Source organism: Xanthobacter tagetidis (assembly GCF_003667445.1).
Taxonomy (GTDB): domain Bacteria; phylum Pseudomonadota; class Alphaproteobacteria; order Rhizobiales; family Xanthobacteraceae; genus Xanthobacter; species Xanthobacter tagetidis.
On record NZ_RCTF01000002.1, the window covers coordinates 112859 to 226705 of the forward strand.

Sequence of the window (113847 nt, forward strand, 5' to 3'; positions counted from 1 at the left end):
ACGAGGGGTCGGCGTGGCGCAGCGAAGCCGTGCCGACCGCCTGAGGCCTCACCCGCCGGTGGCGGCGATGACCTCGTCCACGTCCGTCACCACGGCCACGTTCTGGAGCGCGTAATTGACCGAGGCCGTGTGCCATTCCGCATTCATGGTGGAGCAGGCATCCTCCGGCACCACCATGAAATAGCCCTTGTCGGCGCCGGTGCGGGCGGTGTGCTCGATGGACATGTTGGTCCAGGCGCCGGTGACGATCACCACGTCGCGTCCGAGCGCCCTGAGCACCGTTTCGAGGCGCGAGCCTTCCCACGCGCTCATGCGCTGCTTCTCCACCACATGGTCGCCCGCTCTGGCCTCCAGGCCCGGCACCGGCGCCACGCCCCAGCCGCCGCGCACCAGGGCGTTGGCGTCGGCCAGCCCCTCGAACAGCGGGCAGTTCATGGTGACGCCCGGCGCCCCCGGCTCCACCACGAACCAGACATGGATCACCGGGATGCCGCGCCGGCGCGCCGCCTCGGCGAGACGCGCCGCATTGGCGATGGCGTTCTGCTGGCGGCAATGGGCCGGCGAGCCGGACGAGGCGAAGGCGCCGCCGTCCATCACCACGTCGTTCTGCATGTCCTGGATCAGGACGGCGCAGCGGGAGGGGTCCAGGCGGAAGCCGGGCGCGGCCTTCTTGACGGCGCTGGTGGCGACGGTCGCCGGGGCGACGCCCGAGACCGGCCGTGCCGCGCCGCCGCTGCCCCCGCCGCCGTTCGCCCGCGCCCCTGCGGCGGCGCGCATGAACGGCTCGATGCGCGGCCCGACCTTCGTTTCCACCGCATAGACCGAATGGGTGGCGGTGAGAAACAAGGTGCGCCAATCCGCTCCGCCCCAGGCGAGGTTGCCGACGAGTTCCGGCACCCGGACCTGGCCGATCAGCTCGCCGGCCGGGGAATAGACCCACACGCCGCCCGGCCCGCACACCCACACATTGCCCTCGGCATCGCACTTCATGCCGTCCGGCACGCCCGGCTCGTAGGGCGAGACGATGCCGGAGGCGAACACCCGCCCCGGTCCGAGCCGCCCGTCGGCGCGCACGTCGAACACGCGGATCACGTGCTGCACCGTGTCGTTCACATAGAGCAGCGCCTCGGTGGGGCAGAAGCACAGGCCGTTCGGCTGGGCGAAGAGATAGCGGTCCACCAGCAGTTCGGGCGCGCCGCCGCCGGGCGGGATGCGGTAGACGCCCTGGAAGCCGAGCTGGCGCGGCCGCTCCACCCCGTAGACCGGCATGCGCCCGTACCAGGGATCGGAGAAGTAGATCGCGCCGTCCGACTTCACGCAGACGTCGTTCGGGCTGTTCAGCTCCATGCCCTCGAACTGGGAGGCGACCACCTCGCGCCGCCCGTCCGGCCGCTCGCGCACCAAGGACGAGGTGGCGTGCTCGCAGACGAGGAGGTTCAGCTCCGCGTCATAGGTCATGCCGTTGCACTTGTTGGCGGGGCGCATGACCTCGGTCACGCCGCGCCCATCCCAGCGCCGCCGCACGTCGCCCGGCATGTCCGAGAACAGGAGGTGGTGGTCGCGCGGGTGCCAGACCGGCCCTTCGGTGAACTGGAAGCCCGTGCCGATCTGGCGGACCGGCGCCCACAGGTCGATGAGATCGGCGAAGCCGGGCCGCAGTGCGGCGTGGGTGGTCATGGCGTCCTCCGTCAGGCCGCGAACCAGTTGCGCGCGGGCAGGGTCTGCACCACGGGCCCTGGCACCGCCATGTCCATGCGCCCCACCACCTGGCCGCGCTCGATCTTCGCGCCCTTGTCGTGCACCGGAAGCAGGAAGCGGGCGCCGCTCGCCAGGAGCTTCTTGATGGCGGCCTTCTCCTGGCGCTTGGACACGCCGTGATTTCCGGTGGTGCGCGGCTCGTTGAAGCTGATCTCGTGGAAGGGGGTCACGATCTGGTCGTTGAAGTCGTAGATCACGTCGCCGCAGAGGGTGCAGCGGCCTTCCACGGTGTCCACGTGCACGTTCATCGAGCCTTCCGTGTGGGCGCCGGCCGCCTCCAGGTAGCAGCCGGGGAACAGCTCGATGATCCCCGTCAGCTCCAGGTCCTCGAAGCGCAGCGCGTCGCGGGTGTGGAGGCGGTCGATGAGGTGCTTGATGTCGGGCGCCGGATATTGCGGGTGCATGAGGCCCGACACCGAGTATTCGAGTTCCCGGCGGTTCACGATCACCGTCGTGTTCATGGGGAAGAGGTCGTCCTTGCCCGCATGGTCGATGTGCAGGTGGGTGTGCATCACGTAGCGCACGTCGCCCATGCGCACGCCGTATTTGGCGAGCTGGTTCTCGATCATGTTCTCGTGGAACTGGAGCCCGCGCATGCCGAGCGTCTCCATGATCTGGTTGCTGCGGTAGCCGGTATCCACCACCACCGGCCAGGGGCCGCCGAGGATCAGGAAGCCGTAGGTCGGGACGCGGCGCGTGCGGCCGCAGTCCCGTCCGAGCACCAGGAAGCTGGATTCAAGCTCGATATCGCCGAAGTCCAGGACCTTGATTTCGAGCGCCATGGGTATCCTCCGTCAGGTATTGGTCAGGCGGTAGATCCGCCGTGCGGTTTCGTTGAAGACGCTCATGGCCGCCGCCTCCGGCACCGCCGCCTTGTGGGCGGCGAGGAGCGCGGCATAGGTGGTCCAGAGCTTCTCGATGGGGAAATTGGAGCCGAACAGGCAGCGCTCGGGGCCGAACAGGCCGAGCGTCTCGCCGTCCACGAAGGCGACGTGGGCGTCATCATTGGCGCGCAGGAAGGTGCCGAGGCCGGACAGCTTGCTCGTCACGTTGGGCTGCGCGGCGAGCAGCGCCATGCCATTGCGCCAGTCCGCGATGCCTGCGGGCGAGAGGTCCTCCAGCATGCCGGCGTGCTGCAGCACGAAGGTCACGTCCGGGCATCGCGCGGCGAGTTCCGCCGCCCCCGCCATCTGCGGCGCGAACACCTGGAGGTCGAAGCTGAAGCCGTAGTCTGCGAGGTGTCCCACATTGGCGACGACGCGCGGGTCGAGGCACAGATCGGGCGCGCCGGCGAAGCGGTAGAGCTCCTTCTCGTGCCAGTGGAGCTGCATGCGCACGCCCTTCACGCGCGGGTTCGCGGCGAGGCGGTCGAACTGCGGCCGCGCATCGCCGGCCAGAAGGTCCGCATACGCGACGATGGCGAGGGGAAAGCCGCTGTCCTCGGAGGCGCGGGTGACGAAGTCCACCTCGTCCATGAAGCGCGCGGGCGCCCAATTGGCCTGCACGTAGACCGCCTGCGTGACGCCGCTGGGGCGGCAGTCGCCGAGATATTCCTCCACGGGATAGTCGCGCCGGATCGGCTCGTAGGGGCCGAAGATGCGCGGCACCATGGGGCCGAGCAGCCAGGGCAGGTCCTGCTGGCGCCAGATGTGGAAATGGCTGTCGACGATGCCGGTCATGCGGCCTCCGGGCCTGCGAGCGAGAGGATGTGGCGGCAGATGCGCGCCGTGGTGGCGCCGTCGCCGAGCCGGGCGAGGCGCGGCGCGATGAGGCGCAGCGCCTGCGTCTCCGGGCGGAAGGCGGGGTCGGCGGCGAGCGGGGTCAGCCAGTCGATGCGGTGCGCCCGCGCCGCGAGCCGCGCGACGGCGGAGACCAAAGGCTGGGGATCGCCGCGCTCCAGCCCGTCGGAGAGCACCACCACCACCGCGCCGCGCGCGAACGCGGCGAAGCGCGGCACGGCGAGGAAGGCCTGGAGCGCATCGCCGATGCGGGTGCCGCCGTCCCAGTCGGGCACCAGGGCGGAGGCCTCCATGAGCGCCTGCTCGCGCCGGCGCCGCTTCAGAGCCCGCGTCACCCGCGACAGCCGCGTGCCGAAGGTGAACACCTCCGCCCGCGGCGCCGCCTGGACGATGGTATGGGCGAGGGCGAGGTTGGCATTGGTGCGCTGCTTCATGGAGCCGGAGACGTCGATCAGCAGCAGGATCGGCCGCGGGCGCGTGACGCGGCGCAGCCGCTTGAGGCTCATCACCTCGCCGTCGTGGCGGATCGCGTCCCTGAGGCTTTTCGCGAGGTCGACCATGGGGCCGCGCCGGGCGGCCCTGCGGCGATAGCCGCGGCGGCGCGGCAGGGCGGCGGGCAAGGCGCGGCCGAAGCGGCGCAGCACCTCGTTGTCGGTGAGGCTTGCGAGGCGGCGCACGGAGAGCGCCTCGGCGCCGGTGGGCGCCTCGCCGGTCTCGTTGATCTCCTCGCCGAGGATCACCTCCTTAAGGCCGGCATCGTCCTGGGCGCCCATTTCCTCGTCGGCCTCGAGCTCCTCTTCGCCCGGCTCGGCGATGGCGCCGAGGAAATGCTGGTCGAACAATGCGTCGAACAGCGCCCGGCGCTCCACCGGCGGGGCGAGGGTGGCGGCAGCGCCGCGGCGCACATGCTCCATGCTGCGCGGGCCGAGCAGCTCCACCGCCATGAGGAAGGCCATGGTCTGCTCCGGCGCCACCGCGAAGCCGTTCTCCCGCAGCAGGGTCGGGAAGGCCACGAAGGGGCGCGCGGCGGCGGGCAGGCGGGCGCTCATGCTGCCGCTCCGGGAATGATGAGATGCAGCCGCGGGCGCAGGAAGGCGAGGTCCTCCTCGTCCTTGATGGCGGTGCCGATGGCGCGGCGGAACGCCTCCGGCCAGGGCGCGCCGGTCCCGGCAAGGGCGGTCGCCGCCTCGGCCCAGTCCACCGCCTCGGCGACGCCGGGGGGCTTGGCCAGCGGCTCCTGGCGCAGCAGGCCGACCGCATGCACCACCGCCCGCGCGGTGCCTTCCGCGACGGCGGAGGAGCGCATCATGATGATCTGCGCCTCCCGCTCCGGCTCGGGATAGGCGATGTAGTGGTAGACGCAGCGCCGCCTGAGCGCCTCGTGCAGCTCGCGGGTGCGGTTCGAGGTGAGCACCACCACCGGCCGCTCGGCGGCGCGCAGCGTGCCGCGCTCGGGGATGGAGATCGAGAAGTCGGAGAGGAATTCCAGCAGGAAGGCCTCGAACTCATGGTCCGAGCGGTCGATCTCGTCGATCAGCAGCACGGTGGAGTCCGGCCGCCGCAAGGCCGCGAGCATGGGCCGCTCGATCAGGAAGTCGTCGCGGTAGATGTCGATGCTCTCGCCCTCCCGCGCCTGGCGGATGGCGAGCATCTGGCGCGGATAGTTCCACTCGTAGAGGGCGGCCGCGGCGTCGATGCCCTCGAAGCACTGCAGGCGGATGAGCTGGCGCCCCAGTATGCCGGCGAGGGCTTTCGCCGCCTCGGTCTTGCCGACGCCCGGCGCGCCTTCCAGCAGCAGCGGCTTGCCGAGCGCGAGGCTCAGATAGCCGGCCGTGGCGATGCCGTCGTCCGCGAGATACATCGCGGCGCGCAGGGCGTCCGCGAGCGCCTCGGGGCTGGCGATGCCGGCTACATTGGTGCGCAGGGCCATGGGTCAGCGCCAGTTCGCCGGGCCGCCGCGGCGCGGCTGGGGGCGCACGCCGCCATTGGCCTTGATGCCGCGCAGGATCTTCTCCGGCGTCATCGGCAGTTCGTCCACGCGCACGCCGACGGCGTTGTAGATGGCGTTGGCGATGGCGGGCAGCACCGGGTTGGCGCACATCTCGCCCGGTCCCTTGCCGCCGAACGGCCCGTCCGGCGCCGGGCGCTCCAGCACCGTGACGTGATAGGGGGCGATGTCGCCGGGGCCGGGCATGAGGTATTCGTTGAAGTCGCGCGGGCCGTGCTCCGGGTCGGGATAATAAGGCTCGGGCGTCTCGTAGAGCGCATGGCTGATGCCCATCCAGGCGCCGCCCGCCAGCTGCTGCTCCACCATGCGCGGATTGATGACGCGGCCGAGTTCGTAGGCGCTGGTCATGCGCAGCACCGTCACCTCGCCGGTCTCGTCGTCCACCGACACGTCGGCCACCAGGCAGGCATGGGCGAAGGCGGTGTTCGGGTTCATCTCGCCGGTCTCGGCGTCCACCGCCGACAGCGGGATCAGGAAGATGCCGCGGCCCGCGATCGTGCGGCCCTGCTTGAACTGGGCGGCGAGCGCGGTGGCCTTCACCGTGATGCTGCGCGAGGGCGCGCCGCGCACATGGATGTTGCCGCGCCCGTCCGTGACGAGGTCGTCGGCGCTCACCTCCAGCTCCTCCGCCGCGGCCTCCAGCAGCACGCCGCGGGCCTCGCGCGCGGCGGCGATGACGGCATTGCCCATGCGGTGGGTGCCGCGCGAGGCGAACGAGCCCATGTCGTGGGGGCCGGTGTCGCTGTCGGCGGTGTCCACATAGACGTCCTCGATGGGCACGCCCAGCGTTTCGGCGGCGATCTGGCGCGACACCTGCTTCATGCCCTGGCCGAGGTCGATGGCCGAGAGCGCGACGGTGAACTTGCCGTCCGGGTTGGAATGGATCAGGGCCTGGCTCGGGTCGCCGCCGAGATTCATGCCGATGGGATAGTTGACCGAGGCCATGCCGCGGCCTTCGTAAAGGGCCATGTCAGCGCCTCCTGGTGCCGAAGACGGAGGAGAACCGCACCGCGCCGTGCTGGGTGTGCGCCGGGGAGGGGGCCGGGGCGGGCGGTGCCGGCGGCGGGCTCGCCGGCTGATAGGACGGAGCAGGCGGTGCCGGCTGCGGCGCGTAGGCCGGTGGCTGCGCACGGGCGGGCTCGTGGCGCGGCGCCGGCTCGTAGCGCGGAACCTGGGTCGGCGCGGCGCGGCCATCGCGCGCGCCCTCCATCACCGGCTCCTTGCTGAGGGCGATGCGGGTGGTGCCGGCGGGGAGCGTCTGGGTCGGTCCGCCGGTGCGGGTATCGGGACGGCCGATCTGGCCGCGCTGGTCGATCACGGTCGCCGGGATCTGGCCGCGCTCGCCCGCGCCGCCGCTCGCCACCGAGGTCTGGCGCCGTGCAGTGTCGGAGAGCGGCCAGCCGGCCTTCTCCGCCGCCACCTGCACGCACTCGATCAGCGCGGTGTTCTTGGCCACCCGGCGATGGGCCTTCATGTCGCCGTCGCGGTAGGCGTTGAGGATGCGCAGCTCCATGGGGTCCATGTTCACCGCCTCCGCCACCCGGTCCATGTGGACCTCGATGGCGAAGTCCACCGCCGTGACGCCGAAGCCGCGCATGGCGGTGGAGGGGCAGCGGTTGGTGTAGGCCACGTAGACGTCGGACGAGACGTTGGGGATGGAATAGGGGCCGGGGATGTGGGCGGTGCACTTGATCGCCGCATAGCTCGACAGGCGGGTATAGGCGCCGGCATCGAAATAGGAGCGGATGTGGCGGGCGACGATGCGCCCGTCCCGCATCACGCCGTCCTTCACATAGATGCGCTCGGCGCCGCGCGGCGAGCCGGTGAGCATCTCCTCCTCGCGGTCGAGCACGTAGCGCACCGGCCGGCCGGTGAGCATGGCGCCGAGCACCGCCAGCGGCTCGGTGAGCGAATCCACCTTGCCGCCGAAGCCGCCGCCCACCGTGCCGCCGATGAAGTGCAGGCGGTTGGATTCGAGGTTGAGGATCTTCGCCGTGGTGCCGAGCGAGAAGAACAGGCCCTGGGCGCAGGAATGCACCACGTAGCGGTCATTGTGCTCGGGCGCGGCGATGGTGCCGTTGGTCTCGGTGGGCGCGTGCTCGATGGGCGACATCTGGTAGCGCGCCTCCACCACCTGGTCGGCGCGGGCGAACGCGGCGTCCACGTCGCCGAAGCGCAGCTTCTGATGGTCGAAGCGCTCGTGATATTCGAAGTAGTTTCCGGGATAGGTCTCGTTGACCACGGGGGCGCCGGGCTTCAGCGCCTCCTCCACGTCGAACACCGGCTTCAGCGGCTCGTACTCCACCCGCACCAGCTTGCGGGCGGCATGGGCCTGGGCCTCGGTGTCGGCGATGATGGCGACCACCGGCTCGCCCTTGTAGCAGACCTTGGAGACCGCCAGCGTCGGCTCGTCGTCCTTGCCGAAATTGATGAGGCTGAGCAGCGTGTTCTTGTTCACCGGCACGTCGGCGCCGCGCAGCACCCGCTTCACCCCCGGCGCGCGGGCGGCGGCGGCGATGTCGATGGAGCGGATGCGGGCATGGGCGTGCGGGCTGCGCACCACCTTCAGGTGCAGCAGGCCGTCGAAGGCGTGGTCGTCGAAGAAGCGCGTGCGCGCCGTCACGTGCCCCGGCATGTCCTGGCGCTGGGAGCCCTTGCCCACTTCGTTGAGATTGTCGTCGCGTTCGTCCGCGAAGAGGTCCTTGCGCATCTCAAGCATGGCGGCCTCCTTCAGGCGCGGCGCGCGCCGGATGAACCGGCGGCGGCGAGAATGGCGGCGATGATCGGCTCGTAGCCGGTGCAGCGGCAGATGTTGCCGCTGATCGCCTCCACCACCTCGTCGCGGGTGGGGTTGGGGTTCTTCGCCAGCAGGGCGCGGGCGGCGGTGAGCATTCCGGGCGTGCAGAAGCCGCACTGGGCGGCGAAATGGTCCATGAAGGCCGCCTGGAGCGGGTGGAAGTCCGGCCCGTCGGCCATGCCGGAGGCGGTCTCCACGTGGCGCCCCTCGCAGGCGACTGCGAGGGTGAGGCACGACAGATGCGGCTCGCCGTCCACCAGCACGGTGCACACGCCGCACGTGCCCTGGCCGCAGCCGTATTTGGGCGCGAAGTCGCCGAGCCCCCGGCGCAGGGTATTGAGCAGGTTTTCGGCGCCGTCCACGAAGGTGGCGCGATCGGAGCCGTTGAGCCGGAACTGGACCGGGTGCTTGGCCATTTCGGTTCCCTCAGCGCGCGGCGCCGGCCAGGAGCCGGGCGAGATGGACGGGAAGCACTTCGCGGCGATACCAGGCGCTGGCGATGGCGTCGGTCTCGGGGCGGGTGCCTTCGAGCGCCGCCTGCCGCGCCGCGGCGAGCGTCGCGGCGTCGAGCGCGCGGCCTTCGAGGGCGCGCTCGACGCCCTTGGCGCGCATGGGCGTCGGCGCCATGGCGCCATAGGCGATGCGGGCCTGCGCCACCCGGCCGCCGGCGAGCGGCAGGTGAGCGGCGATGGAGAGCACGGCGATGCCCTTGGGCTTGACCCGGCTGATCTTGCGGAAATGGAAATGCTGCGGGTTCTGCGGCCGCGGCACCTGAAGCGCCGTCACCATGCCCTGGCTGCCCCGCTCGCGCGCCGCGAGGAATTCCTCCAGCGGCACCGGGCGGCCCGCGCCATAGCCCGACTGCACCACCACCAGAGCATCCAGCGCCAGGAGCGCGGTGGTGAAGTCGCCATAGGGCATGGGCGCGAAGAGGTTGCCGCCGATGGTCGCCATGTTGCGCACCGCCGGCCCGCCGATGGCGCGGGCCGCGCCGTGCAGGAAGGCGAGTTCGGGCCGCGCCAGCACCATCGCCATGGTCACGCCGGCCCCCAGCTCCAGGCGCGCGCCGGAGAGCGACATCTGCGTCAGCGCGGGATCGGTGACGCGCACCAGCGTGCCGTCGGTGAGCCGCCCCTCGTTCACGTCGCGCATCACCAGCGTTCCGCCGCCGACGAGCAGCGCCTGGCGGTCGCCGGAGAGGATGCCGGCGGCTTCGGCAAGGCTGGCGCAGGTTCGCACGTCGAGCATGTCAGGCGTCCTCACGCGTGAGTTCGGGCAGCAGCCGCACCGCCTCGATGCCGTTGGTGTAGACCTCGTCGCCGACGATCCGCGCCAGTTCCGCCTCGCGCCCGGGCGGCGTCGTGAAGCGGCTCTCCCAGTGCCAGAAGCTGCGGTTGCCGTCGGTGACGGGAAGCAGCCGCACGTGGGCGACGTAGTTGAACAGCGGGATCGGCGTATCGAGCAGGCAGTAGCTGAAGGTCATTTCGAGGTCAGAGAGGGTCAGCAGCTGCTCGCGCAGCTCGCTGCCGTCCCGAAGGACGAAGCGGCGCACGCAGCCGACGCGGTCGGACGGCTGGGCGCGCTCGATGTGGCTGCGGGCGACGATCGGGTGCCAGCGGTCGTGGCCGTTGAAGTCGCGCAGCACAGCCCAGAGCCGGTCCACCTGCGCGTCGATGATGGTGCTGCGGACCACGTGGGGCATGGCCTCACCCTCCGAATGCGCGCTTGAGTGCGTCGAATCCGCCCTGGAACACATTCGCGCCGATGCCGCCGACCAGCTCCGCCTCGCGCTCGGGCGCGCAGTCGAAGTCCGCGGACCACTCGATGAAGGTCCGTTCCTGGTCGGTGATGGGGGTGAGCCGCAGCGTCGCCACGTAATTGGTGAGCGGCATGGGTGAATCGAGGATCGAGTAGGTGCAGAACATGTCGTAGTCGGACAGGCCCAGCAGCTGCTCGCGCAGCCGGTCGCCGTTGCGCAGCGCGAAGGCGCGGATGCAGCCGACCTTGTCCGCCGGCTCGCCGTTCTCGATGCGGCTCTCGGCGATGGCCGGGTGCCAGTTGGGCAGGCCGTTGAAGTCCCGCACGCGGGCCCAGACCCGGGCCGCGGGAGCGGAGATGACGGAGGAGACGTAGACGCGGGCCATGTCGCTTCCTCCTCAAGCCTTCTCGGCGGGGCCGGAGCCGCCGCCCGATCCGCTGCCCGATCCGCCACCCTTGCCGTCCGGCCCCTTCGCCTCCGGCTTGCCTTTGCCCGAGCCGCCGCCGCCCTCGCGCGGTGCGGCATCCTTGGCGACGCGCTGCATGTCGGAGGCTTCGCGCATGAGCCCGCCCATCTTGGCGAGGTTGCCGCCCTCGATGCCGATCTCCTTCAGCACCTGGTCGATCATGGGCGCCTGCACCCGGTAGCGCAGCGCGCTCTCGATCACCTCGTCGGTGGGCGAGCGCGCGGCGCCGCCCGCGCCGCCGCCCATTCCCGCCAGCCCGTCCACATGCAGGATGCGGATGCCCTCGATCTTCTCCATGGGCTTCACGCTCTCGCGCACGATGCCCTCGATCCGGTCCAGCAGCCGGCGCCGGAACAGGCCGTAGCGGGCGCCGTCGGAGAGCACGTTCTCCGCCTCGTAGAGCAGCTTCTGCGCCTCGGCCTCGACGGCGCGCCGCACCTTCTCCGCCTCGGCGGCGATGCGGGTCTCGTCCGCGACCTTCTCGGCGAGCATCACCTCCACGGTGCGGCGACGCTTGGCGCCCTCGCTCTCGCGGATGGTCTTCACCCGCTCCTCGGCCTCCACCGCCTTGGCGCGCGCGATCTCGGCATTGGCCTGGGCGGCGGATTCCTCCAGCGACTTGGCGTAGAGCGCGATCGCCTTGTCCATCGCGGCGGCCTCCACCTCGCGCTCGCGTTCGATCTCCAGCTTGCGCAGCTCGCGCTGGCGGCCGACGCGGGCTTCGTCCAGGCCGCGGTCGGAGGAGATGCGGGCGCGCTCCACGTCCTCGTTGGAGGCGATCTGCGCCTCCTGGAGCGACTGGTTGCGGGCGATCTCCAATTGCTCCAGCGCCTGCCGGCGGTCGATGCGGGCCGCCTCAAGCGCCTGTTCGCGCTGGATGTCCACGGTCTCGACCTGCTGGCGCGCCGTGATCTCCGCCTGCCGCAGCTCGCGGTCGGCGCCGGTGCGCTCCACCCGCTTGGCGGCGAGGGCGATGGCGCGCTCTTCTTCCGCCACCTCGATGGCCTTCTTCTGGGTGATCTGGAGCAGCTCGCGGGTCTTGGTGGAGTTGATGCGCTCCTCTTCGAGCTTCAGTTCCGTGGCAATGCGCTGGCGCTCCACCGTATCGCGGCGGTCGAGTTCAGCGGCGTCGAGATCGGCATTGCGCTTGATCTCCAGCGCCTTGGTGGCGAGCTCCGCGGCGATGCGCTCGGCGGCGAGCGCCTTCTCCTGGGCGATGCGCGCGGCCTCGGTGGCCTCGCGGGCGGAAATCTCGGCGGCGTCGATCGCCTTGTTGCGGGCGATCTCCAGGCTGCGCACCGCCTCGTCGCGCTGGATGCGCTCGGTGGAGACGGTCTTCTCCTGGGAGATGCGCGCCTTCTCGACCGCCTCGCGGGCGGCGATCTCGGCGGACTCCACGGTCTCCGTGCGGCCGATCTCCAGGAGGCGGGTGCGCTGCTCCAGGCCGATGCGCTCGGCGGTGACGGCGTCCTCCTGGGCGATGCGCGCCTTCTCGATGGCCTCCCGGGCGGCGATCTCCGCCTCGTCCAGCGCCCTGTTGCGGGAGATCTGGAGGGCGCGCACGCGCTCCTCCTGGGCGATGCGGGACGATTCCACCGCCTCGCGCGCCGCGATGTCCTGCTGCTCCAGGATGCGGGTGCGCTCAATCTCGTGGTTGCGCACCTCCTGCTCGCGGGCGATGCGCTCGGCGCTCACCGCCGCCTCCTGGAGGATGCGGGCGCGCTCGGTCGATTCGCGGGCGGCGATCTCGGCCGCCTCCAGTACCTTGGCGCGCTCGATCTCCTGCTGGCGGATCAGGCGCTCGGAGGCGATGCGGGCGGCGTTGATGGCCTCCTCGTTGGCGATGCGGGCCTTCTCCACCTGCTCGCGGGCGGCGATCTCGGCTTCCTCCACGGCCCGGGTGCGCTCGATCTCCCGGTGGCGGATGTCCCGCTCGGAGGCGATGCGCGCCTCGCTGATGGCCCGCTCATTGGAGATGCGGGACTTCTCGATCTCCTCGCGGGAGAGGATGAGCGCCTGCTCGGCCTCGGTATCGCGCGAGGCGCGTTCGCGGGCGACCTCGGCGCGCTGGACCGCGCGCTTGATCTCGATGTCGCGCTGCTGCTCCAGGCGCGCCGCCTCGCTCTCGCGCTCGATGTCGAGGGCCTGCCGCTCGGCTTCCAGGTTGCGGGTGCGGATGCGGATCATCGAATCCTGCTCGATGTCGTTGCGCAGCTTCCGCTTGTCCTCGATCTCCTCGATGATCCGCGTCAGGCCTTCCGCATCGAAGCGGTTGGAGGGGTTGAAGAATTGCAGGTCGGTCTGGTCCAGGTCGGTGAGCGCGACCGATTCCAGGATCAGGCCGTTCTGGTCGAGCGCCTCGGCGGCCGCCTCCTTCACGCGCCTCACATAAGTTCCGCGCTTCTCGTGCATCTCCTCCATGGTCATCTCGGAGGCGACGGTGCGCAGAGCCGAGATGAACTTGCCGGAGAGCAGGGCGTTGAGCTGGTCCGGCTGGAGCGTGCGGCGGCCGAGGGTGGCGGCGGCGATGGCGACCGCCTCCCTCTCCGGCTTCACGCGGACGTAGAACTCGGCGTCGATGTCCACCCGCATGCGGTCGCGGGTGATGAGCGCGTCGTTGTTCGCCCGCGTCACCGCGAGCTGGAGCACGTTCATGTTCACCGGCGTGACGTCGTGGATGAACGGCAGCACGAAGGCGCCGCCATTGATCACCACCTTTTCGCCGAACGAGCCCGTGCGGACGAAGGACACTTCCTTCGAGGACCGGCGGTAGAGCCAGTTCACCAGATAGACGACGATGGCGATGACGATCACCGCCACGATGAGCCAGAGGATCAGCGCTCCGATCAGCTGTCCCGACATGATCTTCCTCCCGCCCGTCTCCGGGTCACTTGGCTTGGCCGGCCCAAGGGCCGGCGCGTTGGTCGGCGCTCAGCGGCTGATGGCCTTGAAGGCGCGCGTCTGGTCTCGGATGGCGATTTCCACCGGCAGGCGCTCCATGGAGGAGGCGCCGTAGAAGCCGTGGCAGTGCGTCGTGTTCTTCATGATGAAGTCGGCGTCGGCCGGCTCCGCCACCGGCCCGCCATGGACCAGGACCAGGGCGTCCGGCTTCACCGCGAGGGCCGCCTGTGCCCAGGCGTCCACCCGCGCCGGGCAGTCGGCCAGCTTCAGCGCCGTCTCGGCGCCGATCGAGCCGCCCGTGGTGAGGCCGAGATGGCAGACGATGATGTCCGCCCCCGCCTGCGCCATCGCCCGCGCATCTTCCTCGCAGAAGACGTACGGGGTGGTGAGGAGGCCCTTGGCGTTGGCGCGGGCGACCATGTCCACCTCCAGCGCGAAGCCCATGCCGGTCTCTTCCAGGTTCTTGCGGAAGGTGCCGTCGATGAGCCCCACGGTGGGGAAGTTCTGGATGCCGGAGAAGCCGATGCGCTTCACCTCGTCCAGGAACACGTCCATGCGCCGGAACGGATCGGTGCCGCACACGCCGGCGATCACCGGCGTCGACTTCACCACCGGCAGCACCTCCGCCGCCATCTCCATGACGATGGCATTGGCGTCGCCATAGGGCATGAGCCCGGAGAGCGAGCCGCGCCCCGCCATGCGGTAGCGGCCGGAATTGTAGATGACGATGAGGTCGATGCCGCCGGCCTCCTCGCACTTGGCGGACAGGCCGGTGCCGGCGCCGCCGCCAACGATGGGCTCGCCCCGGGCCGCCATGGCGTGGAACCGGGCGAGCAGGCCCGCTTTGTCGAGCCGGGTTGCCGGATGGACGCTCATGGGGTGGCCTGCCGCTGTCCTGGCCGCTCGCGCCGGCGGCTCTGGTGCAGCGCGCGGAAGTGCTGCACCACGGCCTGGGCGAAGGCGGGATCGTTGATGTGGAGCGGCAGGCGGATGAGCTGCCGGTTGGGGCCCGGGCGCACGGTCTCCGCCAGCGCCTGGAACAGCGCCGCGTCGGCCGCGGGATCGTGGAACGGCTGGCCGGGCGCATCGAGCGCCGAGACGCCGCGCTCGGGGATCAGGAAGCGCACCGGCCCTTCCATCTCGTTGAGCCGGCCGCCGATCCAGCGGCCCATGCGGGCGTTCTCCTCCGCCGTGGTGCGCATGAGCGTGATCTGCGGATTGTGGGGGTAGAGCGTGCGGGTTCGGTAGCGCTCGGGCACCGTGTCGGGGGCGGCGAAGTTCACCATGTCGAGCGCACCCACCGAGCCCACATAGGGGATGCGAGTGCGGATGACGGCGCCGAAGCGGTCCTCGGTGGCGGGCAGGATGCCGCCCATCATCATGTCGCAGACCTCGGTGGTGGAGAGGTCGATCACCGCGCCGAGCAGGCCCGAGTCCACCAGCTTCTCCATGGCGCGGCCGCCGGTGCCGGTGGCATGGAACACCAGCGGCTCCCACTCGGCCTCGATCAGCTTCGACACCTGCTGCACGCAGGGCGTGGTCACGCCGAACATGGTGAGGCCGACCAGCGGCTTGTCCGGGTTGCGCGCCGCGGCCGCCGGGCCGCGCGGCGCCGCCTCGCGCCTCAGGTCCGCGAGCCGCGCCTTCGCCATGGCGGCGAGCGCCCGGGCGCCGTTCCCCAGCACCAGGCGGGAGACCCGGTTGAGCCCCTGCACGTCGGTGACGGCGGGCATCATGGTGATGTCGCTGGCGCCCACATAGGCGCGCACGTCGCCCGCGGCCATGGTGGAGATCATGAGCTTGGGCAGGCCCACCGGCAGCGCCTGCATGGCCGGCGTCGCCAAGGCGGTGGCGCCCGATCCGCCGGCGGAGATGATGCCGGCGACGCCTTCCTGGCGCGGCAGCCAGGCCTTGAAGGCCTCGGTCATGGCCGCCACCGCCGTGCCCCGGTCGCCCGAGGCGATGCCGGCCGAGCCGCGCGGATGGGCGAGGGCGACCTCCTGGGGCGTCACGTCGCCGCCGGCGCTGCGGCCCGAGGTGGAGAGGTCTACCAGGCGGGTGCGCAGGCCCTCGGCCTGGATCAGGTCGCGGATGAAGCGCAGTTCGTCGCCCTTGGTGTCGAGCGTGCCGGCGACGATCACATAAGGCTCGGCCGCAGCCGCCGCGGCCGCCAGCGGCCGCACCTCCGCCGGGCGCCCGTCGACGGTGGCGAGCGCGGGACGCGAGATGGTGCGCGCCTGCGCCTCGATGCGCGCCGCCGGCACCGGCTGGGACCAGCGCGTGGGAATGACGGGATTGGCGTTGTAGACCCGGATCGGCCCGGTGGGGGCGGCGGCCTCGGCACGGGGCGCGGCGCCGGTGGCCGGCTCGGGCGTGCCGTCGGTCTCGTCGTGGCCGTGCCGGCCGACGCCCAGCAGGCGCTGCTGGAGGTCGCGGTCGCCCGCCAGCGTCGCCGAGGCGATCACCCGGTTGATGCGGCCGTTGACCATGATCGCCACCGGGTCCGACATCTGGGTCGCGACGCCGATATTCTGCTCGATCACCAGGATCGAGACGTCGCCCTGGTCGGCGAGGCGGACCAGCATCTCCTCCACATGGGCGACGATCACCGGGGCGAGGCCCTCGGTGGGCTCGTCCATCACCAGAAGGCGCGGATTGAGCAGCAGAGCGCGGCTGATGGCGAGCATCTGCTGCTCGCCGCCGGAGAGCTGCGCGCCGCCATTGCTGCGCCGCTCGGCGAGGCGCGGGAAGGCGTCGTAGATGCGCTCCACCGTCCAGGCGCCGCGCGTGCCCCGCTGCATCAGGCGCAGGTGCTCGTCCACGGTCAGCGAGCGCCACAGGCGGCGCCCCTGCGGCACGTAGCCGATGCCGAGCCGCGCCACCTCGGCCGGCGATCGCCCGGCGATCTCCTCGCCGAACAGGCGGATCGAGCCGGAACTGATCGGCACAAGGCCCATGATGGCCTTGCACATGGTGGTCTTGCCCATGCCGTTGCGGCCGACCACCGACAGCACGCCGTGCTGCAGCGTGAGGTCGACCCCCTGCAGCGCATGGGAGCGCCCGTAGAACACGTTGAGCCCGGCGATCTGCAGGATCGGCACGCCGGCGGCCGGCGGGGCCTTCAGGCGCTCAGCCATGACCACCCCCGAGATAGAGTTCCTGCACCTCGGGATCGGTCTCGATCTCTTCCGGCCGGCCTTCCTTGAAGATGCGGCCGTTGTGCATCATCGTCACGCTCTCGACGACGCGCAGCGCCACGTCCATGTCGTGCTCGATGATGATGTAGCCGATATGCGCCGGCAGCGAGGTGAGGATGTGGACCAGATCACGCCGCTCGGTCGGCGAGAGGCCCGCCGCCGGCTCGTCGAACAGGATGAAGCGCGGCGCCCCGGACAGGGCGAGCGCGATCTCCAGTTGCCGTTGCTGGCCATAGGCCAGCTCGCCGACAAGCTGGTCGCGCACGGCCGAGAGATGCACCGCCTCCACCAGGCCCTCGGCGGCGGCCATGAGCGCATCGTCGCGGCGCGGGCGCAGCAGGGAGAAGCGGCTGCGGGAGACCCCGCGGCAGGCGAGGTAGACATTGTCCAGCACCGACAGGCCGGTGAACAGCGAGGAGATCTGGTAGGTGCGCCTGAGGCCGCGCCGGATGCGCTCCTGCGGCGGGAAGGCCGTCACGTCCTCGCCGAAGAAGCGGATGATGCCGGAGGTGGGCGGGAAGTCGCCGGTGATGCAGTTGAACAGCGTGGTCTTGCCGGCGCCGTTGGAGCCGAGCACGGCCCGCCGCTCGCCCGGGCGGACGGAGAGGGTGATGTCCGAGAGCGCGGCCAGTGCCCCGAACAGGCGCGAGACGCCGCGCAGCTCCAGCGCGTTGGCGGAACCGGCCGCCGCCAGCCGCTCGCTGGCGACGGCGAGGCTTGAGTCCCGGCTCATGGCGCGGCTCATGGCGTGCCTCCCGGCGCGTCGCCGCCGATGCGCATCTGCGCGGCGCGTGCCTCGCGGCTGCGGCGGGCGCGCTCCGTGATGCGGCGCCAGATGCCGATCAGCCCGTCGGGCGAGAACAGCACGATGACGAGGAAGCCGAGTCCGATCAGCAGCTGGAAGCGCTTGCCGTCGAGCCCGACCCATTCGAGCAGATCGAGCGAGAAGGTGCGCAGCAGCACGTAGACGAGGGCGCCGATGAACGGGCCGATGGGGCGCGACAGACCGCCCACCACGGCGATGATGAGGATGTCCACCACCGGCCCGACCCCGCCCGTGCCGGGGGAGATCTGGCGCTGGTACCACACCAGGAGCACCCCCGCGAAGGCGGCGAGGGCCGAGGCGAAGGCATAGGCGGCGATCTTGTGGGCGGTGACGTCGAAGCCCAGCGCCGCCATGCGCCGCGGATTGTCCCGGGTGCCCTGGAGGGCGAGGCCGAACGGCGCGCGCGCCACGTAGACCACGGCCCAGCAGGCGAGGGCGGAGCAGCCGAGGACCAGATAGTAGAACGGGATGTTCTCGCCCCAGTCGACGCCCAGGAAGACCGGCGGCGTGATCCCGTTGAAGCCGCTGAAGCCGTTGAAGACCGTGTAGTTCTGGAGGGTCAGGTAGTAGAACGCCGACGCGATCGCGAGGGTGATCATGATGGTGTAGATGCCCTCGGTCCGCACCGAGAGCGCGCCGCTCAGCGTGCCGAACGCGGTGGCGATGAGCACCGCCACGATCACCGCCGCCCACCACGGCCAGCCGAGGCTGATCTGGGTGATGGCGCTGTGCCCGAAGATGGCGACCACGTAGCCCGCCAGCGCCGCCACCGTCATCTGCACCAGGCTGACGATGCCGCCATAGCCGGCGAGGAACATGAGGCTCAGGGCGATCATGCCGAGGATCATCGCGTAGGCGAGGATCTGCACCAGCCAGAACGAGGAGACCAGCAGCGGCATCAGCAGCAGCAGGGCGGCCGCGACCCAGAAGGCGGTGCCCTGCCGGGCGATCGCCGCGCCGAGGCGGTCCGGCCGGCGCGCGGGGTAGGCGGAAGGGTGTTCGGCGATGGCCATGTCAGCGCCTCGCCGCCAGGCCCTCGGGCCGGATCGCGAGCACTGCGACCATGATGACGAAGGTCAGCATCACCGCATAGGTGGGCATGTAGACCGAGCCGAACTGCTCGGCGAGGCCGACGATGAGCGCTCCCATGGCGGCGCCGGGAATGGATCCCATGCCGCCGACGATCACCACCACCAGCGAGGAGAGGAGGATCTTGATGTCCTCGCCCGGCTGGAGCGACTGGAAGGTGCCGCCCACCACCCCGGCGAGCCCCGCGAGGCCGGCGCCGAAGGCGAACACGGTGATGAACACCAGTTGCACCCGCACGCCGGTGGCCGAGAGCATGTCGCGGTCGTCGACGCCGGCCCGCACCAGCATGCCGACCCGCGTGCGGTTGAGCGCCAGCCACATGGCGATGCCGACCACGATGGCGCCGAACAGGATGGCGATGCGCACCAGCGGATAGTTCATCATCACCGCCTCGCCGCTGCTGCGCAGCCCGACGATGAAGGGCAGTTCCACCGGCCCGGACAGCCATTCCGGCGTGGTGACCTGGAAGGTGTCGCCGCCGTAGGACCACAGCAGCAGGTCGGCGAAGATGATGGAGAGGCCGATGGTGACCAGCGTCTGGCGCAGGTCCTGCCCCTCCATCCAGCGGAACAGCAGCACCTGCATGAGGATGCCCACCACCGCCACCACCAGGAAGGCGATGAGCAGCGCCACCAGCCAGGAGCCGGTCAACTCGCCGATGCTGTAGCCGATATAGCCGCCCATCAGATACAGCGAGCCGTGCGCGAGGTTCACGTTGCGCATCAGGCCGAAGATCAGCGTGAAGCCGCTCGCCACCAGGAAATAGAGCGCGCCGAGCGTGATGCCGTTGAACAGGGCGCTCAGGAACACGCGCTTGCGGCCGAGCGACGCCTCCAGCGCCGGCGGCCAAACGGCGAACACCAGCCACAAAAGGATCGCGGCGAACACGATGATGAGGAACGACCAGATGGGCCGGCGGGCGATGAAGTCACCCATGACGCAGCTCCGGCATCTGCGGCGCGACGAGGCGCAGCGCGCGGCGGTAGTCGCTGGGCGACATACCCATGTGCGCGGTGAAGAAGCGGGTGAAGACGCTCTGGCACGAGAAGCCGATGCGGTGGCCGATGAGCTTGACCGGGTCGTTCGAGCGCACAATGCGCTCCAGCGCCGCGTCGAGCCGCACCGTGTTGGCGAACACCGAGGGCGTCACGCCCACCTGCTCGCGGAACAGCTTGAAGAAATGCGCCCGTGAGAGCCCGGCCTCGCGGGCCACGCAGGCGAGCACGCCCTCGTAGGACGGGTGCTCCTCCAGCAGCCGGCAGGCGCGCGCCACCCGCTTGTCGAGAGCGCCGTCGGCGGACTGGTGCAGCAGCGAGGCGACGAGATCCGGGCCGATTGGCTCGCTCGATGCCTGGGCGAGCGCCATGAGCACCGGCGCCAGCGTCAGTTCGCGGTGGCTGGACAGCAGCATGTCCACCGCCTTGTCCCGCCAGGCCGCCAGTTCGCGCGTCACCACCAGCGCCGAGGCGGGGAATGCGCGGCCACCGGTGGGGGTCATGGTCTGCGCCCGCAGCCATTCCGGCCGCAGGTAGACCACGAGGAACAGGCCGGAGCAGCCGAGCCGGTCGGGATGGAAATTGTGCGGCTCCCAGGGATTGATGGCGACGCCCATGAAGGGGTCGATGCGCACCTCCTGGCCGCTGACGGTGACGAGGCCATGGGCGCCTTCGAGATAGAAGATCAGGTGGGCTTCGCGATGGGCATGAAGCACCAGGGGGCGGTCGAGTTGGTAGATCGACACCCGGCCGAAGGGACCGTGGCAGACCGCGACAGCGCGACTCATGGTTCCTCGCGTGGCTTTCTCCGGCCGGGGGCCTGCCGCTTCGGGCAAGCCCCGCCCGATGCGTCGCGCGAGGGGCGCGACGCCGGGAACCGGTTTGGAACTTCGGTCGGTTGGGGGAGCATCGTCATCTCGCCCCGGTCTCTCAGAGTTGCGCGGCGATTACCGCTTGCACTCGGGATTGGTCCGCGAGGGCAGGCCCACCGCCTTGAACTGCTCGGGGGTCAGGCCGAGCGTCTGGTTGACGTTGGGCACCACCTTCACGAACTTGTTGGTGAGGTCGCCGTTCGGCAGTTCCGCCACCTCGGTGATGAAGGTGTTGGCGATCGCCTGGCGGTTCTCGTCGAGCTTGATCTTGCCGTTCGGCGCGTCGAGCTCGAGCTTGGCCAGCTCCGCCCGCAGCTTGGCGCCGCCGTCGGAGATGTCGCCGTTGACCTTCTCCATCCCCTGCTTCAGCGCGTTGAACGCGTTGTAGTAGTTGGTGGCGAACAGCGACGGGCTGGCGAAGCGCTTGTCCGCCGGGAAGGCGTCCTGGTAGGTCTTCACCCAGGCCTTCCAGCGCGGGTCGTCCCACGCGTCGGCGACGCCGCCGGACGAGGGGGTGCCCACCAGCAACTTCTTGGCGGCGCCGCGCGAGGACAGCACGGTCTGGTCCACCATGATGGAGCCGCCGATGAACTTCGCCTTGCCGCCGGTCTGGCTGTACTGGTTGAGGAAGTTCACGGAATCGCCGCCGCCGAGGCCGAGCCACACGGCATCCACGTCGTCCGGGATGTTGGCGATCACCGAGCCGAAGTCCTTGGTGCCGAGCGGCACCCACTGGCGCTGGACGATCTCGCCGCCGGCCTTGCAGTAGCCCAGCACGAAGCCGAACACCTGCGTGTAGGGGAACGAGTAGTCCTCGCCGATGATGGCGATCTTCTTGTAGCCCTTGTCCTTGAAGACATACTCGCCGAGGCCGGCCATCCACATGGCGCCGTCGCTGTTGAAGCGGAAGAAGTTCGGCGAGGGATTGACGAAGGTGGTCTCGAGCGCGCCGGACGAGCCGTTGATCATCACGAGGTTCGGCACGGTCTTGCTGTAGTCGCGCATGGCGATGCCCTCGGACCCGGAGAGCGGGCCGATGATGAGCTGCACCTTGTCCTGCTCGACCAGCTTGCGGGCGGCGCGCAGCGCGGAATCCGGGCTCGCGTCCGTCGGGGCGACGATGATCTCGATTTCCTTGCCGGCGATCTTGTTACCGGCTTCCTTGGCGGCGATCTGCACGCCGCGGACGCCGTCTTCGCCGCCGGAGGTCAGCGCGCCCGAGAGCGTCGCCAACACGCCAATCTTCAGTTTTTCCTGAGCCAGGCCCGGTCCGGCGGCCAAGCAATATCCGCACGCCAAAGCGGCGGCAAGGAGCGCCTTGCGCATAGCATATTCCTCCCTTTACGGCCGCGCCGATTGTTGTTCACGGCGGTGCCGGTGGCGGATTTCTTTGATCCGCCCTAGGGGAAAGCTAGCATAGGCCGATAGGCTGCCAAGATCGTCGGCATTGCCGAGGGTCTGCTTTTAAAACGGTTGGAATGGCGCAGATCGGCCCTTTCCGCGGCCGAAGGGCGGTCGCATCCGGTCGCGCTAGCACATTGTTATTCATGGAATTTATCAAGATGCGGCTGTATCCCTCGCCGGGACTTACCACCGCGCGCAATTCCCATGGGGCAGCGAAAGCCTGTCGGCGCTCACCGTTACGTGAGCGCCGCATGCTCAAGCTCAAGGTTGGTCGAACCGTGCGGTTTCAGGACCTTGGCCCGGTCGGGACCCGGTGGTCAGGTCAGGAGGGGTGGAACTGCACCACCACGCGCTCGGCGAAGATCGGCGTGCAGAATTCCTCGAAGAAGGCCTGATGCTCCGGTGATTCCGCATATTTCAGGTAGCCGTCGGCGTCGTCGAACTCCAGCACCAGGCCGACATCGTAATTGGGCCGGAAGTTGTGGCGCTTGACGTGGGATTCCCCGCCCGCGCCCTCATTGGCGCCGATGTACCAGTTCTTGATCACCGGGAGGCTGGTGGCGAGCTTCGGGAAGTTGGCGAAATAGCGCTCCACCGCCTTGGGGTCGGCGTCGGGCTTGAACTTCAGGATGGCCATGTGGCGGAACATCGTTTTCTCCGGTTTCTGAGGGTCAGGAAAGAGCGGGAAGGCGGAAGATGCGCCGGCAGGTCCCGCCCATGACGGCGGGGACCGCGGCGGGATCGAAGCGGGCGACGATATCGGCGATGCCGGACCAGATCTCGCCGTACGACCCGCCGAGAAGGCTCACCGGCCAGTTGCTCGCCGCCATCACGCGCGCGGGGCCGAAGCGGGCAAGCACATGCTCCGCGAAGGGCCGCACGTCGTCGGTTCGCCAGCGCCAGGCCAGCACCACGTCGAGCCCCACCGAGAGCTTGATGGCGACGTTGGGCAGTGCCGCCGCCCGGTCGATCATGGCGCGCCAGGCGGCTTCATCGCCACCGCCGACCGGCGGACGGGCGAGATGGTCCAGCACCACGGGCATGTTCGGGTAGCGCTCGGCGGTGGAGAGCACGGCCGCAAACCGCTCCGCATCGTTCGGCACCGCGTCGAACACGAGGCCCGCCGCGGCGACGAGACCCACGGCCTCCTGCACTTCGGGCGCCAGGAGCCAATGGGGATCGGGCTCGAAATTGATCAGATGGCGCATGCCCACCAGCTTGGGACGGTGGGCAAGGCGCGCGAGCGTCCGGCCGGTGGCCTCGGGATCGCGCAGCGGCAGCCATCCGACCACGCCGACGATCCAGGGCGTTGCGTCCGCAAGGTCGAGATACTCGTCGGTCTCGTCGCCGTTGTTGAGCGATTGCATGAGCACGGTGCCGTCGACCCCCGCCGCGGCCATGGCGCCGGCGAGATCGTCCGGGGTGTAGTCGGTATCAAGCGTCGCGCGGGCCGCGGGCGGCCAGGAATGGGGCCGGCGGTCCATCCACCAGAAGTGCTGATGGGCGTCGATGGTACTCATGCGGGTCCTGCCTCCGGGCAGCGGGGTAAGTCACGGTCGAGAAGGCGGTGCCCGACGAGCGCGCAGGCTGCCGCCGCGAGCGCCATGGCCGCTGCCGTCAGCCAGGCGGCGCCGAACGAGGCGTGGGCGACCACGAGGCCGAACACGAGCGGGCCGAAGATGGCGCCGGCGAACACGCCCGCCTGGGTAATGCCGGTGGCGGCGCCCGCCGAACGGGAATTGGCGCGCACCACCGCGAGCAGCGACAGGCCGGACCAGCCCCAGCCGAGGCCGAAGCCGAGCGCGGTGCCGACCATCGCCGGCACCAGCCCGTTGCCGAGCGCAAGCAGGGCATAGCCGGCCGCCCCGCCCACAAACAAGAGCGCCACCACGGGCAGCGGCGCGAACGGCCGGCGATCCACCCAGAAGCCGAAGGCGAGGCGGGTCGCCACGGACACCACGCTGCCGAGCGCGACCACCAGCCCGCCGACGGCCGCCGAATGACCGTCCGCCGTCACGGAGGGCACTAGGAAGGTTGCCATCGCGTTGGCGCTGCCCGCGCCGAGCCCGGACATGGCCCCAAGCACCAGCAGGGTTGCCAGCGACGAGCCTTCGCGCCGCTTGTGACGCACGGGGCCGCCGGTACCCCTCGCCGGCGCGCCGCGCGGGAGGATCGCGACCAGGCCGAGCGCCGCCGCGCAGCCGATGCCGAAGGCGAAGCGCCAGCCGAGCGTGAGGCCCACGGCCGGCACGGCGAACCCCGCCGCGAGCGTGGCGATGGGGATGGACGACTGCTTGATGCCGAAGCCCAGCCCCTGCCAGCGGAAGCGCGCGACGGCGAGGTTCGTGGACGGCTGGATCCAGCCGTTGGCGAGGCCCGCCACCACCAGCCAGGCGGAGAGCGAAATCGCCGAAGTCGCGAACAGGGCGATGCCGCCCGACGCCAGGACCGTGATCATCAGCCCCGAACGGGTGGCGCGCCAGGTGCCGAGCGTGTCGGCGAGCGGGCCGAGCAGCGCCGAGCCGATGGCGGACGCGGCATAGAAGATGCCGGCGGCGGCGCCGAGGCCTACCGCGTCCATGCCCAGTTCGGGCAAGGCGAGGGGTGCCAGAGCGCCCGTGAGGAACACCGGCAGCGCGCCGAGCGTCTGCGCCGCCACCGCGAGCGCGAGCGCGCGGCCCGGCCGTTCCTCGTCCTCAGCGCTGCTCACCTCAGCGGCTCCACCTTGTCGATCCAGGGCAGGCTGGCGAGGCCGACAAGCTGATCCTGCGAGACCTGCCTGAGGCGGATGCGCTTCAGGGAGCCGTCGCGGCCGGAGAACATGCCGTAGGTGGCGAGGCGCTCGTTGTGGAAGCGCTCGGGCTCGAAGCCCACCACCGCCACCACGTCCACCAGTCCCGCGCGCGGCACCTTGGGGTCGATGCGGCTCTCCCGCGTGAGGAAGCCAACAGCCTGCTGGCCCCAGAGCGTGCCGGCGACGATGGCGATGCCCAAAGCGAGCTTGAGCAGGTCCGGATTGAGGCCGCGGCGGCCGGATCCGACGGCGGCGGGGGAAGGGGTGTCGGCCATGGCTAGATCCCCCGGCTCGGCGTGACGAGGCCCCACCGCTCGATGGTGTGCTTCTCGATCGGCGCCAGCAGATAGCGGTCCATCAGCACGCCCAGCAGGCCGATCACCAGGCAGCCGGCGATGATGATGTCGGCGCGGTGGAACTCCGCGGCGCGGAAGATCATCTGGCCGAGGCCCACCGTCGCCCCCACCAGCTCGGCGGCGATCAGCGCGCGCCAGCCGAAGCCGAGCCCGGAGCGGATGCCGGAGAGGATGTAGGGCAGGGCGCCGGGCAGCGTCACGTTGAGGATGATGTGGAGCCGGCTGCCGCCCAGCGTCTCCACGCTTTGCTCCAGCACCGGTGGAACGAGGCGCACGCCCAGCACGGTGTTCTGGAAGACGAGGAAGAACACCGTGTTCCAGATCAGGAACACCACCAGCGCCGTGCCGATGCCGAGCCACCCGATCATCAGCGGCAGCCAGACGATGCCGGAAATGGCGTTGAAGAACACCACCAGCGGGTTGAGGAAGTCGGCGGCGCGCCGGTTGAGGCCGACAAGGAAGCCGCCGACGACGCCGGTGACGACACCCACGGTGGTGCCGAGCAGGAGGCGGCCGAGGCTCGCCAGGGTGTTCTGGAGCAGCTCGCCGTCCGCCGCCAGTTGCCACAGCGCCTCGGTGACGGCCCAGGCGGGCGGCAGCGTGCCCACCGGCGGGCGGGCGATGAGCCAGTAGATGCTCCAGCCGGCGATGAGCGCCACGAAGGGCAGCGCCGGCAGCAGCTTCCAGGTGAGAGTGTCGGTGCGGACGGGCTTGGCATCGCTCATTTGCGCAGCACTCCCCAGCGGGCGACGGTAAGGTTCTCGATCGGCTGCACGATCAGGCGGTCCACCACCACGTAGAGGACGCCGATGGCGATCATGCCGCAGATGATGCGGTCGATCTGGCCGAAGGTGCGGGCGCCGAAGATCAGGTCGCCGAGCCCGCCCTGGCGGATCAGCATCTCGGCGGCGATCAGCGCGCGCCAGCCATAGCCCATGCCGAGCCGCAGGCCGACGACGATGCTCGGCAGCGCGCCGGGCAGATAGACGTCCTTCACGACCCGGAACGTGCCGGCCCCGAGCGAGCGCAAGGCGAGCGCATAGCTGGGGGGGATCGCGCGCACGCCCAGCATGGTGTTGAAGATGACCGGGACGACGAGCGTGTAGACCACGATCACCTGCACCGTGGTGTCGGTGAAGCCGAACCAGATGATGGCGAGCGGCAGCCAGGAGATGCCCGACACGCCCTGGAAGAAGCGCAGGAACAGCCCCAGCGCCCGCGCGACATAGGCATTGGAGCCGATGGCGAAGCCGAGCGGGATGCCCACCACCGCCGACACCACCACGGCGACGCCGATCTGGTAGAGGCTGGTGGCGGCATAGTCGGCCAGCACGCCGCGGGAGAGCAGGTTCCAGAAGGTGACGAGCACCTGGTAGGGTGAGACCAGAATTCGGTCCGGCAGGTCGAAGCCGGCCTTGATCGCCCACCACAGCGCCACCACGGCGGCGAACGGGGCAAGGAATTTGCCCGCGCCGAGCAGGCCGGATGCCAGGGGCGAGGGCCGCCGGGGCGGCGCGCCGGCGGCGGCGGGCGCCGAGACGGCTGTCATGGTCATGACGCCTCCTTGAGCGGGTCGGGGGTTTCGCCGGGGCGCGCGGCGCCGTCCATGCGCTCGTCGCGCACGAGGCGCAGCACCTGCTCGCAGATGGCCTGCATCTCGGGGTCGGTGGTGAAGCTCTCCCAGTCGCGCCCGCCGGCCTTGCGGCGCGGCACCTCGATGCTGGCCTTGATGCGGCCGGGCCGCTTGCTCATCACCAGCACCCGGTCGGCGAGGAACACCGCCTCGTCCACCGAGTGGGTGATGAAGAACACGGTCTTGCGGGTGCTGAAGGTGAGGCTCGCCAGTTCCTCCTGAAGCGTCAGGCGCGTCATCGCGTCCACCGCAGCGAACGGCTCGTCCATCAGGATGATGTCCGGGTCGGCGGCCCAGGTGCGCGCCACCGCCACGCGCTGGCGCATGCCGCCGGACAGTTCGTGCGGATAGCGGTCCTCGAAGCCCTTCAGGCCGGTGAGCGCGACGAGGCGCGCGACCGTGCGCTCGCGCTCCGCCTTCGGCACGCCGGCGATCTCCAGGCCGTGGCCGATGTTCCGCCGCACCGTGCGCCAGGGCAGGATGGCGAGTTCCTGGAACACCACGCCGCGGTCGCGGCCGGGGCCGGTGACGGTCTTGCCGTCGCAGACGATCCGCCCGCGCGTCGGCGTGATGAAGCCGGCGATGGCCTTGAGCAGGGTGGTCTTGCCGCAGCCCGACGGCCCCACCAGCGTGACGAACTCTGCGGCGGGGATCTTCAGGTCGATCAGTCCCGTCGCCTGGACGGGACCGTCCGCGGTCTCGAAGAAGTGCTGGAAGCCCTCGACGATGATCTTGTCCGGGGAGGTCGCGTCCATGGCGGCGGCCTCACGCAGGTTCTTTGGCGGGCAGGCGGCGGGTGCCGTCCTCGGTCAACCACACCGTCTCCGCCGCATCGGTGCTGGGCACGCCGATGTAGCAGAAGATGAGCGAGGCCTCCTCGGTCTGCGAGGCATTGGCGATGACGTGGATGGCGCCCGCCGGCACATAGGCGAAGTCGCCGCCCTCCAGGATCACTTCCTTGCGGTCGGAGGCGTCCGAGCGCGCGTACCACAGCTTGATCTTGCCGTAGAGGATGTACCAGACCACGTCGTTTGAGGCGTGGTAGTGGGTCGGGTTCGGCCCGGCGCCGGGCACGAGGATGGTCCGGCCCATCGTGGCGTTGGGGCTATCGACGGTCTTGTCGGAGATGCCGAAGCCGATGCGCAGCGGCGGCTCGTAGGTGGTGTCGGTGCCGATCTTGCTCTGGCGCACGACCGTGACCTGCTGCTTGTCGAAGGGAACCATGGTGACGCTCCTGGATGCTCGTTCGTTCGAGGGGGATTACTTCAGCGCGCCCTTGCAGTCGGAAAGCTTTTCCGGCAGCGGCGGCAGATCGGCGAAGAACTGGGGATTTTCCTTCTCCACCTTCTTGAGGATGGAGGTTTCCGCGAAGTCGTTCGCCGAGGTGAAGGCGTTGGTCTTGATGAGACCCTTCGTCACCATCTCGTTGCCGGTCTTCAGCAGGCCGTCCTCGGTGCACAGCGAGATGCGCGGGTCCCACGCCATGTGCTTGATGCCCTCGGCCGCATCGGCGAGGTTGAGGCCGTCGAGATGGTAGGTGGCGATCTTCGCCGCCTCCCCGGGGTTCTTGCGCACGAACTGGGTGGCCTCGGCGAGGCCGAGCGCAAAGGTCTCCAGCAGCGCCTTGTTCTCCGCGATGTACTTCTCGTTGGCGAGCACGCCGATCACGTCGGCAACGAGGCCGGGCGCGCCGCGGCTCACCACGACCGCGTTGGGGCCGAGCTCGCGCACGCTCTGCGAGAGATAGGGCTCCCACGGCACGGTGGCGTCGACCACGCCCTGCGAGAGCGAGATGGGCATGTCCGGCACCGGCACATTGACCACCTGGAGCTGCTTGATGTCGACGCCGCCTCCGGCGAGGAACTCGCGCAGATAGACCTCCTGCGTCGAGCCGGCGAGGCTGCCCACCTTCTTGCCCACGAACGACTTCGGGTCCTTGGTGATGCCCCGGTCGGCGCGGCCGACGATGCCGCGTCCGCCCGCCACCGCGATGAAGGCGGCGTCGTTGTAATAGGGGATCACGCCCTTGATCATGTTGCCGCTGGCGCGGGCGCTGGCTGTGGTGGTGCCCATGTTGGCGCCGCCGAGCTGCGCCTCGCCGGCATTGAGCGCCTGGGTGATCTCGCGCCCGCTCGCCACCAGCTTCAGGCGCACATTGAGGCCGCGCTTGGCCCAGTAGCCGTTTTCCACGGCGACGAAGGCGGGCACGCTGAACAGATTGTTGCCGAGGACGAACACCACCTCCTTCGCCTTCTGCTGCTGGGCGAGGGCAGCGGGAGCGGCGAACGCGACGGCGACCGCGGATGCGAGGGCGCAAGCCCACCTCGTGGCGTGCTTCATGAACTCCTCCCTGTGTTGCGGCCGCGTTTCTTCTTGGTGGGCCTCATGGCCCCCGTCGCGGCTCGGAAAATCTGCCCGTGCGGGCCGAAGGCTGCGTCAGCTCATCGGCCCTCCCAGCGGGACCGCCTGCCTGGCCAGGAAGGCCTCCACGCCGATGCGAAATTTGCGGTTGCCGCCTCGCGGCAGAAGGCGTCCGGCGACGCAGGCGGCGGCTGTCATGGCCTGTCCTCCCGGCGCAGGGCGCACGGGGGCCGACCTGCGCCTGGGCGCAGCCTCATGGTCGATCCTCCCTCGCGGCGGGGCTGTCCGCCCACGCTCTCATTGTCGATTGCCGGCCGGCGTTGGCGCGCCGGCAGGACCTTTCACAGCCGGGTCAGGCCGTATTGCTCGATGATGCGCACCATCTGTCCCGACGCCTTCTCGCGGTGATCGCGATAGAGCCGGGTGGCGCGGGCGGGGTCGCCGGCGAGGATGGCTTCCACCACCTCCCGGTGCTCGCGCGTGGAATCGGTCGGCTTCGGCCGGAGCCGCAGCGTGAACATGCGGGCGCGGTGGGACTGCTCCCACACCGCCATGACCATGGCGGCGAGCCGGCGGTTGCCGCACAGTTCCACCAGGGACAGGTGAAATCGCTCGTCGGCCTTCGCCCAGGAATCGAGGTCGTCGCGCTCCATGGCGGCGGCCATGGCGTCGCAGGCCTCCACCAGCGGCGCGATCTCGTCCGCCGAGGGCTGGCGCGCCGCGAGTTGCTCGGTGGCGACCAGTTCGAGGCCGATCATGATCTGGTAGATTTCGGTCATGTCGCGCGGCGCCAGCGGCAGCACGGTCATGCCGTGGCGCGGCACGACGCGCACGAGGCCTTCGTGCTCCAGGCGGATCATCGCCTCGCGCACCGGGGTGCGAGACAGCCCGAGATCGTTCGCCAGCGCCTGCTCCAGAACCGCGGTTCCGGGGGCGTACTCGTTATCGAGGATGCGCTGCTTGATGGTGGCATAGGCCACCTGCGCCGACTTTTCGCCGGTCTTGGGGGACGCCGCCAAAGGGCGGGACTGGGAGGCCGCGAACGTCATGATGCGATAACGTATGCGATATTGTGCGCATTGCAAGCGCCTTCGCGCGGCGGGGGAAATGGCGGCGGGGGGCCTTGCATTCCCCGCCGTGCACCGGCACAGGGGGAAGGCCGGGCTGCCCGACGCCCCGGCCTATCCAGGGAGCGGTTCATGAAACGAGTTGTGGCGAGCCTCGCGGTACTGGCGGCCCTTGCGACCCCGGCGCTGGCCGATGCTGCCGCGGCGAACCGTTGCGCTGCCAAGCTTCCCGAGGATGCGCGGGCGATCTACAACGCCAGCGCCCCCCTGCTGGTGAAGGGCGCCGATGGGCGCACGATCGTCACCGAGCAGACCCGCAAGCTGGTCCTGTCCGGCAAGGTGAGCCACCTGTCCGCCAACACCGCGGCCATGGCCGCCGCCGACTGCCTGGTCCTGCGCTGACGGGCGCGCCGCCGCGCCCGACGTGCGGCGCGGCGGACGGTTGTCGGGCGCCCGCGCCCTCGCTATAGAACCATTCGAAGAGCGGGCCTTCGCCCGCGCGGCAAGCGGGCACGGGCACATCATGGTGGCGCGCATCTACAGGCCGTCGCGCAATGCGATGCAATCGGGCGTGGCGAAGACCAAGAGTTGGGTTCTCGACTACGAGCCCGAGCACGCGCGCATGGTGGAGCCGCTGATGGGCTACACCTCGTCCGCCGACATGCGCAGCCAGATTCGCCTGACCTTCGCCACCAAGGAAGAGGCGGTGGCCTATGCGGAGAAGCGCGGCATCCCCTTCCGCGTGTTCGAGCCGCACGAAGCCGAGCGCAAGAAGATTTCCTATTCCGACAATTTCGCCTTCAAGCGCATGGGCCAGTGGACCCACTGAAAGGCCGGGGTGCGGCGCGCCTCGTCGCCGCGCGGCGCTTCCATCCGCGCCGACGGACGACTAAAACCTCATGCTCCGGCCCCGTAGCTCAGCTGGATAGAGCAAGTGCCTTCTAAGCACTAGGTCGCAGGTTCGAGCCCTGCCGGGGTCGCCAGCGCCGATTCTCAGGCAATGTGAAGCGGCCCGCAGTGCGTGCCGGCACGGCTGTCTTCGCCCGAAGGCGCCAGAATCCCGAAGGCTGCTATGAGCCGCGGGCAGAAAATCTCTCTGGTGTGGTCGAACGCGTAGACGCAGGCGCCTACCGCCCACTCGCAATCCGACTCGGCCATTTCCAGCGCACACGCCAGATCGAAGCACACGGTCTCGCCGTCCAATTGCAGCTCGCCCTGCTGCGTCATGGCGAATGTCTTGATGAGATATGCTGCGGCGCAAGCTGCCCGTGGCATGATGCAAAATCTCCCGCGCGAAGACACATTCCGCGGATTCGGCCGCAGACCCTTCGCCACGGAACGACCATAACGCGCGCAAGAACGCAAAGGCTACCTTATTTGTTAGCGCTAATGCGGCAGCCTGTTGCAGGCAGAGTTGGAGCGGGGATGGGATCGGTTGTCCTCTCGAACGTCGTCCTCCTGGTTGCTGCGCTGCTGGTGGTTGCCGGGACCTTGTCGAGCCTGCTCGCGGCCCGGTTCGGCGCGCCGATCCTGCTGGTGTTTCTCCTGCTCGGCGTGCTGGCGGGAGAGGGCGGGCCGGGCGGGATCCATTTCGACGATTATTGGGCCACCTACATGGTGGGATCGGCCGCGCTCGCCGTGATCCTGTTCGATGGCGGCCTCAGGATGCGCGTCGCCAGCATGCGCGGAGCGCTGGCGCCGGCCCTGGCGCTCTCGACCGTGGGTGTGGTGCTCACGGCGGTGCTGGTGGCGATGGTCGCGGCGCCGCTGCTGTCGCTTTCGCCGATGGAGGCCTTCCTGGTCGGTGCCATCGTCGCCTCCACCGATGCTGCAGCGGTGTTCTTCCTGGTGCGGGCCCAGGGGCTGCATCTCACCCGGCGGGTAGGGGCGGCGATCGAGATCGAATCGGCCACCAACGATCCGGCGGCGGTCTTCCTCACCGTTCTCCTGGTGGAACTGCTCACCGCCAATCTAGCGGACCCCGGCGCGGCCGTGCTGCTCGGCGTCGTCCGCGAACTGGCGGTGGGGGCGGCGGTGGGGGTGGCCGGCGGCTTCGCCCTGGCCTGGCTTATCAACCGCGTGGATCTGCCTGGAGGCCTTCACCCGGTGCTGGTGGTGGCGTTCGCGGTGCTGCTTCTGGCCCTGACCGGGCTGCTGCACGGCTCTGGCTTTCTCGCCGTGTTCCTCGCGGGCCTCGTCATCGGCAACCGGCCGGTGCGGGCGCTGGCGCCCATCACCGGCTTCCTCGATACGGTGACCTGGCTGTGCCAGATCGTCATGTTCGTGATGCTCGGTTTGCTGGTCTCGCCGCAGAAGCTGGTGGAGTATGCGCTGCCGGCGCTCGGGGTGGCGGCCTTCCTGGTCCTCGTCGGGCGGCCGGTGGCGGTGTTCGCCTGCCTCGCGCCGTTCCGCTTCTCCGCCAAGGAGAAAACCTTCATTTCCTGGGCGGGCCTGCGCGGTGCGGTGTCGATCTTCCTCGCCACCATCCCCATGCTGGCTCAGCTGCCGGATGCGGAGGTCTATTTCAACGTTGCCTTCGTGGTGGTGTTCGTCTCCCTCGTTTTGCATGGCTGGACGCTGGTGGCGGCCGCGCGCCGGCTCGACGTGGCGCTGTCCGACCCGACGCCGGCGGTGCGACGCTTCGAGATCGACCTGCCCGGACAGATCGACCAGGAACTGGTCGCCTATCCGGTCACCGAGGGGACGCCGGCCGCCGGCGCCATGGCGCTGCCCGCCTGGGCGCGGCTGGTCTTCGTGATGCGCGAGGGGCAGATCATGACGCCGGAGGCCTCAGGTCCCCTGCGGCCGGGCGACTACGGCTACCTTCTGGTGCCCCCATACAAGGTGCTCGACCTCGACCGGATGTTCCGTCCGCGGGAGGCGACGGTGTTCCTCGACGTGGCCGCCTTTCCGTTCGCCGGTATGGTCCGCCTCGCCGACCTGGCCGATCTCTACGGCCTGCCCATAACCGACGCGGAGCGCGGATTTTCCATCGCCGAGGCGTTCGCCGACCGCTCCGACGGGCACCCCTTTCCGGGCATGCGCATCGGCTTCGGCGACGGCGCCGTGATCGAGGTTCTGGAGGTGGACGAGAACGGGGTGAAGGACGCGATCCTGCGGCTCGAGCCGAGCGGGCTCAAGCGCGGCATCGCCACGGTGCGAAAGCTTCTGGGCCGTCCGATCCAGGACGACGACTGAAATCCCGTCCGATCCCGCCACGTTCCCGCCTTGTCCGCGCGGAAGACTCGGGACGGTACCAATCTTGGGGGACTAGCGGCGTGCGGCTGTTCATGAGGCGCAGGGGGCAGGAGGGGGAGGGGAGCCGGGATGCGGCGCGCGTCCTCGCCGAGCTTGCCCGCCGGGTGCTCGACCTCGACGAAGCGACGACGGTCTCCATCTCCGAGATCGCCTGCGGCGATCCGGCCTGCGGCGGCGCCGAGACGGTGGTGCTGGTGATGCGTCCCGGCCGGCGCACCGAGGCGGCCAAGGTCAAGTGCCCCATGGCGCAGGTCACCGAAGATGACCTGCGGGCAGCCCTTCGTCCCCTCGCGGAGGCCTGACTCACGCGATCACGGGTTTGTCAGGAGGTTGCCCGTTGCCGCCTTGCGCAGTGCAGTCGATAAGTTGCCGCTCTCCTTATTTACAGGCTGAAGCTATGATGCGGCGAGGCCGGTCATTCACGGGCGTTTCAGGCGCCGTTTGAGGGGTATATGTCGCAGCATCCCACAGGGTCCGGCCGCGGTGTCCAGGACGGGACGCCTTCGCGAACGACATCGCGCGGCGGCGGGCGCGGGCGCCGGCTGACGCTGGTGGTCGCGCTGATCGCCGCGGTGGCGGGCGGCGCCTATGGCTGGTCGCACGGCTGGTTCTCGTCCGGCGCACCGGCGGCGAACGCCCAGGCGCCCCAGCGCCAGCAGCGGGTGGCGGTGCTCGCCGCCCAGGCGGTCAGGAAGCCCATGCCGATCCGGCTGGAAGCGCTCGGCACGGTGGAGGCCATTGTCACCGTGCCCATCCGCTCGCGGGTCGCCGCCAGCATCGATGCGGTGCGCTTCGCCGACGGCGCCTCGGTGAAGGAAGGCGACGTCCTGTTCGAACTCGACGACCGTGTGGTGCAGGCCCAGATCCGCCAGGCCGAAGCGACGCTCGCCCGCGACAAGGCGCAGCTCGACAAGGTGAAGCGCGACGTGGAGCGCTATACCGGTCTTGCCGCCCGCAATGCCGTCTCGCAGGTGCAGGTGGACGACGCCCGCACCGCCGTCGACGTGCAGGAAGCGACGGTCCAGCAGGACGAGGCCAACGTCCAGTCGCTCAAGGTCCAGTCGGGCTACTACACCATCCGCGCCCCCGTGACCGGGCGCATGGGCATCGCCACCGCGCGGCCGGGAACGGTGATCCGGGTGGACGACGTGCTCGCCACGGTACGCCAGACCAGCCCCATCTACGTCGCCTTCGGCGTCCCCGAGCGCTATATCAGCGACCTGCGCGCCGCCAAGGACGCCAAGGTCACCATCGCGCTCCAGGGCAGCGGCGAGCGGGTGGAAGGTGGCCACGTCGCGGTGATCGACAATACGGTCGATCCGCAGACCGGCACATTGATCGCCCGCGCGCTCTTCCCCAATGCCGACGAGCGGCTGTGGCCCGGCACGCTGGGCTCGGTGACGGTCACGCTCGGCCAGCAGGACGGCGTGGTCGCGGTGCCGGCGGAAGCGATCCAGAACGGCCAGAGCGGCACCTTCGTCTTCGTGCTCGACGGCGACGTCGCCCATGTGAAGCCGGTCTCGGTCGCCCGCACCGTGGACGGGCAGGCGGTGGTCACCAAGGGCCTGGAGGGCGGCGAGACGGTCGTCACCGACGGCCAGCTCTCGCTGCGCGAGGGCGCGCGCGTGAGCATCAAGAACACGCCCCGCCCCGCAGCCGGGACCTGACGCGCCATGTTCGCCGAACTGTGCATCCGCCGCCCGGTCATGACGACGCTCATGATGCTGTCGCTCGTGGTGGCGGGCCTGTTCGCCTATCGCCAGCTTCCCGTGGCGGCGCTGCCGCGGGTGGACTTCCCCACCATCACCATCACCGCGACGCTGCCCGGCGCGAGCCCGGAGACCATGGCGACCGCGGTGGCGACGCCCATCGAGCGGCAATTGTCCACGGTGGCGGGCATCACCTCGCTCACCTCGTCCAGCACGCAGGGCTCGACCTCGATCACGGTGCAGTTCGACCTGTCGCGCAACATCGACGATGCCGCGCTCGACGTGCAGTCGGCCTTGTCGGTGGCGCAGCGCCAGCTGCCGGACGAGATGACCACGCCGCCGAGCTTCCGAAAGGTCAATCCGGCCGACGCGCCGGTGCTGTTCCTGGCGATCTCCTCCGCGACGCTGCCGCTCTCCACCGTGAACGAATATGCCGACACGCTGATCGGCCAGCAGATTTCGCAGCTTTCCGGCGTCGCCCAGGTGCAGATCTACGGCAGCCAGAAATATGCCGTGCGCATCCGCGTCGATCCGGCGGCGGCGGCGACGCGCAACATCTCGGCGGCCGACATCCAGGGCGCGGTGGAAGCGGCGGCCTCCAACACCCCGCTCGGCGTGCTCTCCGGCACCAAGCAGACCTTCACCATCGACCTCGGCACGCCGAAGGCCGACGCCGAGGTGTTCCGCCGCCTGGTTGTGGCGTGGCGCAACGGCGCGCCGGTGCGGCTCGACGAGATCGCCAGCGTCTCCAACGGCGTCGAGAACGAGCGCGTGGCGAGCTGGTTCAACGACACCCGCGCGGTGGTTGTGGCGGTGTTCCGCCAGCCGGATGCCAACACCGTGGCGGTGGTGGACGAGGTGCGGGCGCGCCTGCCGCAGTTCCGCGCCCAGCTTCCCGGCTCCATGGACATCTCGGTGCTGAACGACCGCTCGGTCTCGATCCGCGATGCCGTCGCCGACGTGCAGAAGACGCTGATGGAAGCCATCTTCCTCGTGGTGATGGTGATCTTCCTGTTCCTGCGCAACGTGCGGGCGACGCTGATCCCCTCGCTCGCGCTGCCCTTGTCCATCGTCGCCACCTTCGCGGCCATGTGGCTGCTGGACTTTTCCATCAACAACATGACGCTGCTGGCGCTCACCTTGTGCGTCGGCTTCGTGGTGGACGACGCCATCGTCGTGCTGGAGAACATCTATCGCCATATCGAGAACGGCGAGCCGCCCTTCCGGGCGGCGATCCTCGGCACGCGCGAGATCAGCTTCACCATCATCTCCATGACGCTGTCGCTGGTGGCGGTGTTCATCCCGGTCCTGTTCATGACCGGGGTGCTCGGGCGCGTGTTCCGCGAGTTCGCCGTCACCATCTCGGTGGCGATCCTGGTCTCCGGCTTCGTCTCGCTGACGCTGACCCCCATGCTGTGCGCGCGGGTGCTGAAGGCGCCGGACCACCACAAGAAGCCGAACCTCTTCATGCGCCTCACCGAGCGCATGTTCGACAGCTGGCTTGCCACCTACCGGGTCAGCCTCGACTTCGTGCTGCGGCATCGTCCCTTCATGCTGGTGGTGACGTTCGCCACCATCGCCGCCTCGGTCTATCTCTACATCATCATCCCCAAGGGCTTCTTCCCGCAGGAAGACAACGGCTTCATCACCGGCACGGTGGAGGCGGCGACCGACAGCTCGTTCGACGCCATGGTGGAACGGCAGAAGAAGGTGGCGGAGGCGGTCAGGGGCGATCCCAACGTCGCCTATCTCGTCTCCACCGCGGGGGCGACCGGCATCAGCCGCACCACCAATACCGGGCGCATGTTCATCGCGCTCAAGCCGCGCAGCGAGCGCAAGCTCTCCGCCTTCGAGGTGATCCAGGACCTGCGCAAGCGCGTCGCCGACGTGCCGGGCGTGAAGGTGTTCTTCCAGCCGGTGCAGAACATCAATGTGGGCGGCGTCGCCTCCAAGAGCCAGTTCCAGTACACGCTGCAAAGCTCGGACACCGAGGCGCTGTACGAGACCGCCAAGCGGATGGAGGAGCGCGTCGCCGCCTTGCCGGGCCTGAGGGACGTGACCTCGGACCTGCAGATATCCAACCCCCAGCTCACCATCGACCTCGACAAGGACAAGGCGGCGGCGCTCGGCATCACCGAGCAGATGCTGCGCGACGCGCTCTACACCCAGTTCGGCACGCGGCAGGTGGCGACTTTGTTCACGCCCGCCAACCAGTACGCCATCATCGCCGAGGTGCAGCCGCGCTTCCAGCAGGATGCCGGCGACCTCTCGCGGGTCTATCTGCGCACCTCGTCCGGGTCGGTGGTGCCGCTGGAGACGGTGGCGGACATCCGCCGCACGGTGGGGCCGCTCCAGGTGGCGCACCAGCAGCAGCAGCCGGCCGTGACCATCTCCTTCAACCTCGCGCCCGGCACCTCGCTCGGCCAGGCGGTGGACGAGATCCGCGCCGTGGAGCGCGAGGCCGGCCTGCCGGCGACCGTCTCCACCAGCTTCCAGGGCACCGCCCAGGTGTTCCAGGACGCGCTGTCGAGCCAGCCGTTCCTGATCCTGGCGGCCGTGGTGGTGATCTACATCATGCTCGGCATCCTCTATGAGAGCTTCATCCACCCCATCACGATCCTGTCCGGCCTGCCCTCGGCCGGCATCGGCGCGCTCCTCACGCTGATGGCGTTCGGCCTGGAGCTGTCGGTGATCGCCATCATCGGCATCATCATGCTGGTGGGCATCGTGAAGAAGAACGCGATCATGATGATCGACGTGGCGCTGGAGCGCCGCCGCCGCGGCTACGAGGCGCTCGACGCGATCCGCGAGGCGGCGCTGCTGCGTTTCCGGCCCATCATGATGACGACGCTCGCCGCCATATTCGGCGTGCTGCCGATCGCGCTCGGCGCCGGCGCAGGCTCGGAGCTGCGGCAGCCGCTGGGCATCGCGGTGGTGGGCGGCCTTCTGGTCTCCCAGCTGCTCACGCTCTTCATCACGCCGGTGATCTACCTCTATCTCGACCGGCTCGACGGGGTGGTAAACCGCGCGCTGGCCGGTGGCGCAGGTTCGGAGCCCGAGGCCGCCGCGGCGGACCGGGCGCCGGCCGAATAGTCTTTCTTTGAGATGTTCCAATCTTTCCGGATGCCGTCATGGCATCCGGAAAGATTTCGCGCGCGTGTCCGGTGCACGTGTTGAAACGTGTGGCTGATTATATTATTCAATAGATCAGAACGCAGCATTTCATTGTCGAATGCTTCCAAGCTGCCGCGATTGTCTTGAGATATCAGAGGGTCCGGCGCTTCTTAGATTTGGAGTAATTCCAGATGTCCAGGCATGAGCACGTGCGCGGTCACTGGCGTGACCTCTCCGGCGGCGCGGCCGACCGTGAGAGCGGGGCGGCCCGCGCATTGCCGATGGTGAACGCCCAGCTGGACAGCCGAGACCTGTTCGCATCCGAGCGCGTCATCACCATCGCCCACGGCGATCAGGTCTATCAGCTGCGCCTCACGTCCCAGAACAAGCTGATTCTCACCAAGTGAGCCCCCGGCGGCGCCCGCGCCGCCCGGGACGCCGCCGGCCTCGCGCGGGGCGGCGCCGGTCCCTCGCGTATCGTCATGCCCGGCCTCGTGCCGGGCATCCACGCCGTCCCGCCGGCGCCGCGCCGGACGTGCGCGCCCCGCCGCCGGGCGTGGATGGCCGGGACAAGCCCGGCCATTACGGCATATCCCAGGGACATGCCGTCCGCACGGGTCGTGAATGGTCTTTGGACTGTATCATGATGCCGCACGTCCGGGGTCGCGCGGCGCGCGGCGATTTGCGCCTTTCCTTCGCCTCCTTCCTTTGCCAGTAGCTCCGCCCGCGCGACGGAACCGGGAGCGCCGACCCTTTCCGGGGGAGGCGTTTCTGCTATTGTCCGCGCCCAATTCAAGCGGATCCTATAGAGCGCATGGCCATTTCTGAGCCCGCATCCGGCAAGGGACGGGCCCTCGAACTCGACCTTCCGCAGCGCCTCGACCGGGCGCTCGGCGCGGCCTCCGCGCGCCATGGCCGCGCGTGCCTCGCGCTGGTCGTCGTGTGCCTGATCGCCTTCCTGCCCGGCTTCTTCTCGCTCTCGCCCATCGACCGCGACGAGGCGCGCTTCGCCCAGGCCACGAAGCAGATGCTGGAGAGCGGCAATTACGTGGACATCCGCTTCCACGACCAGGCGCGCCACAAGAAGCCGGTGGGCATCTACTGGCTCCAGGCGGCGGCGGTGCGCGCCGGCGAGGCGGTGATCGGCCCCTCGGCGCGGTACACGATCGGCCTCTACCGCATCCCCTCGCTCCTGGGCGCCATCGGCGCGGTGCTGCTCACCTACTGGGCGGCGCTCGCCTTCGTCAGCCGGCGCGGCGCGCTGCTCGCGGGCCTGATGATGGCGACCTCCGTTCTGCTCGGGGTGGAGGCGCGCCTCGCCAAGACCGATGCGGTGCTGCTGTTCACCATCCTCGCCGCCTTCGGCGCGCTGGCGCACGCATATCTGCGCACCGTCGCGGCGCGCGAGAGGGGGGAGGCAGCGCCGAAGGGCGACCTCGGCCTCGCCTTCGTGTTCTGGACCGCGCTCGCCGGCGGCATCCTCATCAAGGGACCCATGGCGCCGCTGTTCGTGGCGCTGCCCATGCTGGTGCTGGCGATCATCGAGCGCTCGGTCGCCTTCCTGCGCCCCCTGAAGCCGCTGATGGGCCTCGCCTGGTGCCTGCTGCTGGCGCTGCCCTGGTTCGTCGCGATCTATTACGTCACCGCCGGCGCCTTCTACGAGCACGCGGTGGGCGTCGACATGCTCGGCAAGGTGACGGAAGGGCAGGAGGGCCACTGGGGCCCGCCCGGCACCTATCTTCTGGCAGTGTGGGGCACCTTCTGGCCGGCGATCGTGCTGGTCGCCATGGCGGCGCCGTTCGCCTGGCGGGCGCGGCGCGAGCCGAAGGTGCGCTTCCTGCTCGCCTTCGTGCTGCCCACCTGGATCGCGTTCGAGATCGCCGCCACCAAGCTGCCCCACTACGTGCTGCCGCTCTATCCCGCGCTCGCCATCCTGGCGGTTCTGGCGGCGGAGCGCGGCGCGCTCGCCAAGGCGGGCTCGAAGCTCGCCGAGGTGGTGCGGCTGTGGCCGATCCTCGCCATCGTCATCGCAGCCGGGCTGGTCGGCCTCGGCGTCTGGCTCGGCTCCGGCCTCGGTCTCCTGGCCTGGCCGCTGCTGGGTCTGGCGGCGGTGCTCACCTGGTGGGCGGCGCTCGCCTATCGGCGGGTCGGCGCGCCGGGCGCCTTCCTCACCGCCGCCTTGGGCGCGCTGGCGCTCTATGTCGCCACCTACCAGATCCTGCTGCCGCAGATGGGTGCGCTGTGGGTGTCCGAGCGCCTCGCCACAGTGGCGAAGGCGGAGGGCTGCCCGGCGGGCCGGATCGCCACCGCCCCCTACCAGGAGCCGAGCCTCGTCTTCCTGGTGGGGACCGACATCAAGTTCATGCCCGCCGCGATGGCGGCGGACCACCTCAAGCAGGGCGGCTGCGCGCTCGCCTTCATCGAGGACCGGGTGATGGGGCCGTTCAAGGTCCGCGCAGCGGCGCTCGGCCTCAAGTACCGCACGGTCACCACCGTGGACGGCTTCGCCTACAATGGCGGGCGCCCGGTGGCGGTGACGGTGCTGCGCTCCGAGGAGCCGGGTTCGTGAGCGCGCCGGCGCCCGGACACCCTGCTCTTCGCGGCCTGCGCGCGGCCGGCGACGGGTTCGTGCGCCTCCTCGCCGCGCTGCTCGGCACGCTCGCGTATCTGAAGGCGCGGCCGAAGCGGCGCCCGGCGCCGCGCCTCGGCTTTGCCGGCGCGTGGGAGGGCGTGGCGCTGGCGCTTCTGGCCATCGGGCTGGTCGCGTCCGCCATGGTGCTGGTGGACCCGCTCATCCCCGGACTGCGCCCCCGCCTCAACCGGGAGTTCGTCGCCTTCGCAGACCGGCTGACCGACCTCGGCCTCGGCACGGTCATCCTCTGGCCGATCGGCCTCGCGCTGCTCTATGTGCTGGCGCTCCAGCCGCGGCTCGACGCCATGGGCCGGCGGGTGGCGGCGAGCCTCGTCGCGCGGCTCGGCTTCCTGTTCGCCTCCATCGCCACCATCGGCCTTTCGGTGGCGATCGTGAAGCACCTGCTCGGCCGCGCCCGGCCGCAGGCGGCCTTCTTCCTGCCCGGCCCGAACGCGCAGCTGACGTTCGACTGGCTGGTCTGGAAGTCGAGCTTCGCCTCCTTTCCCTCCGGCCACGCCACCACCGTGTTCGCCACCGCCGTCGCCTTCGCCGCGCTCTATCCGCGCGCGCGCGGCTGGCTGCTGGCGCTGGCGGTGGTGGTGGCCTCCACCCGTGTGGTGCTGGGCTCGCACTATCCGAGCGACGTGATCGCGGGCGCGGCCATCGGCGCGGCCTTCGTGCTCGGCATGGTGAAGGTGTTCGCCGCCCGCCGGGTGGTGTTCGCCGTCGGCGCCGACGGACGCGTCCGGCCCATGGCGGGACCATCGGCGCGCCGGCTCGGCCAGGTGCTGTTTCCCAAGGCGCCCGGAGCGCCCGACGGCGCCTCCGGCGGCGCCCCCCTCGAAGAGGCGAGATAAGTGAACGCTCCCTTCCAAGATTTCCCGGCGGCGCCGCGGCTTTCGGTGGTCATCGCCGTGAAGGACGAGGCCGAGAATATCGCCCCGCTGATCGCCGAGATCGACGCGGCGTTGGCCGGGCACGCTTTTGAGCTGGTGTTCGTGGACGACGGCTCCACCGACGGCACCGCCGAGGAGCTGAGGAAGGCCGCCGCCGGCCGTCCCTATCTGCGCGTCCTCACCCATGCCGCCTCCTGCGGCAAGTCCGCCGGCGTCGACACCGGCGCGCGGGCGGCGCGCGGCCACATCCTGCTGCTGCTCGACGGCGACGGCCAGAACAACCCGGCCTATCTGCCGGAGATGGTGCGCGCCATGGACGAGGGCGGCCCGCGGGTCGGCATCGTCCAGGGCGAGCGGCAGGGCCGCAAGGACACCCGCTTCAAGCGCTTCCAGTCCCGCTTTGCCAACGGCGTGCGGCGCACTTTGCTGAACGACGACACCATCGACACCGGCTGCGGCCTCAAGGTGGTGCGGCGCGACGTGCATCTGCGCCTGCCGGTGTTCGACGGCCTGCACCGCTTCATGCCGGCGCTGGTGAAGCGCGAGGGCTACGAGGTGCGCATCGTCAAGGTGGTGGACCGGCCGCGCTGGCACGGCCATTCCAAATACGGCTTCTGGAACCGCCTGTGGGTCGGCATCGCCGACCTGTTCGGGGTGTTCTGGCTCATCCGGCGGCGCAAGGTGCCGCAGCTCATCAATGAGAGTATCGATGCTCGTTGAACTCGCCCACCAGGTTGGTGACTATCTGCACGACGTCTTCGTCGCCCAGCTCGACGGATGGGTGATCCTGGGCTTCGTCGCCCAGTTCATGTTCACCATGCGCTTCGTGGTGCAGTGGATCGCCAGCGAGAAGGCGCAGCGCTCGGTGATCCCGTTCGCCTTCTGGACCTTCTCGCTCGGCGGCGGCACGCTGCTGCTGATCTATGCGCTCTACCGGCGCGATCCGGTGTTCATCGCCGGGCAGGCGCTGTCCACCTTCATCTATATCCGCAACCTGCAGTTCGCCCTGCGCGAACGCCGGGCGGCGCGCGCCGTGACCTGAGGGCACGGGCGGGAGGCTGCGGGGAAAGGGTTGCAGCGCGGCACCGCGCCGGCCTGCGTGCGCCCGTGCCGCATCTTGCGAACCACACTCGCCGTCATCCCCCGGCTTGTCCGGGGGATCCACTTTACGGCGAGGCTGATGATCTTCGAGCGCAGGCGCGGCGGCCCGGCGGATATCCCGCACGCGCCGGGGCATGACGCGGTGGGAGCGCGGCGTGCGACGCGGTGGGACGTCGGCTCGCCGGCCGCCCCCCTCAGCCCGCCGCGGCCCGCATCTTGGCGAACGCCTGGTCGATGTCGGACTTCAGGTCGTCCACGTCCTCCAGGCCGATGTGGATGCGCACGGCCGGGCCCTCCACCTTCCAGGTGGTGGCGGTGCGATAGTCGGCGCAGTCGAACGGGATGGCGAGGCTCTCATAGCCGCCCCACGAATAGCCCATGCCGAACAGGGCCAGCGCATCGAAGAAGGTGGCCATCGCCCGTTCCGGCACGGGCTTCAGGATGAAGCTGAACAGCCCGCTCGCGCCGGTGAAGTCGCGCGACCAGATCGCAAAGCCGGGGTCGGTGGGCAGGGCCGGGTGGAGCACCCGGGAGACCTCGGGCCGGCCCTCAAGCCAGCGGGCGATCTCCAGCCCCGACGCGTGGTGCCGCTCCAGCCGCACCGCCATGGTCCGAAGGCCGCGCGCGCCGAGCGCGGCGTCGTCCGGGCTGATGGTGATGCCGAGCGTGCCGTGGGTGTCGTGCACCTTGCGCCAGGCCGGGCCGACCGCGGAGACCGTGCCGAGATTGAGATCCGCATGGCCGCCGATATATTTCGTGCCGGCCTGGATCGAGACGTCCACGCCGAAGGCATGCGGCTTGAAGAAGAGCGGCGTCGCCCAGGTGTTGTCGATCAGGGTCGTGATGCCGCGCGCGCGGGCGATCGCGGTGATGGCCGGCACGTCCTGCATCTCGAAGCTCTGGGAGCCGGGCGATTCCAGGAAGATGGCGCGGGTGTTCGGGCCGATCAGGTCGGCGATGCCGGCGCCGACGAGCGGATCGTAATAGGTGGTCGCGACGCCGAGCCGCTTCAGCACCGTGTCGCAGATCAGGCGGGTGGGTTTGTAGACCGTGTCCACCATCAGCAGATGGTCGCCGGCGCCCAGCACCGAGAGGAGGCCGAGCCCGCAGGCCGAGAGGCCGGACGGGGTGAGCACCACCCCGTCGCTGCCCTCCAGCGCCTGGAGCGCGCCCTCCAGCGCCTCGGTGGTGGGATTGCCGCGCCGGCCGTAGCTGTAGCGCCCGCGATGGTGCACGAGATCGTCATAGGTGGGGGACAGGACGGTGGAGCCGCGCACCACCGGCGTGTTCACGAACCCGTCAAATCGCAAGGGGTCGCGCCCGAGCCGCACCACCTCGGTGTGCGGCGCGAAGACACGCCCCCCATCATCCTCGTGACCCATGTTCCCGCTCCGTCCCGGAATTCCGCGTGCGCTGCGTCAGCCTCTATTGACCCGACCCGCGCAAGACGATGAGATGCGCAGATACGATGCCTCGGCGCCTTCGTCGAGCCGACGCGACGCGCGCGGCCCCGATAGGCTGACCGGGACCACCAGAGAAGGGACGTTTCCGTGAAAAAATTCCTCATCGCAGCAACTGCCGGCCTGCTTGCCATGGCAGGCGCGGCCCAGGCGGCGACCCTCGACGACGTCAAGGCGCGTGGTGCGCTGAACTGCGGCGTGTCCCAGGGCCTGCCGGGCTTCTCCAGCCCGAACGACAAGAACGAGTGGTCGGGCCTCGACGTGGATTTCTGCCGCGCCATCGCGGCGGCGATCTTCAACGATCCCAGCAAGGTGAAGTATTCGCCGCTCTCCGCCAAGGACCGCTTCACCGCGCTGACCTCGGGCGCCATCGATCTCCTGTCGCGCAACACCACCTGGACCATGTCGCGCGACACCACGCTCGGCTTCAACTTCGCCGGCGTGATCTATTATGACGGCCAGGGCTTCATGATCCGCAAGTCCGCCGGCGTGAAGTCCACCACCGAGCTCGACGGCGCCTCGATCTGCGTGCAGACCGGCACCTCGAACGAGCTGAACGTGGGCGACTACTTCCGCTCGAAGAACATGAAGTACAAGGAGGTCATCGCCTTCGCCACCCTCGACGAGGCGATCAAGGCCTACGAATCCGGCCGCTGCGACGCGTTCACCTCCGACCGCTCCCAGCTCGCCGCGGTGCGCCTGAAGCTGACCAACCCGGCCGACCACCTGGTGCTGCCGGAGACCATCTCCAAGGAGCCGCTCGGCCCGCTGGTGCGCCATGGCGACGACCAGTGGTTCGACCTGGTGAAGTGGACCTATTTCGCGCTTCTCAACGCGGAAGAGCTGGGCATCACCTCGAAGAATGTCGACCAGATGGTCAACTCCACCAATCCCGAGATCAAGCGCCTGCTCGGCACCGACGGCAAGTATGGCGAGGGTGTCGGCCTCACCGCCGACTGGGCCGTGCGCATCATCAAGGCGGTCGGCAATTACGGCGAGATCTACGACCGCAATGTCGGTCCCAGCACCCCGCTCGGCATCGAGCGCGGCATCAACAAGCTGTGGACCGAAGGCGGCCTGCAGTACGGCATGCCGGTGCGCTGACGCCTGACGGCCGGGCCGCGCGCCCGGCCCGCTCCCGCGGGAGCCGCGACAAGGGGGAGGGGCGCCGGCGCCCCGCCCCCAACCATAAGGGGAAAAATCCCCCCACCTTCTTGAGGGGCACATGAGCGAAGCGACAGATTCCGCGCCGACGCATGGCGCGGGCCGGCGATGGTCATGGACCGACCCGAAGCTGCGGTCGGCCGTCATTCAGATCGCGCTCGGGCTGCTGCTGCTCTTCCTGCTGTGGGCCTTCTACAGCAATGCGGTGGCGAACCTCGCCCGCCAGGGCATCGCCTCGGGCTTCGGCTTCCTCGACAACCGGGCCGGCTTCGCCATCAGCCAGACGCTGATCCCCTACAACGAGGACATGAGCTATGGCCGCGCCTTCCTGGTGGGCCTGCTCAATACGCTGCTGGTGGCGGTGCTCGGCATCATCCTCGCCACCATCCTCGGCTTCCTGATGGGCATCGCCCGCCTGTCGAAGAACGTCGTGATCCAGGCGCTCGCCTCCGCTTATGTGGAGGTCACGCGCAACCTTCCGCCGCTGTTCCAGATCCTGTTCTGGTACCTCGCCGTGCTCGCCGCCCTGCCGGGGCCGCGCCAGAGCTGGGGCTTCGGCCTCCAGCCCCTGTTCGGGGCGATCGGCAACGGCCTCAACGCCATCGGCCTCGGCGTCATCGGCGGCCCCATCGGCGCCTTCGCCGCGGGGCTCGGCGCGCCCTCGGTGTTCGTCAACAACCGCGGCCTCGTGGTGCCGCGCTTCTTCATGGAGAGCGGCGGCACGCTGCTGCTGGCCGCCATCGCCGCCGGCATCGTCATCGCCGTCCTGTTCTCGCGCTTCGCCAAGAAGCGCCGGGAGGCCACGGGCCAGATCTACCCGGTGTTCTGGATCGGCCTCGCCATCATCGTCGGCCTGCCGCTGCTGGTGTCCGCGGCCATGGGCTTTCCCATCGGCGTCGAGCGGCCGCAGCTGCGCGGCTTCAATTTTTCCGGCGGCGTCACCGTCATTCCCGAATTCGTGGCGCTGCTGCTTGCGCTGGTCATCTACACCGCCGGCTTCATCGCCGAGATCGTGCGCGCCGGCATCCTCGCCGTGTCCAAGGGGCAGAGCGAGGCGGCGCACTCGCTCGGCCTGCGCAACGGGCCGACCCTGCGCCTCGTCGTGATCCCCCAGGCGCTGCGGGTGATCGTGCCGCCGCTCACCAGCCAGTATCTCAACCTCACCAAGAACTCCTCGCTCGGGGTCGCGGTGGGCTATCCGGACCTGTTCTCGGTGTTCGCCGGCTCGACCCTGAACCAGACCGGGCAGGCGATCGAGATCATCGCCATGACCATGGCGGTCTACCTCACCATCTCCATCCTCACCTCGGCGCTGATGGGCTGGTACAACAAGCGCGTCGCGCTGGTGGAGCGCTGAGATGGCCAAGATTTCGGCAGGCAGCGCCCCGTTCGACCCTTTCGTGGCCGCTCAGGTCCTTGGCCCGGAGGCGCCGCCGATCTCCGAGCGCGGCACCTTCGCCTATCTGCGCGGCCACCTGTTCGGCTCGGTGCCGCAGGTTCTGCTCACCTTGTTCGGCGCGTGGCTGGTCTATGTGACCATCCCGCCGATGATCCAGTTCTTCATCACCGACGCGGTGTGGAGCGGCACCAACCGCGAGGCCTGCCTGCCCGACAAGGTGGGCCGCGCGGTGGGCGCCTGCTGGCCCTTCATCTGGGCCAAGTTCGACCAGCTGGTCTACGGCTTCTACCCGGCCGCCGAGCGCTGGCGCGTGAACATCGTCTACGCGCTCGGCGCGGTGTTGCTGCTGCCGCTGCTGATCCAGAGCCTGCCCTACAAGCGGCTGAACGCCATCGCGTTCTTCGGCGTCTATCCCGTCGTCGCCTTCATCCTGCTGACCGGCGGCGACATGGAGCCCAAGGGCTTCCTCCTGTCGTGGCTGGGCCTCGGCGGCCTGTTCTCCGGCTTTCCGGCGGTGGGCGGGCTGCAGCTCGGCTTCTGGGCCGACTACATCCTCTCCGCGATCCTGGTGACGGCCCTGGCGGCGTTCGTGTGCCGCGCGGTCGCCGGCCCCGAGGCCATGCGCCCGGCGATCCGCTCGACGCTCGTGACCTTCGCGGTGCTGGCGGCGGTGCTGTTCGCGGCCGACATCGACCTCGGCCTCGCGCCGGTGGAGACGCGGCTGTGGGGCGGCCTGCTGGTGACGCTGGTGATCGCCGTCACCGGCATCACCGTGTCGCTGCCGTTCGGCATCCTGCTGGCGCTGGGGCGGCGCTCCAACCTGCCCCTGGTGAAGATCGCCTCCATCGCCTTCATCGAGTTCTGGCGCGGCGTGCCGCTCATCACGGTGCTGTTCTTCGCCACCTACATGCTGCCTTTGTTCCTGCCCGGCCGGCTCACCATCGACGGTCTGCTCCGGGCGCTGGTGGGCGTCGCGCTGTTCGCCTCCGCTTACATGGCCGAGGTGGTGCGCGGCGGCCTCCAGGCGATCCCCAAGGGCCAGTATGAGGGCGCCATGGCTGTGGGCCTGCGCTCCAGCCTGATGATGCGCCTCGTGGTGCTGCCGCAGGCGCTGAAGCTGGTGATCCCCGGCATCGTCAACAACTTCATCGGCCTGTTCAAGGACACGACGCTGGTGCTGATCGTCTCGATCTTCGACCTGCTCGGCGCCATGCGTGCGGCCTTCACCGATCCCAACTGGGCGACGCCGACCACCCTGTTCACCGGCTTCGGCTTCGCGGGCATCGTCTATTTCGTGTTCTGCTTCGGCATGTCCCGCTACTCGATGGCGCTGGAGAGGCGTCTCGACCGGGCCCGCCGCCACTGACGTGAGGACTTCGCCGTGACTGCCGACGCCATCATCGCCGACGTGGAAAAAGGTGCCCCGGAGATCGCCGTCTCCATGAGCGGGGTCAACAAGTGGTACGGCGAGTTCCACGTGCTGCGCGACATCAACCTGACCGTCCACAAGGGCGAGCGGCTTGTCATCTGCGGCCCCTCGGGCTCCGGCAAGTCGACCCTGATCCGCTGCATCAACCGCCTGGAGGAGCACCAGAAGGGCAAGATCGTGGTGGACGGCATCGAACTCACCGACGACCTCAAGCGCATCGACGAGGTGCGCCGCGAGGTGGGCATGTGCTTCCAGCACTTCAACCTGTTCCCGCACCTCACCATCCTGGAGAACTGCACGCTCGCGCCCATGTGGGTGCGCAAGATGCCGAAGAAGGAGGCCGAGGACCTCGCCATGCACTTCCTGGAGAAGGTGAAGATCCCGCACCAGGCGGCGAAGTATCCCGGCCAGCTCTCCGGCGGCCAGCAGCAGCGCGTCGCCATTGCCCGCGCGCTGTGCATGCGCCCGCGCATCATGCTGTTCGACGAGCCCACCTCCGCGCTCGACCCCGAGATGGTGAAGGAGGTTCTGGACACCATGGTGGCGCTGGCCGAGGACGGCATGACCATGCTGTGCGTCACCCACGAAATGGGCTTCGCCCGGCAGGTGGCGAACCGGGTGATCTTCATGGACGCCGGCCAGATCATCGAGATGAACGAGCCCAACGCCTTCTTCTCGAACCCGCAGCACGAGCGCACCCGGCTGTTCCTGAGCCAGATCCTGCACTGAGGGCGATCGCCTTCCTTGATCGGAGGCCGGTGCCTCGAACCCAGCTGCCCCGCAGCCGCCCCTCCAGTTCCGTCATGCCCCGGCTCGTCCGGGGCATCCACCGGGCCGCCTGTCCTGCGCTCGAAGTACGGGCGGCAGCGGCGCCGCAAGGTGGATCCCCGGACAAGCCGGGGGATGACGGCGGGAGGGATTCGAAGAGCGCGACGACCGCGCGCCGCTCCCGTGCCTGCTTCCTCTGCCCCGCAGCCGCCCCTCCAGTTCCGTCATGCCCCGGCTCGTCCGGGGCATCCACCGGGCCGCCTGTCCTGCGCTCGAAGTACGGGCGGCAGCGGCGCCGCAAGGTGGATCCCCCGGACAAGCCGGGGGATGACGGCGGGAGGCAGGTGGCCGGCGGGGCGCGGGCGGAGGCTGGTTCTTTTCGGAGGCACTGCTTTCCCCCTCCCAACCCTCCGCCGCAGGCGGGAGAGGGCTTTCCGCCTCTCTCACACGGCGCCCGGCGCCACTTCCTCCACCGCCAGCTCGAAGGTGATGCACACGCCGTTGGCGCCATGCACGAGGCGGCCCTCGGCGAGCACGCCGCTCATGCCCACCATGGCGATGTCCAGCCGCGCCTTGAGGGCGCCGGCGGCATCCGGCGCGATCACGCCGTCGCGCACGAACACCTCGGTGGCATAGTCGTTCAGTGGCCCGCGGTCGGAAAAGCGCGCGCCCACCAGGCTGCCGACGCTGCCGCGCACCCGTCCGACGGCAAAGCCGTGGCGGCGGCAGAGCTCTTCCACGGCCCCGGAAATCTCCGTGTTCGGCCGCACCCGCGCGAACGCGATGCGCGGGCCGCCCTGCGCCGCGCGCACCTGGTGCGGCGTGAACAGCGTGAAGTTGGTCTCGGGGTCGAAGTCGGCGGTGGTCTCCACGTCGGCGGTGCCGAAGGCGCGGGCCGCGATGGGCTCGGCCACCACCGCCTCGTGCGGCATCACATGGCCGCCGTGGCGGGTGCCGTCGGGCTCGATCCAGAAGGCATGGCAATGAATGAAGGGGCTGCCCTCGCGCCGGCCGAAGGTGACGTTCCCGGCCTCAAGCCGGGTGAGGCCGCGGGGCGAGACCGGCGCGCTGTACCACGCGGCGTGCACCGCATCCTGCGTGCCGGCGGGCATCACATAGGTGAACGGGCCGAACGCGCCGCCGGACAGCTCCACCTGCGCCGCCGTGATGCCGGCCTTGAGCAGCGGTCCGGCGATGGCGGCATTGATGGTGAGGCCCGGCGCCAGCGTGAAATCGAGGCGCCGCAAAGCCCCCACGGCGCTCGCGATGCGCTCCGGCGCCGCGGGGCCCGGCTGCGTCAGGCGGCGGATGGCATCCTGCTGGGCGTCCATGGCGGGTCCTCGGGCTCTTGTTCCTTGCGACGGCCATAGCACGCGCCCGCCGGGAGCGGAACGCGTCAGCCCTCCGGCGGATAGGCGTGCAGCCCGCCGCAATGGTCGCGCACCAGGAGGCGGTCGCCGTCCGGCTCCGCATAGCCCGGCGTCAGCGGCACCTTGCCGGCGCCGCCGGGGATGTCGAGCACATAGGTGGGAATGGCGAGGCCCGACAGGCGGCCGCGCAGCGCGCGCATGATCGCCTGGCCCTCTTCCACCGGCAGGCGGAAATGGGCGGTGCCGGGCGCGAGGTCCGGATGGTGCAGGTAATAGGGCTTCACCCGGCATTCCACGAGCGCGCGGAACAGGTCGGCAAGCGTTTCCGCATCGTCGTTCACGCCGCGCAGCAGCACGGTCTGCGACAGAAGCGGGATGCCGGCATCGGCGAGGCGCGCCAATGCGGCACGCGCCGGGGCGCCGAGCTCGCGCGCATGGTTGGCATGGACCGCCACATAAGCGGCGGGGCCCTCCGCTTTCAGCGCGGCGACCAGCGCCGGCGTCACCCGCTCCGGCGCGGCGATGGGCACGCGGGTGTGGAAGCGCAGCACCTTCACATGGCTGATGGCGGCGATGCGGCCGGTCAGCTCCGCCATGCGGCGCGGCGCGAGCATGAACGGGTCGCCGCCGGTGAGGATCACCTCCCAGATGGCGGGGTGGCCGGCGATGTAGCCGAGCGCCGCCTCCAGCCGCTCGGGCGTGAGCGCCTCGTCCGCGCCCGGCCCCACCATCTCGCGGCGGAAGCAGAAGCGGCAATAGACCGCGCACACGCTCACCGCCTTCAGCAGCACCCGGTCCGGGTAGCGGTGGACGATGCCCGGCACCGGCGAATGGGCGTCGTCGCCGATGGGGTCGGCGCGCTCCTCGGGCCGCAGCTCCAGCTCCGCTGCGGCGGGTACGAACTGGCGCGCGATGGCGTCCGCCGCGCCGTCCGCCAGAAGGTCCTGGAGCGCCGGCGGGATCGCCACCGCATAGCGCTCCGCCACCTGCGCCAGCGCCGCCTCGGCCGCGGGCGCGGCGAGGCCGGCCGCGACGAGCTCGGCGGCCGTGCGCAGGGTGCGGCGCGCGTCGTCATAGGCGGTGCGGGGCAGGCGATGGACGGCCATGACGAAACCAGGGGGCCTTTCAAGAAAAGGTAGGCTTGCAGGCGGGAGCCGGCGGGCGCACCTATATAGGGATAAGGATAACATCGCCAACGTGCGCGCCCCACGGCACCGCCCGGGCGCGCGGCGCAGCCGGACAACGGCGCGTGATGGAGGGACAAGATGCCGACGCTCGATACCGACATTCTCGCCGCCGCCGAGGCCTGGACCAAGGAGGGCCGCAAGATCGCCATCGCCACCGTGATGGAGACCTGGGGCTCGGCCCCGCGCCCCGTGGGCAGCCATCTGGTGATCGACGCCGCGGGCAATTTCCTCGGCTCCGTCTCCGGCGGCTGCGTGGAAGGGGCGGTGGTCAGTGAGGCGGGCGAGGTGATCGCCTCCGGCCAGCCCAAGATGCTGGAATTCGGCGTCGCCGACGAGACCGCGTGGCGGGTCGGCCTGTCCTGCGGCGGGCGCATCAGCGTCTATGTGGAGCCGGTCGCCTAGCGGCCGCCAGCGGAAAGGCACGCATCATGCGGCTCGATCTCCTGGCCGCGCTCAATGCCGAGCGCGCCGCCCGCCGTCCGGTCATCCTCGTCACCGAGCTTGAGAGCGGGGAGGAGCGCCTCGTCACCGCCGATCAGGTGGCCGGCGACCCCCGCGCCGCGGCGCTTGCCGCCGCGCTCGCCTCCGGCACCAGCGGCATGGTGGGGGAGGGGGCGGCGCGCGCCTTCCTCACCGTCCACGTGCCGCCGCCGCGCCTGCTGGTGGCGGGGGCGGTGCACATCTCGCAGGCGCTGGCGCCCATGGCGCGCATGGTGGGCTTCGACGTCACCCTCATGGACCCGCGCACCGCCTTCGCGACGCAGGACCGCTTCCCCGGCGTGCCGATCCTCGCCGACTGGCCGGACGTGGTGCTGCCCGCCTACCGGCTGGATGCCTTCACCGGCCTCGTGGCGCTCACCCACGATCCCAAGCTCGACGACCCGGCCATCGCCGGGGCGCTCGAAGCCGGTTGCTTCTATATCGGCGCGCTCGGCTCTCGGCGCACCCACGCCAAGCGCGTGGAGCGGCTCGCCGCGCAGGGCTTCAGCGAGCGGCAGATCGCCTCCATCGCCGCGCCCATCGGCCTCGACATCGGCGCGTCGAGCCCGGAGGAGATCGCCGTCGCCATCCTGGCGCAGGTGATCGCCGCTTGGCGCCGGCCGGACCGCGACGGGGCGGCGGCGTGAGGTTCGGTCCCATCCCGCTCGCCGAGGCCGAGGGCGCCATCGCCGCCCATTCGGTGCGCTTGAACGGCGCGGTGATCCGCAAGGGCACGCGGCTCGGCGCGCCGGAGATCGCCGCGCTCAAGGCCGCCGGGCTCTCGACCATCGTCGCCGCCCGCATCGAAGCGGGCGACGTGGCCGAGGATGCGGCCGCCGGCCGCCTTGCCGCGGCGGTGGCGGGGGAGGGCGTCGCCGCCGAGGCGCCGTTCACCGGGCGCGCCAACCTGCATGCGCTGGAGGCCGGGGTCCTGGTGTTCGACGCCGCCGGCATCGACGCCTTCAACGCCGTGGACGAGGCGGTGACGCTCGCCACCCTGCCGGCGCTGCAAACCGTGGCGCAGGGCGAGATGGTGGCGACGGTGAAGATCATCCCCTTCGCCGTGCCCGAGGCGCAGGTGGCCGCCGCCGCCGCCGCCGGCGCGCGCATCCGCGTCGCCCCGTTCGCGCGTCGCCGGGTGGCGCTGATCTCCACGCGCCTTCCGGGCCTCCACGAGAAGGTGATCGACAAGACTCTCGCCATCACCCGCGCGCGGCTCGCCCCGGCGGGCGCCGGCGTGGTGGCGGACCTGCGCATTCCACACGAGACCGCGGCGCTGGCGCAGGCCATCGGCGCGGTGGCGGCGGACGGGGCGGAGATGATCGTGGTGTTCGGCGCATCGGCCATCGCCGACCGGCGCGACGTGATCCCGGCCGCCCTCGCGGCGGCGGGCGGGGAGGTGCTGCGCCTCGGCATGCCGGTGGACCCCGGCAATCTGCTGCTGCTGGGCCGGCTGGGCGACATCCCGGTGCTGGGCGCGCCGGGCTGCGCGCGCAGCCCCAAGGAGAACGGCTTCGACTTCGTGCTCATGCGCCTGCTCGCCGATCTGCCGGTGGAGGGCGCGGACATCGCCCGCATGGGCGCGGGCGGGCTCCTGAAGGAGATCGTCTCGCGGCCTCAGCCCCGCGCCGAGCCGGCGGAGATGGGCGAGGGCTTCGCCGCGGTGGTGCTGGCGGCGGGCCGCAGCACCCGCATGGGCGGCGCCAACAAGCTGCTGGAGGCGGTGGACGGGGCGCCGGTGATCCGCCGCGTCGCCGCAGCGGCGCTCGCCTCCCGCGCGCGGCCGGTCATCGTCGTCACCGGCCATGAGCGCGAGAAGGTGGAGCAGGCGCTCGCGGGGCTCGACGTCGCCTTCGTCCATAACGCGGACTTTGCGAGCGGCATGGCCTCCTCGCTGCGCGCCGGCATCGGCGCGGTGCCGGAGGAAGCGGCAGGGGCTCTGGTGGTGCTCGGCGACATGCCGCTGGTGGCGCCACGCCTCATGGACCGGCTGATGGCTGCCTTTTCGGGCGATGCCGGCCGGCTGATCGCCGTGCCGGTGGCCGACGGGGCGCGCGGCCATCCGGTGCTCTGGTCGCGCCGCTATTTCCCCGAACTGGCCGCGCTCGAAGGCGACACCGGCGCACGCCAGGTGCTCGCCGCCAACGCCGCCGCCGTGGTGGAAGTGGAGGCGGAGGGGCCGGGCGCCTTCCTCGACGTGGACACGCCGGAACTGCTCGCCGCGGCGCGCAAGGCAGCGCAGCCGAAAGCGACCGAGCCGGCGCGCTGAGGCGCGCAGGCTGAGGTGTGCTGCTGTGTTGCCCGGATTTCCTGCCCGGCATCGCCCTCCCGCCCCGCCGTCGCCCTTCGGCTTGACCGGAGGGCCCATGGACCACCGGCGTCAGGCCAAGCCGCCGCGGATGGATGCTCCGGTCAAGCCGGAGCATGACGGCGTAAGGCGGGGGAGGCGCCGCCCCGCCTCGAAAGGGCCCCGCCTCAGAACGGTGCCGGCATGAGGTGGGTCGGCTCTGCGTCGATCTGCTCGCACAGCCAGTCGGCGATGAGCAGGCGGTGGCAGCCTTCCACATGGCGCTCGAAGCACAGGAGGCAGATGCGCCGGCCGCTGGCGAGGTCCTTCAATTCCTGGAGCGCCGCCTTCGCCGGATCGGTCTGGAGGTGCGCGCCATAGATGCGGGTGAGCCCTGCCGCGTCGCCGGAGCGCGCCGCCTCCCGCCCCTCCTTCGGCGTGCCGAGGGCGCGCAGGTGGACATAGCCGATGCCCTGACTGTTGACGCTGGCCGAGAGCGCGCCCTTGGAGAAGCCGGGCCGGCGCGAGGCGGCCACCGCGCGGACGTCGACCAGCAGGTCGACGCCGGCATTTTCCAGCGCGGCGGCGAAGGCCGAGGGCGTGGTGCCCTCATAGCCGATGGTGAAGAACGGCTCGCGGGTCATGAGGTCATCATGCCCGCTTGCCGCCGCGGCGTCATCCGTGCCGTTGGAGTGCCCGCCCCGAGGACTCAGCCATAGAGTGCGCTCGGCAGCCACAGCGCGATCTCCGGGAAGAGATAGAGCAGGGCCATGGAGAGGATGACAATGGCGAGGAACGGCATCACCCCGGCAAATATCTGGTCGATGGTGACGTGCTTCGGCGCGACGCCCTTCAGGTAGAAGGGCGCCATCGCCACCGGCGGCGAGAGGAAGGAGGTCTGCAGGTTGAGACCCACCAGGACCCCGAAGAAGATCGGGTCGATGCCGAAATTATCGAGCAGCGGCAGGAAGATGGGCAGGAAGATCACGATGATCTCGGTCCATTCCAGCGGCCAGCCGAGCACGAAGATGATGGCCTGGGTCAGCAGCAGGAAGCCGACCGGGGAGAGGTTGAGCGAGAGGACGAAGTTCTCCACCACCTGCTGGCCGCCGAGCAGCGCGAACACGGCGGAGAACACTGCCGAGCCCACGAACAGCCAGCACACCATGGCCGAGGCCCGGGCGGTGAGGAACACGCTCTCCTTCATCTTGTCGACCGAGAAGCTGCGATAGGCGAGCGCCAGCAGCACCGCGCCGAGCGCGCCCACCGCCGCCGCCTCCGAGGGCGTGGCGAGGCCGAACACGATCGCGCCGAGCACCGCCGAGATGAGCACCGCGAGCGGGAAGAAGGACGTGGCGAGCGCCCATGCGACCTCGAACACCGAGCCAGCCCGCTCCTGCGGCGGCAGCTTCGGCGCGCGGCTCGGGAAGATCATCGCGATGATGATCACATAGGCCGTGTAGAGGCCCGCCAGCATCAGGCCGGGCAGGAAGGCGGCGGCGTAGAGCTTCACCACCGACACGCCGGCCGTGGCGCCGTAGAGGATGAGCATCACGCTGGGCGGGATCAGGATGCCGAGGCAGCCGCCGGCGCAGACCACGCCGGCCGCGAGTCGGGTGTCGTAGCCGGCGCGCAGCATCGCCGGGAAGGCGAGCAGGCCCATCAGCGTCACCACTGCGCCGACGATGCCGGTGGCGGTGGCGAACATGGCGCAGGTGATCAGCGTCGCGACCGCCAGCGAGCCCGGCACCCAGCCCGCGGCGAGCTGGATCGAGCGGAACAGCCGGTCGAGGATGTTGGCGCGCTCCACCACGTAGCCCATGAACAGGAACAGCGGGATGGAGATGAGCACGTCGTTCGCCATCACCGAATAGGTGCGCTGGACGAACAGCTGGAACACCGTGTCGCCGCGCGTCACGTAGCCGAAGCCCACGCCCAGCGCCATGAGCGTGAAGGCGATGGGAAATCCGAGCATCAGGAAGACGATGAACAGCACCAGCATCAGGATGCCGAGGGCGGGATCCGACAGAAACATCACAGGCTCCCCCGGCCGATGGCCTCGGCATCAGACTTGTTGGCGGCATCCTCGAGGATCATCTTCTCCATCTCCTCCACGTCGTGGAGGCGCTCCGGCCACTGGCCGGTCCTGAGCGCGATGGTGCAGCGGACCACCTCGACCACCCCCTGGAGGAACATCAGCACCCCGGTGATCGGGATCAGGCCCTTGAACGGCCAGATCATCGGCCCGTCGGGCGAGAAGGACGAATGCTCGTTGAGAAGGAAGGACAGATAGAAATACTGCCAGCCCGAATAGATCAGGGCGATGATGCCCGGAAAGTAGAACAGGAAGTAGAGGATGAGGTCCACCAGCGCCTGCCGTTTCACCGGCCAGCTGCGGTAGAGGAAGTCGCCCCGCACATGCCCGTTGCGCGCCAGCGTGTAGGCGCCGGCCATCATGAACAGCGTGCCGTACAGCATGTAGGATGCGTCGTAGGCCCAGGTGGTGGGCGCGCGCAGGACGTAGCGGCAGAACACCTCGTAGCAGATCGCCAGCGTGAGGATCACGATCGTCCAGGCGAACAGCTTGCCGATAAATGTGTTCAGCGTGTCAACGGCGAGAAGGAAGCGTTGCATACGCGGGGTTTCCTCGGGAAGGTCTTGTTCTTCTTGGGTGAAGATTGGTTCGCATGCGAAGGCCGCCCCTGCGGGCGGCCTTCGGTGGCGGATGGAGGGGCAGGCGCCCCGGTCCGCCGCCGTTCGCTCCGGCCGGTGCGGCGCCTCCGGACCGCCGCGCGGGCGGATCGAAACGTTTCGATCCGCCCGCGGGCACGCCCCGGGGGGCCGGCCGCGGCCGGCCCGAGGCCTCAGGCCTTCTTGAAGAAGTGGTTGTAGGCCATGGCGCTGTCGGGCTCGTACTCGAGGCGGAAGCCCACCACGCGCTTGGCCCACGCCATCTGGCTGTCGATGACCTTCTTGAAGAACGGGTCGGCCGACAGGTTGGCGATCACCTTGTCCCAGGCGTTGAGCTGGGCCTGGAGCACCGGCTCGGGGGTCGGCATGACCTTCACGCCGCGTGACTTGAGCACTTCGAGGTCCTTGGAATAGCGGTCCTGCGCCTTCCACATCATGTCGGAGGAGGCGGCATCCGCCGCGCCGCGGATGATCGCCTGCACGTCCTTCGGCAGGCCGTCGAACTTGGCCTTGTTGAACAGCACCTCGAAGCACTCCAGTGCCTGGTGGTAGCTGCGGACCATGTAGACCTTGGACACGTCGGGGAAGCCGAGCACCAAGTCGGACGACGGGTTGTTGAATTCCGCGCCGTCGATGAGGCCGCGGTCCATGGCGGGGACGATTTCGCCGCCCGGCAGGATGGTGACGGCGACGCCCAGCTCCTTGTTCAGGTCGGCGGCGAGGCCCACCGTGCGGTACTTCAGGCCCTTGAGCTGGTCCGGGCTGGTGATGGGGTTCTTGAACCAGCCGAGCGGCTGGCCCGGCATGGGACCGGTGAGCAGGCCGACCACGTTGAGCTTCAGGATGCCCTGCACCAGTTCGTCATAGAGCGCCTGGCCCCCGCCATAGCGGATCCAGCCCATCAGCTCGTCCGCGTCCCAGCCGAAGGCGGGGGCGGTGCCGAACAGCGAGAAGGCCTTGTTCTTGCCGTACCAGTAGGCGGACACGCCGTGGCCGCCGTCGATGATGCCGGAGGAGACCGCGTCGGCCACCTGGAAGGCGGGCACCACAGCGCCGGCGGCGAGCAGTTCCAGCTCCACGCGCCCGCCCGCCATCGTGTTCACGTAGCGCACGAAGTCTCCGGCGAACTCGTGGAAGATGTCCTTGTTGGGCCAGGTGGACTGGAACTTGAGCTTGACGGAAGCCTGGGCGTGGACGGCCGGGGCGGCGACGGTGGCGGCAGCGCCGGCTGCGGCAGCACCCGCGAGAATTGCACGCCGAGACGGGCGCGCACGATCATTCGTGCTCGTTTCCTTGGTCACGTTCTTCCTCCCTGTGCGGGGGGCGGCGGAGTTTTTTCCGCTGTGTTGGCGCACGGCGCCCCCGTCTACGGTATGCAGAAGACGACACGTGACCCGACCTAGGCAATAGACTTTGGTCGAATGCGCGCGAATTTTCTGCCGTAACGGAGCCCCGCGCGGTCACGAGTGCGCGCGTGGCGTGGCCATGGACGTCGGCAACCGGCAGTGGAGAGCGATAGCGCGCCGGCAAATGGAACCGCTTGGCCCATTCAGGCCTTGTGGCACGGGTTGGAGAGGTGGAGCACATGCGTCTGTTTCAATGCGAGGCCTGCGGGCAGCTCATCCACTTCGAGAACCGGGTGTGCGGCCAATGCGGCCATCCGCTCGGCTATCTGCCGGACGTCAACGACCTCAGCGCCGTCGAGGCGGAGCCGGAGGAGGGCATCGTGCGCTCGCTGCGCGACGGCCAGCGCTACCGCTTCTGCGCCAATGCCGCGCTCGACGGCTGCAACTGGCTGCTTCCGGAGGAGCAGGAGGGCGACTATTGCCGCGCCTGCCGCCACAACCACACGGTGCCCGACCTCGCCGACCCGGTGAACCTGGAGAAGTGGATGCGCATCGAGCGCGCCAAGCACCGGCTCATCTATTCGCTGCTCCAGCTCGGCCTGCCGCTGGAGAACCGCGAGGACCGCGTGGGCGGCCTGTGCTTCGACTTCCTCGCCGACCGTCCGGACGCGCCGGAGCTGCCGCGCGTGATGACCGGCCATGAGGAGGGGCTCATCACCATCGCCCTCGCCGAGGCCGACGACGTGGAGCGCGAGCGGCGCCGCACCGACCTCGGCGAGCCCTACCGCACCCTGCTCGGCCATTTCCGCCACGAGGTGGGGCATTATTACTGGAACCGGCTGGTGCGCGACGAACACCATCTGGAAGCCTGCCGCGCGGTGTTCGGCGACGAGCGCGCCGACTACGGCGCCGCGCTCCAGGCGCATTACGACAACGGCCCGCCGCCGGACTGGCAGGCCAACTTCGTGTCGTCCTATGCCGCCGCCCATCCGTGGGAGGACTTCGCCGAGACCTTCAAGCACTACATCCACATCGTCGATACGCTGGAGATGGCGCGGGCGTTCGGCATGAAGGTGCGCCCGAGCCTGGACCGGAGCGGCCTGCTTGAGGCCTTGGTGGAGTTCAATCCCTACCAGCCGGCATCCATCGAGCAATTGGTGGAGGACTGGGCCCCCCTTACGGTCGCCCTGAACAGCCTCAACCGCTGCCTCGGCATGGCCGACGCCTATCCCTTCGTGCTGACCCCGTCGGTGGTGACCAAGCTCGGCTTCATCAACGATCTGGTGCACGGCCTTGCGGCCGTGGACGCGCCGGCGCCGGTGGCGGCGCCCAGCCAGCCCGCGCCGGCCTGAAGCGGGCGGGCGCGGCTTCTCCCGCGCCAGTTCTCGGTCGCTACTTCTGCGTCTCGGTGAGCCCGCTTACGAACAGGCGCTGCATCAGCGCGATCACCAGCACCGGCGGCAGCATGGCGAGGATGGCGGTGGCCATCACCAGGTGCCAGACGGGGTCCGCCTCCGAGGCCGCGCGGGCAAGGCGCTGGATGCCCATGACGATGGTGTAGTAGCCGGTGTCCGTGGTCACCAGCAGCGGCCACAGATACTGGTTCCAGCCATAGATGAAGAGGATCACGAACAGCGCCGCGATGTTGGTGCGCGAGAGCGGCAGCAGCACCGACCAGAAGAAGCGCAGCGGCGTCGCTCCGTCCATCAGCGCCGCCTCGGTCAATTCGTCCGGCACCGTCATGAACACCTGGCGGAACAGGAAGGTGGCGGTGGCGCTGGCGATCAGCGGCACGGTGAGGCCCCAGTAGGAGTTGAGCATCGACAGGCTGGCCACCACCTGGAAGGTGGGCAGGATGCGCACCTCCACCGGCAGCATCAGCGTCACGAAGATGATCCAGAACGCCGCGACCCGGAACGGGAAGCGGAAATAGGTGACGGCGAAGGCGGACAGCAGCGAGATGGCGATCTTGCCCAGCGCGATCGCCATGGCCATCACGAAGCTGTTGAGGAGCATGAGCGCCACCGGCGGGATGCCGGCGGTGCTGGCGCCCGCGAACAGCACGGCGCCGTAGTTCTCTACCAGCAGCGGGCCGGGCAGGAGGCCGACGCGGCCGGACAGGAAGTCGGCGCCCCCATGGGTCGAGGCGATGAAGGCGAGATAGACCGGCAGCACCAGGATCGCGACGCCGAGGATCAGCGCGGCATGGGCCAGAAGCCTCGGGGTGCGCTCGCGCCCGGCCATCAATAGGCGACCCTGCGCTCGATGTGGCGGAACTGGAGCGCGGTGAGCGCCACCACGATGGCGAGCAGCACTACCGACTGGGCCGACGAGGCGCCGAGCGCCAGCGCCTCGAAGCCGTCGCGGAACACCTTGTAGACCAGGATGGTGGTGGCCTGCCCCGGCCCGCCGCCGGTGGTGGCGTGGATGATGCCGAACGTGTCGAAGAAGGCATAAGCGAGGTTCACCACCAGCAGGAAGAAGCTGGTGGGCGCGATGAGCGGCAGCACCAAGAAGCGGAAGCGCGCGCGCCGGCCTGCCCCGTCGAGCGCCGCCGCCTCCATGATGCCGGGCGGGATCGCCTTGAGGCCGGCATAGAAGAACAGAAAATTGTAGCTCACCTGCTTCCAGCTCGCGGCGAGGATCACCATGAGCAGCGCCTGCTCGCCGTCGAGGGCATGGTTCCAGGAGATGCCGATGGCCTTCAGCGCGCGGGCGATGGTGCCCACCGAGGGGTCGAACATGAAAAGCCACAGGATGCCCGCCACCGCCGGCGCCACCGCATAGGGCCACACAAGGAGCGCGCCATAGGCGCCGCCGCTCTTGCCGAGCGCGTCCGCCGCCGCCGCCAGAGCGAGGCCGAGCCCCATGGAGAGCGCGGTGACGCTGGCGGAAAAGACGAGGGTCACGAGCCCCGCGTTCAGATAGGCCGGATCGGCCAGCAGCGCCGCGAAATTGCCGAGCCCGACGAAGGTGCGCGAGAGGCCGAACGGGTCCTCGGCGAACAGCGACCCATAGAGCGCCTGCGCCGCCGGCCAGAGGAAGAACACCAGGGTCACGGCCAGCTGCGGGGCAAGCAGCAGGTAGGGTAAGGCCGAGCCCCGGAACGTGACGCGCTTGGCCTCCATTGCCGCTTGCCCTCCCGGCGATCCGCCCGCCGCCCTCTCGCGCCGTCGGACCTCTTGCCGCCGTGGCCACTCTTACCGCTATTGCCTCTCGGACCGCCGTCCCCCTCGTACCGCCGTCGGCCCTTTCACCACGGTCTCCCGTCCCACCGCCGTCGCCCCTCCCACCACGGTCTCCCCTCTCACCGCCGTCGCCCTCCGACTTGATCGGAGGGCCCACGCGCCCTTTCCGCCTCCCCACCACCCGGATGGATGCTCCGGTCAAGCCGGGCATGACGGTGTTGTGCAGGATGCGGCGGGCACAGCCCTTATGAGCTCCCCCGCCGTCGCCCTCCGACTTGATCGGAGGGCCCATGCGCCCTTTCCGCCTCCCCGCCGCCCGGATGGATGCTCCTGACGAGCCGGATCATGACGGCGGTTTGCCACGCCTCCCTCGGGCGCTCATGCCTTCAACGCGGCCTCGCGCCTTTCACCGTCATCCCCCGGCTTGTCCCGGACAAGCCGGGGGATGACGGTGTTGTGCAGGATGCGGCGGGCACTGCCCTTATGAGCTCCCCCGCCGTCGCCCTCCGACTTGATCGGAGGGCCCATGCGCCCTTTCCGCCTTCCCGCCGCCCGGATGGATGCTCCTGACGAGCCGGATCATGACGGGCGCTGGGGGAGGGGAGCGGTCTTGCGCCCTGTCGCCAGCTATTTGTTGGCCTGCTCGAAGGCGCGCAGCAAGGCGTTGCCGCGCTGCTCGGCGGAGGCGAGCGCCTCCCGGGCGGTCTTCTTGCCCGAGAGCGTCAGCTCCAGCTCCTCCTCGATCACGTCGCGGATCTGCAGGAAGGAGCCGAACCGCAGGCCCTTGGAATTCGCCGTCGGCGCCTTCAGCGTCATCTGCAGGACCGACACGTCGGTGCCGGGGTTCTTCCCGTAGAAGCCCTGCGCCTTGGAGAGGTCGAAGGCGGCACGGGTGATCGGCAGATAGCCCGTGTTCTGGTGCCACCAGGCCTGCACCTCGGGCTTCGAGAGGAAAGAGAAGAACTTCGCGACGCCGCGGTATTCCTCCTTGGGCCGGCCGTTCAGCACCCACAGCGAGGCGCCGCCGATGATGGAGTTCTGCGGCGCGCTCTCAACCTGCGGCCAGTAAGGCATCATGGCATAGCCCACCTCGAACTTGGCATTGGCGAGCACGCCCGCCCGCGCCGCCGATGAGCCGATGAGCATGGCGCACTCGCCGGTGAAGAACTTCGGATCGGCCTTGGACTGGCGGCCGCCATAGTCGAACAGCCGGCTCTTCTGCCACTGCGCGAGCGCGCTCCAGTGGCGCTCGGTCAATTCGTTGGCGATCTCCAGCCGGGTCGAAAGGCCCGCCATGCCGTTCTGCTCGGTGCCGATGGCGACGTTGTGCCAGGCCGAGAGGTTTTCGAGGTTCACCCAGGACGGCCACTGGGTGGTGAAGCCGCACGGCACGCCCGCCGCCTGGAGCTTCTGCGCCGCCGTCTCCAGCTCCGGCCAGGTGCGCGGCGGAGCGGCCGCATCGAGCCCAGCTTTCGCGAACAGGTCCTTGTTCAGATAGAGGATCGGGGTGGACGAGTTGAAGGGCATGGAGAGCATGTTGCCCTTGGCGTCGGTATAATAGCCCGTCACCGCCGGCAGATAGGCCGCCGGCTCGAACGGCTCGGCCGCGTCCGCCATGAGCTGGTAGACCGGATAGACCGCGCCCTTGGCCGCCATCATGGTGGCGGTTCCCACCTCGAACACCTGGACGATGGCCGGGTGCTGGCGGGCGCGGAAGGCGGCGATGGCGCCGGTCATGGCCTCCGGATAGGAGCCCTTGTAGACCGGCACCACCTTGTATTCGCCCTGCGCGGCGTTGAAGTCGGCCGCCACCTTCTCCAGCTTCTCGCCGAGCGGGCCGGCCATGGCGTGCCACCACTGGATCTCGGTGGCGGCGGCGGCCGGCCCGGCAAAGGCAAGCTGGGCCGCGAGCAGGGCCGAGGCGGCGGTCGGCGGGATGCGCAAGGTCATGGCGGCCTCCGGGTGCGCGAGCAGGTGCGCGAGCGCGGGCGGCGGGGCGACCGTCCGGATTCGCGATGCGAGGGTGCCATAAAGCCACAACGGCGTGACGATGATGTTGCGCCCCGCGCGCCCGCCGCCCCCGGCTTTCCTGCCCCAAGGCGCGGGCGCCCACCGCCCGCGGCGCCCCCGGAACCGTCACCTCTTCGTGTTCCCGCGTGAATTTGCAGTGGGTCGCGTTGCGGGCTATGTGCCTTCGCGGCGAGTTCGCGCCCTCGGCGCCGGTATCGGGAACGACGGGATGAGTTTGGCATATCGGGCGGACATCGATGGCCTGCGCGCCATCGCGGTCGGCAGCGTGGTCCTGTTTCACGGTCACATCCCCCCGTTTTCCGGCGGCTATGTGGGCGTGGACGTGTTCTTCGTGATCTCGGGCTTCCTGATTACGTCCATCCTCGACCGCGACATCACCCAGCGGCGCTTCTCCCTGGTCGATTTCTACGACCACCGCATCCGCCGCATCTTCCCGGCGCTGTTCCTGGTGCTGGCGGTGGTGACGCTGCTCGCGGCCTTTGTGCTCACGCCGCGGGAGATGGTGCAGTACGCGAATTCCCTCGGGCCGTCGGCGCTGTTCTTCGCCAACATCCATTTCGAGGGCGTGCTCGACTATTTCGGCCCGCGCGCGGACGACGTGCCGCTGCTGCATCTGTGGTCGCTGGCGGTGGAGGAGCAGTTCTACATCCTGTTCCCCGTGCTGCTGTTCGCGCTCATGCGGTTCGGCACGCGCACCTTCGCGGTGATCGCACTGGCGGTGCTCACCGTGGCCTCGCTGGTCTATTCGCAGATCACGGTGGAGAACGCGCCCTGGTCCGCCTTCTTCCTGCTGCCGAGCCGGGCGTGGGAGCTGTTCGCCGGCAGCCTGCTGGCGCTGGTGCGCTGGCCGCCTTTGCCGCAGCGCGCCGCGGGCGCCATCGCCCTCGCGGGCCTCGCCGCCATCCTTGCGCCGGTGTTCCTCTACAGCAAGAATACGGTCTTTCCCGGCCTGTCCGCGCTGCCGCCGGTGCTGGGCTCGGCCGCCATCATCTTCGCCGGCATGCACACCCAGCAGGGGATCGTGCAGAGGGTGCTGGGCCACCGCTGGTTCACCTATGTGGGGCGCATCTCCTATTCGCTCTATCTGTGGCACTGGCCGCTTCTGATTCTGGCGGTGGACTATAAGGGGCGGCACCTCACCTATATCCAGGCCGGCGGCGTGATCCTCGTCGCCATGGTGTTGTCGGCGCTGTCGCTGAAGTTCGTCGAGACCCCGCTGCGCCGTCCCTCGGCGCTGGGCGGCATCCGGCTGGCGCGGTTCGGCGCCGGCGCGCTCGCCATCGCGCTGTCGTTCGGGGTGGTGGCGCTGATCGAGCATCACGGCGGCGGCTTCCGCACCCTCTCCGCCCGCGCCCAGGCGGCGGAGGATGCCGCCAATGCCGGGGCCCGGGCGGCTGCGCGCAACCCTTGCGTCAATGCGCGGCGGAACTGGAACGCGGAGCGCGCCGCGGAGCAGGGGTGTGGCGCGGGGTCGAAGGCGTCGGCCGAGAGCGCCGACGTCGTGGTCTGGGGCGATTCCCATGCCGGCGCGCTGTTCAAAGGGATCAGCGATGCCTTGGCCGCGCGCGGCGAGAAGCCACTTATCCTGTCTTTGCCGGCCTGCCCACCGATCCTCGGGGTCAGCGCCATCCATCCGCAATACCCGCCGCAGGTCTGCACCGAGTTCAACGCGGCCGCGATCGCCGAGATACGGCGATTGAAGCCGAAGGTGGTGATCATGGTGGGGCGCTGGTCCATGTGGACGGCCCGGTCGGGCAACCATTTCTGGCTCACGACGAGTGCCCTGCCCGGCGGGGAGGAGCGAAGCGCAGCGACGACGGCCAAGGTGTTTGCCTACGGCATCGCCCATACGGTGCACGCAATCAATGAGGCCGGCGCGGCAGCCTTCGTGGTGGGACAGCCGCCGGAATTTCCGGAAGCACCGGTGCAGTGCGTGATCCGCACCGAGAAGGCGGGCAAGAAGGGCGAGTCCTGCGAAACCATTCCTGCCGCCACGGGCATGAGGTTCGTCGCTGGATCGAACGAGGCGCTCACCCGCATCGCCGCCAAAGAGCCCAACATGTCTCTATTTCTGCTCAGCCCCTTGTTCTGCGACCAGACCGAGTGCCGCGGTGGGGCCGGCAATGCGTTCTACTTCATGGACGAACACCACCTCTCGCCGGCCGGAAGCCAGCACGCGGTCGCGGCACCGGGTTTCTGGGCTTCATTTGACGAGGCACTCGGCAAGGCCGAGGCGCTGCGGAAGATGCCATCGCCCACAAATTGAAGCGCCTCGCCCGCGCGCCCCGATCATCCCGCGACGCCGTCAGTCCTGTTCCAGCAGCCCCGCGAGCTTGAGGGCGACGCCCTGAGAGCCCTCCACCTTCAGCCGGCCGGTGGAGAAGGCGAGCATCGGTCCGATGCGGCCGGTGATGAGCTTGTCCAGTGTATCGGTGGAAAGTCTCAGCACCGCATCCGCCTCGCCGGAGCCCTCGCCCACCTCGACACTGCCGCCGGTGGCGTCCAGCAGTATCGCCTCGCCGGTGTCTGTGAGGTCGAACCGCACCTTGTAGCCCAGTTCGGAGAGGGCATCGGCGCGCTCGCGCATGGCTTCGATGAGGGAGGCAAGATCGGCCATGGGGTGTCCTTGTGAGAGGCCGCTGGGGCCGAAAGGATTTTGAACCCTGTCCCGCTTGCGGGGGAGGGCAGGGTGGGGGAAAGCGGCGTCCGCGCCTGGTCCGCCGCATCCTGTGGTGAGACACGGCCTCCTCCCCAGACCTTCCCGCACGCGGGAGAGGGGGCGCAAAGGAAGGGTGCCGCCGACAGTCGGAAACGCAGTCCTCAGAACATCGCCTCGTCCAGCGCCATCATGGCGCCCTTGCCGGCCTTGATGGAACCCCACAGGGCCGCCACGTCGGGCAGGAGCTTCTCCATGAAGAAGCGCGCGGTGACGATCTTGGCGTCGTAGAAGGCCGCATCGTTTGGGTTGGAGACGCGCTTCTCATAGGCCACTTCCGCCATGCGCACCCACATGTAGCCCAGCGCCACGAGGCCGAACAGCCGCAGATATTCGGTGGCGGCGGCGCCGGCTTCCTCCGGGTCCTTCAGCCCCTTCTCGGCGATGTGGGCGGTGGCGAGCTGGAGCGCGCCGAAGGCCTTGGAGAGGGGGGTGATGAGGGGTCCCAGATTCTCGTCGTCCAGCTTCGCATCCATGTAGTTCAGCACGGGATGGAAGAAGGAGCGCAAATAGCGGCCCATGTGCGCCGGCAGCTTGCGGCCCACGAGGTCCAGCGCCTGCACGCCGTTGGTGCCCTCGTAGATCATGGCGATGCGGGCATCGCGCACATATTGCTCCATGCCGTGGTCGCGGATGTAGCCGTGCCCGCCATAGACCTGCATGCCCATGGAGGTGGCCTCGAAGCCCAGATCCGTGAACAGGGCCTTCACGATGGGCGTCATCAGCGCCGTGAAGTCCTCGGCGCGCTTGCGCTCCTCCGGATCTTCCGCCCGCTCCATCAGGTCCAGCGCGCGGGCGACCCAGCCGGCGAGCGCCCGGCAGCCCTCGTTGTAGGCGCGCATGGTCATGAGCGTGCGGCGCACGTCTGGGTGGACGATGATGGGGTCCGCCGGCTTGTCCGGATGCTTGGCGCCGGAGAGCGCGCGGCCCTGCAGGCGCTCCTTGGCGTAGGCCACCGCCGACTGGTAGGCCGCTTCCCCGAGGCCGAGGCCCTGCGTGCCCACGGAGAGGCGCTCCGAATTCATCATGGCGAACATGGCGCGCATGCCCTTGTGGGGCTCGCCCACCAGCCAGCCGGTGGCCTCGTCGAACGACATCTGGCAGGTGGACGAGCCGTGGATGCCCATCTTGTGCTCGATGCCGGTGCACAGCACGCCGTTGCGCGGGCCGACGGAGCCGTCCTCCTTCGGCAGGAATTTCGGCACCAGGAACAGGGAGATGCCCTTGATTCCCTTGGGCGCGTCCGGCAGGCGGGCGAGCACGAGGTGGACGATGTTCTCCGTCATGTCCTGCTCGCCGGCGGAGATGAAGATCTTGTTGCCGGTGATCTTGTAGGAGCCGTCCGCCTGCGGTTCGGCCTTGGTGCGCACGAGGCCAAGATCGGTGCCGCACTGGGGCTCGGTGAGGCACATGGAGCCGGACCACACGCCATCCACCATCTTCGGCAGAAAGCGGTCCTTCAGCTCGTCGGAGGCATAGGCCTTCAGCGCCTGATAGGCGCCGTGGGTGAGGCCGGGGCAGATGCCGAAGGCGAGGTTGCCCGAGCAGAGCATCTCCTCCACCAGCTTGTTCACGCTCGCCGGCAGGCCCTGGCCGCCATACTTGGGATCGCAGGCGATGCCGTTCCATCCGCCCTCGCGGAACGCGGTGTAGGCTTCCTTGAAGCCCTTGGGCGTGCGCACCACGCCGTTCTCATAGGTGCAGCCCTCAAGGTCGCCGGACTGATTGAGCGGCGCGAGCACCTCGGTGACAAACTTGCCCGCCTCCTCCAGCACCGCATCGATGAGGTCGGGCGAAAGCTCCTCCAGTCCCTTGAGCGTGCTCAGCTCCTCGCTGCCGTGCAGCTCGTGGAGGACGAAGCGCATGTCGCGCAGCGGGGGGGTATAGACCTGCATGGCGTTGGCTCCCGTTTTGTGTCTCCCCTCTCCTGCAAGGGGAGAGGGAATTGCGTCGCTACCGGCGGAAAGGCCGTTGCCGTTCTCCGCACCCGCTGCCGTCACCCTCCGGCTTGTCCGGAGGGTCCACTCCTCCGTTCGTCCCGGCGGAAGGGTGGATGCCCCGGACGAGCCGGGGCATGACGGCGCTATGTCTCGGTCCTTCCGCCGTCTCCCTGCGGTGGGCCCTCCGGTCAAGCCGGAGGGTGACGGCAGGAAGGCTTAATTCCTGAGCGGACGCCCGGTCTCCAGCACGTGCTCGATGCGGTCCAGCGTGGCGGTGGTGCGGATGAGCTTCATGAAGCCGTCCCGCTCCAGCTCCAGCACCCGCGCCGCTGGCACCGGGGCGATGTGGTCCGCATCCCCGCCGGTGAGCACCTCGGCGAGGGCCGCGGAGACCACCTTGTCATGCCGGGTCGCCAGGCCCCGCTTGGCGAAGCCTTCCACCGCCATGTCCATGGCCGCTTTGCCGGAGGGGCCGGGCAGGAAGAACTGCACGGGCTTCGGCGGCGCGTAGCCCTCCACCATCGCCAAGGCCTTGGCCTTGGCATCGGCAAGAAGCCGGTCGCGGTTCATGGTGATGCCGTCACCCTCGCGCAGGAACTTCAGCTCCTTCGCCTCGGCGGCGGACTTGGCGACGGTGGCGGTGGAGACGGTCTCGAACACCTTCGAGGGGGCCGGCATGGGCCCCTTCGGGAACTTCGGATCGGCCGCCCAGCGCTCCAGCATGGCCGTACAGCCACCCCAGGCCGGCAGCACGCCGACGCCGCATTCGACAAGCCCGATGTAGCTCTCGGCATGGGCCTGAACCGCACCGACATGCAGGAGAATCTCGCACCCGCCGCCGAGGGCGAGGCCGGAAGGCGCGGCCACCACCGGGAAGGGCGCGTACTTCACGTCCTGATAGGTCTTCTGTCCGGTGGCGACCAGCTTTTCGACTTCGCCGAAGGCGCCGATGTTGCAGGCGAACAGAGCGAGACCCAGATTGGCGCCGACGGAGAAGTTCGAGCCCTCGTTATAGATGACGAGCGCCTTGTACTTGTCCTTCACCAGCTTCAGCGCCTTGGCGAGCATCGTGATGATGCCCTCGTCAAGCGAGTTGCTCTTGGAGGTGAACTCGAGGCACACGACGCCGTCGCCGATATCCCACAGGGCCGCGGAGCCGTTCTTCGCCAGCGGCTGGGACTTCAGCTTGATGTCGGCGAGCAGTACCACGCCCTCGGGGCGGACGATATCGTGATAGGTGCCATCCAGCGTAAGGTATTGACGTTGGCCGTTTTCCACCCGGTAGAAGGGTTTGTCGGCGGCGAGCGCCAGCACCGGCGGCACCTCTTCCCCGTCCGCCTTCAACAGCTCGATCAGGCGGGCCGCGCCGATCTTGTCGATCAGCTCGAACGGGCCGGATTTCCAATTATATCCCAAGCGCATGGCATCATCGATGGAGACGATGTCATCAGCCGCCTCGGGCACGAGGCGCGCGGCATAGGCGAGGGTGCGTACCATCACCGCGCGGGCATAGCGCCCGCCTTCGCCGGGGGCGGAAAGGAGGGCGAAGAGATCCCGGCCGCCGCCGTCCTCCAGCTCCGCCACCTGGGCCTTCGCCTGCGGGCGATAGGCGCCGGTGGAGAGGTCGATGGCTTCCTTCAGCTTCTGCCCGCCCTCGCGGTTGAGGCGATAGAAGCCACCCTTGCCCTTGCGGCCGGTGTAGCCGGTCGAGATCATCTTCTCGATCAGCGGCTCGTCGCGAAGCGTTGCGTGGAAAGGGTCCGCGGCCGGCAGCGCCCGCTTCAGCGAGCCCTGGACGTGGGGCATCAGGTCGAGGCCCACGAGGTCGATGAGGCCGAACACGCCGGTCTTGGGGAAGCCGAAGGGCCGGCCCATCACCGCGTCCGCATCCTCCACCTTCATGCCCAGCGCGAAGGCCTCGCCCACCGCCAGCTGCAGCCAGTAGGTGCCCAGCCGGTTGGCGATGAAGCCGGGGGTGTCCTTGGCTCTCACCACCGTCTTGCCGAGCTTCACGTCGGCGAAGCGGGTGACGGCGGCCACCGTGTCCGCATTCGTCTCCGGCCCGGAGACGATCTCCAGCAGCCTCATGTAGCGGGGCGGATTGAAGAAATGGGTGATGAGGAAGTCGCGGCGGAAGCTCTCGGGCAGCCCCGCCGTGAGGTCCGCCAGCGGAATGGTCGAGGTGTTGGACGACACCGCCGAGCCGGGCCGGCGGGCGGCCTCGATCTTCGCGTAGAGCGCCTGCTTGAGGTCGAGCCGCTCGATGATGGCTTCGATGATGAGGTCGCAATCCGCGATGTCGGCGAGGTTGTCCTCGATGTTGCCCGGCTTCACCAGCTTCGCCGCGGCCTTGGACATGAAGGGCGCGGGATCGGCCTTCAGCAGCTTCTCCACCGCCTTCTCGGCGACGGCGTTGCGGTTGGCCGCGCCCTCGGGAACGATGTCGAGGAGCAGCACTTCCACGCCCGCATTGGCCACATGGGCGGCGATGCCGGCACCCATGACGCCGGCACCGATAACGGCGACTTTCCTGATTTCAAAAGACATCCGGCCCTCCTCAGACGCGCTCGAGGATGGTGGCGATGCCCTGTCCGCCGCCGATGCACTGGGTGGCGAGGGCATACTTGGCGCCTTCCCGCTTCAGGAGCGAGGCCGCCTTGCCGACGATGCGCGCGCCGGTGGCGCCGAGGGGATGGCCGAGCGCGATGGCGCCGCCGTCGAGGTTCAGCACCTCGTCCTTGATGCCGAGTTCCCGCTGGCAGGCGAGGGCCTGGGAGGCGAAGGCCTCGTTCAGCTCCACCACGTCGATGGCGCCGATGTCGAGGCCGGCGCGGCCGAGCGCCTTCTTCGTCGCCGCCACCGGGCCGATGCCCATGATCTCCGGCGCGCAGCCGGCGACCGCCACGCTCTTGAGGCGGGCGAGGGGCTCAAGGCCGTTCCGCTCGGCATAGGCCTCGGTGCACACCAGCACCGCGGACGCGCCGTCCGTCACCGGGGACGCGGTGCCGGCGGTGACCGTGCCGTGTTCGTCGAACGAGGGCTTGAGGCCCGCCAGCGCTTCGGCGGAGGCGTCGCGGCGGATGCAGCCGTCGATCTCGATGCTCTTTCCGTTGGCCTTGACCGGCACGATCTCGGCCTTGAAATGGCCCTCGGCCTCGGCCTTCGCCGCCTTCTGGTGGCTCTTCAGCGCGAAGGCGTCCTGGTCGGCGCGGGTGATCTGCCATTTGCGGGCGACGTTCTCCGCCGTCTCGCCCATGCTCATGTAGGCCTGCGGCATCGCCTTGTAGAGCGCCGGGTTGGGCATGGGGTTGAAGCCCGTCATGGGCACGCGGCTCATGCTCTCGATGCCGCCGCACACAAAGGCTTCGCCCGCCCCGAGCTGGATCTGGCCGGCGGCCATGTGCACCGACTGCATGGAGGAGCCGCAGAAGCGGTTCACGGTGACGCCGGCGACGCTCTCCGGCAGGCCGGCGATCATGCCGATGAGGCGGGCGATGTTGAAGCCCTGCTCGGCCTCCGGGAAGGCGCAGCCGACGATCAGGTCCTCGATCTCCTGCGCCTTCACCTTGGTGCGGGCGATGAGCGCGGCCACCACCTGGGCGGCGAGGTCGTCCGGACGCAGGCGGGCGAGGTCGCCCTTCTTGGCGAGCGTAAAGGGCGAGCGGGCATAGCCCGCGATCACGATGTTCTGCATGGGCGCGCTCATGGGGCTCTCCTGCCTGATCTTGCTTATGGTTCGCGGCGGGTGCCGCGGCGGCTGGCCGGAGCTCAGCCGGCGGCCTTCTTCTGGGCCGCCTCCCGCTCCAGCACGCCGAGGGTCTGCTCCTCGATGTCCTTGAGTTCGAGGATGGTCTCCTCGAGCGCGAGGCGCTGGTCCTCCAGCATTTCGAGGCGCGTCTGGACCTTCTTGAGCAGCAAGCGGATCTGCTCGGTCTGGGACGGGTCGATGTCGTAGAGGTCGAGATATTCCTTGATCTCGCGCAGCGAGAAGCCGAGCCGCTTGCCGCGCAGGATCAGCACCATCCGCGCCCGGTCGCGCTTGGTGTAGACGCGCATGGTGCCGGCGCGGCGCGGGGTGATGAGGCCCTTGTCCTCATAGAAGCGGATGGTGCGCGGGGTGATCGCGAGGTCCCGCGCCAGCTCGGTGACGGTGAAGAAGGTGTCTGTGAGCGAGGTGCCGGGGAGGCGCTTGCCTGTCGATGCCACGTGTTCACCTATACGTCATCTATCGAACCTGAAGATACATGCTTTGACCTTGGGCGCAAGAGGCCGCGCGTTCAGGGCTTCGGGAGGTGCGGCCGCGGCGTGCCGCTCCCGTAGAATGGCACCCCGAGACCGCGATTCGGCACGGCAGTTTGGCGGTCGGCGAGGCGGTGGACGAGCCACGGCGGACAGGCGCGCGCCGTAGATGTGGCTTTCCCGCCACATGGCCACGAATCCCGGCGGCGGGCTTTCGCGGGTCGCCCCAACGGTGTTGACGCGAATGTTCGTTAAGGCATGCTGGATGACGTATAGGGCATCGTAAAAACGTAATGTGCGCCGCAGCGCGCCGGGCCCTGAGGAAAGCGCCTAACAGGGGGATCCATGGCCACACATCTTTCATGCCTGCGCCGCCCGCTCGCAACCCGCGCGACACTGATGGCCCTTCCGGTTCTGGCTGTTCCCGTCCTGGCCATCGCCGGGGCGACGGGCGCCGCGGCCGGCGGCTTCGGCCTCAGGGAGCAGAGCGCCTATTACCAGGGCTATTCGTTCGCCGGCACCGCGGCGGGCGGCGACGGCCTCGCCTCCATGTTCTGGAACCCGGCGGCGCTGAGCTTCTCGCCCGGCCTCAACATGGAAGCCAACGTCACCTGGATCGCGCCGCACGCCTCCATCGACGTGTACCGCGCCACCGGCCCGCTGTTCGGCAACAATCTCGGCAATGTCGGCATCGGTGACATCGTCGACGACGGGGCGGTGCCGGCCACCTACATCACCTATGCCTGGGACCGGATCGCCGTCGGCCTCGCGGTCAACGCGCCGTTCGGCCTCATCACGGATGCGCCGTGCAATTGGTCGGGACGCTATTACGGCTGCTACAGCCGCATCTTCGACATGAACATCCAGGGCTCCATCGCCTACAAGGTGAATGACTGGCTCACCCTCGGCGCCGGCTTCAACGTCAATTACATCGATGCCCGCCTGTCGAACGCGCAGATCCTCAGCGCCGCCCCGCTCACCTTCGGCGCGGCGCAGGTGGACGGCGATTCCATTGGCTACGGCATCAATCTCGGCGCGCTGCTGACGCTCGCGCCCGGCACCACGGTGGGCCTCGGCTATCGCTCGCAGATCGACCAGGGGCTGAGCGGCACCATCACGCCGCTGATCCTCAACAACCCGGTCGCCAAGCTGCCCGCCCAAGCCGGCCTGACCCTGCCGGACCAGGCGACCTTGTCGCTGCGCTCCAAGCTGACCCCCAATTTCACCGTGCTCGGCACCGTGGAATGGACCAATTGGTCCACGGTGCAGGAACTGAAGGTGGAGAGCATCGCCGCGCCGGACAGCGTCCTGAACCTCCAGTGGAAGGACGGCTGGTTCTTCTCCGGGGGCGTCGAATACCAGTGGGACCCGAAGCTCGCGCTGCGCGCCGGCCTCGCCTACGAACTGACGCCGGTGCCGGACGCGACGCGCTCGCCACGCCTGCCCGACACCAACCGCCTGTGGCTGTCGGCCGGCTTCACCTATGCCGTCACCGAGAAGCTGGCGCTCGACGTCGCCTACACGCACATCTTCGGCGAGGATGCCCCGATCGCCTTGTTCCCCACCGAGCCGGCCAATGCGCTGCGCGGGTCGCTGGTGGGCAGCGTGAACGACGGCTACGTCGACATCGTCTCGCTGGCGCTGCGCTACAAGTTCGACAGCCCGGTCTCGGCCGCGCCGGTCTACACCAAGTAGGCGCGCCACCCGGCCTGCCGCTGCGTGGCGGCGGGCCGCCTTGTCGCCCGCCGCCGGCGGATCGCGCTGCCACGCCGCAGATTGCTCTGCCATCAGGCGCGATCGGGCTCTAAACTGCGATGAAACATGACCCAACGGCACCGGATCGGCGCGCGCCTGGCGCGGGCCGATCCGAAGACGCCGCGCGCGAAGGGAGGACGGCCATGCAATCAGGCGCGGATCAGGATCTCGCCGCCGCGGTCCCGGTCTCGCCGGTGCCCGACCTGCTGGCTGCCAGCGTCGCGCGCCACGGCGCCAAGCCCGCCCTGAGCTTCCTCGGCCGCAAGTGGAGCTATGCCGATCTCGGCGCGCTGGTCGACAAGGTCGCCGCCGGGCTGCAGGCCAAGGGGGTGGGCAAGGGCACGAAGGTCGGGCTCTGTTTGCCCAACACGCCCTATTCGGTGGTGTTCTTCTTCGCCGTCATGAAGGCCGGCGGCACGGTGGTGAACTACAGCCCGCTTTATGTGGAGCGGGAGCTGAGGCACCAGATTCGCGATTCGGGCACCACGATCATGGTGGTGCCGGACCTCCACCTCATCCATTCGCGCGTCGCCGCGGTGGCGCCGGAGGCGGGGCTGAACACCATCGTCGTCTGTCCGCTGGCCGGCGTGCTGCCGTTTCCCAAGGGCCTGCTGTTCACGCTCTTCAAGCGCAAGGAGCAGGCCCGCTACGACGTCGGCGACGGCGTTCACCTGCATTACCGCGAGCTGCTCAAGCACGGCGACCGGCCGTCCGCGGTGGAGATCGATCCCAGGACCGACGTGGCGGTGCTGCAATATACCGGCGGCACCACCGGCGTGCCGAAGGGCGCCATGCTCACCCATGCCAATGTCTCGGCCAATGCGCGCCAGGTGATGATGCATGCGGACTGCGAGCGTATCGGCGTCACCCGCGTGCTCGGCGTGCTGCCGCTGTTCCACGTCTTCGCCATGCAGACGGTGATGCTCATTCCCATCTGCCTCGGCGCGGAGATCATCCTGGTGCCGCGCTTCAACCTCGGGGACGTGCTCGACGACATCGAACGCCAGAAGCCGACCATGTTCCCAGGCGTTCCCACCATCTATGCCGCCATCAATGCCCACCGTGGCGTGGAGACGCGCGATCTGTCCTCGCTGACGCTGTCCATCTCCGGCGGCGCGCCGCTGCCGAAGGAGGTGCGCGCGACGTTCGAGCACCTGTCCGGCTGCAAGCTGGTGGAGGGCTACGGCCTGTCGGAGACCTCGCCGGTGGTGAGCGCCAACCCGCCGCTCGGCATCGTCAAGGACGGCTCGGTGGGCACCGCTCTGCCCCAGACCGTGATCGAGATCCGCGACCTCGCCGACCCCACCCGCCTCATGCCCACCGGCGAAAAGGGCGAGGTGTGCGTGCGCGGACCACAGGTGATGGCCGGCTATTACGAGCGGCCGGACGAGACCGCGTGCGCCTTCATCGACGGCGCGCTGCGCACCGGCGACGTGGGCTATCTGGATGCCGACGGCTACCTGTTCCTGGTGGACCGCATCAAGGACGTGATCCTGTGCGGCGGCTACAATGTCTATCCGCGCGTGATCGAGGAGGCGCTCTATCTGCATCCGGCTGTGTCGGAGGCGGTGGCCATCGGCATCGACGATCCCTATCGCGGCCAGGCGCCCAAGGCGTTCGTCACCCTGAGGGAGGGCCAGAGCGCGACGGCGGACGAGATCCTCGGCTTCCTGTCGCACCAGATTTCCAAGATCGAGATGCCGAGGTCGATCGAGATCCGCGAGAGCCTGCCGAAGACGCTGGTCGGCAAGCTCTCCAAGAAGGAGCTGGTGGAGGAGGAACGCCGCCGAAGCCAGGCCTGACGCACGGCACCCGGGGGGCCGGCGATGACACCTCCCGCCATTCTCGGCTAGAGACGATCTCCGCATCTCTTCCAGCGGCTGCGGACCCGTGCGGGGGGTGCGCGCGTTCCTGACAGCCTCGATGCGGAAAAGGGTCCTTCCATGCGTTCCGAAATACGGCTGATACGTCGCATCGCGCTCGCAGGCGTGGTGCTGGGCGCGCTTTACCTCGCCTGGCTGGCGGTGGACGTGATCCTGCTGGTGTTCGCGGCGGTGCTGCTCGCTCTGGCGCTGCATGCGCTCGCGGAGCCCTTCGCCCGCTACACCCGCTGTCCCGAGCGGTACGCCGTGTTCCCGGTGGCGCTGCTGGTGTTCGGCGGCACCGGCGTCATCCTTTATCTGTTCGGCTCGACCATCCGCAGCCAGGTGCTGGAACTGGTGCAGACCCTGCCCGCCGCCTGGGCCGCCTTCGAGCAGCGCTTCCACCTGGAGGGCCTCGGCGACGACCTCATCAAGCGCGCGGAGGCGGCGGCGCCCTCCAGCGATACCATCCTCTCGCTGGTGCAGGGGCTGACCAGCAATTTCTTCCAGGCGGTGCTGGGCGCCTTCCTGGTGCTGGTGGGCGGGCTCTATTTCGCGGTGGACCCGAAGACCTATCGCGGCATGTTCCTCGCCTTCTGGCCCCATGCGCGGCGGCCGGAGATGGGGCGGCGGCTCGATTCCATCGCGCTCGACCTGCGCAATTTCCTGAAGGCCCAGCTCATCGCCATGGTGGTGGTGGGCGTGCTGACCTATATCGGCCTCGCCATTCTCGGCGTGCCCTCGGCGCTGGCGCTGGCGCTGTTCACCGGGATCGCGGAGTTCATCCCCATGGTGGGGCCGGTGGTCTCGGCGGTGCCGGCGCTGCTGATCGCCTTCACCCTCGGCCTCGATTCGGCGCTCTGGGTGCTGGCGCTGTTCGTGGTGGTGCAGCAGACCGAGAGCAATCTCATCACCCCGCTGCTGCAGCAGCGCATGGTCTCCCTGCCGCCGGCGGTGACGCTGTTCGCGGTGGTGCTGTTCGGCACCGTGTTCGGCACGCTGGGCGTGCTGCTCGCCACCCCGCTCACGGTGCTCGCCTTCGCCGCGGTGCGCGACCTCGCGCCGCCGGAGGACTCGCTGTTCGTCGAGGAGCCGCCGCCCGAGGCCCCGGCGGAGCCGCCCCCGGAAGCACCCCCCGAAGCCGGCGCGGCCTGAGGGCGCAGCGCCCTCCTATTTCCACATCCACGCGCAGGATTTGAGCCGGCGCACCCGCGCGCCATGCCCCCCGGATCGCCCCGTTTGCCTCCGCTGTCCGGGCGTGTATGGTCGCCCGCCGATTTTGCTCGAAGAGACCGTTGATGGCGCGCGACACGTTGGATGCGACCCCCATTTCCTCGCGCGACGAACTCGTCGACTGGATGGAGAAGGGGAACAAGCCGCAGAGCGCCTTCCGTATCGGAACCGAGCACGAGAAGATCCCCTTCACCCTCTCCCGCCACGAGCCGGTGCCCTATGAGGGGCCGAAGGGTATCCGCGCGCTGCTGGAAGGCATGCGCATGCTGCTCGGCTGGGAGCCGATCATGGAGGGCTCCACCATCATCGGCCTCGCCGACGTGACTGGCGGCGGGGCGATCTCGCTGGAGCCGGGCGGGCAGTTCGAATTGTCCGGCGCGCCGGTCTCCACCATCCACGAGACCTGCGCGGAGCTGAACGCGCATCTCGCCCAGGTGCGCGAGGTGGCGACGCCGCTCGGCATCGGCTTCCTCGGCATCGGCATGAGCCCGAAATGGTCGCGCTCCGAGACGCCGGTGATGCCGAAGGGGCGCTACAAGATCATGTCCAACTACATGCCGAAGGTGGGTACCCTCGGCCTCGACATGATGTTCCGCACCTGCACCGTGCAGGTGAACCTCGACTTCTCGTCCGAGGCGGACATGGTGAAGAAGATGCGCGTCGGCCTCGCGCTCCAGCCCATCGCCACGGCGCTGTTCGCCAACTCGCCGTTCACGGAAGGCAAGCCCAACGGCTTCCTGTCGTTCCGCTCGGAGATCTGGCGCGACACCGACAATGCCCGCTCGGGCATGCTGCCCTTCGCCTTCGAGGACGGCTTCGGCTTCGAACGCTATGTGGACTACGCGCTCGACGTGCCGATGTATTTCGTCAAGCGCGGCGACGCCTATGTGGACGTCGCCGGCTCCTCCTTCCGCGACCTGCTGGCGGGGCGCAACCCGATGCTGCCCGGCGAGACCGCGACGCTCTCGGATTGGGTGAATCACCTCTCCACCATCTTCCCCGAGGTGCGCCTCAAGCGATTCCTGGAAATGCGCGGCGCGGACGCCGGCCCGTGGGCGACGCTGTGCGCGCTGCCGGCGTTCTGGGCCGGCCTGCTCTACGACCAGGAGAGCCTCGACGCCGCCTGGGACCTGGTGAAGGACTGGACTGCCGAGGAGCGCCAGCAGTTGCGCGACGACGTGCCCCGCCTCGCTCTGGCGGCGCCGTTCCGGGGCGCGCCAGCGCGCGAGCTGGCGCGCCGCGCGCTGGCGCTGTCCAATGAGGGCCTGCGGCGCCGCGCCCGTCTCGACCGCAAGGGCCGGGACGAGACCCATTTTCTCCAGCCGCTGGAAGAGGCCGTGCTCACCGGCCGCTCGCCCGCCGAACTGCTGCTGGAGCACTACCGCACCGACTGGAACGGCTCCGTGGAGCCCGCATTCACCACGCTTGCCTACTGAGCCGCGCCGACCCATGCGCGATGCGCAGGGCGGGCGGCGGGTGGATGCGGTGTGGGCGGGCGCGCGCGTCGGCGCGACAGGGTAGGGTGACGCCGCGGCGCTCGCCGAATCCTCATCCGCGGCGGCGATCCATCCGCCGTCTCGCTCTGCCTCAGGCCATGCGGAACCCTCCATGTCCCATCCCCCGCGCGAGGCGCCGCTGAGCCCCACCGACTGGACGCTCTATGTCGCGAGCGTCGTCATCTTCGGCATCGGCTGGCTGCCCATGCGGCTGCAGCTCGGCGAGGTGGCGCCGGAGGTGTCGGCCTTCTGGCGCTTCGTCTTCGCGACGCCGGTGATGTTCGCTCTGGTGTTCGCCACCCGTTCGCGCCTCGCCTTCGGCCTGCGTGACCATCTGCTGTTCCTTGGCCTCGGGGCGTGCCTTTTCTCCTTCAACTTCCTCAGCTTCTATTATGCCGGCTACCACCTGCCCTCGGGGCTCATCTCGGTGGTGTTCTCGCTGGTGGCGATCATCATTCCGTTGCTGTCGGCGCTGCTGCTGGGCGCGCCGCTGCGGCGCGGCCTGTTCCTCGGCGCCCTGCTCGGCGTGGCGGGCACCGGGCTGGTGTTCGGGCCGGCCGTCGTCGCCGTCTTCACCGGCGCCGCCGCAGGGGCGGAGGCGCAGGCGCACATGGGCATGGGGCTCATCCTCGCGCTGGTCGGCACCGTCTGCTTCTCGCTGGGCAGCATCCTCTCCGGCATCGCCGGCCGGCGCGGCCTGCCGCTCCTGTCCATGACCGCCTTCAGCTTCGCCTACGGGCTGGCGGTGCTCGGCATCGCAGCGCTGATCGGCGGTTCGCCCTTCATCATGGAGATGACGCCGCGCTATCTCGGCTCGCTCGCCTTCCTCATCATCGGCCCGACGCTTTCCGGCTTCGGCATCTACCTGGCGCTGGTGCGGCGCATCGGCGCCAGCCGGGCGGGCTACGGCACGGTGCTCTATCCCCTGATCGCCCTCGCGATCTCGACCGTCTTCGAGGACTATCACTGGACGCTCTCGGCCGCCTTCGGCATCGCGCTGGTGCTGATCGGAAACATGCTGGTCCTGCGCGCGCCCGCCCCTGCCAGGGCCAGCTGACGCGCGCGGCTGGCTGGCGCCGATGTCCACGATGCATTAGGTTGTGCGGCAAAGGGTTGGGACGAGGCGCGGCGGTGCGCCTTCATTGCCCGCCGTGCCGCACCGGCACCATCGATGGTAGACGGAAATGTCGCTGAAGTTCGCTCTGCTCGGGCTGATCGCCATCCAGCCGGCGTCCGGATACGACTTGAAGCGGACCATCGAGCGCTCGATCTACTACATCTGGAACGCCACCTCCCCGCAGATCTACAACACCCTCGCCAAGCTCAGGGAGGAGGGGTTCATCACCTCGGTGGACCTGCCCCAGCGCAGCAAGCCCGACAAGAAGATCCACGCCATCACCCCCCAAGGCCAGGAGGCGCTGGCGGCGTTCCTCAACGAGCCGATCCGCTCCTCGGTGACGCGGGACGAGGTGCTGCTGCGCATCTTCTTCGGCAATTTCGCGGACCGCGCCACCATCCACAAGGAGCTGCTTTTGACGCTGGAGCGCATCCGCGAGGAATGCGCCTATCTGGAAACCGTGGAGGCGCGCATCACCGCCCATCCCGGACCCAAGATGGAGGCGCGCAAGTTCCAGCTCCTCTCGCTGCGCATGAAGGTGGCGCAGATGCGGGCGATGGAGGAGGAACTGGTGCGGTTCCTCGCCAGCGAGAGCGCGCAGCCGCTGGAGAATTTCGAGCAGGTGTGAGGGGTGGCGCCATCGTGGCCCGGCCTCGCCGCCGCCGTAGTCCTCTTTCACCGCCGTCATGCCCCGGCTGGTCCGGGGCATCCACCGGGCCGCAGCACTGCGCCTTCAGATCGGCCGCCGGCCCGGCCGTGGTGTGGATCCCCCGGACAAGCCGGGGGATGACGGCGGTTGGGGGACCATCGGGCGGGGGTCAAAAGGCTGGACGACGCCCGTCCTGGTATTGCTTCGCCGCCGCCGTGGTCCTCTTTCACCGCGGTCATGCCCCGGCTTGTCCGGGGCATCCACCGGGCCGCAGCACTGCGCCTTTAGATCGGCCGCCGGCCCAGCCGTGGTGTGGATCCCCCGGACAAGCCGGGGGATGACGGCGGCGCGGGGACGATCGGGCGGGTGATGGGCGGCCGGCGCCGCCTGCCTGACTACCCGCCAGTCACCCGCTCCAGTTCACCCGCCCGCCGTCTTGCCGCGCACCTCGCTCAGGGTCTTGCTGATGCGGCCCTCGTAGCGCGGGCGGTTCTCCTGGGGGGCCGTGAGCGGCTGCACGGGCCGCAGTGTCGCCAGGCAGCGGCGGGTCAGCTCCTGGTATTCGAGCGTGCCGCCGCGCTTCCAGCCGAGGTCCTTTTCGGCGAGCGTGCGCACGATGCGCGCGGGCACACCCACGACGAGGCTCTTCGGCGGCACCACCATGCCCTCGGGCACATAGGCCATGGCGCCGATCACCGCGTCCTCGCCGATCACCGCATTGTCCATCAGCACCGCCTGGATGCCGATCAGCACGTTGCGGCCCACATGGGCGCCGTGGATCACCGCGCCGTGGCCCACATGGCCGTCCACGTCGATGATCGCGTCGCCGCCGGGAAAGCCGTGCATGATGCAGCCATCCTGGATGTTCGAGCCCTCGCGCATGATGACCCGCGCGAAGTCGCCGCGCAGCGAGGCGCACGGGCCCACATAGCAGCCCGGTCCGATCTCCACGTCGCCGATCAGCACCGCGGTCGGATGCACGAACGCGGTGGGATGGACGACCGGGACCAGGTCCTCGATGGCGTAGCAATTGTGCATGTCTTCCTGCCCTTCATGGTCCTGAGGCGCGCGCCGTCAGCGCCCGGAGAACACCGGCACGCGCTTTTCCAGGAAGGCGCGGCGGCCTTCCTTGTAGTCCTCGCTGGCATAGCAGGCGCGCACCATGTCCTGGAGCCGCATTTCCTCTTCGGGATTGACGGCGGGGGTGAGGGCGAGCTTGCAGGCCTTGGCGAGGGCGAGCGTCATGGGCGCGTTGGCGGCGATGGTCGCGGCATAGGCCGCGGCCTCCGCCGCCCGGTCGGCCGCCGGCACCACGCGGTTCACGAGCCCGAGCGCCAGCGCCTCGGCGGCGTCCACCTGCCGGCCGGAGAACAGCAGATCGGCGGCCACCGCCGGCCCCACCGCCTCGGTGAGGTTGCGCTGGCCCTCGATGCCGTAGCCGAGCCCGAGCTTCGCCGCCGGCACCGCGAAGCGCGAGCCCTCTTCGCAGATGCGGATGTCGCAGCACAAAGCGAGCGCCAGCCCGCCGCCGATGCAGAAGCCGCCGATGGAGGCGAGCGTCGGCTTCGGAAAGTGCTTCAGCCGCCGGTAGGCGCCGGCCGCGATCTCGTTGTATTGCGCCACCGCCTCGGCCGTGCCGCGCTCGCGCTCGAACTTGGAGATGTCGGCGCCCGAGGCGAACGCCTTCCCGCCGCGACCCTCGACCAGCAGCACGCGCACCTCGGGAGCCTGCGCCATCTCATCGAGGAGGTCGCTTGCCTGCCGCCACATGGCGAGATCGATGGCGTTGCGCCGCGTGGGATTGTCGATGACGAGCCGCGCCACCGGGCCCTCGCGCTCGGCGACGATGCGCCCCTCGGCCTCGGCCGTCCCGTTCATGCCCGAACTCCCTTCGCCTGTTGTTCTTCTTGGCTGCCGGCGCAGCAGGATAGCCGCGACGCTCCGCGCTGGCGACAGCCTGGGCGGAGGGCTTCAGAAGAAGGCCTGAAGGCCGGTCTGGGCGCGGCCGAGCACGAGGGCATGCACGTCGTGGGTGCCCTCGTAGGTGTTCACCGTCTCCAGGTTCACCATGTGGCGCATGACGTGATACTCGTCGCTGATGCCGTTGCCGCCGTGCATGTCGCGCGCCGTGCGGGCGATGTCGAGCGCCTTGCCGCAATTGTTGCGCTTCAGCAGGGAGATGGTCTCCGGCGCGATCTGCCCGGCGTCGAACAGGCGCCCCGCCTGGAGGCAGGCGAGCAGGCCGAGGGTGATCTCGGTCTGCATGTCCACCAGCTTCTTCTGCACCAATTGGGTGGCGGCGAGCGGACGGCCGAACTGCCTACGGTCGAGCGTGTATTGCCGCGCCGCGTGCCAGCAGAATTCCGCCGCGCCCATGGCGCCCCAGGAGATGCCGTAGCGCGCCCGGTTGAGGCAGCCGAACGGCCCGGCAAGGCCGGTGACGTTGGGCAGGAGGCGGTCCGCCTCCACGAACACGTCCTCCATGGCGATGTTGCCGGTGGGCGAGGCGTGCAGGCTCAGCTTGCCCTGGATCGCATAGGTCGACAGGCCCTTCATGCCGCGATCGAGCAGGAAGCCGCGGATCACGCCGTCATCGGTCTTGGCCCAGATGACGAACACGTCGGCGATGGGGGCGTTGGTGATCCAGCACTTGGTGCCGGAGAGCAGGAAGCCGCCGTCGACGCTCCGGGCGCGCGTCGCCATGGCGCCGGGATCGGAGCCGGCATCCGGCTCGGTGAGGCCGAAGCAGCCGACGATCTCGCCGGTGGCGAGGCGCGGCAGGTATTTCATGCGCTGGTCTTCGCTGCCATAGGCGTAGATCGGGTGCATGACGAGCGAGGACTGCGCGCTCATGGCCGAGCGGTAGGCACTGTCCACCCGCTCCGCCTCGCGGGCGCACAGGCCGTAGATCACGTAGCTGCTGCCGGCGCAGCCGTACTTTTCGGGGATGGTGAGGCCGAGCAGGCCGAGGGCGCCGAACTCGGAGATGATCTCGCGGTCGAACCGGTGTTCCCGGTTCGCCATCAGGATGCGCGGCATCAGCCGGTCCTGGCAGTAGGCGCGGCAGGTGTCGCGCACCATGCGCTCCTCGGCCGAGAGCAGGCTTTCGAGCTGCATCGGGTCCTGCCAGTCGAACGGGGCGTATCGGTTCGACGGCACGGTCGCCACCTTGCGCGGCAGGACCGCCTCGTTGACGGAGCTCTGGGTCATCGTCGCTCTTCCGGTCAGGCGGCTGCGGGGGAGGAAAGCGTCTCGGCGCTGCGATGCGCCTTGGCGGCGAGGTCCAATTCGCCGAGGTCTGCGAGCACCTTGCCGTATTCGCGCCAGCCGCGCCGGCCGCGCGGGAACAGCGCCACGCGCTCGGAGAGCAGGTTCCGCGCCATCGGCAGACGCCCGGCGCGCACCGCCGCATCGATCAGGATCTGCGCGAACAGATCGCGCTGGGCGAGGCTGCCGCCGATCGGCGCAAGCTCGTTGCGCATCGGCCAGAGAATGTCGCAGGCCTTGGCGTGGTCGCCGCCCTCATAGGCGATCATGGCCTCGCACAGCGGAATGAGGACCGCCTGCGTGGTGCGTGCATTCCAGCTCTCGCCGTCCTTGGCGAAGACGGCCATGGACTGGATCTGCTCGCGCGCGGTGTCGAACCGGCCCTTGGCGGCGAGCGCGAGGCAGAAATGGGCGTCGCGGAACGGCAGGATGTGGTCGTGGATGCGCGTCGCCGAGTGCTCGGCCAGAAGGTCCCAGCGGTTGCCCACGTCGACCCCGGCGATCTGCAGCCGCTTGAGAAAGGCAGCCTGGTTGGAGACGTCGATATAGGTCTCCGAATTGAGCGACGACAGGTCCTCGTCGAACACGCGGAGCGCACGGTCGTAGTTCTCGGCGACGATGTGGAACAGGCCGCGGTGCCACCACACGTGGGCCTTGAAGAAGTTCTTGTTGGCCCAGTCGTCCCTGGAATAGTCGAGCCAGTCCGCGCCCTCGTCGAAGCGGCCCTGCATCTCCATCACATGGGCGACGGAATGGATCGCCCACAGGTCCTCCGGGTTGCCCTCCACCGCCGCGCGGCCCCAGCGCTCCGCATCGGCATAGGCGCCGCATTCCTCCAGCGCATAGGCATACATGCCCTGCACGTGGGAATAGCCGGGCGTCGCCTCGTCCCAGGCGCCGAGCGCGCCGGCCACCACCGCGCGCAGCACGTTGTTGCGGCCGGTGTAGAAGGCCATGGTGTGGTGCAGCTTGAGGGCCATCAGGTCCTGCGGCCACTGGTTCAGCACCTGCTCCCAGGCGAGGCAGGCGTTCATGAGGTCGCCCTTCACCCACGCCTTGAGGGCGGACAGGTGGAGCCGCTCGCGCTCGGTGATGTCGCCGCCCGCCTGCTCCAGCTCCGCCAGGGTCTGGCGCAGCTTCGGGAACACGGCGGGGTTCTCCAGCATCATCAGGAGATAGCCGCGATAGCACTGGGCGAGCACGCAGGACGGGTCCTCGGCGAGCGCCGCCTTCACCTCCGCGGAGGCGCTGGTGCCGTAATTGAGATAGTCCGCCACCGCCAGGTCGAGATGGGCGACCGCCTTCGGGCTGGTGGTGGTCACGTCGAGGCCGCGGACGTCCTGATGCATGGCGGTGTCCCTTCTCTCGCTGTGCGGCGCGCCGGTCAGGCTGCGTCGTCGAGCGCGACGCCAAGGCCGCGCAGCACCCGTTCCGGCGTCGCCGGAAAGTGGAAGATGTCGCCGCCGCGCTGGCGCAAGGCGTCCGCCACGGCGCAGGAGATGCCGGCGAGCGCGCCGATGATCGAGCCCTCGCCGCAGCCCTTGAAGCCGCCCAGCGCGCCGGACGGCGTGTTGGCGTGGTGCAGCTCGATGTGCGGCACCTCCAGCGCCGAGGGCACGAGATAGTCGGCGAGCGTCACCGTGCGCGGCTGGCCGTTCTCGTCATAGATCAGCTGCTCGTAGAGCGCCTCGCCGACCCCCTGGGCGATGCCGCCGATGATCTGGCCTTCCACCACGGCGGGATTGATGATGCGTCCCACGTCCTCGGCGGCCACATAGCGCACGATCTCCACGTGTCCCGTCTCTTCGTCCACGTCCACCACCACCACGTGGGCGCCGGCGGCGAACGAGCCGTGCTTGGGATCGTAGAAGGCGGTGACCTCGAAGCCCTGGTTGATCTCGCTCGGAATGTCCTTGGCGGAGAAGAAGCTGTGTTCCGCAAGCTGGCGCAGGGGCAGCGACCTGGTGCGATCGACGGTCTCCACCACGCTGTCGGCGAGCATCAGCTCCTCGCTCGGCGTCTGCATGATGTGGGCTGCGACGGCGAGGATGCGGCGGCGCAGTTCGCCCGCCGCCTGGATCACCGCGCCGGAGCCGAACACGGCGGTGCGCGAAGCGAACGTGCCGAAGCCGTAGGGCGCCATGCCGGTGTCGTTGGTGAGACACGCGATGTCGTCGAGGCGGATGCCCAGCTCGTCCGCCGCCACCTGCCGCATGGCGGTAGCGATGCGCTGGCCCTGGGAGGGCAGAGCGGCGGCGATGGTCAGCTTGCCGGAGGTCTCAAGGCGCAGCGTGACCGCGTCGCGGCCAGGCTGGAGCAGCGTGCCCGGGCCGACCGCGGTGCTGGTGCCGAGGCCGGTCAGCTCGGCGAAGCAGGCGACGCCGATGCCGCGCAGCTTGCCCTTGGCCAGCATCGCCTGCTGCTCCTTGCGCAGCACCGGGTAGCCGGACTTCGCCAGCGCCATGTCGAGGCACGGCATGTAGCCCACATGGTCGTGCACGAGGTTGTTGCCGTTGCGAAACGGCATGGCGCTCTGGGGAATGATGTTGCGGCGCCGGATCTCCACCGGATCGATGCCCAGCTCCGCCGCCGCCTGGTCGAGCAGCAGCTCCAGAGATGCGGAAGCGGAGGGGCGGCCCACCGCGCGATAGGGGCCGACTGGCGTCTTGTTGGTGGCGACGCCGCGCGTCGTGTAGCGCAGCGCCTTCACCTGGTAGGGCCCCGGCATCAGGCCGCCGGTCTGCAGCGGCTCCATGCCGGCGGACCACAGATAGGTGGAATAGGCGCCGACGTCGGTCCAGATGTCCGACTGGAGCGCGAGGATGTGCCCCTCGGCGTCGAGCGCCAGCGCGACCTCGATGTCGTGCTCGCGGGCATGGGTGGAGGCGACCATGTTCTCCAGCCTGTCTTCCACCCACTTCACCGGGCGGCGCAGCTGGAGCGCCAGGAACGCGCAGACGAACTCCTCCGGATAGATGGACGCCTTCTGGCCGAACCCGCCGCCGGTCTGCGGCGCCACCACGCGGATGTCGGTTTCCGACAGGCCGAGATGCTTGGCGAGATAGTGCCGCACCACATACGGAAGCTGGTGGCTCATCCACATGGAGAGCTTGAAGGAGCCGTCGCGCCAAGCGGCGACGCAGCCGCGCCCCTCCATGCACAGCGCCTGCTTGCGCCCGAGCTGGAAGCGGCGCTTCACCACGAGGTGAGCGTTGGCGAACGCGGCATCGACGTCGCCGCTCTGGTAGTCGCGCCGGATGAGATAGTTGTTGGGGCAGGTGTCGTGCACCAGCGGGGAGCCGTCGCGCTCGCCGTCGCGGGCGTTGGTGACGACGGGCAGGGGATCGTAGTCCACCTCGATCAGCTCGATCGCGTCTTCCGCCAGAGCGCGGCTCTCGGCCACCACGGTGCAGATCGCCTCGCCGCAGAAGCGCACCTTCTCCACCGCCAGCCAGTGCTGCGTCGACTGCCCGCCGGAGAAGCGGTTGGGCATGGAGGTGAAGGGCTCGACCTTGCCCAGGAGGTCGGCGCCCGTGAGTACGGTCACGACGCCCGGCAGCGCGCGGGCGCGGCTTGTGTCGATGCGCGCGAGGCGGGCATGGGCGTGCTGGCTGCGCAGGAAGGCGACGTGGAACATCCCGGCGAACGAGATGTCGTTCAGGAAGCGGGCCTCGCCCTCCACCAGCGGGATCGCCTCCTCGGGCAGCACCGAGGAGCCCACCATCCTCTCATTGACGAAGCGCGTGCCCGACATCTCACCCCCGCTGATGGTCTTGCATCGCGGCTGCCGCCGCGCGCACCGCCTCGACGATCGCCTGGTAGCCGCTGCACCGGCAGATGTTGCCGGACAGGTACTCGCGGATCTCGGCCTCGGTGGGGTCCGGGTTCTGGCCCAGAAGCTCGATGGCCGTTGCGAAGAAGCCGGGCGTGCAGAAACCGCACTGGATCGCGAAATTCTCGAAGAACGCCTTCTGAACCGGGTGCCAGACGCCCGCCGGGTCCTTGAGGCCCTCGATGGTGACCACCTCGCGCCCGTCCGCCTGCACCGCCAGCATCAGGCAGGCGCGCGCGCTGCGCCCATCCACCGTCACCGTGCAGGCGCCGCACACGCCGTGCTCGCAGCCGAGATGGGTGCCGGTGAGATGGAGCTGGTCGCGCAGGAAATCGGCGAGCGAGGTGCGCGTCGCCACGTCCTTGGTGTGGACGCGGCCGTTCACGGTGAGGGTGATGGTCTGCTGCTCAGGCATGGTGCGTCCTCCCGCTGCGCAAAAGCGCCCTGGCGAGCGCCCGGCGCGCCATCACGCCCGCAAGGTGGCGCCGGTAGCCTGCGCCCGCATGGACGTCGTCGGTCGGGTCCACCGCGCGGCGCGCGAGCTGCACCGCGGCCTCGAACAGTTCGGGCGCGGTGCCCTCGTCGATCCGCTGGCCCGCCAGCAGCGCCTCGGCGGCGGTGACGCGCACCGGTCCCTCGCCCATGCCCACAAGGGTGAGGCGCGCCTCCTCGCACACCCCGCCGCGCAGCGTGAGCAGCGCCGCCGCCCCGCCCAATGCGAAATCGCCGAGCCGCCGCGAGAATTCCACGAATGCCCAGCCGGTGCCGGGCCGCACCGGGGGATAGCGCAGTTCGACGATCATCTCGCCGGGCTCCAGCGCGGTGGTCATCAGGCCTTGGAGGAAGTCTTCCGCCTTCACCTCGCGCCGCCCCTCGGCGCTGGCGATCACGACGCTGCCGCCGAGGGTGAGCAGCACGCTCGGATGCTCGGCCGCCGGATCGTTGTGGGCGACGCTGCCGCAGGTGGTGCCGCGGTTGCGGATGGCGGGATGGGCCACATAGGCCGTCGCCTCGCTCATGAGCGGCCAGCCGGCCTTCACCAACGGCGAATGCAGGATGTCCACATGGCGCACCAGCGCGCCGACCCTGAGCGTGCCGCCGTCCGCGTCCAGCCGCGCCAGCTCCTCGATGCGGTTGATGTCCACCAGCACGCCGGGAGCGACGATGCGCATGTTCATCATCGGCATCAGGCTTTGGCCGCCGGCGAGGACGCGTCCGTCCGGTCCCGCATCCCGCAGGATCGCCGTCGCCTCTGCGAGGCTCCGCGGCGCGCGATAGTCGAACACGGGTGCCTTCATCTGCCCCCTCGTTTCCCCTGGAACCGCGCTGCCCCGGCACTCCGGATGATTGGCCGGGCTTATGGCGACAGGCGGCTCGATGTTCTTATATGTTAGAACTAACTTATGTGATAGGATATGCTCTCGGTCGCGTCAAGGCGTCCCGCGCAGCCAGAGAACAATGGATTTTAGGAAACGTAAGCGCGGCTAGGGTGCGATTGACGTGATCGCCGCCATCGATTAGCAATAGATAAGTATATATCTATGTTGCGGTGCAATGCCGCATGTTTAAGAGCCAGCGCGGATCGGCATCTCAGCGCCGGGTCGAGGCGCCGGGCCGGTCGGGGGAGGTGAGCCGATGAAGATGAACGTCCTCGACGGCGGCCGTGTGCGCATGCGCCGTCGCATCTTCGTTCCCGACGCGGCGAAGGAGGAGCAGATCGAAATGCCGGTCATCTCCACCCTGTTTCGGCACCCCAAGGGCAACGTGCTGTTCGACACCGGATGCCATCCCTCCGTGGAGACCGACGCTGACGCACGGTGGGGCGGGCTCGCCCGCCTCATGACGCCGATCGCGGCGCCGGGCACCAGCGTGGTCGCGGCGCTCGCCCAGGTGGGGTTCCAGCCCGACGACATCGACATCGTCGTCAACTCGCACCTGCATCCCGACCACTGCGGCTGCAACTGCTTCTTCCGCAAGGCGGAGTTCTTCTGCCACGCGGCCGAGCTTCAGGCCGCCGAGGCCGAGGGCGCGGACGCGCAGGGCTATCGCCGGGTCGAATGGGACTTGCCCATGCGCCTCAACCCCCTTGCCGGCAGCCACGATCTGTTCGGCGACGGGCGGCTCGTGACCGTTCCGCTGCCCGGCCACACGCCGGGATGCATGGGCCTTCGGGCCGAGCTTTCCGGCGACGGCGTGTTCCTCCTCGCCTCCGACGCGGTGACGCTCAAGCGCAACCTCGACCGCGACGAGGTGCCCATGAATGCGTGGGACCGCGCGCAGCTGCTCGCCTCCTACGAGACCGTGCGGGCCGAGGAGGCGCGCGGCGCCACCGTCATCTGCGGCCACGACGACGCGCAGTGGCAAACGCTCAGGACCGGCGCCGAAGGCTATGCCTGACATCCGGCGGGCGCCGGGCCACCAAGATCAAATGGGAGACGCCAATGGACATCGGGCTTGAGGGGAAGGTCGCCATCGTCACCGGGGGCGCGCGCGACGTGGGCGGCGCCATCGCCCGGTCGCTGGCGCGCGAGGGAGTGCGCGTGGCGGTCAACTACAACAGTTCCGAGGCCGAGGCGCAGGCCCTGGTGGACGACATCGCCGCCTCCGGCGGGACCGCGCGCGCGGTGAAGGCGGACATCGCCGACTACGCGCAGGTGCGGGCCATGACCGACGATGTGGCCGCCGAATGGGGCAGCCTCGACATCCTGGTGAACAATGCGGGCTACGTGAAGTATCAGCGCTTCATCGAATCCGAGCCGGCCGACTGGCGCCGTCAGATCGACGTCTGCCTCTACGGCGCGCTCAACTGCTCGCACGCCGCCGCCAAGCACATGGCGAAGCAGTAGGCCGGGCGCGTCATCAATATCGTCGGCGACAGCTCGCGCATCGGCGAAGCGAACATCGCGCTCGCCGCCACCGCGCGCGGCGGCACCATCGCGCTGGGCAAGTCCATGGCGAAGGAACTGGGGCGCTACAACGTCACCGTCAACACCATCGCGCTCGGACTGATCGAGACCGCGCACCAGGACCCGGAATTCCTGGCCAAGAACATGGAGCGCATCGTCAAGGCCTATCCGCTGCGACGCATCGGCAAGCCGGGCGACGTGGCGCCCATGGTGGTCTTCCTGTCCTCCGCCGGCGCCGACTGGATCACCGGCCAGGTCATCAGCGTGAACGGGGGCTTCTCCATGGTCTGAGGCCGCGTGCCCGGCGCCGCTCAGCCGGCGGCCGGGCCGTCCTCCTGCTCGGCGAGGGAGGGGGGCTTGTAGCCGATCTCCACGGTGAGGAGCTGGGCCTGCAGCTTGCCGAGGAAGTGAACCAGCGAGGCGCGTTCGTCGAAGCTGAAGCCGGCGGCGGCCTGCTTGTAGAATTCGAAGATCTTGTCCCTGAGGTCCGGCCACAGGCGGTGGCCGGCAGGGGTGAGGCGCACGAGGCGCGCCCGGCGGTCGTTGGGGTCGGTGGTGCGCTCGACGATGCCGCCGCGCTCCAGGCGCTTGATGACGCCGTCGAGATTCTGGCGGCTGACCACGAGGTATTCCGCAAGGTCGCCGAACGCCATGCCATCCGGGCGGTGTTTCTGCGACAGGGCGCCGATCACCGCCCATTGAACCGTCGTGACCCCGAGTTCCTTCACGGACTGGCGCTGCAATGTGTTGCCGAGCTGAAACAGGCGGAAGAAGATGCGGTTGTTCAGCTGGTCGGCGGAGGCCTGCTCCTCGTGCTGTGCCGTCAAGTGGTTTTCCCCTGAAGCATTCACGCGGCCGGCTCCGGTTCGATCTTCATTCAGGCGGTCAATGCGCGCGCCGCGGCGCCCGATCCGTGCGGCCACCATAGTCGGCAACGCTGCCGTGCTCCAGAGCGCCGCATCCCGCGGCTGCCGGCCTCGAGCGCACGGCGATGATAGCAGCATTCATGGCAATGTATTGATATAAATGGCGTGCCCAACGATGGACATTTCGCCTGCGACATGCCGCTTCATCATGTTGCATTGCACACATATGCTGCCACGTCGCAGCCGCGGCGGTCCGTCGACGTTCCGGAAGGTGGTTGCGAGAAAGGCAAAGATATTGACATTAATCCGATGCCCCGTCTATTCATTGGAGTAATGACAAACGTGCGCCCGACGGCGCGCGAAAGGCTGTGGAGGAACTGCCCATGAGTGCGGCCCGTTCGGCGCTGCTTGAGCCCATTTCGGTCGGGGGCGTGACGCTCTCCAACCGCGTCGTCATGGGCTCGATGCACACCGGATTGGAATCCCATCCCGAGCGCTTCGACGAACTGGGCCGCTTCTATGCCGAGCGCGCCAAGGGCGGCGTCGGGCTGGTGGTGACGGGCGGCTTCTCGCCCACCTTCGCCGGGCGGATGAAGGACGAGCCGGGCACGTTCGAGCGGCCGGACCAGGTGGAGGCCCATCGGCGCATCGTCGCGCCGGTCCATGCTGCCGGCGGCCGCATCATCCTGCAGATCCTCCATGCCGGCCGCTACGGCTACCATCCGGCCATCGTCGCCCCGTCCGCGATCCGCGCGCCGATCAACAAGGAGACGCCGCGCGAACTGCCGGCCGACGAGATCGAGGCGACCATCGCCGCCTATGCCAACACGGCGCGCCTCGCTCTGGAGGCGGGCTATGACGGCGTCGAGGTGATGGGCTCGGAGGGCTACCTCATCAGCGAGTTCCTGGCGACCCGCACCAACCACCGCACCGACGACTGGGGAGGGGCGCTGGAGAGCCGCGCGCGCTTCCCGCTGGCGGTCGTGCGCGCGGTGCGCGCGGCGCTCGGGCCGAAGGCGATCCTGTCCTACCGCATTTCCGCGCTGGAACTCATCGAGGGCGGCCTCAGCGAAGACGATACGCTCTGGCTCGCCCAGGAAGTGGAGAAGGCGGGCGCGGACTGCCTGTCCACCGGCATCGGCTGGCATGAATCCACCGTGCCCACCATCGCCGGCACGGTGCCGCACGCGGCCTTCGCCGAGGCCACGCGCCGCATCAAGGCGGTGGTGTCGATCCCCGTCACCGCCAGCAACCGCATCAACCTGCCGGACGATGGCGCGCGCCTGATCGAGGACGGCGCCGCCGACCTCATCTCCATGGCCCGTCCGTTCCTTGCGGATGCGGCCTTCGTCAACAAGGTGCGCGACGGCCGGCCGGATCTCATCAATGTCTGCATCGCCTGCAACCAGGCGTGCCTCGACCACTATTTCACCAGCCAGGTGATCTCCTGCCTGGTCAATCCGCGTGCGCTGCGCGAGGGCGAATTCTCCGATGCGCCGGCGGCGGACGCCAAGCGCGTCGCGGTGGTGGGCGGCGGCGTCGCCGGCATCGCGGCAGCGCTGGAGGCCGGGCGGCGCGGCCACCACACCACCCTCTACGAGGCGGCGCCCGAGATCGGCGGCCAGTTCACCCTTGCCGCGCAGGTGCCCGGCAAGGAGGATTACGGCCTCGCCATCGACGGCTTCCGGCGCCAGCTGGAAGAGGCCGGCGTGCAGGTGCGCACCGGCGCCCGCGTCAGCATCGATGCGCTCGGGCGCAACAACTATGACGCCGTCATCATCTCCACCGGCGTCAGCGCCCGCCCGATCGACATTCCCGGCGCCGACGATCCCCGCGTTGTGGGCTACACCGACATCCTCGACGGCAAGGCCAAGGCCGGCGCACGGGTTGTGGTGATCGGCGCCGGCGGCATTGGCCACGACGTGGCGCTGTTCCTCGCCTTGGGCGAGGAGGGCGAGCGCCAGTCGATCGGGGAATTCGAGGAGCGCTGGGGCATCGCCGGCGGCGCGCGCCACATCCCGTCTGCCCGCCGTCAGGTCACCATGGTGAAGCGCTCGCCCGGCGGCTTCGGCAAGACGCTGGGCAAGAGCACCGGCTGGATCCTGCGGCAGGAACTGAAGGATCTCGGCGTGCGCCAGATCGCCGATGCGCGCTACCTCAAGATCGATGCGGACGGCCTCCACGTCGCCGTGGGGGACGCTGTGGAGGTGCTGCCGGCCGACACCATCGTCGTCTGCGCCGGCCAGGAGTCCGACCGCAGCCTCGCCGACGAGCTGGAGGCGCGCGGGCAGAGCGTCCATGTGGTCGGCGGCGCGCGGCTTGCGGGAGAGCTCGACGCCAAGCGGGCGATCCTGGAGGGCGCCGTGGTCGGCAACCGTATCTGATGTCGCGCAGCTATTGACGCCCGCATCCGGAGCCTTCGCATGCTCCGAAAACCAAGAGCGGGCGCTGGAGGGAGGATGCCGTGACGCTCAACCTGGACGCCCCCTTTCTGCAACGCCGGGACGCGAATTTCCGGCCGCTGACGCCGCTGAACTTCCTGTTCCGGTCGGCGGACGTGTTCCCCGACCGCGACGCCATCGTCTATGGCGACCGGCGTGTGACCTGGCGCGACTATGCCCGTCGATGTCTCAAGCTCGCCTCGGCGCTGAGGCGGGCGGGCATCGAGAAGGGCGACGTGGTGGCGCTGCTGGCCCCCAACATTCCGGCGGTGCTGGAAGCCCATTTCGGCGTGCCGCTCGCTGGCGGCATCATCAACACCATCAATATCCGGCTCGATGCCGCAGCCGTCGCCTTCATCCTGGAGCACGGCGAGGCCAAAGTGCTGCTGGTGGACCCGCAATGGAGCGCCATCGCCCGCGAGGCGCTCGCCCTCCTGCCGTCAAAGCCGCTCGTGATCGACATCGAGGACGACATGGCGGAGGACGGCGAGCGGATCGGCGACCTCACCTATGAAGAGCTTCTCGCCACCGGCAGCGAAGACGACGACGTGGTCTGGCCGCAGGACGAGTTCGAGACCATCTCGCTGAACTACACCTCCGGCACCACCGGCAACCCGAAGGGCGCGCTCTACCACCATCGCGGCGCCTATCTGAACGCGCTCGGGCAGGTGCTGCACCACAAGATGGATGCGGACTCGGTCTATCTGTGGACCCTGCCCATGTTCCACTGCAACGGCTGGTGTTTCACCTGGGCGGTGGCGGCGGTGGGGGCGACCCATGTCTGTCTGCGCAAGATGGTCGCCGAGCAGGTGTTCGACCTCATCGAGGCGACCGGCGTCACCCATTTCTGCGGCGCGCCCACGGTGCTCGGCATGCTGGTGGACGGGGCGGAGCGGTCCGGCAAGCGGCTCGGCGCACCCGTCGCCGTGATGACCGCGGGCTCGGCGCCGCCGGCTCCGGTGCTGAAGGCGGCCGAGGACCTCGGCTTCATCGTGCGCCACGTCTACGGCACCACCGAGATGCACGGCGTGGTTTCGCTCTGCGACTGGCATCGTGAATGGGACGGCCTGCCCGGCGCCGAGCGCTCGCGCATGATGGCGCGCCAGGGCGTGCGCACCGTCGTCACCGACGAGATGATGGTCGCCGACCCGGTCACGCTCGCGCCCGTGCCGCGCACTGGCGAGGCGATGGGCGAGGTGATGTTCCGCGGCAACATGGGGATGAAGGGCTATCTGAAGAATCCCTCGGCCACGGAGGCCGCCTTCGCTGGCGGCTGGTACCGCACCGGCGACCTCGCGGTGGTCCACTCCAACGGCTACATCGACATCAAGGACCGCTCGAAGGACATCATCATCTCCGGCGGCGAGAACATCTCCTCCATCGAGGTGGAGGAGGTGCTCTACCAGCATCCGGCAGTGGCCTCGGCGGCGGTGATTGCCATGAAGCACGACCATTGGGGCGAGCGCCCCTGCGCGTTCGTGGAGCTGAAGGTGGAGGGCTCGCTTGCTGCCGAGGAACTGCTCGATTTCTGCCGCAGCCGGCTCGCCAAGTTCAAGGTTCCGGACCGCGTGGTGTTCGGCCCCATCGAGCGCACGGCGACCGGCAAGGTGCAGAAGTTCAAGCTGCGCGACCTGATCCAGGACCAGGGGCATTAGGAGCAGCTTCGATCATGAGGCGCTCGCCGTCATGCCCCGGAAAAGCGGGGGCAAGACGGAGCGGGCATGACGTGGATGAAGCACGGCACCTGCATCGACCGCGCTGCCGCACCTGCGGCGTCATCCCCCGGCTTGTCCGGGGGATCCACCCTGGAGACGGCCGCGTGGACGGGGTCACGGCGCAGAGCAAAGGCCGAAGTGGATGCCCCGGACGAGCCGGGGCATGACGGTGTGGGAATGATGGTGTGGGGATGACGGCGCCTGAATCAGAGGGGACAAGGACATGAGAGGCCTGAAGGACCGCGTCGCCATCGTCACGGGGGCGGCCGGCGGCATCGGCCAGGCGATCTGCCGGCGTTTCGTCGCGGAGGGCGTGAGGCTCGCCGCCGCGGACGTCAATGGCCCCGCGCTCGCCGGCCTGGCCGGCGAGCTGAAGGCGAGCGGGGGCGACGTGCTGCCGCTCGCCTTCGACATCACCCGCCCCGAGGAGGTGGAGGCGGCGGTCGCCCAGGCGCAGGAGGCGTTCGGGCGCATCGACATCCTCGTCAACAATGCCGGCTGGGACATCGCCAAGCCGTTCGTCGAGACCGACCCGGCGCTGTGGGACAAGATCATCGCCATCAACCTCGTCGGCCCGCTCAACCTGCACAAGGCTGTGCTGCCGCGCCTGATCGCCGGCGGCGGCGGCAAGGTGGTCAACATCGCCTCCGACGCGGGGCGGGTGGGCTCCTCGGGCGAGTCGGTCTATTCCGCCTGCAAGGGCGGGCTGATCGCGTTCTCCAAGACCATCGCCCGCGAGTGCGCGCGCGACAATGTGCGGGTGAACGTGGTCTGCCCCGGCCCCACCGACACGCCGCTGCTGCGCTCGTTCGTGGGGGAGGGGGAGTTTGGCCAGAAGATCTATGACGGCCTGCGCAAGGCGATCCCGCTGAAGCGCCTCGGCGAGCCCGACGACTTGCCCGGCATCATCGCGTTCCTCTCCAGCGCCGATGCCGATTTCATCACCGGCCAGGTCATCAGCGTGTCTGGCGGCCTGACCATGCACGGATAGGACGCGATGGACTACCAGGACATCATCTACGAGGTGCGCGGGCCGGCGGCCTGGATCACCATCAACCGGCCGGAGAAGTACAACGCCTTCCGCGGCATCACCTGCGAGGAGTTGATCCACGCCATCGGCAAGGCGGGCTGGGACAAGTCCATCGCCGCCATCGTGCTGACCGGCGCCGGGCAGAAGGCGTTCTGCACCGGCGGCGACCAGTCGGCCCATGACGGCGCCTATGACGGGCGCGGCACCATCGGCCTGCCGGTGGAGGAATTGCAGAGCCTGATCCGCGACGTGCCGAAGCCGGTGATCGCCCGCGTCAACGGCTATGCCATCGGCGGCGGCAACGTGCTCGTCACCTGCTGCGACCTCGCCATCGCCTCGGCGACCGCCGTGTTCGGGCAGGTGGGGCCGAAGGTGGGCTCGGTGGACCCCGGCTTCGGCACCGCCCTTCTGGCGCGGGGCGTCGGCGAGAAGAAGGCGCGCGAGATCTGGATGCTGTGCCGCCGCTACAGCGCCCAGCAGGCGCTGGAGATGGGGCTCGTGAACACCGTGGTGCCGGCCGACGAACTGGACGCCGAGGTGGAGCGCTGGTGCATGGAGATCCACGCGCTGAGCCCCACCGCCATCGCCATCGCCAAGAAGTCGTTCAACCTCGACAGCGAGAACATCCGCGCCATATCGGGCATGGGCATGCAGGCGCTGAGCCTGTTCTACCAGACCGAGGAATCGCGCGAGGGGGTGAAGGCCTTCCTGGAGAAGCGACCGCCGAAGTTCCGCTAGGGCGGGAAACCAGAGCGCGCCCTCCGGCTTGAACGCGCCGTCATCCCCCGGCTTGTCCGGGGGATCCACATTGCGGCCGGGCCTGCGATGGGGTTTGTGAGGAATCGAATGCCCGCTCCCTGCGGGTCTCAGCCATGGATACCAACGCCTTGGACTACGAATCCCAGATCAACATCGCTTTGCGCATTCCCGACCGCGAGGCGGTGGTTCAGGGCTGGTATCGCGACGCCGCGGCCTACCGGGAGGCGGCGCGGGCCGAGCTTGGCATCCCCTACGGAGCGGGGGCGCGGCAGTATCTCGACGTCTTCCACGGCGAAGGCGGCGACGGCAGTCTGGCCCCGGTGGTACTGATCCATGGCGGCTACTGGCAGCGCTACGACTGCCGCACCTTCAGCCATCTGGCGTCGGGGCTGAACCGGCGCGGCATCGACGTGATGATGCCCAATTACACCCTGGCGCCGGAGGTCCTCATCGAGGACATCTACCGCGAGATGTGCACCGTGATGGCGCGCGCCTTCGAGCGCTGGCGGCGGCCGGTGGTGATCGCCGGCCATTCCGCCGGCGGCAATTTCGCCGCCCGCATGCTGGCCGAGGACTGGACCAGACACGGACTCCCGCGAGATTTCGTGCGGTCCGCCGTCTCGATCTCGGGAATCTACGACTTGAGGCCGGTGATCGGCACCACCATCAACGGCGCCCTGAAGCTGGACGCGGCGCGGGCGGCCGCGCTCAGCCCGCTGCTCCAGCCGGCGCCGAAAAGCGGCATCCTCGACACCGTGGTCGGGGCGCTGGAGAGCGAGGTCTATCTTGCGCAGGCGGACGAGATCGTCCGGGCCTGGGGCGAGAGCGGGGTCGAGACCAGCGGGGCGCAGATCGCCGGGGCGAACCACCTCACCGTGCTTGCCGAGCTGACCGATCCGCAGAGCGCCACCTTGCAAACGCTCGTCACGCGGGCCGGCGGCTGAGGCGGGGCGGCTTGTCCTTGTCCTTGGCCTTGCCGGCCGCGGCCGCCGGAAGCGGCGCGGGCGGCGCCGCTTCCGGCGGATCGGCGAGGAAGGCCTGCAGCTTCAGCGCCCGCTCGCTGCTGTCGATGAGCCGCGCCATGATGTCGTTGAGCAGGCGGAACTCGTCGGTGGAGAGCGGGCCGAACTGTACGTCGTTCACCTGGCGCTGAACCGGCGCCAGCTCGCTGAGCCGCCGCCACCCCTCCGCCGTGATGCGCAGCTTGACGCGGCGGCGGTCCTCGGCGTCCGGCTCCTTGCTGACGAGGCCGAGGCGCTCCAGCTTGTTGGTGACGGTGGTGATGAACGGGCCGCTGAGGTGCAGGTGGGTGGCGAGGCGGTTGACGCTGACGCTGCGCTCCTCCGCCTCCAGATGGCCGATGGAGATGAGCACCGAATATTCGATCCCCGCGAGCCCGATGCGCGCTGCATGGCCGGCCCGCACCGCCTCGTGGCGGGACAGGAAGCCGAACAGGGCATGCACCAGCTGACGGAACGACCGGTCGCTGCCGTCCTCCAGCAGCTCGGGCCGGGAGACGGTGAGCGGCACGGGGGCTTTCGATGTGTCGGCCAATGAAGTCATCTCCCACCCCGGCCCGCGCGGCCCGTTTGCCTCGGCGCGGCCGTGGCTCCGCCGCCGCCAGCGACCGCGCGGGTTTAGCCCGCATGCCGTCCCGCGCCAAGGGACGGGCCGGCGGCCAGAGGGGGAGAGGCCTCGCAGATATAGATTGCAATATTAGCTAATTATGTTAGCTTTTAGGCCGGAAATGCACCCGTGCGACGAAACGCGCATGCCGGCAGCGGGAGAACGCCCAGATGAACACGCACACCCCCCCTCTCTCTCTGGTCAAGACCGGCGCCGAGCATGTGGCGAGCGTCAATGACGGGCGCAGCGTCTATCTCGACGGCAAGGTGGTGGGCGACGTGAGCGCGCACCCCGCGTTCCGCAATGCTGTCGCCTCCGCCGGCATGCTCTACGACTTCCAGGCCGCGCCCGAGAACCTGGAGGCCATGACCTTCGAGCTGAGCCCCGGCCGCCGGGTCAACCGCGCCTGGCAATTGCCGGAGAGCTACGAGGACCTCGTGGTCCGCCGCAAGGCGCTGGTGGCGCAGGCGGAGTTGACCGGCGGCTTCCTCGGCCGTTCGCCCGACCATGTGGCCTCCTCCATCTGCGGCCAATATATGGGCTTCGAGGTGTTCGAGCGGCACGATGCCAAGCGCGCCGCCGCCTTCCGCGACTGGTTCGAGGACGTGCGCCGCCGCGACGTGTTTCTCACCTATGTCATCAACAACGTGCAGGGCGACCGCTCCAAGGCCTTCGGCAGCCAGCAGGAAGGCGCCGAGGACATGGTGGCCCGCATCGTCGACGAGGACGCGGGCGGCATCACCATCCGCGGCGCCAAGCTGTTCGCCACCAGCTCCATCATGGCGAACGAGATTTATGTCAGCTCCGGCCAGCCTTTGATGCCGGGCGAGGAGCACCTCGCCTTCTCCTGCGCCCTGCCGATGAACGCGCCCGGCCTCAAGCTCCTGTCGCGCAAGTCGTTCGAGGCGCATGCGGTGAGCGAGTTCGACAACCCGCTCTCCGCCCGCTACGACGAGAACGACGCGCTGGTGTTCTTCGACGACGTGAAGGTGCCGTGGGAGCGCGTGTTCACCTATCGCGACACCGACATGTGCCGCGCCCAGTTCCACGACACGCCCGGCCACGTCTACCAGAACTACCAGGCGCAGATCCGCCTCTCGGTGAAGCTGCGCTTCCTGGTGGGCCTCGCGCGGGCGCTCACCGACATCATCGGCACCTCCAACTTCCCGCAGGTGCGCGACACTTTGGGCAAGCTCGCGGCGCAGGCGGCGATGATCGAGGGTCTCGTCTACGGCATGGAAGCGGCGGGCTATCGGCGCGGGCCCTATTACCTGCCCGACCGGCATCTGCTCTACACCGCGCAGGTGTTCTCGCAGGAGCTCTATCCGCAGGTGATCGGCACCATCCGCGAGCTCGCCGGCGGCGCGCTGTTGATGCTGCCCTCCTCGGTGGAGGACTTCTCCAACGACGAGCTCGCCCGCATCATCCGCCTGACGCAGATCTCCCCCGCCGTGAGCGGCGAGGACCGGGTGAAGCTGCTGAAGCTCACCTGGGACGCCGTGGGCTCGGAATTCGCCTCGCGCCACCAACAATACGAGATGTTCTACGCCGGGGCGCAATACGTCACCCGCGGCCACAGCTTCCGCACCTACGACTGGGCGGGCGCGGCGAAGGCGGTGGACGTGATCGCGTCGCGGTATGGGCTGGGGTGAGGGGGGCGCGTGCGTGCCCTCCGGCGCCTTGCTCCCTCGGCGCAGCAGGGACGATTGACGTGACGGCGCGGCGGCAGACGGCAGGCGCTCACCGCGCCGCGCGGATGGCGCAGCCGAGCAGCTGAGCCACAAGCCGCCGCCGCTCCTTCTCGTCGCCGGGACATCGCCGAGACAAGCGTCCCCACAGACACGCCGCTGGCTTCTCCCGACATCGCGCTGCTGATGGCCGCCGACGAACGGCACAACATCGCCATCCTCGACCCACTGCCACCAAAGAGGCCGCGACCCGGCGGTGGGGTGGGGCACCTTGAGGCGGTGAATTAATACCTGCAATACGGGGTGTTCGGGGCTGGGGCACAATACGTGACGCGCGGCCTAAGCTTCCGCACCACCGGCTGGGGGGCGGCGGCGAAGGCGGTCGAGGTGATTGCGTCGCGGTGGGGGATGGGGGGGCGGGCTGCGAGACGGGATATCCAGTTGTGAAGTCCACGCTTCACGTGCAGAAATCGGACGCAAAGAAGTCCGAATCCCGCCGCTGGAGACTGGCCTGATGCATCCCGCCGTATCTTCGTTAGCACCAATGTTGGTGCAACTGGATCGGCGGCGACCCGCCATTGATGCCGAACGGTTGGCTTCACAGCTCTACGGCGCACCCGATTTCTCGCCGATGAGATTATTTAATCCCGGAGAAGCCACACTTAGCCGAGTAATCGCAGAGTTGTTCGACCCATCGGGGGCCCATGGGCAGGGTCCACTTTTCCTGAATGCGTTTCTCGGCGTTCTTGGGCTGCCGACTTTGGGCCAATTTGACTGGTGTCGGATCCGCACGGAAGTGCCAGTTCGTCGAATGGAGACCGTTGGGGGCGATAGGCGCATCGATATCGTCATCGAGACGCCTGACCTTGTCATTGGGATCGAGAACAAGCCCTGGGCGCCACAATCTGAGCGGCAGTTATCAGAGTATTGGTCCGCATTGACTGGTCGTCTGGATGGTAAAATTAAAAAATTGGCATTCATTTCTCAACAAGAAGCAGCCACTGCTCAGGAAAGCGTTTCAAGAGTTCCCTATGTAGCATCGGATGGCAGATCCCTTTATGCGATTTTTGACGGCGTTCTCGACAAGATCAAGGCCATTCCGGTGCGCGCCTTTGTCGTTGACCTTCTCTCCTATTTCGCCGCTCAATTCGGAGATAAGCCTTTGATGAAAGAAGATGACAGTCCCTTTCTTAATGCGGTCGATGAAATAATTTCCAAGAACGAAAATGCCCGAAAGGCAGCCTTTATTGTTTTATTGGCCGGACGCCGCTTGCACAAAAGCTCCATTGACGAAATTGAAGCATTCCTTACGGCTGACCTTCAGGCGATGGGGCTCCATGTTTGCGCGCCTTATTCGCTCCACGAGTGCCTTTCGGTACAGTATCGCCCGTGGAGTTTGCGTCGAGACACGTGGCCTGAACGTTGTGTTCTTGCGCTGGAAGCTCAACGGAGCCACTTCGAACAGATTCTGGTTGGTGTCCGGGCGCCGGATCCCAAACTGGGCGCACGGGCAAATGGGCAAGACTGCACCGATCATGACCGCCTGCGGAACGTGCGGGACAAGGTTGGCGGCGGTAGTCGCAGCCAATGGTGGCCATGCTACCAGTTGGCAACACCACGGGATTGGAGCCAAGAAGAAATTGCGCGGCTTGTGCTTGAAGAGCCCGGCCCCATCGTTGCTCACCGGGACATCCAGCGGCTAAGGGATTATCTCGTCAGTCTTGCAAGTGCGATTGACGAATGCATTGAAATTGCTGGCGCGCCCTAGGGGAGTCGAACCCCTCTCTCCACCGTGAAAGGGTGGCGTCCTAACCGATAGACGAAGGGCGCTGCGGCGCCGGCCCTTATAGGGGGGACGGCCGCGGGCGGCAAGGGGTGGAGCGGAACCGCACGCGGGAACAGGGGAAAACTCGCCTCTGCCCGGTTCGTCCGCCAAGCAACCGGCTTTCCTTTCCCCGCCTCCGCCGCCAAGCGAGCGGGCATCCCTCTCCCCCACGGGGAGAGGGCAGGGTGAGGGGGAAGGGACGCCGGGAGGCTGGAGCGCCGGGGGGCAATCCGGGCGGGGGAGACCCTTCACCCCGACCCTCTCCCCGTCGGGGAGAGGGGGCGCCGCGCGTGCCTACATTCGTTGTGCATAGAGCCCGAGCCGGATTCCCTCTCCCGCTTGCGGGGGAGGGCTGGGGAGGGGGCATCGGGCGAGGGCTGGGGAGGGGGGATCGGGCGAGGGCTGGGGAAGGGGCATGCTGGGTGAGGGGAGCGCCGATGGCTGTCCGTCGCCCCGCGGGGCTTTCCCCCACCCTTCCCTCCCCCGCACGCGGGGGGAGGGTTGGCGTCACTCCCGGTCGCGGCTGCCCGTTTCTCTGCCGAGGCGCCGACAGCCCGCCCCCGTTTTCACCACTTGCCGGTGTTCGGCATGGAGGCCCAGGGTTCGGCCGGCGGCTTGGGGCCGCCTTTGTTCAGAAGCTCCACCGAGATGTTGTCCGGCGAGCGCACGAAGGCCATGTAGCCGTCCCGCGGCGGCCGGTTGATGGTGACGCCGGAGGCCATCAGGCGCTCGCAGGTGGCGTAGATGTCCTCCACCTCGAAGGCGAGATGGCCGAAATTGCGGCCCTCGTCGTAGGGCTCCGGGTCCCAATTGTGGGTCAATTCGATCTCGGCCACGCCCTCCTGGCCGGGCGGGGCGAGGAAGATCAGCGTGTAGCGCCCCTGCGGCACGTCCTTGCGGCGGACCTCCTTCAGCCCCAGCTTGTTGCAGTAGAAGTCCAGCGACTGGTCGACGTCGGTCACGCGGACCATGGTGTGCAGAAAGCGCATGGCGAGCCTCTTCGCTGTGGGCGCGACGGGAGGCCGGCGGCGTGCCGGCGGAGCGAACGTATGATCTTCGAGCGCGATCTCAAGGGTGCGCAGGCGCGCCTTGGCGAACTTCTCGACAACGCGCGGCATGCGGTCGCCTTTACCGGCGCCGGCATCTCCACCGAATGCGGCATTCCGGACTTCCGCTCCCCCGGCGGCCTGTGGAGCCAGAACAAGCCCATCCCCTACGACGTGTTCGTCTCCCACAAGGCGGCGCGCAACGAGGCTTGGCGCCGACGCTTCGCCATGGAGGAGGCGTTCGGCGGCGCTCAGCCCGGCCGCGGCCACCGGGCGCTGGCGCGGCTCTTGTCGGCCGGGCGGCTCGCCGGCGTCATCACCCAGAACATCGACGGCCTGCACCAGGCCTCCGGCGTGCCGGACGCGCACCTGGTGGAACTGCACGGCAACGGCACCTACGCCACCTGCCTCGAATGCGGCCAGCGCTATGAGCTTTCATGGGTGCGCGAGCGGTTCGAGGCTGCGGGTGGCCTCGCGCCCGATTGCGCGGCGTGCGGCGGGCCGGTGAAGTCCGCCACCATCTCGTTCGGCCAGGCCATGCCGGAGCGGGAGATGGCGCGCGCCGCCGCGCTCACCCGCGCCGCCGACCTGTTCATCGTCATCGGCTCGTCCCTGGTGGTCTTTCCCGCCGCTGGATTCCCGCTCGAAGCCAAGCGGGCGGGTGCGAAGCTGGTCATCCTCAACCGCGAGCCCACGGATTTCGACGACATCGCAGACATGGTGTCGCGTTCCGAGATCGGCGACGTGCTCGGCCCATTTGCTGACCAAGCGTGAAGAGGGTGGGCGAACCGTCGCCGACTTGCTATCGTAGGCCGCTCTCGCGGAATCGAGCGGTCGCGCGCGTTTGAGCGCGCGCCGACCGGCTTGCCCGCACGCTGGTCGGATACGCGTTCTCTGCCATCAGGTTAGGGGCGAATGCCCGGTTGGATCGAGCCAATGTGATCGGATCGCGCTCTGGGTCGGGGGGGATATGGGGTCTGACGGACTGGGGGTGGGCCCGCTCATCGAGGGAGCCACCGACGACGGCACGAGCGATGGCGTCGAGGCCCCCGTGGGGCTCGTCGAGATCGCCGGCGCCATCAAATGGTTCGACGCCTCGAAGGGGTACGGCTTCATCGTGCCCGACGGTGGCGGGCCGGACGTGCTCGTCCACGTGACCTGCCTGCGCCGCGACGGATTCCAGACCGCTATCGAGGGCGCACGGGTAGTGTGCGAGGCGGTGCGCCGCGCCAAGGGCTTCCAGGCCTTCCGCGTGCTCTCGCTGGACCTGTCCACCGCCGTGCAGAGCCCTCCGCCGCCCAGCCGGGCGCGCGAGCTGGTGGAGCCCAAGGGCGGCTTCGAGCGCGCCACGGTGAAGTGGTTCAACCGCCTGCGCGGCTTCGGCTTCCTCACCCAGGGCGAGGGCACGCCGGACATCTTCGTGCACATGGAGACCCTGCGTCGCCACGGTCTGACCGAGCTGCGCCCCGGCCAGGCGGTTCTCGTGCGCTACGGCGACGGCTCCAAGGGCCTCATGGCCGCCGAGGTGAAGGCGGACGCGGACGGCTCTGCCGGCCACTGAGCCCCTCGCCCCCGGGCAAGGGCGCCGCAGAGCGCAGGGCAGAGCGGACATCCGCACGGCGGCGTCCGGTCGCAACACCGCTCATGTTGTCGCCACCATCCCGAACGCCTATGAGGGATCGCGCGCCGCGGTTCGGCGCTCCGATGGCCGAGGGTTCCACAAGATGCACCGCATCCGCGCCTTTGCCCTGCTGCTCGCGCTCGGGCTGCTCGCGCCGCTCGCCCCGCTTTACGCCCAGCCGGCACCCGACAAGAGCGCCACCACCATGGCCCGGCAGGCGCTGGAGATCGCCACCGCCAAGGGGGTCCTGGTGTTCGAGGTGGAACTCGCCGACACCGACGCGCAGCGCGCCAAGGGACTGATGTTCCGCGACACGCTCGGCGACCGGCGCGGCATGCTGTTCGACTTCAAGGTCGATCAGCCGGTGGCCATGTGGATGAGGAACACCAAGATTCCGCTCGACATGCTGTTCATCCGCGCCGACGGCACCATCGCCCGGATCGCAGCGATGACCACGCCGTTCTCCGAGCAGACCATCTCGTCCGGCGAGCCGGTGCGGGCGGTGCTGGAGATCGACGGCGGCGCCGCCCGCCGCCTCGGCATCACGGCCGGCGACAAGGTGGCGCATCCCGTCTTCGCCCCCAGATAGCCGACGCCGGCGTCCGCAGGGGCGTCAGGCGGAGGAGCCGGGCGTGTCGCACAGCCGGCCATAGAGACTGAGAATTTCCTCACTCATGCGCTGCGCCGTGAAACGCGCCTCGAAGTCGCGCCGGGCCGCGGCGCCCATGGCGCGCAGCTGCGGCCGCGAAAGGCCTCTGAGGCAGTCGGCGATGGATGCCGCATCGAGCGGGAAGATGAGCCCCGAGCGTCCGTGATCGATGATCTCCGGCAGCGCGCCGCGGTCCGAGGCGAGCACCGGCGTGCCCTCCCGCATGGCCTCCACCGCGACCAGGCCGAACCCTTCCCAGCGCGAGGGCATCACGAACGCATCGGCCGCCGCCATGCGCTGCGCCACCTCTTCGCGCGGCACCCAGCCGATATAGTTGACCTTCGCGCCGGGTCGGGCCGGTGGGCTCGCGCCGGCCGGCAGCGGGCGGCCGTCTTCCCCCAAGGGCTCGCCCAGCACGTCGAGCTCGACCGGCACACCCTCGAGCTGCGCCATGGCATCGAGCAGGATGTCGAGGCCCTTCTGCCGGTCATGGCGCCCGGCGAACAGCAGGCGGAGGGGGCCATGCTCCGGCCGGACGACGCCGGCGCCCCGGGGCGCGGCGGCGATGCCGTTCCAGACCGTCACCAGCTTGGCCGCCGGCAGGCCGGCGGCCAAGGCGAGGCGGCGCTCGTCCTCGGAAATGGTGACGATGGCATCGCAGCCGAACGACAACGCCCGCTCCAGCCCGGAATAGACCTTCTTCTTCAGCGGCGAGATCTCCATGGCGAACGACCAGCCATGCGAGCAATAGACAATCTTCGGCCGTCGCGGGCGCATCCCCAAAACCGTCCGGCCGACCACGCCGGCAAAGGTGCCGTGGATGTGGACCACGTCGGGGCGAAAGGCCGCCACCTCGGCGCTCAGCGCCACGCCGAGGCGCCGCAGCGATCCCGGATCGCGCCCGGTGCGCGCCCAGCCGGTGATGCGATGGCGCGGCAGATCGGGCGCGTGGTCGAGCTGAGGTCCGGGCAGGAGGAAGCGCACCCTTTCCTCGCCGAGCTGGTCGCGCTGGAACGCCCAGAGTTCCTGGATATAGGTGGCGGTGCCGCCCGGCAGGATTTCAGAGACGTGGAGGACGCGGGAAGGCGGGGCACTCATCCTTGGCTCCGGTCATTGGCAGAGGTCAACGCGCGAAGCGGCGAAACCGGCTGCACTATCGAGTGTTCAGCAGGGGAGGCCCGAGCCGCGCGAGTTGCGCGGCGAGCGCCTCCCGGGTCGCGGGAACGGCGACAGGCGAATCCGAGAACCCGCGCAGCCGCAGGCCGAGCTTGTCCAGGCCGACAAGGCCGGCCACGAAGAATGAACGGTCAGCCTCAGCAAGGTCGAGCAGCGCTGTGGAGAAGGGGGAGAGATAAGCGAGATAGGCAAAGTCGGCGCAGTGCTCCAGAACACCCCGGCGGTCCTGCTCGATGGCGCGGAGCTCTGCGGCGGCGCGCAGCGTGTCCACCGCGTCCGCGCTCTCGCGGGGATGAGGCAGGTAGCGGATAGGATGGGGGAGGGCGCTGGCGAGCGCTCTGAGACCGGTCGCGTAGGTCTTCATGTCGACAAGCCCGTCGCCGACCAGCGGCTGGCCCACAAAGAGGATTTCCGCCCGATAGGTGCGAGCGCGCAGCGGGCGGTGGAAGGCAAGCGAGCCCTCGCGGAAGCGGTCGCGGATACGGAAGGCGTTCTTGTCGAGCGTCGTGCGGGACAGCCGTCCCACATGGAAGCCGCATAGCTTCTGCACCAGGCGGCGCTTCACCCGGAACAGCGGGCCTTCCATGTCCACATAGTGCATGAGCCCATCCTCCCAGATCTCGACCTTGCCGGGAGGCAAGCGCGGGACGAGGAACTCCTCCAGAGGCTCGGTAGCCAGAAAGACGACAAGCTTCTCGAAGCGGGCTGCTGCGGCGAGCGCCGCGAGGTCGGCGTAATAGCGGGCATTCGCACGGCGGACGGAAAGAAGGTTCCTGTTGCCGCCGCCGATGCGCACCTCGCGCCCGAGATGCACCACGTTTTCACCGAATGCGGCGACGGCAGGGGCAAGCATGTGGTCGTCGCGCACGAGGCAGAGATCGACCGGCGCTTCATTGTCCAAAAGGAACTTGATGTGCAGCGTGCTGCGCGGCAGGGCAGCGCGAAGCGGCCTCCCCGAGGCGATCGCTTCGGCGAGGCGCGCGACGCCGGGCCCCGAGAAGCGCGAAAGATCGGGCGCGGTCGCCATGGCTCAGTCGAAATGGCCGGAAGGGGACATCTCGCGCCAGCGCGCCAGCGATTGATCGAGGTCGTAGCGATAGGGAAAGCCGAGTTCCACCAGGCGCTTCGGAACGATGTTGGTCGAGCGGTTGAGCTTGTGCATGCGCGCCCGGTTGATGGAGGTCTTCATCCCCACCCCGGCCGCCACCTCTCCGGCGAGGCCGACACCGAGCATGACGTTCATGGGCAGCACGCGCGTGGCGGGGGCGTAGCCGGCCACGCGACTGAAGGCATTGCAGATGTCCTCGGCCGTATAAGAGCGCGGGTGGCAGAAGTTGTACGTGATCTCCATTTCCGGCCGCGCAAGCGCGAAGCCAAATGAGGCAACCAGATCCTCCACATAGCCGGAGGCCTTGATGGTGTCCTTGCGGCCTGGAAAGACGAAACGCCCCTTGCGCAGCAGCCCCGCAAGGCGGGTAAAGTTGCCGCTTTCGGTGTAGCCGTAGATGACGGCGGGCCGCACCACCACGAGCTTGCGGGCCTCGGGCTTCTCGGCGCGCCAGAGGCGATGGATCTGCTCGGCGCCGAACTTCGAGCGGCCATACGCGCTCTCGGGTTCGAGCACGGAGTCCTCGTCCTTCGGCGTCTCGCTCGGACCGTAGACCGAGATGGAACTTGTGAAGACGATCCGGTCGACGCCATGGCGTCGCGCGAAATCGCACACGTTCACGGCGCCGAGCGTATTGGTGAAGAAATATTCCCAATCCTCGTGCCCGGGAGTCGTGTGGACCGCGGCGAGGTTGTAGATCTCCACCTCGCCGGGCGGGCAAGCGAGCGTGATCGGCTCGCGCACGTCGCAATGGACGTAGGACACGCCATCCACCGTAAAGCGCGGCTTGCGGATGTCGGCAGAGACAAGCTGGTCATATGCCCCGCTGGCAGCCAGAGCCTTCAGCAGATGCGAGCCGATGAAGCCGCAGCCGCCGAAGACGATCGCTGATTTTCCGGTCATACGTGTGCCCCCGATTGTAAGACCTTGGTTCATCTGCAGTGCTGGCATCGGCTGTGCGGTCAGCTGTTTTCCTGGAGCTGGCAGCCACACTCCGCCAGCTCAACTGCGTTCGCTGGTGCCGACCAAATCATCTCAAATTGTGACGACCGGACGGGCGAGCGACTTCGGTCTGAATGTCTCAAGGTTCGACTTCACAAGCGCCACATCACGATCTCAACTTGTTGGGCCGCCTCCATTGCCCCGAATAGCGTGTCGGCAATTTCTCCGGAGCGACCCGGGCGGGGGGCGCGGCAACCTGATCGTCATCGGGATCTTCAACTTCCAGTGCCAGGACCGCGATGAAGAAATAGAGGGCCATGGTGGGAATGAGGAGGATCGCGCCATCCGAAGCGGCGGTGCCGATATAGACGCCAAGGCCAGCGATGCAGGCGCGATTGAAAGTCCTTCGGCGACCGGGTCCCAGAAGGACAACAATGATAGGCCCCGCGAGATAGACCAGGAACGTGGCCAAGCCAAACAGACCATAATTCCGATAGATACTCGCATATACAACTTCATAGATCGACCCGACTGGCTCTTGCGGCTCGAGCTTGAAGGTGTCGAAATATTCAATCTGGGTAGCGCGCCCGCCCAGCCGGCTATCGACGAGGAAAGACGTGTCCCGTCCCATAAGCTCAAGAACGAAAGGCAACGCGGCGACGAATAGAAGGCCAATCGCGCCCAAGGCCAAGATGCGCGAAGGCCGCAACGATTCGACCCAAGCAATAGCCATCAGGGCCAGAATCAAGGAGGCCCACGCAGTTCGCGACAAAGTTAGCAGCATGCAAATAAGAGCAAGGAAGAAAAATTCCTTTTTCTTTTCAATAAAGTAATAGATGGGAAGCATAAGTCCAAGGCAAACTCCAAAAATATTACCATTATTGTAGGTCGAAATCATCTTATACAAAGAGCCTCGGGTGTTATTTTTTGTTTCCAATGAATCAATATCGTTAAGATTGACTGTGAGAAACGGTATTTCAATCTTAAGGCCAAAGAATGTTTTAGCCACAAAAATAACTACACCGAATATACATACAAAACGTATAGCGAATGCGAGGCATTTTTTGATGAACGCAGGATCGATTCTTGAAACCGATAGGGAAAGAAAGACCAAGAAGGCATTCGGCATAAAAATGAACGTTGTCAGAATTGTCAATGCTAGCGTCGTGCTGTTGGACCTCACGCCAAGAGTTAAAAATGTCATCCCCACAATGAATTGAAATGGCAAAGTTGCAGTCCATGCCGTAATCGACTTGGGTGGCAGGGAATTCAAATTCATCAAGAATCGGAAATAGGAAAGGCCTGTCGCGATCCCGAGCACCACATAGCCGATGGTGACCGGCACGTCTCCGACTCGCGCACCCCCTTTGGGAAAGGCGATGAGAAACGTAACCAACAGGACAAAGAAGGCGACCGTCAGCGGATAATTGCGCTGGGGCGCTGCCGCACCCAACAGATTGTGCGCGTCCAAAGCGGCCGGCCTCCGCCTATCCGCCGTAGACCGGACCAGCTTGGAAGCCGAGCCGGCTTGAGTGGATGCCGTACGAGCACGACGCATCGCGTTCAGCCCAGCGAGCGCAGCGCTGCAGCCGTGCCCTCCGCCCTCTGCAGCCCCTCGGCCCGCCCCGTCCCGATCGCTTCACGCACCGCCTGCGGCATCGCCTCGTCCAGCAGCAGCTCGGCCATCTGGAAGTCACGGATGCCGTCAATGTCCACGGCACTGTCCGGGTCCACCTCGATGGCGAAGATGGCGTCGCCCGTCATCGAGCCGGACAGGATCACGTCGGAGCGGATCACGTCGAGCTGGCCGGTGTGCCAGAAGACCGGAGGCAGCTTCTGGCGCGGCATGTTGAACGGCTCCGGCACCCCCTCAAGCCTGAGTAGCGGCGAGAGCTGTCCGCCCTCCGCCTTGCACCACATCTTGTAGGGCGTGCGCTCGGCTACCGTCACGGAACGGACGCAGGTTATGGCCGGGTTGGCCCGCATCATGGCGACCGAGCGGTCGATCCATTCGGGATCGCGGAACGGCGTCGTGGGCCGGAGCTGAACCATGAGGTCCGGGTGCTCGCCATGGTCCGCGAGCCAGCGCACCGCATGGCCGAACACGTCGAGGTCGGTCGAGAAGTCGCCGGCGAGCTCCGCTGGCCGCATGAACGGCGTCTCGGCGCCGTAGGCGCGGGCGACGGCGGCGATCTCCTCCGAATCGGTCGAGCAGATCACCCGGTCCACCGACTTCGAGGCTTTCGCGGCCGCCACCGACCAGGCGACGAGAGGATGTCCCCCCAGGGGGCGCACATTCTTGCCCTTCAGGCCCTTGGAGCCACCGCGGGCGAGCACCAGGGCATATACGCTGCCGGCCGACATGGACGCTCCGTGCCCGTTCCGTTTCGACCACCGCTTCAGGCTTTCGCCCGCACGCGGAGACAAAGTCATTCCGCTTCGGTGCCTCAATTGCCCTGGGCAAGCCGCAAGCCGGCTCCCATGGCGCTGCGGCCGGTGGCCTTGGTGCCCATCCAGCCTTCCAGCTTGTCGAGAGCATACCAGAAGCCGGCGCCGCCGTCCTTGTGGCCCTGCCAGATCTCCGGCACGAACGAGGCATCGGGGCAGCTTTCTTCCAGCGCGCTGGCAAGCGCCGCGAAGTCCATGGCGCCGTCGCCGATCTGCAGGCCTTCGCCGTCCACGCCCTTGGCGTCGACGATGTGAAGGTGCGCGGTATAGGGGCCCACCTTCTGACAGAACTCGCGCATGGACCAGCCGAAATGGTTGCAGGCGAGCTGCGAGTGGGAGACATCGAAGCACACCCGCATCTTGTTCGCGGCGCAGAAGGCGGCGATCTCGTCCGGGTCCATGAACAGGTTGTGGAAGCTCTGGCCGCCGAAGTGCCAGGGGAAGGGCGGCATGGTCTGCGGGATCAGCTCCACCCCGTCACGATCGAGGGCGGCGAGGGCCTCTTCCATGCGCGCGTAGAGCGCCGGCCGCGCGGAGGCGGGGAAGGCGCGGGAGGTGGAGAAGCCGCCCATGTTGACGATGATCAGCGGCACGCCGGCCCGCTTGTGCCACGTCTTGAGCGCGCGGGTGACGTCGATCACGCGCTGAAGCTCGCCGATGGAATGCTGGCGGTAGGCGTCGTCTGGCGAGGCGAGGTCGAGAATGTGATCGCCCTTGAACAGCTCCGGGGCGTGGACCACGTAGTCGATGTCCAGCGGCTCGGCGAACCAGTCCTCCAGCTTCACCTCCATGTCCTTGTAGGACAGGTGGTATTCGAGAAGCGTGAGGTTGGTCTTCTCCAGCATGGCGCGGTAGTCGTGCCAGCGCACGGGAATGCCCCAGGAGCGCGGGAAGCGGAACGGCCGCGCCTGCGCCACCTCGTCCTGCAGATCGGACGGGAAGAAGGGCGTGCCGGCCTCGATCGCCCGCCGCGCCTTGCGGCCCAGCAGGGCGCCGCGCTGGTTCGGCTGCAGGCCCTGGCCCGGGCTCTGCACCACGATCATGTCGTCGGTGATGACCGCGCCTTCCGCGATGTCCTTCGCCGCCTTCAGGCTCTTGGCGAGGATCTCGCGGTTCATCATTTCGCCCTGGGTCATGGCGCGCTCGCCGGACTCGCCCATGGATTCCTCCACGGCGCGGATGGCGGCCATCATGTCGGCGAACTCGCCCGGCAGCAGCGAGACCTTGTGGTCGTTGCCTTCCAGGCCGCGGTCGATGGTGAAGTGCTTCTCCACCACGCACGCGCCGCGCGCCACCGCCGCTACCGGCACCACCCAGCCGCGCTCGTGGCCGGAATAGCCCACCGGCCCCCCGGCGATCTCGGCCAGACGGTCCATGTAGCGCAGCTGTACGTCCTTGTAGGGCGTCGGATAGGTGGAATTCACATGCAGCAGCACGAAAGGAGCGCCGCGCGCCTTCAGCAGCGCCACGCTTTCGCGGATCTCCGCTTCCTGCGACATACCGGTGGAGCACACCAGCGGCTTGTGGGTGTCGGCGAGGGCGGTGAGCAGATCGTGGTTGGTGAGGTCGGCCGAGGCAACCTTGTAGCCGGCGATGCCGTAGCGCTCCAGCGCCTCGAGGCTCGGCAGGTCCCACGGCGTGCACAGCGGCTCGATGCCCTGCTCGCGCGCATGGTCGAACACGCGGAACAGGTCGTCAGCCTTCAGGTTGAACTTCGCGAGCAGGTCGAGCGTGTATTGCGCGCCGAGGTCCTGGTTGGCGTCCGAACTCTTGCCGCCGCCATAGAGCGACGACAGATCGCGCATCTGGAACTTCACGCAGTCCGCATTGGCCTCCTTGGCGAGGTCCACGAGCCGCTTGGCGAGGTCCACGTCGCCCTGGTGGTTGTTGCCGATCTCGGCGATCACGTAAGCGGGCTGGCCCTTGCCGATGAGCCGGCCGGCGATGGACATCTCAGCCTTTGACGGGAAGGCGATGGCGACCACGCGGTTGTAGTCGTCCACCAGCGGCACGGCACGGATGCGGTCAGAAAAAAGCGTGGAGATTGTCTCCGGCGCCGCATCGATCCGAGCCGTCTGGCACTTGGTGTTCGCAACCGAAGATATGGGCGCTTCGAGATTGATCTCGGGGGTGGACGTCAGCCAGCGGCGGAAATCGCCATCCGTCAGCATGCCCTGGAGCAGCCCGTTCTCGCTCACGGCGAGGACGAATCCGGACTTGTTCATGCTGATCTTGTTGAGCGCGCTCAAGACGGGATCGTCGTTGAGGACGATGAACCGGAGCACGTTGCGATCGATAAGCATACCTGCCTCTCCGCTGCAGCGACCCCGCGGGACGACGACGATCCGGCACAAAATCAGTCA

General features: G+C 68.8%; 99 protein-coding genes, 2 tRNA genes and 1 pseudogene (1 of these 102 running past the window's edge). 40 read left to right on the plus strand and 62 right to left on the minus strand.

The features are described 5' to 3' along the window. Window positions 1-44 carry the final stretch of a LysR family transcriptional regulator gene (locus D9R14_RS03350; protein ID WP_121621896.1) on the plus strand. Its footprint begins 946 nt before the window's first position, so the window shows 44 of its 990 coding nt (coding positions 947-990); the start codon falls outside the window, past its left edge; it ends in the stop codon at window positions 42-44. A 4-nt stretch (window positions 45-48) separates the two neighbouring features. On the opposite strand, the gene D9R14_RS03355 is transcribed toward D9R14_RS03350, so the two are convergent. The 29 genes from D9R14_RS03355 to D9R14_RS03490 form a co-directional block, all read right to left on the minus strand. Then, window positions 49-1677 carry an isochorismatase family protein gene (locus tag D9R14_RS03355; RefSeq protein WP_121621897.1) on the minus strand — a complete coding sequence of 543 codons (1629 nt, stop codon included), beginning with the start codon at window positions 1675-1677 and terminating at the stop codon, window positions 49-51. Between the two features lie 11 nt (window positions 1678-1688). Further along, window positions 1689-2540: an N-acyl homoserine lactonase family protein gene (locus tag D9R14_RS03360; protein ID WP_121621898.1), complete on the minus strand. Its 852-nt coding sequence runs from the start codon at window positions 2538-2540 to the stop codon at window positions 1689-1691. Window positions 2541-2552: 12 nt separating this feature from the next. After that, window positions 2553-3437: an amidohydrolase family protein gene (locus D9R14_RS03365; protein WP_121621899.1), complete on the minus strand. Its 885-nt coding sequence runs from the start codon at window positions 3435-3437 to the stop codon at window positions 2553-2555. After that, complete coding sequence (locus tag D9R14_RS03370) at window positions 3434-4546, minus strand: vWA domain-containing protein (protein WP_121621900.1); 1113 nt, start codon at window positions 4544-4546, stop codon at window positions 3434-3436. Before D9R14_RS03370 ends, D9R14_RS03365 begins: the two co-directional genes overlap by 4 nt. After that, window positions 4543-5427 (minus strand): AAA family ATPase, encoded by an 885-nt coding sequence (locus D9R14_RS03375; RefSeq protein WP_121621901.1) that lies wholly within the window; start codon window positions 5425-5427, stop codon window positions 4543-4545. The genes D9R14_RS03370 and D9R14_RS03375 overlap by 4 nt, the downstream gene beginning before the upstream one ends. A 3-nt stretch (window positions 5428-5430) precedes the next feature. Then, window positions 5431-6474: a xanthine dehydrogenase family protein molybdopterin-binding subunit gene (locus D9R14_RS03380; RefSeq protein ID WP_121621902.1), complete on the minus strand. Its 1044-nt coding sequence runs from the start codon at window positions 6472-6474 to the stop codon at window positions 5431-5433. A gap of 1 nt (window position 6475) precedes the next feature. Beyond that, complete coding sequence (locus D9R14_RS03385) at window positions 6476-8224, minus strand: xanthine dehydrogenase family protein molybdopterin-binding subunit (RefSeq protein ID WP_121621903.1); 1749 nt, start codon at window positions 8222-8224, stop codon at window positions 6476-6478. Window positions 8225-8235: 11 nt separating this feature from the next. Beyond that, window positions 8236-8718 carry a (2Fe-2S)-binding protein gene (locus tag D9R14_RS03390; protein ID WP_121621904.1) on the minus strand — a complete coding sequence of 161 codons (483 nt, stop codon included), beginning with the start codon at window positions 8716-8718 and terminating at the stop codon, window positions 8236-8238. 10 nt (window positions 8719-8728) lie between these two features. Beyond that, window positions 8729-9550 carry an FAD binding domain-containing protein gene (locus D9R14_RS03395; RefSeq protein ID WP_121621905.1) on the minus strand — a complete coding sequence of 274 codons (822 nt, stop codon included), beginning with the start codon at window positions 9548-9550 and terminating at the stop codon, window positions 8729-8731. A 1-nt stretch (window position 9551) separates the two neighbouring features. Further along, window positions 9552-10004, minus strand: a complete 453-nt coding sequence (locus D9R14_RS03400; RefSeq protein ID WP_121621906.1) for an SRPBCC family protein — start codon at window positions 10002-10004, stop codon at window positions 9552-9554. Between the two features lie 4 nt (window positions 10005-10008). Then, complete coding sequence (locus tag D9R14_RS03405) at window positions 10009-10446, minus strand: SRPBCC family protein (RefSeq protein WP_121621907.1); 438 nt, start codon at window positions 10444-10446, stop codon at window positions 10009-10011. A 12-nt stretch (window positions 10447-10458) separates the two neighbouring features. Further along, a complete protein-coding gene (locus D9R14_RS03410) occupies window positions 10459-13389 on the minus strand; it encodes a flotillin family protein (protein WP_121621908.1) in 2931 nt (976 codons plus the stop codon). Window positions 13390-13458: 69 nt separating this feature from the next. After that, complete coding sequence (locus tag D9R14_RS03415) at window positions 13459-14304, minus strand: phosphoenolpyruvate hydrolase family protein (protein WP_121621909.1); 846 nt, start codon at window positions 14302-14304, stop codon at window positions 13459-13461. Then, entirely contained in the window at window positions 14301-16565 is a 2265-nt protein-coding gene (locus D9R14_RS03420) for an ABC transporter permease (protein WP_121621910.1), read from the minus strand. Before D9R14_RS03420 ends, D9R14_RS03415 begins: the two co-directional genes overlap by 4 nt. After that, on the minus strand, window positions 16558-17358 hold the full coding sequence (locus tag D9R14_RS03425; RefSeq protein ID WP_121622099.1) for an ABC transporter ATP-binding protein: 801 nt from the start codon (window positions 17356-17358) through the stop codon (window positions 16558-16560). Before D9R14_RS03425 ends, D9R14_RS03420 begins: the two co-directional genes overlap by 8 nt. 8 nt (window positions 17359-17366) lie before the next feature. Beyond that, window positions 17367-18464, minus strand: a complete 1098-nt coding sequence (locus D9R14_RS03430; protein ID WP_121621911.1) for a branched-chain amino acid ABC transporter permease — start codon at window positions 18462-18464, stop codon at window positions 17367-17369. A 1-nt stretch (window position 18465) separates the two neighbouring features. Further along, complete coding sequence (locus D9R14_RS03435; RefSeq protein ID WP_121621912.1) at window positions 18466-19476, minus strand: branched-chain amino acid ABC transporter permease; 1011 nt, start codon at window positions 19474-19476, stop codon at window positions 18466-18468. Beyond that, entirely contained in the window at window positions 19469-20323 is an 855-nt protein-coding gene (locus D9R14_RS03440) for a helix-turn-helix transcriptional regulator (RefSeq protein ID WP_121621913.1), read from the minus strand. Before D9R14_RS03440 ends, D9R14_RS03435 begins: the two co-directional genes overlap by 8 nt. A 159-nt stretch (window positions 20324-20482) precedes the next feature. Continuing rightward, the gene (locus tag D9R14_RS03445; protein WP_121621914.1) at window positions 20483-21733 is read right to left on the minus strand and encodes an ABC transporter substrate-binding protein; all 1251 of its coding nucleotides are present in this window, start codon (window positions 21731-21733) and stop codon (window positions 20483-20485) included. Window positions 21734-22133: 400 nt separating this feature from the next. Then, window positions 22134-22460 carry a Dabb family protein gene (locus D9R14_RS03450; protein ID WP_121621915.1) on the minus strand — a complete coding sequence of 109 codons (327 nt, stop codon included), beginning with the start codon at window positions 22458-22460 and terminating at the stop codon, window positions 22134-22136. Window positions 22461-22482: 22 nt separating this feature from the next. Beyond that, window positions 22483-23331: an amidohydrolase family protein gene (locus D9R14_RS03455; RefSeq protein ID WP_121621916.1), complete on the minus strand. Its 849-nt coding sequence runs from the start codon at window positions 23329-23331 to the stop codon at window positions 22483-22485. Further along, a complete protein-coding gene (locus D9R14_RS03460) occupies window positions 23328-24521 on the minus strand; it encodes an MFS transporter (RefSeq protein ID WP_170168472.1) in 1194 nt (397 codons plus the stop codon). Before D9R14_RS03460 ends, D9R14_RS03455 begins: the two co-directional genes overlap by 4 nt. Continuing rightward, complete coding sequence (locus tag D9R14_RS23020) at window positions 24518-24880, minus strand: hypothetical protein (protein WP_170168473.1); 363 nt, start codon at window positions 24878-24880, stop codon at window positions 24518-24520. The genes D9R14_RS03460 and D9R14_RS23020 overlap by 4 nt, the downstream gene beginning before the upstream one ends. A 2-nt stretch (window positions 24881-24882) precedes the next feature. Then, window positions 24883-25686, minus strand: coding sequence for an ABC transporter permease (locus D9R14_RS03465; protein ID WP_121621918.1), 804 nt, complete (start codon window positions 25684-25686; stop codon window positions 24883-24885). After that, window positions 25683-26516, minus strand: a complete 834-nt coding sequence (locus tag D9R14_RS03470; RefSeq protein WP_121621919.1) for an ABC transporter permease — start codon at window positions 26514-26516, stop codon at window positions 25683-25685. The genes D9R14_RS03465 and D9R14_RS03470 overlap by 4 nt, the downstream gene beginning before the upstream one ends. Further along, window positions 26513-27349 carry an ABC transporter ATP-binding protein gene (locus tag D9R14_RS03475; protein WP_121621920.1) on the minus strand — a complete coding sequence of 279 codons (837 nt, stop codon included), beginning with the start codon at window positions 27347-27349 and terminating at the stop codon, window positions 26513-26515. Before D9R14_RS03475 ends, D9R14_RS03470 begins: the two co-directional genes overlap by 4 nt. A gap of 10 nt (window positions 27350-27359) precedes the next feature. After that, entirely contained in the window at window positions 27360-27818 is a 459-nt protein-coding gene (locus D9R14_RS03480; protein WP_121621921.1) for a cupin domain-containing protein, read from the minus strand. A 36-nt stretch (window positions 27819-27854) separates the two neighbouring features. Continuing rightward, window positions 27855-28934, minus strand: coding sequence for an ABC transporter substrate-binding protein (locus D9R14_RS03485; RefSeq protein ID WP_121621922.1), 1080 nt, complete (start codon window positions 28932-28934; stop codon window positions 27855-27857). Between the two features lie 362 nt (window positions 28935-29296). Then, window positions 29297-30004 carry a GntR family transcriptional regulator gene (locus D9R14_RS03490; RefSeq protein WP_121621923.1) on the minus strand — a complete coding sequence of 236 codons (708 nt, stop codon included), beginning with the start codon at window positions 30002-30004 and terminating at the stop codon, window positions 29297-29299. Between the two features lie 150 nt (window positions 30005-30154). On the opposite strand from D9R14_RS03490, the gene D9R14_RS03495 reads away from it, so the two are divergent. The 3 genes from D9R14_RS03495 (at window position 30155) to D9R14_RS03505 (ending at window position 31005) form a co-directional block, all read left to right on the plus strand. Next, window positions 30155-30424, plus strand: coding sequence for a hypothetical protein (locus tag D9R14_RS03495; RefSeq protein ID WP_147452937.1), 270 nt, complete (start codon window positions 30155-30157; stop codon window positions 30422-30424). A 121-nt stretch (window positions 30425-30545) separates the two neighbouring features. Continuing rightward, entirely contained in the window at window positions 30546-30851 is a 306-nt protein-coding gene (locus tag D9R14_RS03500; RefSeq protein WP_121621925.1) for an ETC complex I subunit, read from the plus strand. Between the two features lie 77 nt (window positions 30852-30928). Beyond that, window positions 30929-31005: transfer RNA gene (locus D9R14_RS03505), tRNA-Arg, on the plus strand. 10 nt (window positions 31006-31015) lie between these two features. Here the strand turns inward: D9R14_RS03505 and D9R14_RS03510 are convergent. Then, window positions 31016-31249 (minus strand): hypothetical protein, encoded by a 234-nt coding sequence (locus D9R14_RS03510; protein WP_121621926.1) that lies wholly within the window; start codon window positions 31247-31249, stop codon window positions 31016-31018. Between the two features lie 198 nt (window positions 31250-31447). On the opposite strand from D9R14_RS03510, the gene D9R14_RS03515 reads away from it, so the two are divergent. The 9 genes from D9R14_RS03515 (at window position 31448) to D9R14_RS03555 (ending at window position 42673) form a co-directional block, all read left to right on the plus strand. After that, window positions 31448-33220, plus strand: a complete 1773-nt coding sequence (locus D9R14_RS03515) for a potassium/proton antiporter (protein ID WP_121621927.1) — start codon at window positions 31448-31450, stop codon at window positions 33218-33220. A gap of 80 nt (window positions 33221-33300) precedes the next feature. Continuing rightward, window positions 33301-33582, plus strand: a complete 282-nt coding sequence (locus D9R14_RS03520) for a hypothetical protein (RefSeq protein WP_245420531.1) — start codon at window positions 33301-33303, stop codon at window positions 33580-33582. A gap of 150 nt (window positions 33583-33732) precedes the next feature. Continuing rightward, the gene (locus D9R14_RS03525; protein WP_121621928.1) at window positions 33733-34947 is read left to right on the plus strand and encodes an efflux RND transporter periplasmic adaptor subunit; all 1215 of its coding nucleotides are present in this window, start codon (window positions 33733-33735) and stop codon (window positions 34945-34947) included. 6 nt (window positions 34948-34953) lie between these two features. Next, window positions 34954-38082, plus strand: coding sequence for an efflux RND transporter permease subunit (locus D9R14_RS03530; RefSeq protein ID WP_121621929.1), 3129 nt, complete (start codon window positions 34954-34956; stop codon window positions 38080-38082). A 212-nt stretch (window positions 38083-38294) separates the two neighbouring features. Then, window positions 38295-38510: a hemin uptake protein HemP gene (gene hemP / locus D9R14_RS23345; protein WP_245420533.1), complete on the plus strand. Its 216-nt coding sequence runs from the start codon at window positions 38295-38297 to the stop codon at window positions 38508-38510. Window positions 38511-38917: 407 nt separating this feature from the next. Next, window positions 38918-40672 carry an ArnT family glycosyltransferase gene (locus D9R14_RS03540; RefSeq protein ID WP_121621931.1) on the plus strand — a complete coding sequence of 585 codons (1755 nt, stop codon included), beginning with the start codon at window positions 38918-38920 and terminating at the stop codon, window positions 40670-40672. Then, on the plus strand, window positions 40669-41592 hold the full coding sequence (locus D9R14_RS23265) for a phosphatase PAP2 family protein (protein ID WP_121621932.1): 924 nt from the start codon (window positions 40669-40671) through the stop codon (window positions 41590-41592). The genes D9R14_RS03540 and D9R14_RS23265 overlap by 4 nt, the downstream gene beginning before the upstream one ends. Further along, the gene (locus D9R14_RS03550; protein WP_121621933.1) at window positions 41593-42351 is read left to right on the plus strand and encodes a glycosyltransferase; all 759 of its coding nucleotides are present in this window, start codon (window positions 41593-41595) and stop codon (window positions 42349-42351) included. After that, window positions 42341-42673: a lipid-A-disaccharide synthase N-terminal domain-containing protein gene (locus D9R14_RS03555; RefSeq protein ID WP_121621934.1), complete on the plus strand. Its 333-nt coding sequence runs from the start codon at window positions 42341-42343 to the stop codon at window positions 42671-42673. Before D9R14_RS03550 ends, D9R14_RS03555 begins: the two co-directional genes overlap by 11 nt. Before the next feature lie 253 nt (window positions 42674-42926). Here D9R14_RS03555 and metC read toward each other — a convergent pair whose 3' ends face one another. After that, the gene (gene metC / locus D9R14_RS03560; RefSeq protein ID WP_121621935.1) at window positions 42927-44114 is read right to left on the minus strand and encodes a cystathionine beta-lyase; all 1188 of its coding nucleotides are present in this window, start codon (window positions 44112-44114) and stop codon (window positions 42927-42929) included. Window positions 44115-44324: 210 nt separating this feature from the next. Between metC and D9R14_RS03565 the strand changes: the two genes are divergently transcribed. The 4 genes from D9R14_RS03565 (at window position 44325) to D9R14_RS03580 (ending at window position 48913) form a co-directional block, all read left to right on the plus strand. Next, a complete protein-coding gene (locus D9R14_RS03565; RefSeq protein ID WP_121621936.1) occupies window positions 44325-45296 on the plus strand; it encodes an amino acid ABC transporter substrate-binding protein in 972 nt (323 codons plus the stop codon). A gap of 121 nt (window positions 45297-45417) precedes the next feature. Continuing rightward, the gene (locus D9R14_RS03570; protein WP_121621937.1) at window positions 45418-46713 is read left to right on the plus strand and encodes an amino acid ABC transporter permease; all 1296 of its coding nucleotides are present in this window, start codon (window positions 45418-45420) and stop codon (window positions 46711-46713) included. 1 nt (window position 46714) lies between these two features. After that, window positions 46715-48121 (plus strand): amino acid ABC transporter permease, encoded by a 1407-nt coding sequence (locus tag D9R14_RS03575; RefSeq protein WP_121621938.1) that lies wholly within the window; start codon window positions 46715-46717, stop codon window positions 48119-48121. Window positions 48122-48196: 75 nt separating this feature from the next. Further along, complete coding sequence (locus D9R14_RS03580) at window positions 48197-48913, plus strand: amino acid ABC transporter ATP-binding protein (RefSeq protein WP_121622101.1); 717 nt, start codon at window positions 48197-48199, stop codon at window positions 48911-48913. 482 nt (window positions 48914-49395) lie between these two features. Here D9R14_RS03580 and D9R14_RS03585 read toward each other — a convergent pair whose 3' ends face one another. After that, a complete protein-coding gene (locus tag D9R14_RS03585) occupies window positions 49396-50283 on the minus strand; it encodes a PPC domain-containing DNA-binding protein (RefSeq protein ID WP_121621939.1) in 888 nt (295 codons plus the stop codon). Between the two features lie 65 nt (window positions 50284-50348). Then, window positions 50349-51428 (minus strand): lysine-2,3-aminomutase-like protein, encoded by a 1080-nt coding sequence (locus tag D9R14_RS03590; RefSeq protein WP_121621940.1) that lies wholly within the window; start codon window positions 51426-51428, stop codon window positions 50349-50351. Window positions 51429-51587: 159 nt separating this feature from the next. On the opposite strand from D9R14_RS03590, the gene D9R14_RS03595 reads away from it, so the two are divergent. The 3 genes from D9R14_RS03595 to D9R14_RS03605 are packed head-to-tail and all read left to right on the plus strand — an operon-like array spanning window position 51588 to window position 54258. After that, complete coding sequence (locus D9R14_RS03595; RefSeq protein ID WP_121621941.1) at window positions 51588-51911, plus strand: XdhC family protein; 324 nt, start codon at window positions 51588-51590, stop codon at window positions 51909-51911. A gap of 26 nt (window positions 51912-51937) precedes the next feature. Then, on the plus strand, window positions 51938-52636 hold the full coding sequence (locus tag D9R14_RS03600; RefSeq protein ID WP_121621942.1) for an XdhC family protein: 699 nt from the start codon (window positions 51938-51940) through the stop codon (window positions 52634-52636). After that, window positions 52633-54258 (plus strand): NTP transferase domain-containing protein, encoded by a 1626-nt coding sequence (locus D9R14_RS03605; protein ID WP_121622102.1) that lies wholly within the window; start codon window positions 52633-52635, stop codon window positions 54256-54258. The genes D9R14_RS03600 and D9R14_RS03605 overlap by 4 nt, the downstream gene beginning before the upstream one ends. A 206-nt stretch (window positions 54259-54464) precedes the next feature. On the opposite strand, the gene D9R14_RS03610 is transcribed toward D9R14_RS03605, so the two are convergent. From D9R14_RS03610 to D9R14_RS03625, 4 genes are all read right to left on the minus strand, one after another. Beyond that, window positions 54465-54920 (minus strand): DUF488 domain-containing protein, encoded by a 456-nt coding sequence (locus D9R14_RS03610; protein WP_121621943.1) that lies wholly within the window; start codon window positions 54918-54920, stop codon window positions 54465-54467. A 65-nt stretch (window positions 54921-54985) separates the two neighbouring features. Next, the gene (locus D9R14_RS03615; protein WP_121621944.1) at window positions 54986-56311 is read right to left on the minus strand and encodes a TRAP transporter large permease; all 1326 of its coding nucleotides are present in this window, start codon (window positions 56309-56311) and stop codon (window positions 54986-54988) included. Beyond that, a complete protein-coding gene (locus D9R14_RS03620) occupies window positions 56311-56910 on the minus strand; it encodes a TRAP transporter small permease subunit (RefSeq protein ID WP_121621945.1) in 600 nt (199 codons plus the stop codon). Before D9R14_RS03620 ends, D9R14_RS03615 begins: the two co-directional genes overlap by 1 nt. Before the next feature lie 230 nt (window positions 56911-57140). After that, window positions 57141-58268: a TRAP transporter substrate-binding protein gene (locus D9R14_RS03625; RefSeq protein ID WP_121621946.1), complete on the minus strand. Its 1128-nt coding sequence runs from the start codon at window positions 58266-58268 to the stop codon at window positions 57141-57143. Window positions 58269-58552: 284 nt separating this feature from the next. On the opposite strand from D9R14_RS03625, the gene D9R14_RS03630 reads away from it, so the two are divergent. Further along, entirely contained in the window at window positions 58553-59665 is a 1113-nt protein-coding gene (locus tag D9R14_RS03630) for a zinc-binding metallopeptidase family protein (protein ID WP_121621947.1), read from the plus strand. 40 nt (window positions 59666-59705) lie between these two features. Here D9R14_RS03630 and ugpE read toward each other — a convergent pair whose 3' ends face one another. The 3 genes from ugpE to ugpB form a co-directional block, all read right to left on the minus strand. After that, the gene (ugpE, locus tag D9R14_RS03635; protein ID WP_121621948.1) at window positions 59706-60557 is read right to left on the minus strand and encodes a sn-glycerol-3-phosphate ABC transporter permease UgpE; all 852 of its coding nucleotides are present in this window, start codon (window positions 60555-60557) and stop codon (window positions 59706-59708) included. Next, window positions 60557-61441 (minus strand): sn-glycerol-3-phosphate ABC transporter permease UgpA, encoded by an 885-nt coding sequence (ugpA, locus tag D9R14_RS03640; RefSeq protein WP_121621949.1) that lies wholly within the window; start codon window positions 61439-61441, stop codon window positions 60557-60559. The genes ugpE and ugpA overlap by 1 nt, the downstream gene beginning before the upstream one ends. Window positions 61442-62128: 687 nt before the next feature. Next, on the minus strand, window positions 62129-63451 hold the full coding sequence (gene ugpB / locus D9R14_RS03645; RefSeq protein WP_121621950.1) for a sn-glycerol-3-phosphate ABC transporter substrate-binding protein UgpB: 1323 nt from the start codon (window positions 63449-63451) through the stop codon (window positions 62129-62131). A 289-nt stretch (window positions 63452-63740) separates the two neighbouring features. Between ugpB and D9R14_RS03650 the strand changes: the two genes are divergently transcribed. After that, window positions 63741-65798, plus strand: a complete 2058-nt coding sequence (locus D9R14_RS03650) for an acyltransferase family protein (protein ID WP_170168474.1) — start codon at window positions 63741-63743, stop codon at window positions 65796-65798. A gap of 39 nt (window positions 65799-65837) precedes the next feature. Here D9R14_RS03650 and D9R14_RS03655 read toward each other — a convergent pair whose 3' ends face one another. From D9R14_RS03655 to D9R14_RS03675, 5 genes are all read right to left on the minus strand, one after another. Then, complete coding sequence (locus tag D9R14_RS03655; RefSeq protein WP_121621952.1) at window positions 65838-66149, minus strand: SCP2 sterol-binding domain-containing protein; 312 nt, start codon at window positions 66147-66149, stop codon at window positions 65838-65840. Window positions 66150-66352: 203 nt separating this feature from the next. Continuing rightward, window positions 66353-68143 carry an acyl-CoA dehydrogenase C-terminal domain-containing protein gene (locus tag D9R14_RS03660; protein WP_121621953.1) on the minus strand — a complete coding sequence of 597 codons (1791 nt, stop codon included), beginning with the start codon at window positions 68141-68143 and terminating at the stop codon, window positions 66353-66355. Between the two features lie 261 nt (window positions 68144-68404). Further along, window positions 68405-70735, minus strand: coding sequence for a 3-hydroxyacyl-CoA dehydrogenase/enoyl-CoA hydratase family protein (locus tag D9R14_RS03665; protein ID WP_121621954.1), 2331 nt, complete (start codon window positions 70733-70735; stop codon window positions 68405-68407). Window positions 70736-70745: 10 nt separating this feature from the next. After that, complete coding sequence (locus tag D9R14_RS03670; protein ID WP_121622103.1) at window positions 70746-71882, minus strand: thiolase family protein; 1137 nt, start codon at window positions 71880-71882, stop codon at window positions 70746-70748. Between the two features lie 74 nt (window positions 71883-71956). Further along, on the minus strand, window positions 71957-72394 hold the full coding sequence (locus D9R14_RS03675) for a MerR family transcriptional regulator (RefSeq protein WP_121621955.1): 438 nt from the start codon (window positions 72392-72394) through the stop codon (window positions 71957-71959). 432 nt (window positions 72395-72826) lie between these two features. Here D9R14_RS03675 and D9R14_RS03680 point away from each other — a divergent pair, with 432 nt between their 5' ends. The 6 genes from D9R14_RS03680 (at window position 72827) to D9R14_RS03705 (ending at window position 80518) form a co-directional block, all read left to right on the plus strand. After that, window positions 72827-74122 (plus strand): OmpP1/FadL family transporter, encoded by a 1296-nt coding sequence (locus D9R14_RS03680; protein ID WP_170168475.1) that lies wholly within the window; start codon window positions 72827-72829, stop codon window positions 74120-74122. Between the two features lie 203 nt (window positions 74123-74325). After that, window positions 74326-75984, plus strand: coding sequence for a long-chain-fatty-acid--CoA ligase (locus D9R14_RS03685; protein ID WP_121621957.1), 1659 nt, complete (start codon window positions 74326-74328; stop codon window positions 75982-75984). A 141-nt stretch (window positions 75985-76125) separates the two neighbouring features. Then, window positions 76126-77199: an AI-2E family transporter gene (locus D9R14_RS03690; RefSeq protein ID WP_121621958.1), complete on the plus strand. Its 1074-nt coding sequence runs from the start codon at window positions 76126-76128 to the stop codon at window positions 77197-77199. A 143-nt stretch (window positions 77200-77342) separates the two neighbouring features. Beyond that, window positions 77343-78713: a glutamate--cysteine ligase gene (locus D9R14_RS03695; RefSeq protein ID WP_121621959.1), complete on the plus strand. Its 1371-nt coding sequence runs from the start codon at window positions 77343-77345 to the stop codon at window positions 78711-78713. 172 nt (window positions 78714-78885) lie between these two features. Next, entirely contained in the window at window positions 78886-79830 is a 945-nt protein-coding gene (locus D9R14_RS03700; RefSeq protein WP_121621960.1) for a DMT family transporter, read from the plus strand. Between the two features lie 127 nt (window positions 79831-79957). Beyond that, entirely contained in the window at window positions 79958-80518 is a 561-nt protein-coding gene (locus D9R14_RS03705) for a PadR family transcriptional regulator (RefSeq protein ID WP_121621961.1), read from the plus strand. 441 nt (window positions 80519-80959) lie between these two features. Here the strand turns inward: D9R14_RS03705 and D9R14_RS03710 are convergent, their stop codons facing one another. From D9R14_RS03710 to D9R14_RS03740, 7 genes are all read right to left on the minus strand, one after another. Beyond that, window positions 80960-81577 (minus strand): phenylacetic acid degradation protein PaaY, encoded by a 618-nt coding sequence (locus D9R14_RS03710; protein ID WP_121621962.1) that lies wholly within the window; start codon window positions 81575-81577, stop codon window positions 80960-80962. A 36-nt stretch (window positions 81578-81613) separates the two neighbouring features. Then, a complete protein-coding gene (locus D9R14_RS03715; RefSeq protein WP_121621963.1) occupies window positions 81614-82417 on the minus strand; it encodes an enoyl-CoA hydratase in 804 nt (267 codons plus the stop codon). A gap of 93 nt (window positions 82418-82510) precedes the next feature. Further along, window positions 82511-83749 carry an acyl-CoA dehydrogenase gene (locus D9R14_RS03720; RefSeq protein WP_121621964.1) on the minus strand — a complete coding sequence of 413 codons (1239 nt, stop codon included), beginning with the start codon at window positions 83747-83749 and terminating at the stop codon, window positions 82511-82513. A gap of 14 nt (window positions 83750-83763) precedes the next feature. Beyond that, a complete protein-coding gene (locus D9R14_RS03725; RefSeq protein WP_121621965.1) occupies window positions 83764-85155 on the minus strand; it encodes a tetratricopeptide repeat protein in 1392 nt (463 codons plus the stop codon). Between the two features lie 35 nt (window positions 85156-85190). Then, window positions 85191-87560, minus strand: coding sequence for a xanthine dehydrogenase family protein molybdopterin-binding subunit (locus D9R14_RS03730; protein WP_121621966.1), 2370 nt, complete (start codon window positions 87558-87560; stop codon window positions 85191-85193). Between the two features lies 1 nt (window position 87561). Next, window positions 87562-88053, minus strand: coding sequence for a (2Fe-2S)-binding protein (locus D9R14_RS03735; RefSeq protein ID WP_121621967.1), 492 nt, complete (start codon window positions 88051-88053; stop codon window positions 87562-87564). Further along, window positions 88046-88936 carry an FAD binding domain-containing protein gene (locus D9R14_RS03740; RefSeq protein ID WP_121621968.1) on the minus strand — a complete coding sequence of 297 codons (891 nt, stop codon included), beginning with the start codon at window positions 88934-88936 and terminating at the stop codon, window positions 88046-88048. The genes D9R14_RS03735 and D9R14_RS03740 overlap by 8 nt, the downstream gene beginning before the upstream one ends. A gap of 337 nt (window positions 88937-89273) precedes the next feature. Here D9R14_RS03740 and D9R14_RS03745 point away from each other — a divergent pair, with 337 nt between their 5' ends. Together D9R14_RS03745 and D9R14_RS03750 are read left to right on the plus strand one after the other, a co-directional pair. Next, window positions 89274-90035 carry an N-acyl homoserine lactonase family protein gene (locus tag D9R14_RS03745; protein ID WP_121621969.1) on the plus strand — a complete coding sequence of 254 codons (762 nt, stop codon included), beginning with the start codon at window positions 89274-89276 and terminating at the stop codon, window positions 90033-90035. A gap of 44 nt (window positions 90036-90079) precedes the next feature. After that, a pseudogene (locus D9R14_RS03750) lies at window positions 90080-90835 on the plus strand (SDR family NAD(P)-dependent oxidoreductase). Between the two features lie 20 nt (window positions 90836-90855). Here the strand turns inward: D9R14_RS03750 and D9R14_RS03755 are convergent. Beyond that, window positions 90856-91371, minus strand: a complete 516-nt coding sequence (locus tag D9R14_RS03755) for a MarR family winged helix-turn-helix transcriptional regulator (RefSeq protein WP_245420534.1) — start codon at window positions 91369-91371, stop codon at window positions 90856-90858. A 422-nt stretch (window positions 91372-91793) separates the two neighbouring features. On the opposite strand from D9R14_RS03755, the gene D9R14_RS03760 reads away from it, so the two are divergent. The 5 genes from D9R14_RS03760 (at window position 91794) to D9R14_RS03780 (ending at window position 98299) form a co-directional block, all read left to right on the plus strand. Further along, on the plus strand, window positions 91794-93794 hold the full coding sequence (locus D9R14_RS03760; RefSeq protein WP_121621971.1) for a 2,4-dienoyl-CoA reductase FMN-binding domain-containing protein: 2001 nt from the start codon (window positions 91794-91796) through the stop codon (window positions 93792-93794). Between the two features lie 80 nt (window positions 93795-93874). Beyond that, window positions 93875-95506: an AMP-binding protein gene (locus D9R14_RS03765; RefSeq protein ID WP_121621972.1), complete on the plus strand. Its 1632-nt coding sequence runs from the start codon at window positions 93875-93877 to the stop codon at window positions 95504-95506. 283 nt (window positions 95507-95789) lie between these two features. Next, the gene (locus D9R14_RS03770) at window positions 95790-96557 is read left to right on the plus strand and encodes a glucose 1-dehydrogenase (protein ID WP_121621973.1); all 768 of its coding nucleotides are present in this window, start codon (window positions 95790-95792) and stop codon (window positions 96555-96557) included. A 6-nt stretch (window positions 96558-96563) separates the two neighbouring features. Further along, window positions 96564-97334 carry an enoyl-CoA hydratase-related protein gene (locus D9R14_RS03775; RefSeq protein WP_121621974.1) on the plus strand — a complete coding sequence of 257 codons (771 nt, stop codon included), beginning with the start codon at window positions 96564-96566 and terminating at the stop codon, window positions 97332-97334. A 149-nt stretch (window positions 97335-97483) separates the two neighbouring features. Then, window positions 97484-98299, plus strand: coding sequence for an alpha/beta hydrolase (locus D9R14_RS03780; RefSeq protein WP_170168476.1), 816 nt, complete (start codon window positions 97484-97486; stop codon window positions 98297-98299). Here D9R14_RS03780 and D9R14_RS03785 read toward each other — a convergent pair. Further along, window positions 98280-98909 (minus strand): MarR family winged helix-turn-helix transcriptional regulator, encoded by a 630-nt coding sequence (locus D9R14_RS03785; protein WP_210210804.1) that lies wholly within the window; start codon window positions 98907-98909, stop codon window positions 98280-98282. The two genes, D9R14_RS03780 and D9R14_RS03785, sit on opposite strands and share 20 nt — an antisense overlap. 242 nt (window positions 98910-99151) lie before the next feature. Between D9R14_RS03785 and D9R14_RS03790 the strand changes: the two genes are divergently transcribed. Then, window positions 99152-100633, plus strand: coding sequence for a 4-hydroxyphenylacetate 3-hydroxylase family protein (locus D9R14_RS03790; protein ID WP_210210805.1), 1482 nt, complete (start codon window positions 99152-99154; stop codon window positions 100631-100633). Between the two features lie 550 nt (window positions 100634-101183). Beyond that, window positions 101184-102437 carry a PD-(D/E)XK nuclease family protein gene (locus tag D9R14_RS03795; protein WP_121621977.1) on the plus strand — a complete coding sequence of 418 codons (1254 nt, stop codon included), beginning with the start codon at window positions 101184-101186 and terminating at the stop codon, window positions 102435-102437. On the opposite strand, the gene D9R14_RS03800 is transcribed toward D9R14_RS03795, so the two are convergent. Both D9R14_RS03800 and D9R14_RS03805 read right to left on the minus strand, forming a co-directional pair. Next, window positions 102425-102499: transfer RNA gene (locus D9R14_RS03800), tRNA-Glu, on the minus strand. The two genes, D9R14_RS03795 and D9R14_RS03800, sit on opposite strands and share 13 nt — an antisense overlap. A gap of 561 nt (window positions 102500-103060) precedes the next feature. Then, entirely contained in the window at window positions 103061-103483 is a 423-nt protein-coding gene (locus D9R14_RS03805) for a VOC family protein (protein ID WP_121621978.1), read from the minus strand. A 60-nt stretch (window positions 103484-103543) separates the two neighbouring features. Here D9R14_RS03805 and D9R14_RS03810 point away from each other — a divergent pair, with 60 nt between their 5' ends. The 3 genes from D9R14_RS03810 to D9R14_RS03820 all read left to right on the plus strand — a co-directional run bounded on the left by D9R14_RS03810 (window position 103544) and on the right by D9R14_RS03820 (window position 105750). After that, a complete protein-coding gene (locus D9R14_RS03810) occupies window positions 103544-104314 on the plus strand; it encodes an SIR2 family NAD-dependent protein deacylase (protein ID WP_121621979.1) in 771 nt (256 codons plus the stop codon). A gap of 196 nt (window positions 104315-104510) precedes the next feature. Continuing rightward, the gene (locus tag D9R14_RS03815; RefSeq protein ID WP_121621980.1) at window positions 104511-105101 is read left to right on the plus strand and encodes a cold-shock protein; all 591 of its coding nucleotides are present in this window, start codon (window positions 104511-104513) and stop codon (window positions 105099-105101) included. A 163-nt stretch (window positions 105102-105264) separates the two neighbouring features. Continuing rightward, a complete protein-coding gene (locus D9R14_RS03820; RefSeq protein WP_121621981.1) occupies window positions 105265-105750 on the plus strand; it encodes a DUF192 domain-containing protein in 486 nt (161 codons plus the stop codon). A 24-nt stretch (window positions 105751-105774) separates the two neighbouring features. On the opposite strand, the gene D9R14_RS03825 is transcribed toward D9R14_RS03820, so the two are convergent. The 6 genes from D9R14_RS03825 to D9R14_RS03850 all read right to left on the minus strand — a co-directional run bounded on the left by D9R14_RS03825 (window position 105775) and on the right by D9R14_RS03850 (window position 113787). Further along, the gene (locus tag D9R14_RS03825) at window positions 105775-106908 is read right to left on the minus strand and encodes a glycosyltransferase family 4 protein (RefSeq protein ID WP_121621982.1); all 1134 of its coding nucleotides are present in this window, start codon (window positions 106906-106908) and stop codon (window positions 105775-105777) included. 55 nt (window positions 106909-106963) lie between these two features. Next, window positions 106964-108013, minus strand: a complete 1050-nt coding sequence (locus D9R14_RS03830; RefSeq protein ID WP_121621983.1) for a hypothetical protein — start codon at window positions 108011-108013, stop codon at window positions 106964-106966. 3 nt (window positions 108014-108016) lie between these two features. Further along, window positions 108017-108997, minus strand: a complete 981-nt coding sequence (locus D9R14_RS03835) for an NAD-dependent epimerase/dehydratase family protein (protein ID WP_121621984.1) — start codon at window positions 108995-108997, stop codon at window positions 108017-108019. A 205-nt stretch (window positions 108998-109202) separates the two neighbouring features. Further along, window positions 109203-110507 carry an O-antigen ligase family protein gene (locus tag D9R14_RS22800; protein WP_147452938.1) on the minus strand — a complete coding sequence of 435 codons (1305 nt, stop codon included), beginning with the start codon at window positions 110505-110507 and terminating at the stop codon, window positions 109203-109205. A 92-nt stretch (window positions 110508-110599) separates the two neighbouring features. Further along, complete coding sequence (locus D9R14_RS03845) at window positions 110600-111400, minus strand: acylneuraminate cytidylyltransferase family protein (RefSeq protein WP_170168477.1); 801 nt, start codon at window positions 111398-111400, stop codon at window positions 110600-110602. Between the two features lie 83 nt (window positions 111401-111483). Further along, a complete protein-coding gene (locus D9R14_RS03850; RefSeq protein WP_121621987.1) occupies window positions 111484-113787 on the minus strand; it encodes an N-acetylneuraminate synthase family protein in 2304 nt (767 codons plus the stop codon). Window positions 113788-113847: the final 60 nt, after the last annotated feature.

Bases quoted from the DNA above. Each gene is read 5' to 3' on its own strand.
- D9R14_RS03610 (WP_121621943.1), bottom strand. From the start codon at position 54,920: ATGACCCGCGAGCCGTTCTTCACCATCGGCTATGAGGGCACCACGCCC.
- D9R14_RS03570 (WP_121621937.1), top strand. From the start codon at position 45,418: ATGAGCGAAGCGACAGATTCCGCGCCGACGCATGGCGCGGGCCGGCGA.
- D9R14_RS03825 (WP_121621982.1), bottom strand. From the start codon at position 106,908: ATGAGTGCCCCGCCTTCCCGCGTCCTCCACGTCTCTGAAATCCTGCCG.
- D9R14_RS03375 (WP_121621901.1), bottom strand. From the start codon at position 5,427: ATGGCCCTGCGCACCAATGTAGCCGGCATCGCCAGCCCCGAGGCGCTC.
- D9R14_RS03390 (WP_121621904.1), bottom strand. From the start codon at position 8,718: ATGGCCAAGCACCCGGTCCAGTTCCGGCTCAACGGCTCCGATCGCGCC.
- D9R14_RS03425 (WP_121622099.1), bottom strand. From the start codon at position 17,358: ATGAGCCGGGACTCAAGCCTCGCCGTCGCCAGCGAGCGGCTGGCGGCG.
- D9R14_RS03385 (WP_121621903.1), bottom strand. From the start codon at position 8,224: ATGCTTGAGATGCGCAAGGACCTCTTCGCGGACGAACGCGACGACAAT.
- D9R14_RS03500 (WP_121621925.1), top strand. From the start codon at position 30,546: ATGGTGGCGCGCATCTACAGGCCGTCGCGCAATGCGATGCAATCGGGC.
- D9R14_RS03815 (WP_121621980.1), top strand. From the start codon at position 104,511: ATGGGGTCTGACGGACTGGGGGTGGGCCCGCTCATCGAGGGAGCCACC.
- D9R14_RS03465 (WP_121621918.1), bottom strand. From the start codon at position 25,686: ATGAGCGATGCCAAGCCCGTCCGCACCGACACTCTCACCTGGAAGCTG.
- D9R14_RS03660 (WP_121621953.1), bottom strand. From the start codon at position 68,143: ATGCAGGTCTATACCCCCCCGCTGCGCGACATGCGCTTCGTCCTCCAC.
- D9R14_RS03720 (WP_121621964.1), bottom strand. From the start codon at position 83,749: ATGACCCAGAGCTCCGTCAACGAGGCGGTCCTGCCGCGCAAGGTGGCG.
- D9R14_RS03405 (WP_121621907.1), bottom strand. From the start codon at position 10,446: ATGGCCCGCGTCTACGTCTCCTCCGTCATCTCCGCTCCCGCGGCCCGG.
- D9R14_RS03445 (WP_121621914.1), bottom strand. From the start codon at position 21,733: ATGCGCAAGGCGCTCCTTGCCGCCGCTTTGGCGTGCGGATATTGCTTG.
- D9R14_RS03490 (WP_121621923.1), bottom strand. From the start codon at position 30,004: ATGACGTTCGCGGCCTCCCAGTCCCGCCCTTTGGCGGCGTCCCCCAAG.
- D9R14_RS03440 (WP_121621913.1), bottom strand. From the start codon at position 20,323: ATGAGTCGCGCTGTCGCGGTCTGCCACGGTCCCTTCGGCCGGGTGTCG.
- D9R14_RS03600 (WP_121621942.1), top strand. From the start codon at position 51,938: ATGCGGCTCGATCTCCTGGCCGCGCTCAATGCCGAGCGCGCCGCCCGC.
- D9R14_RS03795 (WP_121621977.1), top strand. From the start codon at position 101,184: ATGCATCCCGCCGTATCTTCGTTAGCACCAATGTTGGTGCAACTGGAT.
- D9R14_RS03615 (WP_121621944.1), bottom strand. From the start codon at position 56,311: ATGTTTCTGTCGGATCCCGCCCTCGGCATCCTGATGCTGGTGCTGTTC.
- D9R14_RS03715 (WP_121621963.1), bottom strand. From the start codon at position 82,417: ATGAACGGGACGGCCGAGGCCGAGGGGCGCATCGTCGCCGAGCGCGAG.
- D9R14_RS03820 (WP_121621981.1), top strand. From the start codon at position 105,265: ATGCACCGCATCCGCGCCTTTGCCCTGCTGCTCGCGCTCGGGCTGCTC.
- D9R14_RS03590 (WP_121621940.1), bottom strand. From the start codon at position 51,428: ATGGCCGTCCATCGCCTGCCCCGCACCGCCTATGACGACGCGCGCCGC.
- D9R14_RS03850 (WP_121621987.1), bottom strand. From the start codon at position 113,787: ATGCTTATCGATCGCAACGTGCTCCGGTTCATCGTCCTCAACGACGAT.
- D9R14_RS03830 (WP_121621983.1), bottom strand. From the start codon at position 108,013: ATGGCGACCGCGCCCGATCTTTCGCGCTTCTCGGGGCCCGGCGTCGCG.
- D9R14_RS03595 (WP_121621941.1), top strand. From the start codon at position 51,588: ATGCCGACGCTCGATACCGACATTCTCGCCGCCGCCGAGGCCTGGACC.
- D9R14_RS03510 (WP_121621926.1), bottom strand. From the start codon at position 31,249: ATGACGCAGCAGGGCGAGCTGCAATTGGACGGCGAGACCGTGTGCTTC.
- D9R14_RS03530 (WP_121621929.1), top strand. From the start codon at position 34,954: ATGTTCGCCGAACTGTGCATCCGCCGCCCGGTCATGACGACGCTCATG.
- D9R14_RS03680 (WP_170168475.1), top strand. From the start codon at position 72,827: ATGGCCCTTCCGGTTCTGGCTGTTCCCGTCCTGGCCATCGCCGGGGCG.
- D9R14_RS03450 (WP_121621915.1), bottom strand. From the start codon at position 22,460: ATGTTCCGCCACATGGCCATCCTGAAGTTCAAGCCCGACGCCGACCCC.
- D9R14_RS03620 (WP_121621945.1), bottom strand. From the start codon at position 56,910: ATGCAACGCTTCCTTCTCGCCGTTGACACGCTGAACACATTTATCGGC.
- D9R14_RS03435 (WP_121621912.1), bottom strand. From the start codon at position 19,476: ATGGGTGACTTCATCGCCCGCCGGCCCATCTGGTCGTTCCTCATCATC.
- D9R14_RS03700 (WP_121621960.1), top strand. From the start codon at position 78,886: ATGTCCCATCCCCCGCGCGAGGCGCCGCTGAGCCCCACCGACTGGACG.
- D9R14_RS03740 (WP_121621968.1), bottom strand. From the start codon at position 88,936: ATGAAGGCACCCGTGTTCGACTATCGCGCGCCGCGGAGCCTCGCAGAG.
- D9R14_RS03540 (WP_121621931.1), top strand. From the start codon at position 38,918: ATGGCCATTTCTGAGCCCGCATCCGGCAAGGGACGGGCCCTCGAACTC.
- D9R14_RS03695 (WP_121621959.1), top strand. From the start codon at position 77,343: ATGGCGCGCGACACGTTGGATGCGACCCCCATTTCCTCGCGCGACGAA.
- D9R14_RS03365 (WP_121621899.1), bottom strand. From the start codon at position 3,437: ATGACCGGCATCGTCGACAGCCATTTCCACATCTGGCGCCAGCAGGAC.
- D9R14_RS03690 (WP_121621958.1), top strand. From the start codon at position 76,126: ATGCGTTCCGAAATACGGCTGATACGTCGCATCGCGCTCGCAGGCGTG.
- D9R14_RS03685 (WP_121621957.1), top strand. From the start codon at position 74,326: ATGCAATCAGGCGCGGATCAGGATCTCGCCGCCGCGGTCCCGGTCTCG.
- D9R14_RS03655 (WP_121621952.1), bottom strand. From the start codon at position 66,149: ATGGCCGATCTTGCCTCCCTCATCGAAGCCATGCGCGAGCGCGCCGAT.
- D9R14_RS03565 (WP_121621936.1), top strand. From the start codon at position 44,325: ATGGCAGGCGCGGCCCAGGCGGCGACCCTCGACGACGTCAAGGCGCGT.
- D9R14_RS03710 (WP_121621962.1), bottom strand. From the start codon at position 81,577: ATGCACAATTGCTACGCCATCGAGGACCTGGTCCCGGTCGTCCATCCC.
- hemP (WP_245420533.1), top strand. From the start codon at position 38,295: ATGTCCAGGCATGAGCACGTGCGCGGTCACTGGCGTGACCTCTCCGGC.
- D9R14_RS03835 (WP_121621984.1), bottom strand. From the start codon at position 108,997: ATGACCGGAAAATCAGCGATCGTCTTCGGCGGCTGCGGCTTCATCGGC.
- D9R14_RS03665 (WP_121621954.1), bottom strand. From the start codon at position 70,735: ATGTCTTTTGAAATCAGGAAAGTCGCCGTTATCGGTGCCGGCGTCATG.
- D9R14_RS03410 (WP_121621908.1), bottom strand. From the start codon at position 13,389: ATGTCGGGACAGCTGATCGGAGCGCTGATCCTCTGGCTCATCGTGGCG.
- D9R14_RS03745 (WP_121621969.1), top strand. From the start codon at position 89,274: ATGAAGATGAACGTCCTCGACGGCGGCCGTGTGCGCATGCGCCGTCGC.
- D9R14_RS03430 (WP_121621911.1), bottom strand. From the start codon at position 18,464: ATGGCCATCGCCGAACACCCTTCCGCCTACCCCGCGCGCCGGCCGGAC.
- D9R14_RS03585 (WP_121621939.1), bottom strand. From the start codon at position 50,283: ATGGACGCCCAGCAGGATGCCATCCGCCGCCTGACGCAGCCGGGCCCC.
- D9R14_RS03495 (WP_147452937.1), top strand. From the start codon at position 30,155: ATGAAACGAGTTGTGGCGAGCCTCGCGGTACTGGCGGCCCTTGCGACC.
- D9R14_RS03580 (WP_121622101.1), top strand. From the start codon at position 48,197: ATGAGCGGGGTCAACAAGTGGTACGGCGAGTTCCACGTGCTGCGCGAC.
- D9R14_RS03735 (WP_121621967.1), bottom strand. From the start codon at position 88,053: ATGCCTGAGCAGCAGACCATCACCCTCACCGTGAACGGCCGCGTCCAC.
- D9R14_RS03725 (WP_121621965.1), bottom strand. From the start codon at position 85,155: ATGCATCAGGACGTCCGCGGCCTCGACGTGACCACCACCAGCCCGAAG.
- ugpA (WP_121621949.1), bottom strand. From the start codon at position 61,441: ATGGAGGCCAAGCGCGTCACGTTCCGGGGCTCGGCCTTACCCTACCTG.
- D9R14_RS03480 (WP_121621921.1), bottom strand. From the start codon at position 27,818: ATGGTTCCCTTCGACAAGCAGCAGGTCACGGTCGTGCGCCAGAGCAAG.
- ugpE (WP_121621948.1), bottom strand. From the start codon at position 60,557: ATGGCCGGGCGCGAGCGCACCCCGAGGCTTCTGGCCCATGCCGCGCTG.
- D9R14_RS03760 (WP_121621971.1), top strand. From the start codon at position 91,794: ATGAGTGCGGCCCGTTCGGCGCTGCTTGAGCCCATTTCGGTCGGGGGC.
- D9R14_RS03415 (WP_121621909.1), bottom strand. From the start codon at position 14,304: ATGAGCGTCCATCCGGCAACCCGGCTCGACAAAGCGGGCCTGCTCGCC.
- D9R14_RS03470 (WP_121621919.1), bottom strand. From the start codon at position 26,516: ATGACCATGACAGCCGTCTCGGCGCCCGCCGCCGCCGGCGCGCCGCCC.
- D9R14_RS03775 (WP_121621974.1), top strand. From the start codon at position 96,564: ATGGACTACCAGGACATCATCTACGAGGTGCGCGGGCCGGCGGCCTGG.
- D9R14_RS03400 (WP_121621906.1), bottom strand. From the start codon at position 10,004: ATGCCCCACGTGGTCCGCAGCACCATCATCGACGCGCAGGTGGACCGG.
- D9R14_RS03370 (WP_121621900.1), bottom strand. From the start codon at position 4,546: ATGAGCGCCCGCCTGCCCGCCGCCGCGCGCCCCTTCGTGGCCTTCCCG.
- D9R14_RS23020 (WP_170168473.1), bottom strand. From the start codon at position 24,880: ATGGCCGACACCCCTTCCCCCGCCGCCGTCGGATCCGGCCGCCGCGGC.
- D9R14_RS03670 (WP_121622103.1), bottom strand. From the start codon at position 71,882: ATGCAGAACATCGTGATCGCGGGCTATGCCCGCTCGCCCTTTACGCTC.
- D9R14_RS03630 (WP_121621947.1), top strand. From the start codon at position 58,553: ATGCGTCTGTTTCAATGCGAGGCCTGCGGGCAGCTCATCCACTTCGAG.
- D9R14_RS03845 (WP_170168477.1), bottom strand. From the start codon at position 111,400: ATGTCGGCCGGCAGCGTATATGCCCTGGTGCTCGCCCGCGGTGGCTCC.
- D9R14_RS03575 (WP_121621938.1), top strand. From the start codon at position 46,715: ATGGCCAAGATTTCGGCAGGCAGCGCCCCGTTCGACCCTTTCGTGGCC.
- D9R14_RS03810 (WP_121621979.1), top strand. From the start codon at position 103,544: ATGATCTTCGAGCGCGATCTCAAGGGTGCGCAGGCGCGCCTTGGCGAA.
- D9R14_RS03555 (WP_121621934.1), top strand. From the start codon at position 42,341: ATGCTCGTTGAACTCGCCCACCAGGTTGGTGACTATCTGCACGACGTC.
- D9R14_RS03355 (WP_121621897.1), bottom strand. From the start codon at position 1,677: ATGACCACCCACGCCGCACTGCGGCCCGGCTTCGCCGATCTCATCGAC.
- D9R14_RS03525 (WP_121621928.1), top strand. From the start codon at position 33,733: ATGTCGCAGCATCCCACAGGGTCCGGCCGCGGTGTCCAGGACGGGACG.
- D9R14_RS03730 (WP_121621966.1), bottom strand. From the start codon at position 87,560: ATGTCGGGCACGCGCTTCGTCAATGAGAGGATGGTGGGCTCCTCGGTG.
- D9R14_RS03650 (WP_170168474.1), top strand. From the start codon at position 63,741: ATGAGTTTGGCATATCGGGCGGACATCGATGGCCTGCGCGCCATCGCG.
- D9R14_RS03455 (WP_121621916.1), bottom strand. From the start codon at position 23,331: ATGAGTACCATCGACGCCCATCAGCACTTCTGGTGGATGGACCGCCGG.
- D9R14_RS03515 (WP_121621927.1), top strand. From the start codon at position 31,448: ATGGGATCGGTTGTCCTCTCGAACGTCGTCCTCCTGGTTGCTGCGCTG.
- D9R14_RS03420 (WP_121621910.1), bottom strand. From the start codon at position 16,565: ATGGCTGAGCGCCTGAAGGCCCCGCCGGCCGCCGGCGTGCCGATCCTG.
- D9R14_RS03790 (WP_210210805.1), top strand. From the start codon at position 99,152: ATGAACACGCACACCCCCCCTCTCTCTCTGGTCAAGACCGGCGCCGAG.
- D9R14_RS03395 (WP_121621905.1), bottom strand. From the start codon at position 9,550: ATGCTCGACGTGCGAACCTGCGCCAGCCTTGCCGAAGCCGCCGGCATC.
- D9R14_RS03360 (WP_121621898.1), bottom strand. From the start codon at position 2,540: ATGGCGCTCGAAATCAAGGTCCTGGACTTCGGCGATATCGAGCTTGAA.
- D9R14_RS03380 (WP_121621902.1), bottom strand. From the start codon at position 6,474: ATGGCCCTTTACGAAGGCCGCGGCATGGCCTCGGTCAACTATCCCATC.
- D9R14_RS03805 (WP_121621978.1), bottom strand. From the start codon at position 103,483: ATGCGCTTTCTGCACACCATGGTCCGCGTGACCGACGTCGACCAGTCG.
- D9R14_RS03705 (WP_121621961.1), top strand. From the start codon at position 79,958: ATGTCGCTGAAGTTCGCTCTGCTCGGGCTGATCGCCATCCAGCCGGCG.
- D9R14_RS03485 (WP_121621922.1), bottom strand. From the start codon at position 28,934: ATGAAGCACGCCACGAGGTGGGCTTGCGCCCTCGCATCCGCGGTCGCC.
- D9R14_RS03475 (WP_121621920.1), bottom strand. From the start codon at position 27,349: ATGGACGCGACCTCCCCGGACAAGATCATCGTCGAGGGCTTCCAGCAC.
- metC (WP_121621935.1), bottom strand. From the start codon at position 44,114: ATGGGTCACGAGGATGATGGGGGGCGTGTCTTCGCGCCGCACACCGAG.
- ugpB (WP_121621950.1), bottom strand. From the start codon at position 63,451: ATGACCTTGCGCATCCCGCCGACCGCCGCCTCGGCCCTGCTCGCGGCC.
- D9R14_RS03770 (WP_121621973.1), top strand. From the start codon at position 95,790: ATGAGAGGCCTGAAGGACCGCGTCGCCATCGTCACGGGGGCGGCCGGC.